The sequence below is a fragment of the Microcoleus sp. AT3-A2 genome (assembly GCF_036705685.1).
GTDB lineage: Bacteria > Cyanobacteriota > Cyanobacteriia > Cyanobacteriales > Microcoleaceae > Microcoleus.
In genome coordinates, this window is the sequence record NZ_JAUBVF010000002.1 from 143,925 (window position 1) to 259,267 (window position 115,343).

The following is a 115,343-nucleotide window of genomic DNA, read 5'->3' on the forward strand; positions in this document are numbered from 1 at the left end:
ACAACGGGAACAACCACAAGTCCCACAACGGGAACAACCACAAGTCCCACAACGGGAACAACCACAAGTCCCACAACGGGAACAACCACAAGTCCCACAACAGGGACAACCACAAGCCCCACACCAGCAACCACAACTCCCACACCAGCAACCACAACTCCCACACCAGCAACCACAACTCCCACACCAGCAACCACAACTCCCACACCAGCGGGGACAACCACGAGTCCCACAACGGGGACAACCACGAGTCCCACAACGGGGACAACCACGAATCCAACTCCAACAACGGGCACCTTGCCGGTACAGGTTCCGGGTACGAGTCCGAACCCGACTCCGACTGCGGGCGCGACAACTCCGAGTCCGAGTCCTTCGATCGTCCCCACTCCAACTGCGGCGCCCCCAACTCCTCCGCCTTTAGGCGGCGGGCCGACTCCGCCGAGTTTTACATCTCCGACTCCTAACCAGCCACCGCTCGTGGAAGCGGGCAAGACGGTGACTGGTTTGCAGAATTTGCCTCTGTCTCTGAGCATTTCGGCGCCCAGCGACCCGGAGGGCGATCCACTGTCGATCGCGGTAGTCGGACTTCCCAATCCTACTTTTGGTCAGGTAATTACGGGTACGAACCCAGTCACCGTGAACCAAAAGTTAACCGTTCAGGATTTACTCGGGCTGAAATTCCAACCTGGAACAAACGTGATCGGGCAAGCCGGTTCTTTCAGCTACAGCGTAGCTGACGACCAAGGCGGCACGGCAGCAGCGTCAGTGGCGATTAACATCAATTCTTTCGATACCTCCGTAACTGTTCCAACTCTCCTGCCGCCTATTGCTGTCGATGACGGCATCGTATTTACCAATACGAATAATTTGCTGCCCACTTTCATCGACGTGCTGGCCAACGATTCCAGCCCGCAAAAAGGGACGCTCAGCATTATCAATGTCAGCACACCACAACTGGGGGTAGCTGTAAATCTTGTCTCTCAAGTGCAATTCATCCCCGGCAACGTAGCCGGTACAACTGCTTTCACCTACAGCGTCAGCGACGGATTCGGGACAATTCCGGGCGTGGGTACTGTCACCGTTCAAATCTTGCCGGCTGATAGCGGGCCTAACAATTTGGTTGGGGGTTCTTTGCCGGACAATTTGGACGGTTTGGCGGGCAGCGATACTATTGATGGTCAAGGCGGCAACGATACGATTAACGGCGGTGTGGATAACGACGTGATCGTAGGCGGCCTCGGCGCAGATACCATGACGGGGGGCGGCGGCGGCAATCAATACCGCTATACCAGCCCTGCACAAGGTGGGCCTGGCTTTGATGCGGCTTCTTCGGCGGCGATCGAGGCTGCGATCGCGGCGGGCGGATACGATGTGATTACTGATTTTAGCGGTCTCGGTGTGCCGATCGCCGATCAGTTTAATTTTGCCCCCGGATTTGCGAATCTTAGCGGTAACAGCCAAGTTCTGCTGAATGTGCAGACAACGGTTTCTGCAAATATTCTGGGAGGAAGTGCTTTCTTGTTTGCCTACGATTCGGGCGGCAATACTTACATCATTTATGACGGTAATGGCAATAACCTCACCGGCAGCGATTCTCGCATTTTGGCGAAGTTAAATGGTGTAACTGGGGTTTCTTCTCTTTCGGAATTTGATTTCACGTTTATCTAGGAAGATAAGAGGTTGGAAACCGCAGATTAACGCAGATAAACGCCGATTTACTTGGCAGTTTATCTGCGTTAATTTTTGTTCACCTACGGTGAAAAATTAAATCTGATTATCTTCAGAAAACAATCCCAACTAAGAGCCAAGCATAGCACCGAACTTTGAGAAAAATTAGAGGTTTTCACCGCAGATTAACGTAGATAAACGCCGATTTCCTTTGCAGTTTATCAGCGTTAATTTGAGTTAATCTGCGGTGAAAAATTAAATCTGATTATCTTCAGAAAACAATCCCAACAAAGGGCCGAGAATAGCGCCGAAAACAAAGCCGCCAGCGTGGGCCCAGTAGGCAACTCCCCCGGATTCCATGCCGACACTTGCCGGGGCATTCAAGGAAGCCAGGCCGCTCAATGCTTGCTGTGCAAACCAAAATCCTAGAAAGAAGAAAGCGGGGACTCTGACAGTGGTAATAAAGATTCCCAAGGGCAGCAGTGTGAGAACTTTGGCTTGGGGATATCTGAGAATGTAAGCTCCCATGACGCCTGCGATCGCGCCGCTAGCACCCAGGGACGGAATGGCAGATGCTGAGGAAAAAAACCACTGAGTTAGTGATGCTAAAACGCCGCAAGTAAGGTAAAATATTATAAATTTGACGTGTCCTAAACGGTCTTCTACGTTGTTGCCAAAAATCCACAAAAATAACATATTGCCGGCAATGTGAAGAAAGCCTGCGTGCAGGAATTGGGAGCTAATTAGTGTCGTCCATTCGGGAAATGGCGAAACGGGCAGAGCAACCCGACACATATTGCTTAACTGGCAAGGAACTACGGCCCAAGAGTAGAAAAATTCGGTTAATTGTCGATCGCCCAAACTGAGTTCGTACAAAAATACTAATATGTTTGCCGCAATCAGCCCGTAGGTGACATAGGGAGTGATAGTAATGGGATTTTCATCGCGTAAGGGAACCACAGCCTTTTTTTCCTCATCAAAATATTGGCAACACAGTAGCGCATTTATAGCCTAGGTGTCTCCTGTCTAAAGGAAGAGGAAACAAGCCAATCGATTTTAGATTTTGGATTTTAGATTTAAAGAATTTAAGAATTTAAGAATTTAAGAAGGCGACCTCACGGATGTATCCGGGGGCTGGTTAATCGATTTTAGATTTTAGATTTTAGAATTAAAGAATTGAATAATTGAAGAAAGCGACCTCACGGATGTATCCGGGGGCTGCTTATCGGATACTATATTTTTTATTTATGCACGGATGAATCCGGGGGCTTGTACCGCCCTTGGATGTCGCAAGCTTCCTTCAAACCCGCAGTGTCCCGCTGAAATAATAATAAAACCCATTGAATAAAACCCTCCACCTTGCAGTTAGTTGAATATCTGCTTGTTAGTGTTGGGTTTTATATTACCGCCAAGGGGTATATTGTAGGATTGCAGAGCAAGTTTGTAGTTGCGATATTGGTGGAGTTTTAACAAGTCAACACAACTACAAACTTATTTATCCCCTTGCTGATTACATTTTTACAGCGGGGCTAGTCGAAGGTTTAGGCGACTTAATTTCCTGGGAAGCTGCACGGGCGCGGAAGAGTTTAGCAACGACTTGTTCACACTTAGACAAATCCGATTCTATCTCTGTCAAAATGGCAGTTGATACGGGATCTGTGAACTTCACCCGCAGGTTGTTGATATCGACAACACCGGTTTGCAAATCACCGAGAGTGCTCCGCAGCAAGAACGTTTCATCGGTTCCTTGCATCGACGCTTTTAACTTAGCATATTTGTCAGCAATTTGGGCGGGAATTGAGGGTTTTTCACCGAAATCGTTGAGGCGACTTTCGAGAGCGATGATGTGGTGCTGTTTGTTTTGAATCATTTCTCTCAAGAGCGATCGCAAATCGCTGTCTTGGGTTTTTTCCGCATAATGCTCAAATGCTTCGCAAGCATAGCGTTCCCCTGCGAGGGCGGTATTCAAACCTTTAACAATGTCGCCTTGTGTAGAGCCTCCCCAACCATTAGCTAGTTTCCACCATTCTGCATTTTTGTCAGTTTCTTCTGGCAAACCGACTTCTTTTCCGCCGTAACCGAGGCGAGCCATAATTGCGGTGGTAAAAATTGCTAAATCTCCAGGTTGGCGGGAAGTAATCAAGTTGCCGTCAACTACTAAAGCTTCGTTAATGTAGTTAGCCCCGGCATTGATCATGTCTGTTTTAATTGCCAAGAAACCAGTCGCATTTTTGCCTTTCAGCAAGTCGGCTTCAATCAAAACTTGCGGGCCATGGCAAACAGCAGCAACGAGTTTTCCTTGCTCAAATGCTTCTCGTACAAACCTTACTGTGTTGGGATTAGTCCGCATTGTATCGGGAGCCATGCCGCCGGGAATTATCACTGCATCGAATTCTGCTGGCAATGCTTCTGTGGTAGTTCCGTCAGCTTGCTGGGCAACTTTTCCTTGTTTCCCTGCATACTTTTCGTTTGTCCGCGAACCGAGGACAACTACATCAAAATTTGCTTGTTTTAAGGCGTTGTAAGGAACTAAAAATTCCGAATCTTCAACTCCATTTTCAATGAGTATGGCAACTCGTTTTGTGTTGCCACCGTTATGGGTTGTCATAATCAAATTTCCTCAGACTATCTTTGATATAACCATAAATGATTTATGATTTTTTTATCGTCTTGCTAAAGTGATAAATTAGTTAGTTTTAAAAAGTGTCAGCATGAGCCTTGAGAGGTATTTTACAGTTATTGTCTCAATGCACATAAGAGGCTCCGTTAATGTCGATCGTAGTCCCGGTAGCGTGGGTAGCCAAACCTGACGCTAAAAACGCGATAACATTAGCAACATCTTGAGGAGGAGCTATTTTGCCGATCGGGATATCGCGAATAATACCAGCTTCACCGAACTCCTGAATAAACTGATTAGACATTTCTGTACTGACAAATCCCGGTGCAACTGTAAATGCCAAAATATTATCAGCCGCAAACCCTCTAGCAATACTGCGAGTTAAAGCAACAATAGCACCTTTTGACGCAGCGTAGTGCAGATAATTCGGGTCATCGCCACGAAAAGCAGCGCGACTTGCTATATTAATAATTGTACCGCCCTTGCGAGTTTTAAAATGAAGGATTGCTTCCCGGCACAAGTCGGCAACTGCAACTAAATTAACTTGTAGAGTTTGCTGCCAAGCTGACGACCAAATATCGAACTCGTCCTCTATGCCTGCTGACTGCATAATTCCAGCATTGTTAACTATAATATCAATATGACCGCGCCATTTTAAAGCATCTCGCCACAAAGCCGATGCCACGTTTTCCACCCTCAAATCTGCTGCTAATAAATAACAGCGATCGCCCGCAACACTTGCTGCGATCGCTTCAGCTTCTTTCTGACTGCGAAAGTAATGTAAAATCACCTCAGCCCCAGCATTAACCAGAGTCCGCACCGTCACTGCACCAATCCCTTTCGAGCCACCAGTTACTAAAATTACCTTTCCGGTTAAATCAATCATTTCTGTCTCTCTTTTCTCTGTGACCTCTGCGCCCTCTGCGGTTAATAAAAAAAAATCCCCTTCACACACGAAATAGAATTGCTATATGATACAGCAAATTCCATCTAATGTGTATGCCATTTCCTCGTGCTGATGGATATCTGCAACAGACCTCTCCAAAAACTTTCAAATCCTTTTCTATGTTGGTTGCAATTGGAAATCTAGCCACTACTGAAAGCACTATAGCTTCTTTGTCCTTAAACTTGATAACTACAGTGGAGTCGGCAGCAGAGGTCGAATTAACTCCATAATTCTGTCAGAATTAAAATTATTGATATAATTAGTTAGTGCCTTGGACAAACTTGCTTTGGATTCGGGAATTTGTACAATTAATTCGTTCATAACTTCGGTGTCGAGATAGTAAGCGGCGTGATACATTTGTTCTAACCACTGAGGGGGCATCATGGATAGATCTGCTACAGACACCGTTTCAACTAATAGTTTTTGTGGAGTTTGTCCTACGACTTCGTAGATATATTTTACTCCCAAATATTTAGCAAGTTTGTCAAAGATGTCTCTCTGCTGAAATGGCTTGCTTATAAAGTCGTTAAAGCCAGCCATAAGAACTTTCTCTCGCTCTTCTTCAAAAATACTGGCAGTTAAAGCAATAATGACAGTTTCTTGGCTCTGAGGGCGTTCTCTAATATATTTAGTAGCTGTGTAGCCATCCACGATCGGCATTTGCAGATCCATCAGAATCAGGTGTGGCCGCCAACTCTCCCACAGTGAGAGTGCCTCCACTCCCTGTTTTGCTTCTCTCACCTCAAAACCAACCGAGATCAGGATCTCGACTAACAAGCGACGATTTTCTCCTAAATCTTCAACAATAAGAATGCGGTAAGTCGGTTGTCCGGGAGCTAAATTAATTACTCTTTGATTAATTGATTCTGGGGGTAAGGATTCGGCTTGAGGTAACTGTACACCAATCTTAAAAGAAAAAGTGCTACCTCGGTGCAAAGTGCTTTTAACCCGAATTTGACCGCCCATGAGTTTGACGAGTTTTTGACTGATCGCTAAACCAAGCCCACTGCCTTGACTCAAATTCTTCCCAGCTTCGGCTTGCACAAATACCTTAAATAGGCTCTCAATTTCTGTGGGTGCGATTCCCACACCTGTATCCTCAACTTCAAAAGATAGGTGACAGGATGTTTTGTCTCTTTGTGCTGCTCTTACTCGTAGAGTGACGCTTCCTTGATTGGTAAACTTAATCGCATTACTAAGGAGATTGACCAAGACTTGATAGAGTTTTTTCCCGTCGCTATGCACAAATTGAGGAATGTCGGGATCTAGCTCAAAAATTAGTTGCAATTCTTTAGATTGGACTTTAGCTTGGAACATTTCTTCAATAGAAGTCAGCAAATTTGTCAAACCAAAGTCAGAAGGATTGAGGGTCATCCGTCCGCTCTCTATTTTGGATAAATCTAAAATATCGTTAATCAAATCCAATAAATGTCTACCGCTACGATTGACAATCTGTAAACGTTCTTGGAGAGAAGGAGTCAGATTTTTCTCATAGCTCATCAATTGCGTGAATCCCAAAATTGAGTTGAGGGGGGTGCGGAGTTCGTGGCTTATATTGGCGAGGAAGACAGTCTTGGCTTGGTTTGCTTCATTTGCCTGATGAAATTCCAACTCAGCTTGTTTGCGATCGCTAATATCAATTAAATATCCTAAAATTTCTACTGGTGTACCTGAATGATCTTGAATTAGCCTAAACTGAGCGAGCATCCAGCGATAAACCCCATCGGAGCGACGAAAACGGTATTCCTGGAAATACAAATCATTAATGAATAGATTTGCCAAGCCATGAACCACTGTTCCTAAATCATCGGGGTGTAAGTGATTCACCCAAAATTTAGAATCTTCTAAAAACTCGCTGGTTTCGTAGCCCCATATATCTTTGATATTTTCGCTGATGAACGTTGCGCCATAATCGCCAGCAGGTTTACTGCTAAAAATGACAACGGGGCTGTAGTTTAGAAGAAAGTTGAGGCGATTTGTGGTAGCTTGCAAGGCTTGCTCAGCTAGTTTTAGCTCTGTTGCGTCCTCCTGAACGGCAACATATACAGTTCCGTATTCAGGATGCTCAAACTTGGATGTATGAACTCTGCACCAAAAGAGAGTTCCATCTTTCTTTCTATTGTGGACTTCATATTTCGCTTCGCCGGTCTGTTCAATTTGAGTGACGATATCTAGAACGGTTACATCTGGTGTAAAATTTGTATCGACATAATTCAAGACACCAAGGGCTTGACCTGCGAGTTCGCCCTCTGTGTAGCCAAACATAGCGTCAAAGGTTGGATTGGTGTAGACGATCATGAGGTCTGAGGCTTTAATCAAACATACTCCTTCTGCCATGTTATTCATGATAACGCTTTGAAGTTCTAGCGTTTTTTGAGCTTCTTTTTGAGCCGTAATTTCTTGGATTTGAGAAATAAAATGCAGTGGATTTCTCTGTGCATCTTGTACTAGCGAGCCATTAAGAATAATCCAAATAATATGTCCTTGTTTATGGAAATACCGTTTTTCCAGTTGGTAAGTTGAAATTGTTCCGGCTAATAGCTGATGTGCATAACTAAGATCCGCATCTAAATCGTCAGGATGGGTGATATCTTGGAAACTTAATGCTAACAACTCTTCTGAGGAGTAGCCAAGAATCTGACATAAGGCAGGATTGACTTTAATCCAGTGCCCATCAAGTGAAACGATCGCCATCCCGATAGAGGCATCTTCAAACGCATGGCGAAACTGCTCTTCACTGTTTCGTAAAGCCATCTCAATTTGTTTGCGATCGCTAATATCGCGCAGAATAACAGTAAATACCGTTTCGTCTCCCATTTCCAGCCTAGAAATAGAGGCTTCAGCCGAAAACTGCGTTCCATCTTGACGACGACCCAAAATCTCGCTTCGTTCTCCCATCCTTCGCGCTCTAGTAGAAGACTGTGCAAATTGTTTGATATGCTGCGGGTGTGCATTTCTAAACTGTTCTGGCAGCAGTAAATTCAGTGGCTCCCCTAAAATATCCTCAATTTTATAGCCAAATATCTTTTCTGCCCCTTGATTAAACAGGGTAATGCGTTGAGTGCGATCGATGGAAATAATTGCATCATTGGCGATTTCTAGAATGCCCGCAAAACGAGCCTGCGATTTTTGTAAAGCATCTGTTCGTTCAGCCACAAGAATTTCTAAATTTTCGTTAAGTTTTTTAATTTCTTTTTCCGCTTGTTGGCGCTTATAATCTATCTGGTTCAAAAAGCGAGCCGTCCCCAAGATGAGAATTGAGAACGTGACAACCATAACAGTTGAACGCAATGTATAGCCAAAATTAGCGTTATACCAGCCTAAATTTTGTCCCTGAAGAGTGAACCAGTTCAGTGTCACTGGAAAGGTCGTCGCCCAAGGCAGCAACCACCGAACCATTACTCCGCCGACCAGACGACTGCTTACTACTTGCATTAATCCTTCGTTGGGGCGGAGCAATAAAATTCCTCCATAGAGGATGAAAAAGGTGGCGATCACGTTTACGGGTTGAGTCGTTGTAATTGTGATCAAATGTTCAAGAATATCGACATTGAATAGGTGTCCAAATAAAGCTAGTAGAGAAATTAAAGCTGCAACACTACTAAAAATCTGAGCCAACCAAGTATCCCGTTGGGAATTTTGCCCTAACAATAACAGTGCTAGTCCCATCAGCACAAAATTTAGGGCGGTATTTACTCCCATTCTTCCCGGATAAGGAGTCGCTGAAGAAACGAAATCTCGGAAAAGCCACTGATCAATACCCAGTTTCCAACCAAAAATATACTCGCTCAGCGTCAGGAGACCCATGATGATGATAAATCCTGCCATCCCTTGAGCGATGCGATTGTGCGGTTGCGTTCTTTGGTACTGCAACAATCTCAAAGAAACTCCAGCCAGCAAAAAGCAAATTGCCGTGTTTGCTTTCATGGTCGAAGTCATATCGGTATCGGGAAAACCACTTTTGAGTAGGGAGATGTCAAATTGCCAACCAAGCAGCACGAGACATCCGATCGCAATGACGAGTAGACTTGCCATTTGAGAAATGCGCTTGTTCATAAATCGGCTGCTTAGGTTTAAATACTCTTCTTCTGATGTTAGACGAAGCGAAGAAGGGCAAGCACGGGGGACTGCCCCTACCCGAATAATTCAGATTTTGTAAGGCTGCGCCCCATTGCCAGCCCCATATTCCGGGATCGCAGGACTTCTTTGTGGGTAAAGTGAGTTTTTTAACCGAATAATTAAACTATACTATTTGTGCATATGTTTATATTCCTCTAGCAGGAAACTAGGGAAATTAGTATGATTGTCGATAGAACGAGCGATAGGGTTAGCGATCGAGCTACCAACTACCGAGGCAATATTTTAATTGTTGACGATCTGCCTGATAACCTGCGTCTTCTCAGGGATACTTTGAGGGCCGAGGGTTATAAAGTTCGCAGTGCTATAACAGGGGCAATGGCGCTCAGAGCCGCCCAATCGCCATCGACGGAGTTAATCTTATTAGACATTAAATTGCCTGATATTGATGGTTATGAAGTTTGCAGACAATTAAAATCTGACGAGCGCACCGCAGAGATTCCAATAATTTTTTTGAGTGCGCTAAATGAAACTTTTAATAAGGTGCAAGGGCTGGCTGCTGGAGGGGTAGATTATATTGCTAAGCCCTTTCAAGTTGAAGAAGTATTAGCTCGTGTCGAAACCCACTTAACTATCCGAAGGCTGCAACAAAAACTCCAAAAGCAAAATTTACATCTATTGAGAGAAATTGAAGAACGGCAACGTCTCGAAGAGTCTCTATTTGCCGAAAAGGAATTGGCTCAAGTGACACTGCAATCCATTGGCGATGCGGTCATTACTACTGATGCCCAAGGTAGGGTGAGATATTTAAATCCTATAGCTGAGCGACTGACAGGCTGGAAAACTCATGATGTTCAAGGAGTTCCTTTCTCTACAGTCTTCCTAATTGTAGATCAAGTAACGCGAGAGCCAGTAGAGAATCCTATAAACATGGCTCTATTAGAGGAGCGAATTGTAACCTTAGCTAACAATACTATTCTGATTGCCGATGATGGAACCGAGTATCCCATTGCTGACTCGGCAGCACCTATTCGAGACCGCCAAGGTCAAATTATCGGGGCAGTAATCGTCTTTCATGATGTTACTGAATCGCGCTATCTCACCCGTCAACTCTCTTGGGAAGCCAGTCACGATTCCCTAACGGGGTTAATTAACCGTCGAAAATTTGAGCAGCACCTAGTTGAGGCGATCGCCTCTTTTAAAGATAGCAATCACCAGCACGCTCTCTGTTATTTAGATTTAGATCAGTTCAAAGTCGTTAATGATACCGTAGGTCATATTGCTGGCGATGAGCTACTGCGCCAAATCACCGCACTTATTCAACAGGGAGTCCGTGCTCATGATATGCTGGCTCGCTTGGGAGGTGATGAATTTGGTATTTTGCTCACTCAATGTTCGCTCTCTCTAGCAACTCAGATTGCAGAAAACCTCAAAGACCTAGTGCATCAGTTTCGGTTTATTTGGAATGGCAAAACCTTTATCATCGGAGTCAGCATTGGAGTTGTTGCTATTGACCAAACAAGCCAAGATTTGAGGGAGCTTCTGGGAGCGGCTGATGCAGCTTGTTATGCTGCCAAAGCCAGAGGCCGCAACTGTGTTCATATTTATAGTCTAGATGATAGCGAACTAATTAAACAACGTGGTGAGAGGCAGTTGATTTCCCAAATCAGCCGAGCGCTGGAAACCAATCGTTTTTGTCTCTACTACCAAAAGATTGTCTCTATTACCTCTAAACCATTAGTACAGCATTATGAAATTTTGATTAGAATGCTGGAAGAAAATGGAAAAATAGTATCTCCAAATCTGTTTATTCCCGCTGCCGAGCGTTACGGCTTGATAACTGATATCGATTCTTGGGTGATCGAAACTTTTTTCTCAAACTATCACAAATTGCCGGATAAAGATGTTCTTAGTCAAGGCTTGTATACGATCAATCTTTCTGGGGCTAGCATTAGTAACAATCAGTTTCTGATGTTTTTGATCGAACAATTTTCTCGCTACCAAGTTCCACCACAAACCATTGGTTTTGAAATCACGGAAACGGCAGCGATCGCCAACTTTGAGCAAGCCAGATATTTCATGAGCGAACTCAAAAAGATTGGCTGTTGCTTTGCTTTAGATGATTTTGGCAGTGGGTTGAGTTCCTTTGCGTACCTGATAAATTTACCAGTGGATTATCTAAAAATAGATGGCGCTTTTGTCAAGAATATTAGTCATAATTTGATTTCTCAAGCGCTGGTTGAAGGGTTTAATCGTATTGCCCATGCGATGAATCTTAAAACTATAGCTGAGTTTGTCGAAGACGAGACTATCTTAGAAAAATTGCGGGAGATTGGAGTAGATTATGCTCAGGGTTATGGGATCGCCCGCCCTGTTCCTATTAACTTTAATCCCTAGTCGATCGCACGCTCGCCAGCGGGCCCGTTGCCTCACGCCTGCGCCCAGTCGGTCGGCTTCCAAGAGTCGATCGCCCGCTGCTACAAGACCGGCTCAATTTACTGTGTCACATTTAGATCGAATGTGCTGTAATTGTAAAGGATTGAGTGTTCTATTGGAAATAAACCGGAAAATTTGCCATGAAAGCAGTTGCGTTCGATCGCTACGGTTCAGCCGAAGAATTGCAGTACCGAGAATTGTCCAAGCCGATCGCCAAATCCAACGAATTGTTAGTGCGAGTTCGCGCTAGCAGCGTCAATCCCGTAGACTGGAAAATCCGGAAAGGACACCTGCAACTATTAACAGGATATAACTTTCCTCGAATTGTCGGTTCTGACATATCGGGAGTTGTCGTGGAAGTCGGCCGGGAAGTCACCAAATTTCAACCCGGAGATGAAGTTTATACTTTCTTAAATCCCATCAATGGGGGTGCTTGCGCCGAATACGCTGTCGTGCCAGAATCCGATGCAGCAATTAAACCGAAAAACATCACTCATGCAGAAGCAGCAGGAGTACCGATCGCAGGTTTAACTGCTTTGCAATCGCTCAGGGATTTGGGTCAAATCCAAGCAGGAAACAAAGTCTTGATTAACGGTGCTTCCGGCGGAGTTGGCACTTTTGCCGTGCAAGTTGCGAAAGCAATGAATGCGGAAGTAACGGGAGTTTGCAGTGCTAAAAATAGAGATTTTGTCAAGAGTTTGGGAGCAGATTTTGTTCTGGATTACGCGGAAGTTGACTTTACTCAACAGACCGAAAAATATGATATAATCTTGGATGCTGTTGGGACAAGAACATTTGCTGAATGCGAAAATGTGCTGCAATCAGAGGGAGTTTATATCTCGACTTTGCCGAGTTTAGACAACCTCGCACCGATGTTAACGAGCTGGTTTATATCGGGCAAAAAAGCTAAATTTATTTTAGCCAATGCCAACCCCAGCGATTTAGGGGCTTTGCGGGAGTTAATAGAATCCGATAAAGTTGAGCCGATTGTCGATCGCACTTACAGCTTACAAGAAGTAGCAGCAGCCCACGCTTACAGCGAAACGGGTCGCGCGATCGGCAAAATTGCGATCGTGATTGATGGCTAAAAAAAATTATGGCTAACCAATGGGCTTAAAGTAAAAAGAGCGATCGCCCTTAATCCAGAAACTGATTTCTGCTACCACCTGCACCCAAGACTAATAAACGTAAAACCTAAATAAAATCAACAATACCTATGACTGTGCCCTCAGACTTGGAGACATCCGAACAAGGTTCCGACAACAACCTAGAACAAGTTAGCCGGGGAAATAGCATTGCACCCATCGCCGATGATTTAGAGGCTGTCAGTAACTTAGAAGACGAAGAAGTTAGCGAGGAAAATAGCATTGCACCCATCGCCGATGATTTAGTGGATGTCAGTAACTTAGAAGACGAAGCAGTTAGCGAGGAAAATAGCATTGCACCAATCGCCGATGATTTAGTGGATGTCAGTAACTTAGAAGACGAAGCAGTTAGCGAGGAAAATAGCATTGCACCCATCGCCGATGATTTCGAGGGTGTCAGTAACTTAGAAGATAAAAAAGTTAGAGCTAAAAATAGCATTGCACCCATCGCCGATGATTTCGAGGGTGTCAGTAACTTAGAAGACAAAGCAGTTATCCCGGAAAATAACATTGCACTAATTGCCGACAGTTTTCTGGGTTCCCGCAACCTAGAAAACGAATTTCTAGACGAACTTCCTGACGAAGTTGAAATGTCTTTATTCGACCATTTAGAAGAATTGCGGCAGCGACTTTTCTACTCGCTAATTGCCGTAGCAGTCGCTGTAGTTGGTTGCTTTTTCACCGTTAAACCCATCGTCCAACTGCTCGAAGTACCGGCCGGCCCCGTCAAGTTTCTGCAACTAGCTCCCGGCGAGTATTTCTTTGTTTCTATCGAAGTAGCCGGATACAGCGGTTTGCTCATCGCCAGTCCGTTTATTTTTTACCAGATAGCGCTGTTTGTTCTCCCCGGCTTGACTCGCAAAGAACGCAGATTGTTGGGGCCGGTGTTTTTCGGTTCGAGTTTCCTATTTTTGGGCGGGTTAGTCTTTGCTTACATCGCTCTGATTCCGGCGGCGCTCAACTTCTTTGTTACCTATGGAGCGGATGTTGTAGAGCAGTTGTGGTCGATCGACAAATACTTTAAATTTGTGCTGCTGTTAATGTTCAGCACCGGCTTAGCTTTTCAAATCCCGATCGTCCAAGTATTGCTCGGCGTTTTGGGCATAGTTTCTTCCAACCAAATGCTCTCCGGCTGGCGGTATGTAGTCTTGGGAGCGGCAGTTTTGGGAGCGGTTTTAACGCCTTCTACTGACCCTTTAACGCAAAGTCTTTTAGGAGGTGCGGTGCTGAGCTTGTATTTTGGCGGGGTTGGTTTGGTAAAGCTTTTAGGACGATGAGAATTAAGAATAGCAGACAATGTAAAAGTTACCGAACATCTGAATTTTAAATTTGTCTGCTATTTTTAGCCGAGATTGGGATTGTTGTCAACTTATCTTAAAAACATTGCTTCAGCTATTTTGAGGGCGAATTCCCTATTTACTTAAGTAAGCTTATAAGCATTGTGTAAAGCTAAGCTTCTCAGCTATTTGAGTAAATTGATTGTTTTATGTGATAATATTTTCTGATTTAGTGTCTGTTGGATAAGTATTTAATATAAAATATAAAATTCACATTAGCAAAGTTTAGTGTTAGGTGTCTGGGGTCAAGGTTTTGAGCCTTAATTCACACTATTCTTTAGGCGATCGGGCTGGCAATTATAAGTTATTTTAATAATTTAGTTTTTAAGATTTACATGAAGATTTGACACGAGCTGATCCTTAGTATTCGATTTAGAGATAACATACCGACACAGTGAAATTACTGAACAAGAACGTAAAACTTCAGCGAGAGAGTCAACCTGGCTCACTGAAGTCTAGCTATATCTTTTGAGTTTCCTGGCTGCCTAAGATAGGAGACTTGTTGGTTTTTTGGGTGGATTTTTTAGTAAGTTCATTTGAAAAATTCACACTGTAAATTTTTACCTTTTTGACGGTTTTAGTTTCTTAATCTCAATCTGGAATTAAATAAATGGCAACAATAAATGGCACTCCGGACTCTGACTACTTACTCGGCTCTGATTTCGATGACTATATAAATGGCCTGGCTGGTTATGACACTCTCTTGGGCTTGAAGGGCAATGACTATCTCTTTGGCAATGAGGGCAATGACTTTCTCTATGGCGGGGATGGCAATGACGGGTTCGATGGCGGGATTGGCGATGACTGGCTCGATGGCGAGGTTGGCAATGACAATCTCTATGGCAAGGATGGCAATGACTATCTCGATGGCGGGGCTGGCAATGACTATCTTGAGGGCGGGGATGGCAATGACTTTCTCTATGGCAGGGTTGGCAATGATTTTCTCTTGGGCGAGAAGGGCAATGACTGGCTCGATGGCGGAGTTGGCAATAACAATCTCTATGGCGGGGTTGGCAATGATAGCGTCTATGGCGATGCTGGGAATGACATTCTCTATGGCGGGGCTGGTAATGACTTGCTCAATGGCGGGGATGGCATCGACACAGTATCGTACAGCGATGCAGGAACGGGTGTCTATCTCCAGTTGGGGGCAGTCGGCGACGGGTCTGGGTTAGGTCGGGCTTCCGACGGGCTAGGTGGCATAGACTCGCTCTCGGGCATCGAAGTAGCGATAGGTTCTAGTTATAACGATACTCTCCTTGGTGGAGACGGCAGCGAAACGCTGATTGGCGGGGCCGGCGACGACTTGTTGTTTGGCTTGAGCGGTGATGACTATCTGGTTGGTGGCATGGGGGCTGACAAGTTTAGGCTTTGGAGGGGTTATGGAATAGATACTATTGCTGACTTCAAAAAAGGTGAAGATAAACTTTTGGTACGTTCTCGCGCTCCGTTTGCAGACATCACTTTTCAGTCGATTAATAATGGTTTAGATACCCAGATTAATCAGGTTGGAACCCCTACCCCTATAGGAATTCTGAAGGGAGTTTCGAGTTCTTCTATCATTGCTGCCCGTGATTTGGATACTGTGTGATTGTATTATCGGCGTTGATCTGCGTTAATCTGCGGTTAAGAGTTCCAAGTTATTCTGGCTGTTGTTTCGGCAAAATATACCGCAGATAAACACAGCACAAAAATCGATCGACTCGCTGCCAAAAAATATAGAGGTGCGATCGCCCGCGCCTCTATAATTACTAAAAGTTAAAATTCAACACCAAAGTTTTGTCAAAACTTGGACTACATTCGGAACTGTTCAACTTCGGGAGTAAAGCCGATCGGCAAAACGTAATCCAGATTCTCGTGGGGACGAGCAATTATGTGATACGATAGCAACTTTCCGCCATCGACCTTTTTAACTGATTCAATTCCAGCAGCAACGGCTGCTTGCACTTCAGAGACATCTCCTCGCACTATAATTGTCCAGTAGGCGCGGGTTATTTTCTCATAGCGAACTAAAGTAACACTGGCTGCTTTCACCATTGAGTCCGCAACTTCTACTGCAGCGGGAAATCCTAAGACTTCAACCATTCCCAGTGCAACACCCATTACAACATTCTCCTAAATTTCACAAGATATCTGACACTCATTGTATGTGAAATTGTTGACAGAAATTGGTTCCGATGATTTTGGTAAGCTAGAAGTCCGATCGCCCAAAATTAAAAAAGCCCCTAAAAAGCCCCAGAAACTGTTGCCGCATTTAAATCCCACAGCAGGGCGCGCGCAGCAAAGCCCGGCACACAAGACTTTGAATCAAAACAACTGTGCAAATTAGATGCGCCACAGCTTAGTTTCTCACCAGCAGCAAGTCGTCTGACAAGCTCGCCGATCGATTTTCGGGACTTTGGGCTCAACTAATCCAGCCGCGGCGCGACACAAAACTTGAGGGAACTCCCCCATATCCCGGCTGTGGAGTCAATCTAAAATCTAAAATCTAAAATCTAAAATCGACTGAGTGATTCAAAACTCGTCTAGCAACCACTCCGAGGCTCTTTCACCCAAATCGAGGGGAACGCTGACAGCTTTACCCAAGCGCGGGCGATCGCGAGTAGTTACGATGTATTCTCTCACCTGTGCCGTGCTCCCCCAGCCGTTGAGGTAATTGGCCACCGCATCCAAATGCTCGAAATAATCAGCCTCCGTCATCGGAAAAGATGCCTGTTCTAGATATTTCCACATAACTTGCACAAAAATCTTGCCCCGCGTCCGCCGCAATCTGATATCGTAAGACTTTCCCCATTTTTCTAGGAGTAGCTGGTGTAAATCCTTGCCCGTCATGGTTGCTCCTGAGTTAATCCATTAAACAATAAAAGACTAAGTTCAAAAAATGTAATAATACTCTAATAAAGGCTGGAAGGCGCATTCTTAAAAGGAATTTTCGCGGCCTCAAATTTGTGCTAGCAGATTAACGGCAATTATCCTCCTTCTTCTGCACGTACAGGTTCGCTAACAGCTAACAAACAAACGTAACTTAAAACCGTAAAGGCAGGTCATGGCTCAAACTTCTGCTGGAAATCCCGATGTCCCCGATATGGGGCGTCGCCAATTTATGAATTTGCTGACGTTCGGTACAGTCACAGGTGTGGCACTGGGCGCACTCTATCCCGTTGTACAGTATTTTGTTCCTCCGTCGAGTGGGGCAGTTGGCGGCGGAGTGACAGCTAAAGATGCCTTGGGCAACGACATCATCGTTAGCGAATATTTGACTTCGCACCCTGCGGGCGATCGTACCTTAGCCCAAGGTCTCAAAGGCGACCCCACTTATCTTGTGGTGAAAGAAGACCAATCTATCGCCGACTACGGCATCAATGCAGTCTGCACTCACTTGGGTTGCGTCGTGCCTTGGAATGTTAGCGAAAACAAGTTTATCTGTCCTTGCCACGGTTCTCAATACAACAATGAGGGCAAAGTGGTGCGCGGCCCCGCGCCTTTGTCTCTTGCCCTGGCCCACGCCACTGTCGCAGATGACAAGATCGCTTTTACAACTTGGAAAGAAACTGATTTCCGCACCGGCGAAGCACCTTGGTGGTCATAGTTATTAGTCATTAGTCAGCAGTCAGTAGTCAGCAGTCAGTAGTTAGTAGCCAGCCTTTAGTAGTTAGTTCCAATAACCAATAACTAATGACCAATGACCAATGACCAATGACCAATGACCAATGACCAATAACTAATGACCAATGACCAATGACGAATGACCAATGACTAAATTGTCTGACCTTTGAGATTGAATACTCTAATGCCACAAACTAACTTATCTGCGATATTTCGCCGCAGTGCCAGGACGATCGCGAAAACTGCCTTAATTGCGATCGCCGCAGCAGGATTTTTCCTCACCAGCGATATCGCACTTCCCCAAGCAGCATTTGCTTACCCTTTCTGGGCTCAGCAAACAGCACCCGCTACTCCCCGCGAAGCAACAGGCCGCATTGTTTGCGCTAACTGTCACCTCGGTGCAAAAGTGACTGAAGTTGAAGTGCCGCAATCTGTTTTGCCTGACACAGTGTTTGAAGCTATTGTCAAGATTCCCTACGATACTAGCGTGCAACAAGTGGTCGGCGACGGCAGCAAAGGTGCCTTGAATATCGGCGCAGTTGTGATGTTGCCCGAAGGTTTCAAGATTGCTCCGGCTGACAGAATTCCCGAAGAAATGAAGGAAAAAGTCGGCGATCTTTACTTCCAACCTTACAGCGAAACCCAAGAAAATATTCTTTTAGTGGGCCCGGTGCCGGGAGAACAGTACAAAGAATTGGTATTCCCAGTTTTGTCGCCGAATCCGGAAACTGACAAGTCGGTTCACTACGGCAAATACCAAATTTATGTTGGTGGCAACCGCGGTCGCGGTCAGGTTTATCCTACTGGCGAAAAGAGCAATAATACTGTTTACAATGCTTCAGTAGCTGGCACCATTTCTAAGATTGCTCAACCGGAAGATGGCGGTTATCAAGTGACTATTCAACCTGCCGAAGGTGCAGCCGTTGTTGATACGATTCCCGCAGGCCCAGAACTGATTGTTACTGAAGGACAAACAGTTGCAGCAGGCGAACTTTTGACGAACAATCCTAATGTGGGCGGCTTCGGTCAAAAAGACGTGGAGATTGTGCTGCAAAGTGCAGGTCGAGTTAAAGGATTGATGGCTTTCGTGGCTATAACCATGCTGGCTCAAATCATGCTGGTTCTCAAGAAGAAACAGGTCGAAAAAGTTCAAGCTGCTGAAATGAATTTCTAAACGCGGCTGTAATTAGTTGGGTAAGGTGTTCTATGCACACCCAACTATTAGGTAAGTAGGGCGGGGAATACCCGCCTTATTGTTTGATAAATAACAAGTAAAATAATGTTAATTGATGAGAAGATAGTTGAAGTAGGCCCGCTGCAATGGTTTTATCGGGAAACAAATCCGGTTAACGAAACTGGTAAAATGCCCGTACTGCTGCTGCACGGTTTGCCGTCCCAGAGTTTTACCTGGACTGTAATGATGCCGGATTTGGCAGCCCAGGGATTTAGCTCGATCGCCCCAGATTGGGTGGGCTACGGGCGATCGACAAAACCAGACAAGCGCGACTTTGCCTACACTCCCGATGCTTTTGTTGACGCCCTCGCTGGCTTTATTCAAGCGATAGAATTAGATCGATTTTACCTCGTTGTCCAAGGGTTTTTAGCTTCAGCCGGCATTCAATACGCTTTACGTAATCCCGATAAAATTGAGCGTCTAGCTATCATAAATACACCAGTTTCAGCAGATATCAAGTTGCCTTGGAAAATGCAGCAGTTGGGGCTGCATTTTATTGGCGACATGATGACGCAAGACCCGCTTTTGGTTGACAGAACTCTCGAAGGTGGCAGCCGCCAGACAATATCAGACAAGGATTTAGATGTTTACCGCCGCCCGTTTTTGAAGAGTTCGGATGCAGGTCGATCGCTGATGAATACAGTCCGCAATATTCAATTGCCGCAGTCAATGGCCGAAATTGAATCCGGCTTGAAAGGATGGACTCGACCAACTTTATTTGTGTGGGGTTTGACAGACCCTTGGCTGAGTGTTGAACCTGCTCAAAAGCTAGTCGGTTCCCTGCCAAATGCAGAGTTAGTCACACTGGAACAAGCGGGGCATTATCCTCAAGAACATTGGTCAGAAAAAGTTGGCGATGCTGTGATAAGTTTTCTGCGCCGCCAGGAGGTAAAATAATACTTTGTACATAACTCTCGGTGCTAGGTCAGTGAACCAGCTCCTCGCCGAGCTGCATTCCCAGCCTCTTCCTGAGAACGAGAAATCTAAAATCTAAAATCTAAAATCGATATGACTCGTCCCCGTTCAATTTTTGCCTTGATGATGGCGTTTTTGATGGCATTTCTGGTTAGTTGCAGCAGTGTCGAAGCAAAAGTTCCAACGACATACACAGCAGCCCAGACCCAGCAAATTCAGCGCTATGTTCCTACCCTGACAGAGTTCCGATCGCGCATGGATAAACTGGGAACCCTAATTCAAAAACGGAATTGGGTTGATACCAGAACTTACATTCACGGGCCTCTAGGCGACTTGCGGAACACAATGAAAACCGTCTCTGCAAGTTTGTTGCCTAGTTCTCAACAACAAGCTGTTGATTTGACCAAGAGTTTGTTTGCCGATTTGGTTAACATCGATCTTGCTGCTAAAGACCTTGACTATGCAAAAGTCACGGCCAGCTATCAAAAAGCTGTTAATGATTTCGATGCCTTCTTGCAGCTAATTCCTAAAGCTTAATTAGCCTTAACTCACATCTGGCATCCAGAACAGGCAAGATGCCTGTTCCACAAAGAAGTGAGTTGTATTGTGGGGTGGGCCCCAGAGCCCGCCCAAAAAAGGCTTATATGGGCCGAACCTAGGAAGCAGTTAATTTAAAATCTAAAATCTAAAATCTAAAATTGAATGGTTCGCGTTGCAATTATTGGTTGCGGTATTATTGGGGCTTCGATCGCCTTTGAACTAAGTCAATTTCCCGAACTGAAAGTTACTGTGTTCGACAAACAGCCGCCGGCACAAGGTTCTACTGGCGCTGCACTCGGTGTTTTGATGGGAGTTATCAGCCACAAAACTAAGGGCAGAAATTGGCAGTTGAGGGAAACCAGCCTTCAGCGCTACGAAACTTTGATTCCAAAATTGGAAGCAGCTACGGGGCGAAAAATTCCTTTTAACAAACAGGGAATTTTAATGCTTTGTTCGGAGGGAGAGGATTTAAGTAAGTGGGAAAAGTTGATAGCAACTCGCGAGTCTCAAGGTTGGGAATTGGAACTTTGGGATCGGGAACGAGTGCGATCTCGCTGCCCTCATCTCTATTTAAACGATAAGATTATTGCTGCGATTTATTCGCCTCAAGACCGGCAAGTCGATCCGACGGCGCTAACTTTGGCTTTGGTTGATGCTGCTGAACAAAATGGGGCGATTTTTGAGTTTTGCGTGCCCGTTGAAGCAGCGGCGATTGCTGCTAGTTTGGAGTTCGATCGACTAATTGTGTGCGCTGGTTTGGGTTCTGCTGCTGTTACTGCATCGTTAAATCAGTTGGTTGACATTCGCCCGGTGTTGGGACAAGCGCTGCATTTGCGATCGCCGAATCCTTTAGGAAACCCAGATTTTAGGCCGGTAATTACTTGCGATGACGTTCACATTGTGCCTTTGGAAAATCAGGAATATTGGGTGGGGGCGACGGTGGAGTTTTCAGAAAATGGCGGGGAAATTGCGGCGAATGCTGATATGTTGGCGGAAGTGATGGCGAGGGCGAGTTTGCTTTGTCCCGCCTTAGCATTCGCCTCAATCATCAGGAAATGGTCAGGATTGCGCCCGCGGCCGGAAGGGCGGGCCGCCCCAATTATCGAGACGCTTCCCGGTAACGATCGCGTTCTCATCGCTAGTGGCCACTATCGCAACGGTGTTCTGCTGGCCCCTGCAACCGCGCGATCGATTCGAGAAATGATTTTGCAATAATTAACAAATGTTAATACAATCAAGACAGCCATTCATATCTTACATCTAAATATGTCCGACAAACCTTTAGGTAAACCGCGCTCTTTGTGGCGAGTAATTTTGCTATCTGGAGTTAGCTTGCTGCTATATTACGGATGGTACAAATGGATTATTCAAGAAGAATTGCGTCGCTATAACGGCAGCGGTTGGTCGGGAACCCTTTGCTTGCTTCCCTTTGTTTTAGGAGTAGCCGTGCCCCAAGCTTTGCGGATATTCGACCCTGACGTTCCCGGATGGTTTGGTTGGTTTTCCTTGCTCGGTATTGCTTGGATTTACATCGTGCAGTTCAAACTTTACAATACAGTGAACGAATTGTACCGCCAAGAAGGAATCAAAGAACCGCTAACAGTTTGGTGGATTTTTGTACCAGGTTTAAATTTAGTTGTCGGCTTGCGGCAAATTCACTTTTTGAGCCAGTTTTGGGGGAGAAAACAGGGAATTGAAGTTAAGGATAACTTAGCCGAAAGCATTCCTTTCCTCTCAGCTAACGCCTAATCTGTATTAAGGCATCTGGACTTTTGGCTGCAATTTCCCTTGGATTTGCAGCGATCACATCTACATATTCTACTCTCAAGGAGTTATGTGGACTTTTAACATCTCCCAAGTTTCCCGTTCCATGTTCAAGATATTGCCTACTTCTTGCAAGAGTTCATAACCCTTTAAATTTCTGGGAATTTCTTCTTCAATGAGAATACCGCATAAAGTCTCTAACGCCAGATTCCACTCGCCCGCATGAATATTGGAAATCATAAATTATATTTGAGTGTCTGACAGTTGTGGTTTCACGATGTTAATGACTTCATGGAGTTTACTTTCTACAAGTTTATAGTCAAACATGATCCTATCTCCTTCTGAGAGCGATCGCGATCGGGCATTATGAGCCAAGCCACTTGAGAAAAAAAACCGGGTTTCTCACCTACTCAATACTTTGAATTAGTTTAATGTTATTTCTCAGCCATTCATTGACCAAAACTTGAACCTCAATCTTTTTATGCTCAGCAATTTTAGTCACAAATTCCTCGACATCTGGTTCGAGATAAATGGGATAATGAAACGTAGCATCAGGATGGTAAAATTTGCCTTGCTCTGATGAAGAAAAGTCATACTCTGATTTCATAATTTCCTCTCTTGATAAGCTTGGGTTTCAGTGAAATTAGCTTTGCGGGCTGAAATTATCCGAATTATACAGGAGGTGCGAGCGGTTTGTTCAAAGGTATGGATGACAACCCTTAAAGTTCCTGTTTCATCTAAGCCTATGGTAATCCATCTATCTTCATCTTGACTGTGTTCTTCATCATATATTGTTAATTGAGAACGATCGCGGAAAACAGTTGATGCCAAACGAAAGTTCAATTGATGCTTGCGAATATTTTGCTTTTCTTTGGCTGGATTCCAATCAAAGTTATAATCCAAGGCAATTTATTATGGTAAACGAAGCTGCAATTAAATTATAACATAAATTATGAGTTAATGACTTCATGGAGTTTACTGCCAACAAGTTGGTAGTCAAACATGAGTTTATCTCCTTTTGAACTCGATCGCGATCGGGCATTATGAGCCAAGCCACTTGAGAAACGTATAGCGGAATCTTGTCTGGCGACTTAAATCCTGGTAAGTGACTCCTGTAATCGCGCACATTTTAATCTTAACATTGCTGAACTTTGACTGCACTTCCGATTCCAGCTTGTCGAGAAGTCTTAGATACCCGACTTTGTGAATAAGTCGGATATCTGGGTATTGTTCACCAGAACCGATTCGGCAAATCGGCCAAAATGAGTTTGAGTTCCGGTTCGTTAACCCGCTTAATTGCTTTAGGAATACTTACCCACTGCCGCTTTCTCTTGCCAGCTTCCGGCCAAATTTCTAGAACTGCTTGCACTTCCATTAAAAATACTTCTACCTGACAAGTATAGCCGGACTTTTGATACTCGTAAGTTCCTAGCAAATCCGGGAACACTTTACCCAACAAACCAGCTTCTTCCCAAGCTTCCTTGGCGGCCGAATCTTGGGGAGTCATGTCAGGTTCAATTAATCCTTTGGGAATAACCCAGCGCTTGCTAGCCGAAGAAGTAATTAGCATTACTTCAATTTTTCCGTCTTGAATACGATAGGGAATTACCCCCGATTGCTCTACCAATACAGCGGTTCTTATACTCATAATTTATGCAATATTTATTGGTAAAAAAGCTGCTGCTACATCAAAGCTTTACAAATTAAAAAAAATTGCATTCTGATTCTCGATAATTCCCCAGTTGAGACAACAAAGTGGAGAATAGAGATATTTAGTTTTTCCCCTCTGTGCAAAATAGGAAATTCCCCTGCACTCCCAATGAACAATAATATTATTATAACTGCGCGAAATCCTCTACCGAAAAGCAGATAAAAGCCGATCGACAATCTCTGCTTTTACCTGCGCCGATATGCGGTTTTACGCCTAATCTTTCTTCGCCTTAGCCTCCAAATTTTCCATCCGACTCCTCAAATCTTGATTCTCCTTTTTCACCTGGTCTAATTCCTCCCGCAACTGCTTTACCGCTGCATCAGAACCAGCATTTTTCTGGACTCTTTGCACAGCTTCGTCAGCCATGCGGCGAACGCGACCATCGGGAGTTTGGTCAGCTAAAGAACGCAAAATGCGAATTGCTTTGCGAGTTTGCATTTGTCCTAATCCCACTACTACAGAGACTTGAGTCAAGAAAAACGTCTCTTTAGATAATTCTGCCAATCGCTGCAAAATCCGTTCTAAATTGACCTTCGTTTGACCTGTCGAAATGGTGCCCAAAGCTCGAATTGCAGCCAAGCGCAAAGCTTGCGGAGTACCGACGGCTGTGTATTTCAATATTAGATTCAGCGCATCTTCAGAAGTTTTCATCTGCGCCAAACCTGCGATCGCCCCCGATCGCACTACCTCATTCCACCCCTGACGCTCTTTCAGGACGAATTTTAACTCTTTCAGTACCTGTTCGTCGCTAGGTTTTTCGTCGGGGTTAGCCGCTGCAATTGAGCCCATAGCACTCGCTGCGGCTGCTTCTACATAATAGCTGTCATCGCCTTTTTCGACGATCGATCTCAGCGCTTTATAAGTTTCGTGAGTTTGGATTTTACCCAGCGCATTCACCACAGCGCGACGAACACGAGCATCTTTATCTTTTAAACCACTTACTAAACCTTCAAAAACTTGGTCGAGTTTAATTTCAACTAACTGGCCGGCAACTTCGGCCCGTACTGCCCAGAACGGCTCTTTTTTGAGAACTTCTGATAGCGTTTTCACCGCTTCCAGTCCTCCTTTTTTCGCCAAAGCGTGGGCGGCGTAAATCCGGGAAACCGGGTCTGGATCGAATTGCAACTGAGCTTTTAATTCCGCAATTCCATACTCTAAAACAACCGTTTTTAAGTATTTATTGCCGACATCAAAACTGATAAATGCAGGCTTCTCTTCGAGAGGAAAATAGAAGCTTTGCTCGCGCTCATGCACTCGGACTGTGAAAGTTTTTAGGTTCGGGGTTGAACGTGCCCAAGTGTCATCGTCTGCTTCTTTTTCTGGCTTGTAACCGAAGCCGATCGGAATTTTTAGGTCAAAGACATCTTTGCTGTTGCCGTTGCCATTTTTGCTATCTTTTACCTGAGTTTGGGTGACAGTAACTTTTGCTAATTTGCTGTCGCCATCCCAAGAATAAGCAACCTTATAATCGGGATGACCGCCACGATAAACGTACTGGTCAAACAAAAACATGAGATTGCGACCGGTAGCCTTTTCTATCGCCCTGAGCAAATCGATGGTTTCTACAGTTTTGTGAGCGTTATCCCGCACAAAAGTGTGAATTGCTTTGTCAAATAATTCGTCGCCCAACTCGGCGCGAATCATGTGATAGACACAAGCACCTTTTTCGTACAAATGGCGATCGTACAATTCGATTGCTTCGCGGTAAACGTGAGTAACAATGGGGCGGCGGTAGCGAGAACTGTCTTCTGCTAAATAATTGCGGGCTTCATTTAACATATAGTAAGCCGCGTCTTCTTTGCCGTATTCTTTGTCAGTCCACAGCACCTCGGAGTAAGAAGCCATGCCTTCTTTCAGCCAAGCATGAGACCAATGTTTAATTACTACTAAATCACCGAACCACTGGTGAGCTAATTCGTGGGCAACTAAGCTTTCAGTACCTCGATTGTCGAGGGTGGCGCGTTCGTCTAACAAGCACCTATCTGTTAGTAAAGTTGTCGAAGTATTTTCCATGCCTCCGAAGATGAAATCATCGACGCAGACTTGAGCGTATTTGGGAAAAGGGTAAGGATAGCCAAATGCTTTAGAGAAGAATTCAATCATTTGAGGCGTTTTGCCCATGCTGCGCTTAGCGTCTGCTTCGCGGCTTCTTTCCACGTAATAATTAACTGGTTTGCCGTTCCATTCGTCTTTAATTTCGGCAAAATCTCCGACTGCTAAGGTCATTAAATACGTCGGGTGTACTTGGGTTTGGGACCAGTGATAAATTTTATCGTCGCCTTCGTTTTTTGTACTAATTAATTCCCCGTTGGAAATAGCAAAGAGTTGTCTCGGAACTTGCACTCTAATTTCCGAAGTTGCCAACTGTCCGGGATAGTCGAAACAGGGAAACCAGAAACGGGAATCTTCATCTTCTCCTTGAGTCCAAACTTGTGTTGGTTTGTCTGGATAGTGTTTGTCCGGGCCGACGAAATAGAGGCCGCGCTGGGGTTTTTCTACCGAGTATTCGATCGCAATTGTAATCGGTTGGTAAGCTTCGGTTGGTTCGTGTAGTTGAATTTGCAGGACTTCGCCATCGCTGTCGAAATTTTGCTCAATTTCGCCGACTTTTACTGATTTAATATTCAGGTTTACAGCATCTAAGGTTAATTTGTCAATACCGCTGCGGACTGGATTGATGCGGATGCTACAAGTGCCACGAAAGCTTTGTTTGGGAATATTCAGCACTAAGTCGAGGAAAATGTGCTCTACTTGACCAGGGCGATCCGGGTTGTAATGCGGCCTGGCACCAGGCATCTCGAAGGATTTGTGACCGTTTTCAGAATCAAAGTAAGTGTGTGACATTGTGATGGCAAAGTTGTGAGTCGATCGGCGATCGCTGGCAGCGCAGATCCGGCTGAACTGCCAGCTTATTATAGAGTAGCGCGTCCTAGCTGCTGTTGTCGCTAACTTGTTAAAAACTGGTTCTAGGGTTGAGGGGATGGAAAATATGATTTTTTCGCTACAATATCAGCAAGGTTAATGTCTGCAATCATCAGCCTGTAATTGAAATTCAGAGGGAAATCTGTATGACAGCTACACTATCAGTTCCCAATTCCATCGAGTCTTGGCTTGGCGACGAAGCCGAAGACTTGCTCACCCATCAAGCAAAAGTTCCTAAAGATTTGTTGCACCTGCCTGGCCCGGATTGGGTCGATCGCATTTTTGCTCAAACTGATCGATCTCCTCAAGTTTTGCGATCGCTTCAGCAACTTTATTCTAGCGGACGCTTGGCAAATACTGGCTATTTATCCATCCTGCCAGTAGACCAAGGAATCGAACACTCGGCGGCCGCTTCTTTTGCACCAAATCCCATCTACTTTGACAGCGAAAACATCATTAAATTAGCAATTTCGGCTGGCTGCAATGCTGTCGCGACAACGCTGGGAGTTTTGGGAAGCGTATCTCGCAAATACGCGCATAAAATCCCTTTTATTGTCAAGCTCAATCACAACGAGTTGCTAACTTATCCCAATCAATTCGACCAAATAATGTTTGCAACCGTCGAGCAAGCTTGGAATTTGGGAGCAGTTGCAGTGGGAGCAACAATTTATTTTGGTTCCCCGGAATCGACGCGACAAATCCAAGAAGTCAGTCAGGCTTTTGCCCACGCTCACGAATACGGAATGGCGACAATTTTGTGGTGCTACCTCCGCAACGATATTTTTAAACAAGACAAAGATTATCACGTTGCAGCCGATTTAACCGGGCAAGCAAATCACTTGGGGGTGACAATTCAAGCTGACATTATCAAGCAAAAATTGCCCGAATGCAATAACGGTTACGAAGCTGTTGCTAAAGCTAGCGGTCACAGTTACGGCAAAACCGACAAGCGGGTTTATTCGGATTTGACAACGGATCACCCGATCGATCTAACTCGCTATCAAGTGCTCAACTGTTATGCGGGAAGGATGGGTTTAATTAACTCCGGCGGTGCTTCCGGGAAAAGCGATTTTGCAGAAGCAATTCGCACGGCGGTAATCAACAAGCGCGCTGGGGGATGTGGCTTAATTTCCGGCCGCAAAACTTTTCAGCGCCCCTTTGAAGAAGGCGTAAAATTGTTCCACGCCATCCAAGACGTTTATTTGTCGCCTGAAATCTCGATCGCCTAAAAATTCACAGTGCAGAGAGGTGCGTCAATATCACAACCTAAACGTAGGTGTACACGACCCACAAATCGTCGTAAAAGTAGGGTGCACATTGTGCACCTTACGCGATTTAGATTCCTTAATCTAAGTTGCAACTTAGCTGTAGTATTAATACTAGCTGAACATATATACAGACACAGTATATAAATTTAAAAATGCCCCACAGCCTTGTTTTAAACCTCCGGCCAGTTGCACCAATTCCCTCCCAGTTTTTAACTGGGCGGCATCTCCACGCTTTGTTTTTGAACCTTGTGAGTGCTGTAGACAGCGATTTGAGCGCGTACCTGCACGACCAATCTCATGAAAAAGCTTTCACTTTAAGCCCTTTTCAAGTAAGCAGAAAAGAGGCTTACAAAAGCAGCACTCCCCAGCCACAAAAGAGAGTTTTGCCTCCGGCTTCCCGCACAATATCTCCGGCTGTACAGTGGGAACACAAGCAAGCAATTCAGGAAAATATGCCGATTTGGTGGCGGATTTCTCTGCTGGATGACGGTTTGTTCGATCGCCTAACTCAACTTTGGCAGCAACTCAATTTCGATCGCCCCTGGCATCTCGGCCCGACAAATATATACATTACTAATATTTTGAGCCAACCCCAATCCAACCAGCCGTGGGTAAACTTTTGTACTTACGCCGAATTGTTCGATAGAGCTTCGGAAACTGAGCGCCAAATAGCTTTTAGTTTTTGCACTCCTACTAATTTTCGGCAAGGTGTATACGATAGTGCTATGCCCACTCGTGAAAGTATTTTCGGCAGTTTAGCGAATCGCTGGAACAAGTACAGCACGATTGCGATCGAACCTACTTTCACAGAAGCTATTTTCCCCAGTTTCTTCGATATCAGAACAGAAGTTAGTACGGATTCTCGCAGTAAATTTATTGGCTGCGTCGGCGATATTAGTTACCGAATTATGGGAGATATAGCTCCTGCTACTATCAAGCAAATTAACACTTTAGCAGATTTTGCACTTTACAGCGGAGTGGGGCGAAAGACGCCGATGGGTATGGGAATGACTCGCCGGTTGCAGGATTTTTAATCATTCGCTTTTGGGCTGAATTTCACTGACGATTTCATAAACATCAGTGTCGGGAAGTTTCGCAAACAAAGGCGTCATCTGCTTTAATATTTCCTGATAGGCTTCGCTTTGATTGGCGGCCATCTCTTCTACGCTTTCCCAAAAAATGATGGCAATACCTTTGTCTGTATTGGGCAATTGCAGCAAATACGCTCCCTTAAAACCTGTAGCATAAGTTGCAACGGCTTTTTCAAAAAGTTCTTCGGCTTCTTTAAATTTTCCAGGTTTAAATTCGCCAATGGCAACGTAGGCAAACTGATGTCTGAGAAAGTCTAGAAATTCTGACATATCTTTTTCCTCACTTAATAGCGATACACCAAGTTATATTTTACCCGATTGCCCGAAATTTGTGAACTTCACAGTTTTTAGTTTCGTGCTCAGCAAAGTGGCAGATTTATTAATTACACGTAGCTGCGAACGCCACTTAAATAGAAACTTTTTGAGTCAGGCGGCTGGAAGCTTTATTAAATAAACTATTGAATCGCTGATTTTAGACCTTCACAATCCTAGGTACACCGGAGCGACTTCTAGCGCTAGTACAAAAGGTAAAGCTGCTGATAACTCAAGTTTTGTGTGTAACTGTGAGCATACACAAAGCCGTAAAAAGTTGCCAGTCAAAAGCGGTTTTTTGCAATAACCCTATTGAATTCTTTAAAACTTACCTGTAACAATTATAACAGAGCCATACAAACAAAGTAAAGAGCCAGCTTAAACACATGAAAAAAATATTAGTAATTGAAGACAATAACTTAATTCGAGAAACCGTATTAGAACTTCTGGCATCGCGCGGTTTTGAAGCTGTCGGGGCTGAAAATGGAAAAGTTGGTATCCAGTTAGCTGCCCAAATTCCCGATTTAATTTTGTCTGATGTCATGATGCCGGAACTAAACGGTTTTGAAGTATTCGCAGCCGTGCGATCGCACCCTGCAACCGCCAGCATTCCGTTTATTTTTATGACAGCCTCCGAAATGGAAAAAGCCCTGGAACTCAAAGCAGACGGCTATCTCAAGAAACCTTGCAGCGTCGCAGAAATGCTCACGGCGATCAAAACTCAACTAGAAAAACCGACAGTTAGCAACCCACAACATCAAAAAGTACAGGACAATTCTGTGTCCTCAAATCTCAGCTTGCGCGCCAGCAATCAAAAATCTCCGTTTGAGATTGCCTCGGTTTGCTGGCAATGACACGCACAGTAACGTTATTGATACATAAGTTGAGGGAATTTCAAATTGGTTCCCCCCAGGGGTGGCTTAGACTGGGTATGTTGAATTTGGTTAAAAATTTATGAACGCACAACCCAAAGGCCGCCTAGTTTGGAATCACTCTACCCACCTTCCCGGTTTGATACCAATTTTAGAGCGCCTCACCCTAAAAATCGGCATTCAAACAGTCACGCCTGGGGTCATCAACAAAGTTAAAGGACACATCCCCCGCATGACATTAAGAGTGTCAGTACCCATCCGCGGGGGATTTAAAATCATCGCCAGACAGGGCAAAACCGTACAAGAAGTCTTTATATTAACGACTCTCACTCAAGGGGACTTGGAAGAGACGATCGCCCAAACCCTAGCCAAGTGACAATATTTTCTTAGCAAGCAAAGCCCGAGCCTTAACTGAAGTAGTTTCATCGCTTTGGGTGATTTCCTCAAGTCTGGCCGAAACTTCCGCTAACCAATCCGGTTTAACAGTCGCAGCACCCGCCAAAGCTTGCAAACCCCCCGCTGCTGCGTAGCGCACCACCCATTCTGGATCTCGGGACGCTTGCAGTAGCGTTTTCACAGCGCGAAGTTGAGCATCTGCAATTTGTTCTGCCGGCATCAATTCCCAGCAAATCGTCCCCAAACCCCTAACCGCCGCCCGTCGCACACTCAAAGCAAAGTCATTCGCCGCTGCATCGAGCAAAATCTCCAAACCCCTGGGGTCGCCAATTCCCGCCAAAGCCCGAACAGCCCAAGCTCTCGCCCCGTAATTGTAGCCGTCAAGCTGTTCTAGAAGTGGCAGCACTGCAGCTTCTCCCAGTTGAATCAGCCCGTCAACGGCGGCAACAGCGGCGCCTGGGTTGTTGTAACCGAGCACTGTAATTAAGGTAGGAATTGCTTGTGTTGAGGGAGTCGCCGCCAGTGCTTTGACTGCGTTTAACAAGCCCTCGGAAGAATCTGCTTGTTCGACAGCCTGAATTAATTCTAATGCCATTTATTTATAGTATTTACAACAGGTTTACAAACGATTTGAGATTTTAGATTGCTAATTTTAACAATATTTCCTATGAACCTAAAATCCCTTGAAGTTGCACTATCATCTCGGTGCGAGAACAAACATTCAGCTTGCGGAACATCCGTTTGAGAGCTTGCTTGACAGAATTTTGCGTAACCCACAGCGCTGCACCAATCTCAGCATTCGTTAGTCCTTGTGCTACCAGTTCAGCAATTTGTACCTCTCGCGGTGTCAAACGACTCGCTAACGGCGAAATGAATCTTGCCTCCGGCACCTGTAACTTTGCCAGACGGGCTGACAGGTGAAGACATAGCGCGCTCAAGCGAGCAACTTCCCCAGCACCAAATGCAGGTGTATCACCGACGCGGGCTAAATTAACTGTACCAATAAGACGGCCGTCGCCTACAATTGGCCCAGTTATTATGTGTTCGTGATCGTAGTAGGCGCAACAGCGCTGATAAAGTTCGCACTGCTTCCAACCTCCCAGAGGTAGCACCATTTCTTCGTGAGCGGGAGCATGGCAGTCAAGCACGTAGCGCAACACCGGATCGACGGCTCGACCAACTTTTTCGTAGCGCTCTACAAAAGCACTAACATTGGGTACGCCCCGAACATCAATCTCGGCAATGCCGGAGTGTTCGCCAAAGAAATAGATTCCCCAGCGCTGTACTCCAAAATGCTCGCCCACTCCATCCATAAACCGCAGTCGAAGTTCGCGCTCGTCGCGAGCAGAGGCGATCGCGTCAAATAGGGCATAAAGAGAATTAGTCATTGATGGGTTCAAAGTGTACTCACTTGGGGACTATGCAATTTTGAGATTACTTCCTACCATAATCTCTAGCAAAGGTTCCAATAATTTGAAAAATGACAACTCAAGCAAAATATTACATTGGTCTGGTGATTTTTCCTGGCATGACTCAACTCGATATGACTGGCCCTTACCAGGTATTTTCCATGATGCCTGATACTCGTGTTCTGCTGTTGTGGAAGACTCTCGAACCAGTGACGAGTAGCGAGGGGATGAAGATTTTACCTACCGCCACCTTCAATGACTGTCCGTCTTTAGATGTTTTGTGCGTTCCCGGTGGCGCGATGGGGCAGGTAGAAATGATGCAGGATGCAGAGGTACTGGAATTTCTGCGCCAACAGGGAAAAACAGCAAAATATATCACCTCGGTTTGTACGGGTTCTTTGATTTTAGCTGCTGCTGGACTCCTTCAAGGATACCGCGCTGCTTGCCATTGGGCATTTCGCGACCAGTTAGCAATGCTGGGCGTTGAAGTTGGGACTCAAAGAGTGGTTGTCGATCAAAATCGCATCACAGGCGGTGGCGTAACTGCTGGTATCGATTTTGGATTGGTAGTTGTTGGCACACTCTGCGGCGAAGAAACTGCCCAAATGATTCAGTTACTTCTAGAGTATAATCCCGCACCACCTTTTAATGCTGGTTCTCCCGAAAGTGCTGGAGAGATTTTAGTTGAGCAAGTGAAGAAATTTGGCGAACAGCTAATAGAGGCATCCCTCGCAGCAACGAAGCAAACAGCGCTTGGATTGGGTATTAATCATTAAGTTAATAGTTACCTGCGCTATTTACAAAAGGCTATCCATTAAGTTCATAACTTGGATAGCTTCATCTGACAAAGATAGAGATTCTTGTTGATTGAGGTGATGCTCCAAAACTCCTTTGAGCGCAATCAATTTTATGCTATTTTCTGCTAAAGTCTCAGAAATAGCTTGCGCTCCCGGCAAATAGCCGATCGCCCCCAAGTCCATCAAAGCCGATCGCCTCAACTGCAAATTATCCCCATTCAAAGCACTTACCAACCGCTCTCCGTAAACCCGCTCACCAGTTAACTGATACATCGCCCGCGCCGCAGCGTACTGCACCCGCTCCACAGAATGTTCTAAAAAAGGTGAAATTAGCGGTATAGCTTCTGTCGCTTGCAGCGTTCCCAAAGCTTCAATTACCGAGTCGTAAGGTTGCACGAGGTGCGATTTTCCTGGTACTCGCACAGCAACAACTAGGCCCCCATCCAATAGGTTCATTAGCGGCTCAATAGAATCGCGATAGCCCAGCATTTCTAGAGCTTGAGCCGCCGCTTCCCGCACGTAATAATCGGCGCATTCCAAACAGCGAATCAGGGCCGGTAAGGCTTGTTTGTCGCCCAATTTACCCAGAGCCCGCGCCGCATTTCGTAATAGGGAATAGTCGCCAATTTTTGTTTGTTCTGACTCTTCTTCCAATGCGGCAATTAAAGCTGCAATAGCTGCCGGTTCCTTGACGCGAAATCTGCCCACCCACCAAGCAGCATAATACCGGAGACTGTAATCTTGGGAGTGCAAATTCGCGATCGCCTGTTCAACAGTTAAAGACTCGCCCTCAGCTACACCCGCCGGCGGTGAGTCAGATTCGTAATAATCCATAGTCATTAGTTATTAGTTATTAGTTATTAGTTATTCGGCTATTGAAATCGCTGCTACCCAGACACAACCTGCAAGGGTTAGGGAAACTCGCCGATTCAAATCGCTACTAAACAGACAAAACCCGCCTGGGCGGGTTAAATTAACTTTTAGTCCGCTGGGAGTGGACTTTATTTGTCTAGCAGCGATTTTCATCGCCCCTTCTAGCTTTTGTAGGAGCGATGAAAATCGCCCCTGCAACCAAACTATTGGTGATCACCAGATGATTCATGGGATGACTCATGGGATGATTCTGTACCCGCGTTTAAAGGATGAATGCTGACAATTTTCCCGCCCATGCGAGTAATCCGCTGCATTTCTTGATTCATCCGATTGTAAGGCACGTTGATAAATGTACTGGCGCTCGATCGAATCGAATAATCCACATTATTTGTTTCATCGCTTTGGCGCAAGCCCACAACTTCATACCGAAAGCAGCGACCAGACGAAGCTGTATTGCCACTTTTTCCAGCTACAATTTGACCCAACATAAGCTTCTTGGTAATTGGTAATTCTGACTGTTGACTGTTGACTGTTGACTGTTGACTGTTGATTAAAAGCTACCAACTGCCAACTGCCAACTGCCAACTGCCAACTGCCAACTGACTAAATTGGAGTAATGCTGGCGATTTTCGCGCCCATGCGTTGAAATTTCTGCATTTGCGAGGACAACTCCTCAACAGGTACGATGAAAGCCTTGCTGCTGCGGCGCACGCTGGGATAGCCACCCGTGCGAATGCCCGAAACTTCCACGCGCACCAGCCGCCCTTCTTTGCCGTAAGCTGCCGCACCGCCGAAAGTGCTGGCCGGAGTTACGTTTCTGGCAGAAGGCCGATATGCCCAACCTTCGTTACCGCCAGAAGGCCCAACTACAGCCGTAGCGGTGTTAGTGCCGAGTTCGACAGCTAAGCGAGAGCTATTGCCTTCTAGTTGAGATGTATCGCTGTTTGCATAGCCACGATACAACCGGAACATCCGGGTAAAACCGACGGTTTTTTGACCACGCTGGGTGTTAAAGCCGCGGTAGTAAGGCACGATACTTTCGCCAAAGTTTTCTTGATACTCTACTGAATCGATGTAAGAATCAATATCAGCGTCGTAGCCTTTTGTTTGGTACAAATCTAAGTGTTCGACTACTTCAGATTCGTCGTAGGTAGCGCGACCGAGCAAGTGTTTGTAGTTTAGTTCGATCGTCCGAGTTTGGAAGCTGTTGTAGAAAAACTTGGTTTTGTACAGTTCTGACTTAGCTACAGCGCGTACAAATTCTCGTACACTCAAACTGCCGTCTCGCAGCAAAGACTCGGAACTTGTAAGTCGCTCGGATTTCATTAAATAGTCGTTGCCCAGCACCTGACGGTAAACCGCACGAATCACAGTTTCAACGTCGTCTTTGGTGTAGTTCGGGCGCAATTCTACCTTCGGCGCATCGCTCAATGCGGATGTTCCTAGTCTGGACGCTGCTGTTGTAATCGCCACCAGATTTTCTCCTAAATTATTAATGACAAAAGTTTAATGCTTGGTTGCACTTGAAATTTTTAGGACTAAGGATAATATGCCTCAAAGTAGGGTGTACACTGTACACCTTACATATCCACATAAAATTGAAGAATTTTTTAGCCTTAGTCCTAATTTGCTAAAGACGTTTCAAAAAACGTCTTTACAAACTTTAAGCTGTGGTAATACTTACCACTTTGCCGCCACGTTTGTTGATTTGCTGCAAGCGGCTCGAAAGTTGCTCGTAAGGCACGAGATATTCCGTAGTAGTCCGCCGCACTTGAGGGGAAAACTTAGCCGAACCTTGCATTGCGGTGACTCGGTAGAGTTGGTCGCGAGAACCGCCGGAAGTTCCACCAAGGGCTTTTCCGGTGGAGGCCGTGTATATCGGCGAAGCCATATTTCTCGCTACTTCCCAAGTCAGCCGGGCTTTGGTTTGGTTTTGCGATCGATCGCTAGAAGCAAAACCCCGGTACAGTTGAAACATCCGGTTAAAACCGACGGTTTTTTGACCTCTTTGAGTCGCGAAACCGCGATAGTAAGGCACTACACTTTCGCCAAAATTTTCTTGATACTCAACTGAGTCAATGTAAGAATTGATTTCAGCTTCGTAGCCTTCGGCATTGTACAAATCAACGTGGAAAGCAATTTCCGACTCGTCGTAAGGAGCGCGGCCCAACAAATGCTTATAATTAAGCTCAATTAACCGCGTTTGCGAGTTCGGATAAAAAAACTTTTTCCGATAGGTTTCGGAATGTGCAATTGACCGCACAAAATCTTTCACTGAAATCTGCCCTTGCAGCAGCAGAGATTCAGCACTGGTAAGTCGTTCGCTCGACATTAAATACTCGTTGCCGAAAACTTGGCTGTAAGCAGCGCGAATTACTGCTTTCGCATCCTCTTGCGTCCAGTGCGGGCGCAGTTCTACCCGTCCCGCTTCTTCAAATGCTTTTATTCCTAACCGTTCTGCTGCACCTAATCCTGCCATCTTTGCTTCTTCCTTTTTTGCTTTAAAAATTGAAAACTGCTTAAAAAAGTATTTGCAAAACTAGGCTTGGATCGCAGATGCCCGGAATTGTAAACAACCGCTAACACTTAAGCTAACAGCAGCTTACAATCCCGGGCATCACGCAAATCTAGCTCAGAGCGTTGATTGCGTAGTCGATGTAGGAATTCGCTTCAGTTGCAGCGTCGCCACTGAGACCGTGGTTGCCTTTGATGTACTTGAGAGCTTCAACGTACCAGCTAGGAGACAATTCAAATGTCCGGTTGATTTCGTCAACACCTGCAATCAGGTACTCGTCCATCGGACCGGTGCCGCCTGCAACTAAGCAGTAGGTTACCATCCGCAGGTAGTAGCCGATGTCGCGAGAACACTTGGCTTTACCTGTTGGGGTAGAAGCGTAGTTCGGGCCTTGCATTTGTTGCGTGTACGGGAATTTGTTGTACACAGCTTGAGCTGCACCGTCGATCAAGCGCTGAGAGTTGGCGGTCAACGCTTTGGCTGCTTCCAAACCTGCTGCTGCTTGGCGGAAACGGCCGAAGGCGACTTGCAGTTCAGTGCTGCTCAGGAAACGGCCTTGAGAATCGGCTGCGGTTACTGCTTCAGTCAAAGGGGTTTTCATTGTTCTGGTGTCTCCCTAATGTTGTGTTGTTTTTGTACAAAAATGATTGTTTGCAAAAATGCGATGCTCGCTTCTTTACAAGAAAGGTTCGCTTGGCTATTTTTAGCCGACTGCACTAGCTGCGCGGTCGAAGTAGCTGCCGATTTCAGACATCAGCGAGCTGCAATCACCACGGGTAACGCCGTTGGGGTCGTTAGCGATCGCGATTGCTGCTTCCTTCATTTTTTGCACACCGGCTGCAACTGAGCCACCGGGAACTCCCAGAGCTTGGTATGTTTCACGCAGACCGTTCAAGCAGCGGTCGTCCAAAACGCTGGCGTCGCCTGCAAATGTTGCATAGGTGACGTAGCGCAAGATGATTTCCATATCGCGCAAGCAAGCTGCCATGCGGCGGTTGGTGTATGCATTACCACCAGGAGCGATCAGTTGAGGCTGTTCGGCAAACAGGGTGCGAGCTGCATTGGCTACGATGCTGGATGCGTTGCCGGTGATGCGGTTTACTGCGTCAATCCGCTTGTTGGCGTCGGAAACCATGCTGCTGAGAGCATCGAGTTGACCCGGAGCTAGAAATTCGCCCCGAGCGTCAGATTGGGAAACCACTTTTGTAAATGCGTCAAACATGAAAGAACTCTCCTACTTGAGTTAATTGAGTTTGGTTGCGGTATAAAACCGTTAAGTTAAATTTGTTCAGGCTACGAGTGCCTGCAAGGGTTGAAATTTGATGCCAGCTAATCTGCTGGTCCGATCGAGTTCTCCCTTTCCGCTACCTGCACTATTGTTACATCGTAACGGACGTTTAAGAAACCTTAGAATTTTTTACATCTTTTATGAGATGCGACAAACCTTGTCAATCAGTGTTTTTGTTAACTTTGGCCTGTCGTTTCAACCCTCTGATAATCTTTATACAACGCTCGCCCGTCTTTGTTTATTACAAATTATTACAGAAAGTTATCTCTCTAAGAAGGTAAATGGATGGGCGGGGAAGTACGGGCTAATCTCCTTCCTCCGATAGATGCGCGGTTGCAAAATAAAACGCAGAGTTTGCTTCGCTCGCCCCTGCAGTTACGGTTGAATCGATCCGAACCATTTAGTGGGCCGATCGCCTTTGTTGGCTTTCTCTGGAAAAACGGAATTGTTAAAAAGTGTTAAGTAAATTAAAGTTTTCGTAAAAGAAGGCTGGGGGAATAGGGAAAAAACCAAAAATTCTGCCCAATATCAGGAGGGCAGCAGAATTGGGTGTGGGCAAAATCCCCAAGATTGTGAACCCCCTCGCCACAGCCTCAGCTTTTGCCGGCAATCATCAGCATTTAGCGACAAAACTCAGCCGTTGGAAGTTGAAATATCGAGCCCGGTCTTTCATAACGCGGGGATTCTTGGTCTGGGGAGTCACTGGACTTGACCCCAGACCAAGCATCTACTGTTTGTCCTGCAGCGGTTGCAAAAAAACTTTCTTCATCTATATATCTGTATCTATGTTCTGCTTCCCACAGGCTAGTCCCACGCAAGCGTGTGGCAAGCTGAGCATTGTGGAGGGTGAGAAAACCAACAGAGGCGATCGACACCTGTTACCGCAGCGCCATTTTTCTTTTAACAACGGGAATAGATGAGTTCGGATACGAGCGTTTTATGACGTTTTTTTTAAGGTAGGTTTTAACCTGCGGCGCACGCTTGCACCCCCGGACTAAAGTCACTTTTGCTTTCAGCTTCTTTTGTGTGTAATAGCCGAAAGAATTGCTAATTTTTAGTATTGACATCCTCCCCGGCGTGAACGCGCGGGAATTCCAAGAATCACTGCTTGGGCTTTTGTCCTAGAAGGACGGGGCTTTAAACCCATTATTTTTGGTAAGGTGGATAAGTGCTATCAGCGGTAGGTCTACAAACGGCGCGATCGAGCCGCCAGACGCTGTGAAGTTAAAAGCTTTCTGCTTCCCCGGCATCGAACGGCCCCAAACCAGTCCTAAGTTAAACAGTTTTTTATTCAGAACTCAAAACTTAAAACTCTCTTACTGTAATCAGCCAGATGGATCGGCTGTAGCTGTCCGGCCGCAACCACCTCTATGCCCCATGATCGATCGTAATTTATGTCTTCAACTTCTCCCTCTTCTTGGCACACCGTAGCAATTGACCAAACTCTCAAGCAGCTAAGCAGCAACAAAGACGCTGGCTTGAGCAGCCAACAGGTGTCAGAACGCTTACAGCAATACGGCCCCAACGAACTCGAAGAAACAGGAGGCCGCAGTCCGTGGTCGATTTTTGTCGATCAGTTCACCAACATCATGTTGTTGATGCTGATGGGTGTGGCCGTGATTTCGGCTTTTTTGGACATCAGGTCAAATACTTTTCCCAAAGATGCGATCGCCATTTTTGCGATCGTCATACTCAACGGCATTCTCGGCTATTTCCAAGAGCAAAGTGCTGAAAAAGCCCTCGCAGCCCTCAAAAACCTCGCTTCTCCCCTAGTCAGAGTCCTGCGGGACGGCAAAACTTCAGAAATAGCAGCCAAGGAACTCGTACCTGGAGACGTGATGCTGTTGGAGGCAGGGGTAAAAATAGCAGCAGACGCACGCTTGATCGAAACATCAAATCTGCAAGTCAGAGAATCTGCTTTGACGGGAGAAGCTCTAGCAGTTACCAAGCAAGCAGAGCTAGAACTTCCAGAAGATGCTTCCTTGGGCGATCGACTCAACCTAATTTTTCAGGGCACAGAAGTTGTTCAGGGACGAGCAAAGGCGATCGTCACCAACACCGCAATGCAAACTGAACTCGGCAAAATTGCCGCCATGCTTCAGTCAGTAGAAAGCGAACCGACTCCCCTGCAACAGCGGATGGGCCAGTTGGGAAATGTTCTTGTCTCCGGTGCCCTAGCCTTAGTCGCAATTGTCGTCATCGGCGGCATGATTACCTTCCAAAACGGCAGCATCGGGTTGGATACCAGCAGGTGGGAAGAGTTGTTAGAAGTTTCTCTAAGCATGGCTGTGGCTGTGGTTCCCGAAGGGCTCGCAGCAGTCGTGACAGTTACTCTGGCACTCGGAACTAGGCGGATGGTGAAACGAAACGCCCTGATTCGCAAACTGCCTGCGGTAGAAACTTTGGGCTCGGTAACAACCATTTGTTCTGACAAAACAGGTACTCTGACTCAAAATAAAATGGTAGTTCAGCTAGTGTCTACGGGCGACTGTACTGTCGCCGTCGCAGGATCTGGCTATGCCCCTATCGGAGATTTTACCGATCGCCTGACATCGGCCAAAATTAATAATTTAGAGGAATATCCAGAACTCGAATCTTTATTAATTGCCTGTGCAGTTTGCAACGACGCAGTATTGCAACAAGAACAGCAAGAATGGCAGATTTTAGGCGACCCCACAGAAGGAGCTCTGCTGTGTGTAGCGGGAAAAGCAGGCATTTATAAGGAAAAACAGTCTCAATTGCTGCAGCGGACGGCGGAATTTCCTTTTTCTTCCGAACGCAAACGGATGAGTGTGATTTGCGAAGTGCCCGGCAGATCGGGACATTCGGGATTTCCAGCAGTTGAAGGACAGCAGCCGAATTATTTGATGCTGACCAAAGGTTCTCCAGAGTTGACTTTGGAGCGCTGCAAAGGCATTATAGTCGGCGATCGAGTACAACCTTTAACCCAGGAAATGCGCGATCGCATCCTCGTCGAAAACAACAACATGGCAAGCGGCGGTTTGCGAGTCCTCGGGTTTGCGTACAAACTCTGGGAAAACATACCGCCCGAAGGTTCTGAGGAAACCAGCGAACAAGACATGATTTGGCTGGGACTCGTCAGTATGCTGGACGCCCCGCGCCCGGAAGTGCGGGAAGCAGTGAGGAAGTGCCGCAATGCTGGCATTCGGGTGGTGATGATTACAGGAGACCACCAGTTGACAGCAAAAGCCATCGCCTACGATTTAGGTATTGCAACAGAGGGCGATCGAGTTCTCACCGGTCAAGAATTAGAAAAGCTCAGCCAAGAAGAACTCAAACAGCAAGTCGAACAGGTTAGCGTTTACGCCCGCGTTTCCCCCGAACACAAATTGCGAATAGTCCAAGCTTTGCAAAGTTGGGGCAAATTTGTCGCAATGACCGGCGACGGAGTTAACGACGCCCCCGCCTTGAAACAAGCCGATATCGGCATCGCCATGGGGATTACCGGCACCGATGTCAGCAAAGAAGCTAGCGATATGGTGCTTCTCGACGACAACTTCGCAACTATTGTCGCCGCCGCTGAAGAAGGGCGAGTGGTTTATAGCAATATTCGCCGCTTTATTAAGTATATTTTGGGCAGCAACATCGGCGAAGTTTTGACAATTGCGGCCGCACCTTTAATGGGTTTGGGAGGAGTGCCGCTGACGCCGCTGCAAATTTTGTGGATGAACTTAGTAACAGACGGCGTTCCCGCTTTGGCCTTGGCTGTGGAACCGGGGGAACCGAACGTGATGAAAAGGCCTCCTTTCAGTCCGCGAGAAAGTATTTTTGCGCGGGGTTTGGGTTCTTACATCATTCGGATCGGGATTATTTTTGCAATTTTGACGATCGCGATGATGTCCTGGGCTTACGGATATACTCACTCTCCCGGACACCGCGATCCAGATGCTTGGAAAACAATGGTGTTTACAACTCTTTGTTTGGCGCAAATGGGTCACGCGATCGCAATTCGGTCTAACACTCAGCTAACTATCGAGTTAAATCCCTTGACTAATGTTTTTGTTTGGGGAGCTGTGATTGTTACTACTGCTTTGCAATTGATGCTGATTTACGTTCCGCCACTGAGATCCTTTTTCGGCACTCATTATTTAACGGGGTTTGAGTTGCTAGTTTGCTTCGGTTTCAGCGCTCTGATGTTTGTCTGGATCGAAATGGAAAAACTGTTTTTGCGCTTTTACAAATCTAGGAAATAGTGTAACGGCTGACGGATAGTGAGCGATGTTTCATTATTCCTTAGATGGCTCTCATTCCGCGCTCTTCTCAACGTCCGCAAGATATCCCGCAGGGGTTTTTAACCCCTGCCTCAAAGCAAAAGTCCTCGCCATGAGGACTGAAAAAACTATGTTTTAAAAATACAAAGAAAAATAAATATTTTTCTGGCAGGGTAATTATCAATAACCCACGTCAACAGTCAACAGTCAACAGTCAACAGTCATTATATTATGTATTTGAAAACGCTGCACCTACGGCAGTTTCGGAACTACTTCGATCAAAAGGTAGCCTTTGACGCTCCCAAAACAATTTTAGTAGGAAATAACGCTCAAGGAAAATCTAACTTGTTAGAAGCGGTAGAGTTGCTTTCTACATTAAAAAGCCACCGGGTAGGGCGCGATCGCGATTTAATACTCGACTCAAAGCCGATCGGGCAAATTGATGCTACACTCGAACGTCAAACCGGAGCGATCGACTTAGCTTTAACTCTTCGCTCTGGGGCGCGTCGGACACTGAAGCTCAATGGTGAACCGCTGCGTCGCCATTTAGACTTTTTGAGCGTCTTAAATGTAGTGCAATTTTCTTGTTTGGATTTGGACTTAGTTCGCGGCGGGCCCGAAGGAAGGCGCAATTGGATCGATCGCCTAGTTATCCAGTTAGAACCGATTTACGCTCACATTTTGCAGCAGTACAACCAAATTTTGCGCCAGAGAAACGCTCTGTTGAAACGTTCTAAAGAAATCAGGAAAGCGGAATTTTCCGAAGGTTTTGACAAGATGCGATTTATTGCACCAGAAAGTCCCGAACCGGAAAATACAGAAGACTTACCAATCCCCAACTCCCAATTCCCACTTCCCAGTTCAGAATTAGCTCTGTGGGACGCGCAGTTGGCGACAGCGGGCGCTCGCGTCATCCGCAGGCGCGATCGAATTCTGGAGCGTTTGATGCCTTTGGCTCGAAATTGGCACCGTTCAATTAGCGGTTCAGCAGAAGTTTTAGACGTGAAATACGATGCTAATATTGAAGTAAGTTCAGAATTTATCGCTAAAGACAATCTCGAAGGAGTGCGGCAAGCATTTTTAGAGAAAATTCAAAAAAGGGCGATCGCAGAACAGTTTCAAGGAACTACTTTAGTCGGCCCCCACCGCGACGACATTACATTTACAATTAACAATACCCCAGCTCGTCAATACGCATCCCAAGGTCAGCAGCGAACTCTGGTATTAGCATTAAAATTAGCCGAATTGCAGCTTATTGAAGAAGTCGTCGGCGAAGCGCCTTTACTGTTGCTCGACGACGTACTTGCAGAACTCGATCTGAGCCGCCAAAATCAGCTTTTAGAAACAATTCAAGAACGATTTCAAACTCTGATTACTACAACTCACCTAGGCGCTTTTGATGCTCAGTGGCTACGACAAACCCAAATTCTCTCCGTCGTTGCTGGACAAATCAATCGATTTTAGATTTGAGATTTTAGATTTTGGATTGACAAATTTTAAGTTTCATGGTATTGAAACCAAAAAATTGTAGAAAGTGGCATTATTAGCTCAATTCGAGATAGGATAAAGGTTAATTTTCATTGCAGCTTTCGCTTCCATTTTTCTAACCCTTATGAAGCATTACATTTCCCGTCTGTTAGCCCTGGTATTAGTTGTTGTCATCGGCATAGCGGGCTGTACCAATGTTCCCGCCACTCTGAGTGGAGATTATGGCCAAGACACATTAGCATTAGTGAAGAGCTTGAGAACAGCGCTCACTTTGCCAGAGGGCACGCCGGAAAAAGCAGCCGCTCAAGCCAAGGCTCGCACAAGTATCAACGATTTTTTTGCTGAATACCGTCGCGATCCCGCTCTTACCAAGCTGGCCTCTTTCACGACAATGCGGACGGCATTAAACTCTTTGGCAGGACATTACAGTTCCTATCCAAACCGTCCCGTTCCTGAAAAATTGAAAAAGCGTCTTGAGTCAGAATTTCAGCAGATTGAAGCTGCTCTTAACAGAGGAGCTTAATCTCAAAATTTAGGATCAAGGATAAATTTTAACTCTTTTGGCGTAAGTCCCGCGCTGTAATTGTACTCAATTGGGCGTCGGGATATAAGCCAACCAAGGCTTGTGAAAAAAATCGACAAGTTCCTATTTCTCTAGCAAAAAACGTGTAAAATATAAGTGGTTGCGACCCACCCACTCGACTGCAAACAACAGGCGAAAGTAGCAGTAAGATGCTTGGCCCCGGACAACTGCGAGAGAAAGGGGAAAAGAACAGACCGCTGGTTGACAAGGTACGCCCTGTTGTGAAATATAATCCATGTTTGTTGTACGAAATAGTTTTTTGCCTTGGGAAACAGGGTTTCTGCGTGGGTTCCCTAGGAAGGGATAAAGGGTGTAAAAGCCCAGAGATGCTGTGTCAGACTCGGATCGTCTTGGGTGACGAATACCCACCAATGGGATACCCAACAGAGCAACGGCAAACGAGACACGAAGCCCGAACTATAACGGTATTCCGTTTAGTTTGGGTATTTCACTAATTCATCTTTCATCCTTGATATTTGAGTGTTAACAATTTTTAGTAGAAATATCAACTACTTTTAGCGCCGACTGTACCAGGCGCTTTTTTATGCAGCATTTAGTGAAAAAATACTGCAAAACGGTTTAATCGCCCAGTCTTATCTTACCCGATCGCCCTTATGAGATTTAAATAGCCGCCAGATAGAATTTGCATTGTGCGATCGACTTGTGCCATAACTAGGTCAACAGAAAAAAGTAGAAAATTTGTAGCTGCTTGTTGAGCGCGATCGCAAAAATGTGATCGTCACCCAATTTAAACCAGAAAACCCCATCCAATTCTCCCATGAAAATTGCACCAACTCGCATCGCGAATTTTCAACACCAGCGACGCTTTTTAAGTGCGGTAACTACTGTTTTAACCAGTAGCTTCATCAGCCAGCTTGTTTGGCCGTTTATCGGAAATCAACCAGCTTTTGCCCAAACATCAGCCTACTGCCAATTATCCCAAGAACAGGTCAATCAAAAAGAAGACTTGCGCCGCGCCGCGCTGTCGGGAAAACGGGAATCTCAGCAAGCATATTTTGCTGTTTTGAACAAACACGCGCGGGAAATAGCAGAATGCCGCCAAAAAACTTGGCCAGAAACCCAAGCAGTTTGGCTGCGTTTGTATCCCTGCGATGTCAGACCCGGAGAACTCGATCGAGTATTAGACAAAGTTGTGAATAAAGGCTACAACCAAGTCTATATAGAAACATTTTATGACGGTCAAGTGCTGCTACCAGTTGCAGACAATCCTACCGCTTGGCCTTCGGTTTTGAGAAATCGCGGTTACGAGAAATACGACTTGTTAGAAAAGGCAATTGCCAAAGGCAAACAGCGAGGTTTAAAAGTATACGCCTGGTTGTTTACCATGAACTTTGGGTATACCTATTCTCAGCGTCCCGACAGACAGCAAACCCTCGCTATCAACGGTAAAAATCAGACAACTTTAACAGTAGTTCAAGACGCAGGAACTAACGATGACTTAGGAGAAGTTCCGGGCAATCAAGCCTTTATCGATCCGTACAACCCACAAGCACGGCAAGACTATACTTTGTTAGTAAATCAAATAGTCAAACGCAAGCCGCAAGGAATGTTATTCGACTACATTCGCTATCTACGGGGTGTCGGGCCCGCTTCAGTTGCTACCAAAGTTCAAGACTTGTGGATTTACGGCCCAGCATCGCAGCAAGTTCTTTTGCAGCGGGCTAGCAATCAGCAAGGCCGAGATTTAATTCAGCGGTATTTGACTAGGGGATTTATCAATACTAATGACGTTCAAGCAGTAGTCAAACAGTATCCAACTGAGCGAGAACCTCTTTGGCAGGGCCGAATTCCGCAGGCGATGTCATTAGCAACTACAGCTTCTAGAAGCCAGAATGCCGCATCAAGATCGGCCTCAACAACTCCCGCTACTAACAAGCCAAACCCTGCAACTCCCACACCAAAACCGACACCGAGGCTTCCCGATACCGGTACTCTGCAAAAAGACCTGTGGAAACTGAGCGTTGCTCACGCAGTCCAAGGAATTTTAGATTTTTTGGGAATAGCAATTCAACCAGCTCAAAGGATGGGAATTCCTGTAGGAGCAGTGTTTTTTCCGACTGCAAATCAAGCCATAAATCAAGGGGGATATGATTCGAGATTGCAGCCTTGGGACACATTTCCGGCTGCTATAGAATTCCACGCCATGTCTTACGGAAATTGCGGGGATGTAAGCTGCATTGTGCCACAGGTGCAGCGGACAGTAAGTTTAGCGCCTGCGGGAGCAAAAATCATTCCTGCCATTGCTGGAGATTGGGGAAAACCTCTCAAAAACCGGCCGTCTTTGGAAATTCAAATGCAGGCAATTCGCTCGGCGACGCCGCAAATTAATGCGGTAAGTCATTTTGCTTTTGGGTGGCAAGAACCGGAGGATGAAAGGGCGCGGCAAACTTGCCGATTGTAGATAAGCTGTAGGTTGTAGAGATGCGATTTCTAGCGTCTCTACAAGATGAGATTTGTGCGATAATATTTTCAAATCTTCCTTTCGGTTAGGAACGACTCATCATCCAAGTTTTATTAGGAAAATACGGATTGTAATCAAAGTTAACACAAAGGAGTATTCCCTATGGTAAGTCAGCCCAAACCAGATCAGCAAGTATCCAACCAAGACTCAATTGATGACTTAAATTTGAGTCAAGAAGAAGATAACGGTGATGAACCATATGAAAAAGACAAATTGACATACGATCCTGATGAAATTAATATTTTCACCAGAGAACCAACTATCGAGCAACTCCTAAGAAGAATCAATGAGGAAGCTCTCGATTTAGCACCGGACTTTCAACGCCATGCAAACATCTGGAAAGATGACGCGAAAAGCAGACTAATTGAGTCGATCCTGATTCGGATTCCATTACCCGCTTTTTATATAGATGCAACTAATGAAGATAAATGGTTAGTCGTGGATGGATTACAGCGGTTATCTGCTCTCAAGCAATTTATGAGCGATAAAACACTTAGGTTATGCGGGCTAGAATACTTAACCAATTTAGAAGGTAAAACTTATGATGAAATTGAACGCAGATACCAGCGTCGAATAGAGGAGACTCAGGTGACAGTTTATTTGATTGAAAAAGGTACGCCTCCTGAAGTTAAATATAACATTTTTAAACGGATTAATACAGGTGGACTGCCGATGTCTCCTCAAGAAATCCGCCATGCTCTTAACCCTGGTAAGGCAACAAAGTTCTTAGCTAAACTTGCTAGATCTGATGAATTCGATCAAGTTACTAATCTTAGTGATTCGCGGAAAATGCGGATGGAAGATCGGGAATTTATACTCGGTTCTGTAGCCTTTATGCTTACATCTTATAAAAATTATCAATCTGAAACAAGAGATTTATTTTTGACTAAAGCATTATCCAAGATTAATAATATGTCCGAATCCGAATTAGGAGCAATTGAAAATAATTTCAAAAAGGCTATGGTCGCAGCATGGGAAATATTTGAAATAAATGCCTTCCGTAAAGTCTCTCAGAACCAGAAAAAAAAGTTTCCAATTAATAAAGCATTGTTTGAAGTCTGGTCTGTTAATCTCAGTTTACTTAGCGACGAGCAACTTGATATATTGAAGCAGCACAAGGAGCAATTGATTGAAAATTTTAGAAATTATGTAGATGACGATCGAGAGTTTCTAACTTCTATCTCTCAGGCCGCAGAAAAAATCGAGTACAGATTTAAGATAATTGAAAAAATAATTCAGGAGGTCCTGGCATGATTACTTCGCTGCACTTGCTCAACTTTAAACCTTTTGCAAATCAGTTATTGGAATTCAGAAAGCTCACTTTGTTTTCCGGTTTAAACAGCACAGGTAAATCTTCGGTCATGCAATCGCTATTACTGCTGCGCCAATCTTACCAACAGGGTTTACTGCCAGAAAAAGGGTTGGCGCTTAATGGCGATTTCGTGAATGTGGGTACTGCTAGAGACGCACTTTTTGAGGGGGCAAAAGAGGACTTAATTAGTTTTGACATTGTTTGGGAAAACAACAGCGAAGGGCTATGGCGTTTTAAGTATGACCAAGAGGTAGATGTGTTGAACATTGTCTCGGAACCAGTTACTTCGGAAGTGTATAACTCGAATCTTTTTGGCAATAATTTTCATTACCTTCAGGCCGAACGGATCGGGCCGCGGCCATTTAATGAAATGTCAGATTACCAAGTACGACAGCTCGGTCAATTGGGTATCAAAGGTGAATATGCGGCTCATTTTCTGGCTATTAATGGACGGAAAGTTATTCCCAATAGCAGTCTCAGTCATCCAGAGGTAAAATTAAAGACTCAAAGAGAAAAAGAGCAATCTAGTGCAAAATCAATGGATTTAATCGACCAAGTTGAGGCGTGGATGGGAGAAATTAGTCCGGGTACGCGCCTCAAAATAGACGCCAAATCCGATGTCGATTTGATGAGTTTTCAATATTCCTATGGAGATAGCAATCCTTACCGTGCAACTAATGTGGGATTTGGAATTAGCTACACTTTACCGATTATTGTAGCGGCACTTGCATCAACACCTGGTACAATCATTTTAATTGAAAATCCTGAAGCGCATCTCCATCCCAAAGGACAAGTTAAAATGGGTCAATTATTAGCTTTGGCAGCTAGCGGTGGCGTTCAAGTTGTGATAGAAACTCACAGCGATCATGTCTTAAATGGGATTCGCCTTGCGGTTCACGGGGGCAAAATTGACCCGAAAGATGTTCAGTTGCACTACTTCCAGCGTCAAAATAAAGAAGGACAAGCTGTGACTGAGGTAATATCGCCAAAAATCGATCGCAACGGACGAATTGATCGATGGCCGGATGGTTTTTTTGATGAGTGGGACAACAGCTTGGAGATTTTGTTGGAACCTGCGGTGGAAGGAGAATAAGCGATGGATTTGGAGATGGTGTTTAATGAACTGTCTGCACGAACTCTTGCTCCTGATATTTCTACGGCACGACAATGGATGTCAGAATTGATTAGTACGATGGTTGCAGCTAAAGGCTGTGGGCTGAAGGGAATTCGCATTCAAGCAGATTTTCATGCTATGATTCTTGCTGAAAGCTATCCTCTTTCTCGTTGGCGCAATGATAATGAAGTGAATAGAGAAGAGCGGACTTTTCTGAAAACGCTGGCAACTAAGACGCCTTTATCCGTTGATATTCCAGATATAGAGATTAAAATAAAAGTTGAAGACCCTGGTTGTGAGTTGAGTTTACAGGGTATTCAATCCGAAAGCTTTAAAGTTGCTTACTACCTTGAAACATTAGTCATTAGTCTGCATTCAGAATTCCTGTGGAATGCTAGTCGCATCAACTTAGATTTGATACAAATTGATGAGAATGGAGAGCTAATAGGAGAAAGTGTAGAGGTTCTTCATGCTAGTCAGAAAAACCACGTTCTCGAACACGCTGATTGGATTAAGAAACGTCAGCAAACAGCGGTGGTTGACGGTTTGGAGCTTTGGAACCGTCGAACTGAGTTATTCTCCAGCCTGGAATTTTGCGATCGCGTTAGCCAACAGATAGAAATCCTTGTCGATCCGAAAATGTTACGACAAGTTGTCAGAAAGTTATTTGAGCTTGATGAATTATCCAAAAATTGGACAGACGGAGCGCTGGATTTGGATAATCTTCCTAGCAAGGTATCTCCAGAGAGCGAGTCAAGGCTTAAGGAGTTTAAAGAGCAACTAAATATTGAGTGTCTTGACGGGAAAAAGCGCATTTTCAGTTGGCACGTCCGCATGACACCGGGAGCTTGGCGACTCCATTTCTGCACAGAATTAGGGCCCGCAAAGATAATCATTGGGTATATTGGCACCAAAATAAAATAATTTACAGCGAATTGTGCTCCCAAATCCCAATGAACAGACATCTGGGCCAAATTAACTTACTCGGAATTTCATCTGCGTTCATCTGCGGTTAAAAATCCCAATTATGCTAAACTTATTAATCACCATAAAATCATTTATTAATCATAATGCAAAAACTACAAGCAAGAGATATAAACCTCCGCTATCTAATTGATAACTTCGGCTTGCAGCGAGTTCGCAACAGCGAATTTTTCCGAGAATGGCAAGAAAACTTACCAGAAGTAACAGACTCAGAAAAACAATTGCTCGATCGCGTCCAAGACATATACTTCAACTTGGTAGACACCCCGCCTGTATTGGAAAATGCAGTCAAGCTAACAATCATCAGCCCCATTTTGTTTATTGCCGGTCTGTATGAGTCTCCTTTTCAAGTCAAAGCCGAAAAGTCGATCGCAATTCAAGAGGAAGACGAAGGCAGAATCATCGAAGGCAGAATAGATAGCCTAATTATGGAAGCAAACTTGTGGGTGACAGTAATTGAATCCAAACAACTTTCGTTTTCAACTGACGAAGCACTCGCCCAAGTCCTGACATATATGCTGGCAGATCCCGATCCAGAAACTCCTACTTTTGGAATGATTTCCACAGGTGCTAACTTCTCTTTTGTCAAGTTAGTCAGAGGCGAAATAGCGCAGTATGCCTTATCTCCAGAATTTGTAATCCGCAATCCCGGCAATGAATTGTACCGGGTTTTGCAGATTTTAAAACGCCTGAGTCAACTTCCCGACTAGCAATAAAAGCCATTTTGAGTTATCTTTCAAAGCAGACAATATCTAATATCTCAAATTTCAAAATGGTGCGAGCATGGTAAATTACTCGATAGTCGGCGCTGTGGCAATAGCTTCTGTATGCTGGGCAGAAATAATACGAGACTTTTATCACGTCGTGTCCCATTATTGGGCACCCCTGCAAAAGCTGCACACTTGGCATCACCGCGTTTTCCGCCCAAATTTGACCCCCGTCAGCGAGACAATTTACAAGCAAGCACACTGGCGTCACGACGTGCCCGAAGGTGCGGCGATGATGGTTTTGGGCTTGTTGCTGTGGGTTGTAGCTTATTTTGGGCTGCCGGAATATCACTGGGGCGCAGCAGCGGGTTGTATTTATACTTTAGGCTTTTTGTTGAGCGCGATCGCCCGCGGGTGCGGCATCAAAGGCGCAGATGAATTAACCGACATCACCCACCAACCGGGAGACTTCCTAACTCCCCCTGGCAAGTGGTTAGTTAATAAACCTTATCACTGGCGGCATCACTTCGACAATCAAAATGCTTACTATTGCGGTACTTTCACCTTAATAGATAAACTTATGGGTACAGCACTTTCTCTCAAAGGCAAAACTGTAGCCGTCACCGGTGCATCGGGAACTTTAGGTCGTTCGCTTCTCAAACACCTGCACAAAGCTGGTGCAAAAGTGATCGCCCTCACCTCTGGAAATGAGGAAATTACTTTGAATTTAGACGGCGAAAGTTTACCTATAAAAACCGTAACTTGGCAAGCTGGCCAAGAGGCAGACTTAGCCCTATTGTTAGAAAAAATCGATATTCTCGTCATCAATCACGGGATTAATGTACACGGAGAAAGAACAGGAGAGGCGATCGCCAACTCCTACGAAATTAACACTTTTTCCGCGTGGCGACTGATGGAACTCTTTTTCTTAACAGTCCGCACTAACGAAAAGATCGCTTGCAAAGAAGTCTGGATCAACACTTCTGAAGCAGAAGTAATTCCCGCTGTCAGTCCCCTGTACGAACTCAGCAAGCGCGCCCTGGGAGATTTAGTCACCCTGCGGCGGCTAGACGCACCCTGCATCGTTCGCAAACTGATTTTAGGGCCGTTTAAAAGCAACTTAAACCCGATCGGCATTCTGTCTCCCGACTGGGTAGCGCAGCAAGTGGTCAAACAAGCTAAAGCCGATGCCCGCAATATCATCGTGACAATTAATCCTTTGACATTTATCGTTTTTCCAGTCAAAGAGTTTTTTGTTTCTCTCTACTTCCAAATTTTCAGCCGGAAAGCGATTTCAGAGATAAAGGAAGCTGCCGCATCTGAAAAATCTAGCGCGGAAGCTAAGATTAATTGACAAACAAAAAACCCGGTTTTTTAGATAAACCGGGTTTCTAATATCAAATCCGTTAGCATCGGAATAGTAAATTCGAGTTCACTGTTGACGCCGTGAACAGTCAACAGTCAACAGTCAACAGTCAACATCATGTATGAGTGTAACCGGAAATGATATAACTTGGGATGTAATACCAAATTCGGCTTTACCCCTTTGATTCTTTTGTCCCTCTTTTTTGCGGAGACCAAATTTTGTGTACGATCGGTTTCAACCGCCGAGTCTTATCTAATTACTAACCTCAGCCATTTCAATGACGCGGCCGTCGTAATCCTTGACCAAAAAATTCAGTGGCTTTTCCCGACGAATTTTATAACTAATGCCGCGAGTTTGTACCCTCATCAATAGCTGATCCAAACAATCGCGATCGAAACAAACGTGACGCGGGCGATTTTTTTCCCCTACACCCGCCCCGCTAATAATGTGCAGTTGGGTATTTTTCATCAACTGATACCACAAACCATCGGGACTCCCCAGCGTTTGAGAACTCGTTGCCCTCCCGACATTCGGCGACAAATACAGCGGATCGATACCAGTTGTCCCCAAAGTTTGCTCGTAATTGTAGTAGTAGTGCAGTGGCACTTCTGCTACGGGCAGGTTTAGCATACCTTCATAGAACTCCCTCGCTTGTCCGAGATCCGATACCATCACCGTGTGTACCTTCGGAGCACTGGTGAGAAACATCCACATCGCCCCCGCATAGGCGGCCAGCAGCATCACCATAATCCCTTGAGTCGAAAACAAGCTGTCAAGGGGCAGGGAGGGCAAAAAAGAGCTCAGGTACAAAGGCCGAAGTCCAAAAGCAATAAAACTAACTGCTAGAGTCATGAATTATAAGAAAGGGTAAACAACGAAATTTATCAAGATTGCAGTCGCGATCGCCCGCGAGACTTAAACTATTAGCTTAGCCATCTATGTTAGCAAAAACTAGCGGTTAAGCCCTACCTGATGAAAGTCTTTGTATACGGCACACTCAAACCGGGGGAGTCCAACTACCTCCGCTACTGCGAAGGAAAAGTTGTGGAGGCTTGCCCCGCGATCGCCCGCGGTCAACTTTTTGCGCTGCCGATCGGCTATCCTGCGATGGTGGCCGGAGAGGGCATCGTCTGCGGTTTTCTCCTTTGTTTCGCGAATTCCGCTATTTTGGACGATTTAGACCGATTGGAAGACTATCATCCGCTGCGGGAACCGACACAAAACGAATATCAGCGGCAGGAAATCGAAATCTTCGATCGACACCTCAAACCTTTAGACACGGCTTGGGCTTACTTCATGTTACCCGATCGCGTTCGTTCCCTAGGAGGCATCTGGCTGCCCGACGGCAGGTGGGAAAATAGGTTTTTCACCAAATAAGGTGGTTAATGCCGATGAGCTTACTAAATTGCCATTGCCGTGCGATTCGGCGGATCGAACCTGTAACCGTAACCCCGAATAGTTTTAATAAACTGCGACCCCGTAGCATCAACTTCAATCATTTTCTTGCGAATCTGAGCGATATGTACGCTAACAAGTTGGTCTTCTCCTATGTCGTTGCAGTTCCACCCCCAGATTTTTTCAATTAGCTGTTGGCGACTCCAAGATTGACCGGAATGACTTGCCAAAAAATACAATATCTTAAATTCCAAGGCTGTTAACTTGATAATTTTGTCGTTGAGTGTTGCTTCCCGGCGCGCTGAATCGATCGCGAATTGATCGAATACAATACGTGATGGAGTGACAGGCCTCATCCGTCTCAACACAACTTCTATACGAATTGCCAACTCTGCCAAACCAAAGGGTTTACAGATATAGTCATCAGCACCGGCAGACAGAACTTTGAGTTTATCAGCTTCGTCTGTGCGGCTGCTTAGCATGATCACAAAAACATTAGTACGGCGCTGCATTTCCTGGCAGAGGTGATAACCTGTAGTATCTGGTAAATTCCAATCTAGAACGACTAGCAGTGGCTTTAATTTCTCAAACAATTCTAAAGCCGTCTCGCCATCTGCTGCGGAATCTACTTGATATTTCTGATTTAAAAAGCGATGAACTAGAGTGCGGATGGAAGCGTCATCATCCACAACGAGAATTTTGGGAGTAGTATCAATAGTCATCACAAAAAAGTTTCTTTTTCTTGTCAATTTAAAGCTGGAAATTACAGAACAGCTTTAGTCAAGCATAAATCCCAGCTCGCTCCAAATAACTGGCAATTCTTCAATCAACTTAGCTTGGAGGTCAAAAGGCTCTCCCATATCCCAAATTTTGACTTCTAGGCGTTCGCTAAATACGGTTATTTCAAGGTTGATCGGAGTTTCTATGGGCAGATTTTTGTGAGCGTGGCGAACAGCATTTGTAAACCCTTCGATCGTAGCAAGTTTGCACTGCTGCAGAACTGCTTCGGGAATCGGTAGATACTCTAACTGCTCGACCCACCATAAAACTTGTGTAATACTCTTGAGGTCAGTATTTAGTTGCAAGTTGATTGTTTTAATGCGCTGATCATAAATCGGATAAAAGTGTGGATTTTGTGGTTTTTTAATTCCCAAATTAAAACCTTTTAAAAAACTAACTACCCGCTTCAAATAACCATATTGATTCGTCTGTTGGGCTGGGATTATACCAGGATGAAAATTTTTCACAATTATTAAACAGTTTTGCTCGTCAGAAGTGCGTGTATAGCTTAGCTTGTCGGCAATTTTGCTAATAAGTTTTATGCCTATTCCGCGGGAGGGAATTTCATTTATACTATTTCTCATGTTGCTATCCTTTCTCATTATTTAATAGGTGATTTTTAGAGACACAACAGAATGGCATTCTGAAGGGTTAATTTTGCCGGATTTATGCCTGACTTTTCCCGTATGCCGTGCAGTTGTTGTCAGGATCATTTTCTCTTTGTTGCTGGGGTCTTGACAAACTCAGTTTGCGATCGCTAAACTGATCTAAAATTGACATTGACAATTAAAGAAGTAAATTATATAATGACGACCCTCAAAGCCTCTGAGGAGGGATTAGTAAAAATTAGGCAAGCTAGAAGAGAAAGGGGATCGACGATAGAAGACCCCAAATGGTTAGTAGAAGCTAGTCAAAAATTAGAACCCGATCGAACTTGGACAGAGGCCGGGCCCTATGCCGATGGCCTGTCGCTGCCAACTTGGAGGCGCTTTTTAGGAGGAAGAGAACCCATTAAAGCTAATGCTTTCAAGGCTTTTTGCACGGTTTTGCAGTTGAATTGGGAAGAAATTGTCGATCGTCCTCCTTTAGCCCCCTCTTACCAAGGGAGGGTTGGGGGGGTTAGAGATTTTTGCCAACAGCCTATTGATTCGGTAGTGGAAGAGATACGGCAAAAATGCCACAGCAAAATCCAACAGCTTTACAGCAAAATGCAACTGTTGGATATTGCACAGCCCGTCGAGGTCAGCAACCTCTACGTTGAAGTCAACATTTTGGAGGAAATTACCAGTTGGCAGCCGGGAGAAATTAGCGATTTACTCAGAGAGTTCAACCCAGATGCGGATAACTTTAACCGCTTGGGATTAGGTAAAGTATGCCAGAAACGAGTACCAGGATTAGATGCGGTGAAATCTCACTCTAAACTGATGGTACTCGGCAAACCGGGCTCCGGTAAAACTACTTTTTTGAAACACATCGCCATTCAGTGCGATCGCTCTGAATTTGAAACAAACAAAATACCGATTTTTATCCCTCTGAAAACCTTTGCTGAAATCGCTAATCTTGACTTATTAGAATATATCAGCGACGAATTTGCCAGTTGCGGAGTTGAGGCGCGATCGCAAACTGAATTCGTACTCAGTCAAGGCAGAGGTTTGATTTTATTGGACGGCTTAGATGAAGTGCCAGAATCAGATAGCGATGCAGTCGTCAGACAGATTCGTCAGTTTGTCCAAAAGTATTACAACAATCAGTTTATTATTACCTGTAGAATTGCCGCTTCTAAGTACCGATTTCACGACGAAGCCTTTACCTGTGTTGAGGTGGCCGATTTTAATAACAAGCAAATCGCTGCCTTTGCTCGCAATTGGTTTGCGGCATTTTCCCAGAAAATGGAGGCAGGGAAAGCTCTAGCATCTCAATTTGTAGAGAAGCTGAAACTGCAAAAAAATCAGCAAATCAGAGAACTTGCAGTAACGCCTATTTTACTTAATCTAACTTGTTTAGTATTCCAAGCTAAAGCTGATTTTCCATCCAACAGAGCCAAGTTGTATGAGGAAGGAATGGAAATTTTGCTCAGAAAATGGGATGAAACTAGAGGCATTCAACGGGATGAAACTAGAGGCATTCAACGGGATGAAATTTATCGCGATTTAAATTTGTGCCGCAAGAAACATTTACTTGCTTTTGTGGCAGCTACTACTTTTGATCGGGGCGATTACTTTTTTGAAAAAAACACAGTTCAGCAATTGATTGCCGACTATCTAGCTAATTTGTCCGATGCCACAACTGACCGCGTTCAGTTAGAAATGGATAGTGAGGTTGTCCTGAAGGCGATCGAGGCACAACATGGATTATTAGTGGAGAGGGCAAGAGGGATTTATTCGTTTTCTCATCTAACATTTCAAGAGTATTTGACTGCTACAGAAATAGTTCATAATTCCGAGCCACAAGCTTTGGCAAAACTCGTCAGCCACCTGACAGAGAAGCGTTGGCGAGAAGTTTTGTTGTTAGCAGTTGGGATATTGCAAAAAGCTGATGACTTGTTGCTGTTAATCAAACAGCAAGTTGATGAGCTGGTCGCTGATGATGAGCAGTTACAGCAATTCCTAAAGTGGGTAAACCAAAAATCCCTTTCTGTTGATTTTCCGTACAAACCTGCGGCAGTGAGATTCTTTTACTTTTCTCTTCTCCCATCCCTTGAGCTTGCTCTTAATCGTAACCCTGAACGTTTCCTTGACCCAGCTCTTTACCTTGCCGTTAAACATACCTTTGACCCTGCTGTTGAACTTACCCTTGACCTTGTTCTTGACCTTGCCATTTTGCCTATACTCGACGGTGCTATTGATCCTGCCCTTAGTCTTGCCCACGACATTCTTCTTGTCCCTGTTGTTGAACCTGAACTGATGCAAGCACTGCAAGAACTTAAGAAACAACTACCTCGATACCCTGGTCACAAGGAAATATTTAGAGAATGGTGGCAGGCTAACGGACAAGTTTGGACTAAGGAATTAAGACAAATCATAATTTCCTATCGCAATATAGGTCACGATTGGCAATTTAGCCCACAGCAGAATTCATTGCTAAGGAAGTATTATGATGCTAATAAATTGCTGGTATATTGCCTCAATAGCGGTTGTAATGTATCTCCTGCTGTGCGTCAGGAAATTGAGGAGACATTGCTGTTGCCGATTGCAAATATCTAAAAAACACGTGGCAACTGCGTGAAGCGAAGCTATCCCGTAGGGAATCGCGCGCTCTAATCCCACTAGCTACCTACTCCGATATTAAGATGCGATCGCCCCACAATTTGTCATTCAAAGCAGGGGAAGTGTCAAAGGATATATCCACCTTGAAAAACTGGGAAAAACAGCAAAAAGCCCCCTTTTTTAGGGAGCTTTGCTACTTCCGTACAGAAATCCTACTGCGGCTTTGGCAATTACTTTTGAGGGGTTGCTACACCAACTTTGGGAATATCCATGATCGGTGCATTCACCCCAAGCATCAAATCGTTAGGATTAACCATCTCCACCAGAGGCTCGTTCAAAGCCATAATCAAACCGTCTGATTCAGCAGGAACGGGCGATCGAGCAAACTGAGGAGCAAACAATTGGCGGCCGCTACCGACACCGGACACCACCGCAACCAACAAAGCTGCGATCGCACCTCCACCCACAATCCAAGTTTGTTTCGGCTTGCGTTCCACCCGTTGCAAAACCTTCGTCGCCAACTCCTGTGCAGATTGTTCGGCAGCAGGCACCGGCATTGCCTGAAAACTCTGCTGCATCATCAGCAGTCGCGAGTACAAACGCTTCGTAGTGGGGTCATTTGTCAGCCAGTCCTCAACTTGCCGACGTTCTGTCGCCGTCACTTCGCCGTCGAGGTAAGCACTTAGCAATTCAAAGCGATCGCGCATCATAGTAGTTACATTGCCCTGGGCATAATTGTTGTTAACTTGAGTTTCAGCGAGTGAATCCCCAACACCTTGCTGATTCTGATTTTTATCCGATTCAAAGTTACCATTCATAATTTCAGACTTGCTCTAATTGGGGAATCACGCACTCGCTATTAGAAGGATTTACTGCTTATTTATATTTTAAAAGAGAAGTTTTGATGTCACAGCAAACATCACCAAATCTTCTTAACCCGCCTCTGAAATTACTCTTGCTAATTACCATCGAGATATTTTTGCAATTCCAACTGCAATCTTTGGCGAGCTCTAGCAATTCTCGACTTGACAGTTCCCAGAGAAACTCCGGTCATTTCGGCTATTTCCTCATAGGCTAAACCTTCTATTTCTCTCAACACAATTGTTGTGCGGAATACTTCCGGCAAATCTGCGATCGCCACCCGCAACTGGTCGTAAAATTCTCTGGTCGTCAAATCTTCATCAGGCCCCGGACTGTCGGCCGGAATTTCCCAATCAACCTCGCCATCTTCCAAAGTACGGGGTACGTCGAGCGACAGCGGAGTTCGCACCCGTTTGCGCTTCCGCAACTCATCGTAAAACAAATTAGTGGCGATGCGGCTGAGCCAGCCCCGAAATTTAACAGGCTCTTGCAAGCGGTTAATATTGCGGTAGACCCGAATCCACACTTCCTGAGCCAAGTCTGCTCGGTCTTGCCAGTCAGGGGCCAAGTGATAGAGAACCCTGTCTACGTGGGACTGATACCGCTTCAACAGTTCTGAAAAGGCCGTGGTCTCAGGTCGATTTCCTTCCTGACACCGCAACACCAAGTCATAATTAGAGAGTTTTTCGGCTGGCAATTGCACTCTTTGAACGGTCGCCACAACCGCAGACCAGGACACGGAAATAAAGTCGCTCATCGGTGGAATTGGCTCATCGAACATTCCACACTTTTTGACGTTAGGGGATCGTAACAAGTTCCCCTCTGCAATCTCAAATCTGAAATCTCAAATCTTAAATCCCTTGACTAATGCCCGACAACCTCGCACGCTCCAATACTAACCCAACTGCTAGAACCGTCGGCCCAATGTTCCTTTTTCCAAATCGGTACATTGTGTTTGAGCGTATCTATGGCGTACTGGCAAGCTGCAAAGGCTGAGTCCCGGTGGGGACAGCCAACAGCCACTAATACGCTGATTTCGCCCACCTGCAAGTGTCCGACGCGGTGGTGAATAGCGACCCGATTGACATCAGCCCACTGGCGGCGGATTTCAGTAGCAATTTGCTGGAATACTCGCACTGCCATCGGTTCGTAGGCTTGATATTCTAGGGAAACTACAGCTTGACCGTCAGTTTGGTTGCGGACTGTACCGCTCATTATTACCACGGCTCCGTTCGCGGGGTCATCTGCCAAAGCGTATACTTCCTCTACAGACAACGGCGCTAAGGTAATGGCGAAGCTGTCTGATTCATGGCGTTGAGGAATTGTGCCGATCGAAAGTGCAGCGAAGGAGTTCATTGCGAAAGAAGTGGTGCTGGAGAACTCGATCGATCTTGACACAAATCAAGTCGCGATGGATTTGTCTTGCATTCTTGTCCGGGAAACGGCGTGGCTAATCTTGAGACCCATCTCGTAGCACGGGCAAGGGCCCGACGCCATCGCCCCGAACTTCTGCACCAGTGCCATCGGCTACACTATCACTGACCCGAACTAAATTAAGAGCGTGCTTGAAGACAAGCAGGATGCTTGTTTGAGCGAATTAACTGCCGATATTGCTGTAGCAATTCAATAAATAAGCACCAAAATAAGTAGTGTCATTCGCAACTCAGTACAATAAATCTCAAACCCCAAGCGATTACTTTGTTCCCTTTTGAATGACACAGTTAACTTTAATTCTGCCCTCCTACTTATCGGCGTCGCCCAACTTTTTAGCAGCAGATGTAAACTTTATTTATTTTTTTGTTCCGGAAAGCTACTTAGATGACATGATATACCTGTGCAGGGTTGAGGCAAATTGGCGGATACTAGGCCAAAGCAAAACAGTAACGCCCTGATGTGCCTTTTCTGAAACATAAGTTAATAGTTTGGGCTGTTAATTGACGTTTCAACCTGAGTCTGCACCAATAAAGGTTAACAACAATCACGAGGAAACTATGGAAGCACTAGCATTGAGCCACTCTTTTGTTGCTTATGAATCTCCAGAGTCCGAACTTCAACTGGAATTTAAAATTCCTAAATCGGCAATGGTAGGCGTTGCAGGTATGGCAGTAGCCCTGTCTGTTCTGAGTGTCGGTGGTGAAGCGCAGGCCGCAAGTTGCTACTCCCGCTGCGGCAAGAAAAGCCATCACGGCCATCACAGCTACGCCAAAGTTGTCACCAATGGCGGCCGACTGAATATCCGCAACCGCCCCACTAGCTGTTCTCATGTAATCGGCAAGTTACATTATGGAGACCACATCAAATTGACCGGTCGTTACAAAAACGGCTGGGCACAAGTCAAAGGTGGCGGCTGGGTATCTGCGTCCTGGCTTTCCTAACTCTTAACTAGAGCACTTGACATTTCTAGAAAGAGTTTTAATCGTTACCCGGCCATACTGGGTAACGATTATTTTAAATATGCGATCGCTCCTGAAAATAATCGAATATCCGAAATTCATTACTAACAACTAACAGCCTAAACTTTACCGCCGCCGATTAGATAAAGTAATGCCATCCTCACCGCTACGCCGCTGGTAACTTGCTGAGAAATCAGGCTAAACTGGGCATCGTCCATCAAATCAGAACTAATTTCCACGCCACGGTTAACTGGGCCAGGGTGCAACACCTTCACATCCGGCTTGCAGAGTTTGAGCCGATCGCGCGTAATCCCGTACAAAGAATGGTACTCTCGTAAGCTTGGCAGCAAATGGTCGCTCATCCGTTCCTTTTGTAGCCGCAAAGTCATCACAAAATCAGCATCAGCCAAAGCAGGTTCAAGCTGCCAATGCAAAAATAATTTGCCTTCCCTACCATCGCCACACTCAGCAAACAACAGCGGCAGCAAAGTCGGCGGCCCGGCCAAATGAACCTCTGCCCCAGAAGCCGTTAAACTCCAAATATTAGACCTAGCCACCCGCGAATGTAAGATATCCCCCACCACAGCAATTTTTTTGCCCGCTAAAAGTTCCAGCCGCGGATTTTCGTTATCTAACAGAACACAAATAGTAAATAAGTCTAGCAAACCTTGCGATGGGTGTTCGTGCTGGCCGTCTCCAGCATTGAGAACGCTGACTCTTGACCCCAAGCGATCCATTTCCGAAGCAATCGTGCTGGGAACTCCAGCTTGTTCGTGCCGGATTACCATCAAATCCGTTCCCATCGCCAGATAAGTCTTAGCCGTATCCAAAATAGTCTCCCCCTTCGTTAGAGAAGAACTTCCAGGGGTGAAATTCAGCGTATCCGCTGACAACCGCTTCGCCGCCAACTCAAAACTATTGCGAGTCCGGGTAGAAGGTTCAAAAAACAAATTCGCGACCACTTGACCCTGCAGGGCCGGCACTTTCTTCGTGCGGCGGCCGAGCACCTCGCGAAAACTGGCTGCTGTTTGCAGCACGGTATCGTATTCGTCCGAGGTAAAATCAGCCAGAGTGAGAATGTGTCGCCTTGTCCAAGTCATACAATTTTAGATTTTAGATTTTAGATTTTAGATTGACTCAATCAGGACGGACGATGGGTTGGGAACTTGCTTGTACGCCCGCTCTGCTGTCGCCTTTGAATGTTCGATCGACATTTAGGGGTGGCGATCAACAGTATCCAACAATTTTTGATCGCTTTTGCGGTGAGTAGAGTTATAATCAATTTATGTAGCTCAGACCCCACTCTCACAGCGAACCCAGCGTCGAAGGTGAAACCGGTGTGGTTTACCCGCAGGAAAGCGGAAATTACGCTGTAGCAGCGAAAGCGCAGTAGTTGCAGTTTCTCCTACCCAAACTCAGCCTTGTCAAGAACAAGCCGAACGCAGCCCTTGCATCTGCCAGTATGTGGAAACAACGATGTGGAAACAATCGAGGCGGCAAACATCCGACTGTCGATCGACAGCATATAGCGGGACATTTTAAAGATGATTAATTCTTTGAAGTCGGTCTTGACTCTTCAGTCCTGCTTATAGGCCCTTGTCAAAACGAACTCTGTTAAGATACAAGTTGAATATGTAGCTTCCCGACAAAAATCTACACGTATCTTGGCGAGACTGTTCTTGGCGAAACTGCGGTAAAAAGTGAGAGCTGGGAAGTGGTAATTACACAAGATTTAAACAATTCAAGAGGTATTATGAGCCAGCAGGTTATACAGCCGATGGTTAAGTTCCAGCGTCAGGTGCATTCTCTCGTCACGTCTGACATTATCAAACCGACAGACAGCATTTGGAAAATTGCTCTGCTTTACGGCGACGAATGGCCGTACTGGAAACAGCAATTGCTAGAGTTTGATTTTTCTATGCAAGACCCCGTGAGCGAGTTGATAGCTGTAGAAGCTTGGGACGAGGAATAACAGAGGAGACGGAGGAATTGGGTGTCGAAGAGAAATCCCGAGGCGATCGGGTAAATTTTCTTTAATAAATTTCCGTTGCTAAATTCTTCCCTCTTCCCTTTTCCCTTTGCCCTCTTCCTTATAAATTCTGACTTTTGGCTTTTGAGTTTTGACTTCTGACTTCTATTAAAGGGAAGCTGCTAAAGCTCGAGCTAATTGTTGAGCAGTTTGAAAGCGATCCCCAGGCTTAGCTGCCGTGGTTCGCAAAATGGTATCTCGCAGCTTGAGGGCGATGGTCGGAATATTTTCGAGCTTAAACCCGTAACCTCCAGCTATTTTCCCGTAAAAGTTTTGAGGGCTTTGGGCCGTCAGCAAAAAAATCAAAGTAGGCCCAATAGCATATAAATCCGACTGAGGGAGAGGCTGTCCCCGGTCTTGTTCTGGTGCGGTGTAGCCTTCCACGCCGATGCGAGTGCCCGGAGGAGTGCCGATTTCTTTAACGGCGCCAAAATCCAGCACTGTAATGCAATTGTCGCGGTGGCGCACCAGCAAATTAGCAGGTTTAATATCCCGGTGGACGATCGGGGGTTTTTGAGAGTGAATGTAGTCCAAAACCTCACAGGTTTGGATCATCCACTCTATTGCTTGTTGGGGAGCAACAGGGCCGCGGTTGTAGATGCGTTTTTCTAAATCCTCGCCGTGGAGCATTTCCATCACCAAGTATTTTTTGCCCCCTTCCACAAAAAAGTCAAAAAACTGAGGAATTCCCGGATGGTGGAGGGCCTTGAGAGTTTTAGCTTCACGTTCAAAGAGTTCTTGAGCTTTGACTATTTGAGCCATGTCAGCATTCATTTCCTTGAGGACTACCAGAGAAGCTGCGGGGGAACTTCCGGGTTGTTGAGCTTTCGCTTTATCTCGATCCCAGGCTAAAGTTGTTGTCCCCATACCGCCTTGGCCCAAAGTTCTTAGCACTTGGTAGTGGCGCACCGTGCGATCGACTTTAATCGGTTCGCCGCAGTGAATACAGAATAAATTCCCTGGCGGGTTTCCCGCGTGGCTACACCTCGGGGTGGCGAGATTGACGATGGGGTTGGCCTTAATTTTGCCGCCGACTTCAATCGTAATAACTTGGAAATGCAGAATTGGACCGCCCCGCGCCAACTGGATCAGGGCACCGTCGGATATCCAACCCTGAGACATGAGAATACCGTTAACCAAAGTGCCATTTGTCCCGGAATTGACTAAGTACCATTGGCTGGACTTCCCGTTATTAACTCTTTGCAATTCCAGATGCTGCCGCGACACTAGAGCATTGGGGATCACAACTTGATTTTCTGGAGAGCGGCCGATGCGAATAATGGATTCGCTCTCGAAACTCCACTGTTGCAGGGGGGCCTGTTTTTCTGGATCTAAAAGAGTCAGCAGCATTTTCGATGGAGGTGGTTGAACTCCCTGATTTGGCAGTGAGAGTTGGCGGGATTTACAGATTTGGGGCGTAGGGCTTTGAAAAATTAGAATTTAAAAATTACTTATGAGTTTCACACGTTAGTTTCAGGAAAACTTTATAATATCCTGATTATGATTAAAGATTTCATAAACAATTAAGTTATAAATAGTTTTTGGGGAACAATTATCCGTAATTTTTTTTAGTGATCGATCGCTCATCAAAACACAGTCGCTAGATTTAAAACTTGAAACTACAAAAAGTATGTAAAGAATCGCTAAATTTTTACGTAAATTTGCTGTAGCAGGTTGTGATTTACCCCCCACATTATGTAGGGCGGGCACTTCCTGCCTAGGCCCAAATTGCCCCGAGAGCGATCGAGTATCAAACGGATTTCGCATTAGCCAGCCTGCCGACTCACTTCATTTTAGTGGATTTTTTTCATTAGACTAACTATTTTTGTAAGTGAAAGCTCTTTCAACTATGATGAATCCACTTACTATCAAGCAACTTTTTCCGGTAGATTCCCTGAACCGAGTCTCAAAATTAAAGCTACGGATAAATGGTTGGTACTCCAAAGCTTTTCTGCAATCTTATGGGTCTGTAATCAGTTTTTGAGCAATCAAACTGAAGCTGTTTTAACATCGGATACCTAATAACAGAGCGAGCAGTAAAGCCTTGCCCGGAAACGGCAGAAGCTGTTTTTTTTCTCTGCAAAAATAGCAGGTTTAACCCAGGGGGTCACGGGGGAAAGCACCACCTTTGAAAAAGCTGGCAGCATCCAAATTCTAAAATCGAAATGCGCCTACCTGCGCCCGAATGATAATTGCCGTGATATTGTCGTGACCGTTGCGTTTGTTGCCCAGTTCAATCAATTGGGCAACTCCCTGGTCCAGATCAGCTTGGGGATTGAAAAGGGGTTCGAGAGTGTTCTGCCAGTGAGTTTCCAACAAATCATTATCTGTCAGGCCGTCCGAAGCCAAAATTAATAAGGTATCTTCGCACAAGTCTAAAAACTGCACCTCTGGCTTGAGAAAATTACTGTCTCGCGGGCCGATGGCTTGAGTTAGTTGATAGGCGTCGGGACGGGCATAAGCAGTTTCCGGGTCAACCCCGCGCTTAATTTCGCGCTGGCCTACTTCATGGTCTGAGGTGATTTTTTCTAGGGTTTGTCCCTTTCTCAGTCGGTAGAGGCGGCTGTCGCCGACGTGGGCAACGGCGAATTGGGTGTCTTGAACTAAGACGGCGACTAGAGTTGTACCCATGCGAGCGCTGCCGGAGCGTCCGTCCTTTTGATTGATTTCAAAGATGGCTTTGTTGGCTAGCAGGACTCCCTCGCGGATGGTGTCTGCCGGAGGTAGTTGATTTTCCCAACAGGTTTGAAAGAATTCTCTGAGAGTTTCAGCGGCTAGTTGACTGGCTACTTCTCCGCTGTCGTGTCCGCCCATGCCGTCGCAGAGAATGTAAAGCCCTTTGGTTTGAAAGATGCGACCGAAGGAGCTTTCGAGTTTGTTGAGCTGAGTCCAGATGCTGAAGAAGTCTTCGTTGTGGTCGCGCGTGCGGCCAACATCCGTCAGGCCTGCGTCTTCTAAGCTGTAAATCTGGAGTGGCATGGGCTGGGTTAAGACCTCGCCAACCTCGGGGGGCGACTCGTCGGGGCTGCGGTAATGCCTGCGCGTCGGGGTTGAGCTTGGTGAAGGTGCGGTTTGGAGTTCGAGGGGAACTGTTTCTAGGCGAGATCGCAATTCTTCGATTGTGTTAATCTCGCCTCTGTACATTTGTTGCAGGAGTTCGAGCAAGGCGCCAAACTCAGTGCGATGATCTGACTGGCTAAATATCACCTGCCACAATTGCCCCAAATCTACCAGTTGCAGGTTTGAGCCGGCGGGTTCGGGATAGAGGTATTGCAGCCGCAAAGAAGCCAAGGAAAAGGAAGAGTCGGGGTTGACTCGCAAATTTGTCAGTTCCAACAAGCTTTGCCGACAGCGCCAGGGTTCTAGGGCAGCCCAGAGTTCTGTCATTTCGTGCAGCCAGTATAAAATTTGCTGGGTGGAAGTTTCGGGTTGATTCCACCGTTCTACCAGCAGTTGCCATTGGGAGCAGTCTTCTAGCAGCAGGACTGCCTGTTCGTTGTCTGACCAGCTATCGTGAATGACTGGCAGGTTTTGAGAGAATTGCCACCGGAGTGCCAGATAAGGTTCGGCTATGCCTTGGCAAAGCTCTGCTAAGGCGGGATTGGTTGAATTTTCTCCGCGTTTGATTGCTGCGCTATAGGGGGATGTTCGTCTGGCGACGCTGGCAGAGTTGGCTGCTAGCATGGCTTTGAGGGGTGACATTTCTAGCGGCTGACAGTCCAATACTGTTACTGCTACTGTGTCTGAGCGTTTTCTCGGCGGCACGGTTTCTAGGAGTTGGTAGCGCTGTTGAGTGTCTAAATAAGCTCCGGCTGGCTGGGAAGGGATTAAATATTCTGAATTGGCGACGGGGAATTGTGGAGATTGGGGGGAGATGTCAACTATGTTTGGGCTGTCGGGGTTCTCTGTTGCTTCCTGGATTTGTTGAGGCTGTGGTGCGGTTGTAAAAGTCTGCTCTGATGGGGCTATTTCGCTCTCTGGTGCTGTATTCGAGCTTTTTTCTGTTGTTTGAAAGGATGCTGGTGCGATCGCCCCCACGGCTACCACAGGGTCCATTTCTGGGCTGCTGAATTCGCCATCGCTTGGCTGTGGAGAAGTTGGTTCGACTGCTGTTGGGGATTCGGCTGGCGTGGTGATTTCGGTTTGAATGCTGTCTGTGATTGGTTCAGCAGAGTTCTGGGGCGATGTAGTTTGTGGAACGATGTCTGATTTTTGCGGAAACTCGGCTGGGGGTAGGGTTGACTCGTCTGCCTCGACTGCTGGAAAATTCGATCGACCGCAGATAATGGCCCGCCACACTTGACCTGTTGTGACGCCGCAATTCTGACATTCTTTGGCGCTAAAAGCGACTTGGGCACCGCATTCGTGGCAAGGTTTGTAAATTAGGGAATTTCCGCACTGTTGACAAAACTTGTTTGGATTGGGATTTTCAAATTGGCAGCGGGGACAGAGAAGCATAGGGGTTTTAAATGGGAGATGGGCGATCGAGTTTGGCGGTAGGGAGTTTTGGGTTTTGGGCTCTGAGTTAGGAGTTATGAGTTTTGGGCCTGAGTCGCAACGGATAACTCCCATTGCCCTATGCCTTATTTTATCGGGATGAATTCAGAACTAAGATATTTCTTAGAACTGAGATGTTGCATCCGTGTCAGGAATAGGCCCTGCCAGGGAGAGAGGGGGGAGAGGGAGAGAGGAAGAGAGGAAGAGGATTCTTGCTAATGGGGAATAGGGAATTGACATATACAATTTAAATTCTGTACAGCTTAGAAGCCCGCCCCACCAGGGGTTTCGCCTGTTCACCCACCAAAAAAGTCAACTTATAAGTGGAACAGGCATCTTGCCTGTTACTGAAAATGTTGGCAGATATCAGTTAGAAGGGATTTGCTGTAGAATCTTCTTGGAAAACGGTTTCTCGGGCGATCGACACAATGGTGGAAAGGGGTACTTCACAGAAATATTTCCGCCGGAATTGTTCTTCGGAGACTGCTGCTAGGAATTGCGCTGCAAAACGGGCGGCGATGGGGGAATTTGGCACTGAGAAGTGGATGGATTGACTATCTAATAAGGGTTTGGGGATTTGATCTGGTGCGTCTTCCTGCTGTGCGGTTTCGGGTTGTCTGGTGATGTGAAAAGCTCGATCGCGATAATTGATTTTAAAACCGAGATATGTTAGGGTTTTGAACCCTAGTTGCAGGGAGGTGTCGCTGATGCCTAGTTTTTGGCGAAGTTGCTGTCTGGTGACGGGTTTTTTGGTGCGGCTGAGGTATTTGGCGATGCCGATTAGCTGTTGGCAGATTTGCTGTGGGGGTACGAGTGGGGGTAATGTGTAGGCGATCGCGAGTTTTTTCTGAGTGTGCTGTGCTTGGCGAAACCAGATCCGCAGTTCATCCCAGCTTGCGGGGCATTCTTTGAGGACGATCGAGTTTTCGCGATCGACCATTTCGGAATTGTAAACTAGATTGTCGATCGGCATTGGAGATTCTAAGTTTGTGCTGGCTGCTAACAACTCTTCATCGTTATTTGTATTGCGCCAGTCTACGATCCAATCTATTTTAGTCGGGGAATTGATTTGATTGTCTTCCGTGCGTTCCCGTAGTGCTACGAGGCGCACTTCATACCGCGATTTGTAAGTATTAAAATCTAGTTCAACCGTAACATCGCAGCGGCCTTGGGGAACTTCGTTTTGATTGTGTCCCCACCAAATACCTGGAAATCCCGTATCGCTAGATTCATCTCTAATTATAAATTCTGTTTTGATATATTCTACTTTTTGCCCTTTCAAATCCTTGATTTTTTGATTCCAGAGATTTTCAAACCAGCAGTTTTCAATCAGCAATTTGGGTGCGGGATTGCCCATACCGCAAGGTTCGAGCAATTTTAGTTCTTGAAATAAGTCCTTGCCTAATTCGGAGACAGTAATTTTTAGGTCGGCTTGAACGGGGGCGGCTGTTAAACTATCTGTGTTGTATTGTTGCCGCAGTTGCTGATTTACCGCATCGGTAAATAGGGGAATATTTTCAACGGGGAGACTCAATCCAGCAGCGAAGGGATGACCGCCAAATCTGTGCAATAAATGCGCTTGGTCTTTGACTAATTGGTAAAGGTCGATTTGATTGGCGGAACGGGCGGAACCCCTGGCAATTTTGGATGGGGGAAGTGTTGGTGATTCTGAATCTAATAAGGATGTAAATTGCGTTTCCGGGGAATTTTCGTTAATTTGTTCGCTTCCTTCTGTGCAGAATAAAACCACGGGACGGCCGTATTCTTGGGCGATTTGTCCCGCTACTAATCCTAATACTCCTACGGGCCATTGCGGGTCGCTGAGGACGATGACGCTAGTAGTTGAGAGGTCGAGTTTGGCTAATTTGTGGGCGGCATCTTTGGCAACATCTTTTTGTAAAGATTTGCGCCGGGAGTTGGCAATTTCGGTTAAATTTGCTAGTTCTTCGCAGCGTTTTTTGTCGCGGCTGGTGAGGAGTTCTACGCAGAAGCTGGCGTCACCTTGAATGCGGCTGACGGCGTTGATTCGGGGGCCGAGTCCGAAGGAAATGTCGGTTGGGCGATCGCCCGATCTTTTGCACAGTTCGAGCAATTTTGCAACTCCTGGGCGGGTGGGATTTGCGATTTGTTTTTGCAGTTGTTGGATGCCGATTTGTGCTAGGTAGCGGCTGTCTCCTGTAAGTTGGACTAAATCGGCAATTAAGCCGATCGCTACTAATTCTAATAAATCTGTGAGCGGGCGCTGCGGAATATCGGGTAATGTGTGATATAATGCTTCAACTAATTTGTAAGCTACTCCAACTCCTGACAGGTTAAATAGTTGGTGGTTTGGGGGAAAGTAGCGGGGATTGATAATGGCTGTAGCTGGCGGGCGATCGTCCGGTAATGTATGATGGTCGGTAATAATTGTATCGATGTTTAAGCTAGTCGCATATTCGATTTCTGCGATGTTTGTACTGCCTGTATCGCAGGTAATAATTAAGCGAATTCCCGCTTTTGCTAAGGCATCTATTCCTGTGATATTGAGTCCGTGAGATTCGGTTAATCGGTTGGGAATGTAATAAATTAGTTGGTCGTTTTGAGCAAAAAATTCTCCCAGTCCGTCCCAAAGTACCGAGGTTGAGGTAATGCCGTCGGCGTCGAAATCTCCCCAAATTGCGACTTTTTCGGTGCTTTTTCGTGCTTGCTGGATTCTTTCTATCGCCCAGTTCATTTCTAGTCCGAATTCAAAGGGACTTGCTGGTTGGTAAAGTTGGGGATTTAAAAAACCGGGTATTTGTTCGGGGTTTTGAATTCCTCTATACCAGAGAAGTGTGGCGGCATAGTTTCCGGGTAGTTCTGGTGCATGGTTCCTGACAGCTTGGATCAGCCAATCTGGGGGTTGGGATAGGAGTTGACTTGGCAAAATTTGAAGTAGTTCAGTCATAAGTTATTTCATTAATTCCTGTAGGGGCTGGTTCACAAACAATCTTTCATTCACATCCACAATATCTATAAACCCGCCCCCACCGGGCGACTAATAGTTGGCATAGTAAAAGATTTGAATTAAATAGACATTTCCTCAATAATAGCAAGATTGGGTAGCCAATCTGTGGGAGTTTCTGCGGAAAGATTGGATGAGGAAACTGTGTTGTCTGTTGTGCGGTTGCAGCGAGTGGCAAATTGACAGGAATCGCAAAGATTGGAACTAATTTCTACTTGGGGTAAGAATTCGCCGCCTTCGGTATAGCGCTGTCGCCACTCGGTTAGCTGCTGCAATAGGTTGGTTAAATCTTCTTTTGTGCGATCGTGTTCTGTTTGGTTGTAATAAAATGTGAGTTTTTGCGGCGGTTCTTCTCCTTGCAATTGTACGAACCAGTATGTCATGGAAACTTGTTCGGGGGAATAGTCGCTGGTTTCTACTAAGACGTATAAATAGAGGCGAGTTTGCCAACTTTCGGCTATCCATTTGGATTTTTGAGGGCGGGGATAGGTTTTCCAGTCGAGAATTTGAGCGGCGTTTGGTTCTGCTATTAGCAAGTCATAGATAACGGTGAATAGGTAGTCTTGGAAAATTAGGGTGCGGGGATGTTCGGCTTGGCGGAAAATTCGATCGCTATTTTCTGAATTGGCGAAAAGTTCGGGTGCGGTGTTGATAAATGCTGCCACACACCGTCCCAGTTCGGGGTCTTGTTGGATGATGAATTCAATGGGGAGTCCGAGTTCTCGCTGCTGCATTAATAGGTGAAAGTGGCTTCCCCATGTGAGTTTTTCTTTGTGTTCTGGGGAGGCGGTGGTGGCTAGTAGTTCTAGGTAGCTGTGTTGGAATTTGCGGGGGCATTCTTCGAGGATTTTGAGTTGGGTTTGGGAGAGTCGGAGCATTTTTTTATGATTTTATATTTTATATTTTTTATGATTGTAAGGGAGGCGACTGGTCTTTCTTTTGACCGCAGATTGAGGCTGATGATGCAGATGGACGCCGATAATTTTGATCGCGTTTTTGGAGGAGAGTGCGATCGCCCTTTTTTCCAAGTGTGATCGCTTTATACATATAAAAGCTGATTAGCGATTTCATCAGCCGTTAGCGTATTCAATAAAATGGCAACCCGTTGAGCAATCTCATAGGGGTTCTTTTGAGGGATCACAATAATCCCAGAATGTTGTTTTCCTTCTGTCATATAATCTAGATGCAGTCGCTCAAAGTCTACGCGATTATGGGTGAGCAAACATCGCTCCATAGATGCTGCGTAAGCTAATTGTTGGCTATCGGATTTACTCAGCATTCCCTGTTCGCTGGTTGTCGTCACATCGAACCCTCTAGCCAGCAGTAAAGTAGCTACAAGCCTTGAAACATCTTCATCTGTATAAATAGTTGCAAACAGTTTCACGGCTTTCTCATTGCAGATTTAACAGCAGGATGAATCAATTCTTCAGGAATTCGATTGCGCTCAATATAAGTATTTATTTCTTCTTGGTTATCCAAATAAAAGCTCAGCGCGTCAAAAATTTGAGCTAATTTCAGGTGAGGTAAGTGCATGGGGATTTCTTCAGGAGTAATACCCAAACGCCACAATTCCACGATCGCCCGAACGGAAGTCCTGGTTCCTGCGATAATTGGTTCGCTTTGCAAAATTTCAGGGTGACGTGCGACATAACGCGAAACAGATTGTACATTCATGGCAGATTAACAGGGCAGATATATTTTTATTATATGTTATTATTTAAGCTAAAAGTGTGCCAAAAATTGAGAAGCATTAAGCGCGATCGCCCTTTTTTACAAGTGCGATCGCCCGTTCAGATCGATCCAACGCTAATTAATCTTCCCCTAACTCTAAAAACAATAATTCCAAGTCTCGATCACCCCGCAGAACGCGAGCAATATCAATCCCGTCCGATCTCGGGTAATAAAAAATTAAATAATCCCTAACAATAAATCCGCGCAAGTTGGGGGATAACCTCTCATAGCGTTTGCCCATATTGGGAAATTCGGCGACAAGTTTACATTTTTGACGAATTGCATCAAAAAGCTCGCTGGCTGCCCTGGAACTATTGCCAGCAATGTACTCACAAATCTCATTCAAGTCTCGGACGGCTTCATCTGAAAATGTATAACTGTTCATGCCCCTGACTGTTCTCTTCGATCGATCTTTTCTTGAATTTTGGCAAACACGAGTTCTCCATCTGTCACTTGTCCCTTAGCAATTTGTGCAGTTCCCACTGCTATTTTCTGGCGGAGTTCTTCGATGCGTTGTTTTCGTTCTCTTAAAAGTGCGATCGCTTCTCCAATTAGTTCTTCAGCGCTGCCATATTTTCCGCTTTGAACTTGCGCTTGAATAAACTCTTCGTATTCCGGCTTTAAGACAATATTCATTGACTTGCTCCTTTAAATCACAGAAAGGTTACTGCACGATCGTGACATCTTTTGTAGATTAGCTTAGCACAAATATCAACATTCTCAGAGATTGTGGCAGCCCTAGAGTCGAGCTTGAAAAAATTATTGTGAATCGCGTGCGATCCTCTTCGAGGGCTTCGCTAACGTACTTTTCGCCAACTTCTCTACAACTTCCCAATTTGTTGAGCAAACCACATCGCAGCCGTCCCATTTCCCTCACCCAAAAGTTTTAAAGTCTCTGATAGTAAAGCAATTGGCAATCCCTCAAGCGCACCGGAAATTTCGCATTCGTGATATTTCCCATTTTCCTGCAAGCGAAATGCCAAAACTCTCTCGCCCTTAATATCTACTACCCAATACTCAGGAATTCCCAAAGCAGCATACAACCGCTTTTTTTCATCTAAATCGCTGGCCAAAGTCGTATCGGAAGTTTCTATCACTAAATCGGGAATTCGCGATTTATTTAGATTAAGTCGGCGCGGTTCCCCTTTTTGCCACTGGATGAACTCTCCGCCGACATATAAAATGCGATCGGGCGCACCTCCTCCCACCTTTGGCTTCTCAATTACACATCCGCCCAAATCATCGAAAGCTTGTCCTCCTTTGCTGACAAACCAGGCGTAAAATACCAGCGTCAAGAGGTTGTTAAATCTGGCGTGCTGAGGCCCTTCATTACCCATGTCTATCCAAAGATATCCTTCATAAAAAAATATTCTGGCTTCCTCCAAAGATGGATCTTCGCAGGCTGCTACATAATCTTCCCACGTCGCGACTTGCCATTGGGGAATTTCGCCCACTGGAGACACGATGAATTTTGCAGTTGTAGAAGTCATGATTTCAAAGCAAATTAAGGATAAAATTATCCTAACTTAGGTTGATATTTATCTGCTGCGGTAATTGGTAGTTAGTAATTTGTCAATTTTTATAACCCCCCTTTTTTCAGGGGGGGGATCAGATTCTTCTGCTTATCGCATTGCTGTGGGCGCCGCCATTGGTACTTCTAAGTCTGGTTGCAAGTCAAAAACTACGACAAGCTTTGTTTGAGGCATCAGTTGACGCAGACACAGCAAGTGCCCGTCAGCATCCGATCGACTGCGAAATCGCCCCACAATCGCCCGCTGCATACTGGGCATGAGTTTGGCGATCGCCCAAGGGTAAAGGCGTTTTTGGTACGCGATCGCCCCAGGATTCGCAGCGAATCCCTGTTGATAACCGTTTTGTGGCATGATGGTTTAGTATCCTCTATGGACTACAGGAAAGGGCGTTAGTAAGTCTCTTGCCGGAAATCGACTAACGCCTCTACTACTATGATTAAACACCAAACTCACCTCATGTGTCAATACTTGGCGCTAAATATTAACACTTGTTATATTGAAAGGTTTATTCAGCTATGGATTTGAGAGCCTTGAGAGAACGTGCAGGGCTGACAATCTTAGACGTAGCACGGGAACTAGAATGCGCGGAGTCTTCAATTCGCAACTGGGAAAAAAGCCGAACCTTGCCAAAGATGGAAGTTTGGCAAGTATTCCGAATGCGAGATTTGTATCGATGTAGCGAGGCGGAGTTGATGCTAGCTGTCAGAAAGTCAATGCCGACGGAAAAGAAAGAACAGACAAAACTGACGAAGTAACAATATTTATGAAGTCTTGAACTGTTTGCAAAAGGGATATATTTTTGATTTGTAACCGCAGATGAACGCGGATAAACGCGGATGAAGGAAAGATAAATTGAGTATGAGTTAAGGGGCGATCGCACTTAATCACACCTCACAAAATCACTCTTTTGTCAAGACAAAAACACTGTCTTTATTTCCCCGTCCAATCCGCAAATCCTTATCCAAATAAGTAATATCCAGCCATCCCTGCTGTTCGCGAGTATCCAGCCCGAAATCTACAGCAGCGAACTTTTTCCCCGACTCAATCTCATCGATAAACTTCCCCGGATATTCATAGCCAATCAACCTGCTTAAACCTACAATAGACCGCTCAAACTTCACCTGCACTCGCCGTTCCGAAGTTGGCTCAAATCTCGCTGCTACACTGACAATTCCTTCCAAATAAGGCAATCCGTAAAGTTCGCCAATATTGTAAATTTTAGATTCTTTGACGCGGATAGATTGATAAATTTGACCCAATTTTACCAAGGGAAAACTGTCAAGATTCAGCAGTTCGCCGCTGGTTGTGTACAATAACCGCCAATCACCATTTAAAAGCTCTGCGGCTTCGACAGGGCGTGGTGTGGGGTTGTAATCTTCCAATTGGGCGATCGCACTTAAAATCGCTTGTTTGTCGCTGGGAGTCGCCAGCAAACCACGATTCTTACCAGCAATTATCTCTAAGAGTGCAGATTTTCTCAGCATAGATTTTTTTAGGAAGAGGGATGAAGAAGGAAAAAATATTCTTGAGTTCGCGTTCAATATTATTTATAAATTACGCGACAAGTAGTTTTTAGCGCGCTTATTATTGGGTTTGTCTGTGTCCAGTGTGCACCCTACATTGATTAATGACTAATAACTAAGATACCAAATTTCACCAGATAGAGCATCGTCCGATATAGGTATGCTAATTCTTGCTCGTTTTTAACGTAGCGTCGGATAACTTCCCCCACGCTGATCGCACCTTCGTGCTTAATTGTATCCAATATCTCCATCTGAATGTTAACAGATATTCTCCTATCTTCACCAAAACTGGTAAACCTAATTGTCTGTACCTGCTTTAAAAGTTCTGGTGTGGCGATCGCACCCAGACTCAGCATCATCTCATTGCTTAAACTTCTAGTCGCATAATTACCCAATACCCGAAACGGATCGTCGCCTAGGGGATAAGGCGGCTTCCCGGCTTTTAAAGGTGCTGACTCCGGTGCCGCGAGGCGAATTTCTGCTAATTCCCGCCACAATTGTTCGTAAGCAGCAATTACTACTTTCCAATCATAAATTTCCCTCGCCCTTTGTCTGGCATTTTCCCCCATCCGCTTTCTCAATTCGGGGTTTTCAATTAATTGGCACAATGCCAGGGTGCAAGCATCAATGTCTACTGCTGTGGCGAGGGAAGTGTGACCCATGTAAGTCGGCCAATTTAAGCTGCCGTCAAGATAATTTAGGGCTAAATCTAAACAAGATTCCGGGGGCGGGATGAGTGTGGGAATGCGGAATCCGTCTATTTCGTGGCGTATAGATTCTTTGTATCCGTTCCAATCAGAGACTATGGCCGGGAGTCCGTTCGCCATAGCTTCAATTGGCGTCAGTCCGAAGGATTCTTGAATGTTGTCGGACAGCGAAATGAAAATGTCGGCCGCCGACCAAATATTTATTCTAATTTCCGGCTGTCTCCCATCTAAAAAAATAGCATTCACCGAGGGACAAAATATTTGTGCACTATTTTTAAAGTCGGGTTCTTCTCTCGGATCTTCGATCCAACCGGCTTGAATTAAGTGGATTTTGGCTTTTGTCTGTTGTGCGGCCCGTTCTAGGGCGATGTACATGGGTACTGGATGAGCTTTTGCAGAAAAAGTCAATCGACCGACAAATAACACAACTATATCTTCGGGAGAAATGCCGAGTTCTTGTCGCATTTGGTGGCGACTATTAACTGCTTCCACACCCTGCGGAAACGCGCTGCAATCCACTCCTAGGGGAATAACGGGGAATTTGACCAAAATCTCCGGTTTACCGCCGTTCCGCTGGGCTAAATATTCAGACCATTCCCTCATAACTCCTTCTACTGCTGTTTTCACGGCGGCAGAGGTGCAGATCAGGGCGTCCCAAGGCTGCATGGGTGCGGTGATCAAATCGCCGATCGCCTCCATGATGTATTGTGTACCGATCGTGTGAGTAACGCCGCAAACGCTGTAGGCCCGCTGATCGACAAATCTGCGCGCCCACACCATCTGCGACAGAACCGGATCGGGTCGGTAAAGTGTGCCCGGTTGAGATAGCAAATCCGGTCGTTCCATCGGAATCCAGCGAACTTTCCGAGGTTTTTGCAGCCAAGGTTGGATGTGCGAACAAAACTCCTTAAAGGTTGTTTCGCTATCGGCGCAACAGTATAGAGAGTCAGCGGTTCCGTGTTGGACTAAGCTTTTGAGAAACCCTTCTCCGGCTGAATGACGCCCCAGAAGTTTTTTGCCTCCGGTGTGGTAGCCCTCTTTGTTATATAAAACCGCTGCTGTTATATCCATTCTGAGATTTATTGCTTGAGAGTTGACTGAAGAAGCCAGAGGGCATTCGGGCTCAGGCTTTGATGAAAAACCAGGAGACTGTTGTGAATCAAACCCTTGCCGTTAAAGAAGCTTGCAGAATAGGATCGCCTCGTGTCCCGCGATATCTTAAAGACGATCGTCTTAGAGTACAATGCTTACGGCTAAAGAAGGATTGGCAAGAGCGGATTTTAGTGATATCCTCATGCCCATGCTTGGGGGCGATCGCCTTTTGGGTCTCCCATCTTATCCGATCCGGAACCAAACAGTGCCTGTGGTATAATGCTTTAGCCTTGCTAAATGCCCGATTTGCAAGTGCTTGATCAAAGGAGCAGTTCGTCGGCAAAACGTTACCTCTACTCGATCGCGTCTTTGTCTTTAAAAACCGATAATCATGTACAACCCATCTCTGCGTCAAATTCCTCGCCACTTACCTGCGGATGTAATTCCATTAAAACAGCAATCTTCTCTTTTAGACTGGTTGGAATCTAACAATCGCCTGTTAGCAAGGGATGTCCAAGAACCCGACTATCTGCACGAAGAAGAAATTTCTGAACTTATGGCAGTTGACGACAGTCCTTACGATGATTTAGAAGAGGAAGTAGAAGAGGATGTGAGTGTAGGCGAAGAATAACGGGTAGAAGGGTGAAGAAATCAACCGGAAACAGGGAAGAAAAACTCAGAGATTTCTCAATCTCCTGTATCGCACCCTATTCCCCCATTGTCAATTGCTTATTCTCAAATAGTGTGTGGTGAGGAGTGTTATGGATAACTTTTTGGATGAGAAAATCCCTTTTAGTCTGCCTTTCAAACTTACAGGCAAGAATTTATTCCTGCTGCTGGGTTTGGGGCTCGGCACTGTAGCGATCGGTTTAGATGTAGTAGCGGGTAGATTTTTGAATTTACCTACATCGCTATTTATGCCGCTAGTTGTTTGTGCTTTAGTTGCGTCGGGGTTGGGCTATGCAGTTGTGCCCGTACTCCAGCAACTAAAAGCAGGACAAATTATTCGCGAAGACGGCCCCCAAGCCCATTTGAAAAAAGCGGGAACGCCGACAATGGGAGGCATCTTTTTTATACCCGCAGGGGTAGCAGTCGCTTTACTTTGGTCTAAGTTTAACTCAGATGTTGTTGCCGTATCGGCTTTAACTCTAGCTTACGGTTTCATTGGCTGGCTCGATGACTGGCAAATTCTGCGACGCAAGTCGAACAAAGGTATTTCACCTCGGATGAAATTGGCTTTGCAAATAAGTTTTGCTGCTCTATTTTGTCTGTGGCTGATGTTTCATCAACCTGCAATTTATACGAATGTTGCTTTGCCTTTCGGTTGGGTATTGCCATTAGGTTTGCTGTTCTGGCCGCTGGCTTGTTTTGTGCTAGTTGCCGAAAGCAATGCTACTAATCTTACCGATGGTGTTGACGGGTTGATGGGCGGTTTGGGGGCGATAGCACTTTTGGGATTGGGCGCATCTGTAGCGTCAACTTCGCCAGAATTAATGATATTTTGCGCTTGCATCAGCGGCAGTTGTTTCGGTTTCTTAGCACACAACCGCAATCCAGCCAAGGTGTTTATGGGCGATACAGGTGCTTTAGCTTTGGGCGGTGCGTTGGGTGCAGTAGCTTTATTAACAAATAGCCTTTGGATATTATTAATTATCAGCGGGATTTTCTTTATTGAAACGCTGTCAGTAATTGCTCAAGTAGGTTATTACAAAGCTACAAAAGGGCCTGATGGAATCGGCAAGCGTCTGTTAAGAATGGCTCCACTGCACCATCATTTAGAGTTGTGCGGCTGGTTGGAAACTCAGGTTGTTGGGATCTTTTATTTAACTAACGGGGCGTTAGTGTTAATGATTTTGATGTTTACTAGCAACAGTTAACAGCGGATTTGGTAACGGTAACGGATTGTGCAGGGGATGCAAGAGATATTTTGTGCAATGTTCAAAAACAAATAAGATGCCCGTTCTACAGGAACTCAATGCAGTTGTGGAACGGGCATCTTGCCCGTTTCAGGCTCAAAAACTAACTCAAAAAACTGGCTTTCCGGCCTGTTCCACTCGCTTGAAAATAAGGATGTTGAGGAGTTGTATCAGTTTGTGGAGAAAGGCACAGAAGTAGACATTATTCGATAAGTTAAGTTGCCATAAAACTTGTTAGTAATAATGACTTTACTCCTAATTGACTCAAAAAGCTGCATAGAGGGCTAATGAACAGTGATGGGTTTTTACCTCAAGTTTCGGTGGTTGTGCCTGTTTACAACGGCGAGATGGATTTGCCGGAGTTGATCGAGTGCCTGCGATCGCAAACTTATCCGATCGACAGTGTAGAATATCTCTTAGTAGACAACAACAGTCGCGATCGCACTTTAGCAATCCTCGAAACAGCAGCTAAGTTGGATCAGATAACCATTCGCCACCTCACCGAAAACCAGATTCAAAGTTCCTACGCCGCCCGCAATCAAGGAATTCGCGCATCAACAGGCGAAATCATTGCATTTACCGATGCAGACTGTCGCCCGGAATCTGACTGGCTGGAAAATTTAGTTAAGCCATTTGTTGACTTAGAAGTAGGAATTAGCGCTGGGGAAATACTCGCATTGCCCGGTAAAACTATCTTAGAACAACACGCCGATCGCGAAAATACTTTATCTCAAAAACATACTCTCGCTCACCCTTTTTGTGCTTACGGCCAAACCGCCAATTTAGCTGTACGGAGGCTAGTTTTACAACAAATAGGATTATTTCGCCCTTACCTCACCAGCGGCGGCGATGCTGACTTATGCTGGCGGATTTTGCGGGAAACATCCTATAAAATGTATTTTGCCGAAAATGCGATCGTCCGACACCGCCACCGTTCTACAATAAAACAGTTGCAAAGTCAATGGTATCGGTACGGCGAATCTAATAAATATTTGCACGAACTCTACGGTGTCGATTTGATGCGAGAATTCACAACAGGGGAATATTTTTACCGGCTGGCTAGGTGGCTGTTCAAGGAATTTCCGGTTGCTGCTGCCAAAAGTGCGAGCAGCCGATCCGATATGGTAGATTTGTTTAATACGCCGATCGGTCTTTTGAATGTTAGGGCAAGGGCGATCGGACAGCGCCAAGCCAAACTTCCCGAATCAGCTTGGCAGATTGAGCGGTTTTAATAGGTTTTAATATTTTAGAGCAATAAATTATTGTTTGATCGCACTTGCGATCAACAAATATTCGTTTGTACACAATCCGCCCCTCTATATACCTATAAGTAGAGGTTATCGGTATAGATAAGTATGCTGAATCAGAAATATGAAAATTTAACGCAATACTTAATATAAAATTAATAAGTCTATTCTTCCCGCCTAGTCTCAAAACAACGAGTAACTCGAATACTGACGCCAAAATAGCCTCTAATTCTGCCTTCTGGCTTTTCAGTGCTGTCGTTGGCGCGATCGTAATTATTCTCAGAATTTTAAATTTTTGTAACCTTTACAGGTAATGCCAATGGCTCAAATCTTACTCCAGACCGTTTGGTTTATACCTTGCTATCCACTTATCGGCGGAGTTCTGTCGATGCTGTGGTTTCCAGCAGTTACCCGCCGCACGGGGCCAAGACCATCCGGTTACGTGAACGCCATATTAACCTTGTTCGCTTTCCTACACGGCGTCATCGCCCTCACAGCTATCTGGAACCAACCGGTCCAACACCAGTTGATTCCCTGGCTGAATGTAGCAGGTTTAGACTTAACCATTCCCGTAGAAATCTCTGCTGTCACCGTCGGGGCGACAGTTTTGATTACCGGACTGAACTTGCTGGCGCAGATTTATGCTTTCGGTTACATGGAAATGGACTGGGGCTGGGCTCGTTTCTTTTCGCTGATGGGGCTGTTTGAAGCCGGGATGTGCGGCTTGGTACTGTGCAATTCCCTGTTCTTCAGCTACATGATTTTGGAAGTTCTGACTTTGGGTACTTACCTGCTAGTCGGGCTGTGGTTCAATCAGTCTTTGGTGGTGACAGGAGCCCGCGACGCTTTCTTAACAAAGCGGGTGGGAGACTTATTCCTGCTGATGGGAGTAGTCGCAATTCTGCCGCTGGCTGGAACTTGGAATTTTGACGAGTTGGCTGTTTGGGCTCAGACTGCAAAGCTTGACCCTACTGTAGCGACGCTGTTGAGCTTAGCTTTGATTGCCGGGCCGATGGGTAAGTGCGCTCAGTTTCCCTTGCACCTGTGGCTGGATGAGGCGATGGAAGGCCCGCTGCCGGCGACGATTTTGCGGAACACCGTAGTTGTCGAAACTGGTGCTTGGATATTGATTAAGTTGCAGCCGGTGATTGCTTTGTCGCCCGTGGGCGTGAAGACAACTATTATTGTAGGCGCTGCGACGGCGGTTGGTGCTTCATTAATTGCGATCGCCCAAATCGACATCAAGCGCACGCTTTCCTATATAGTCAGCTCTTACATGGGCTTAGTATTTATCGCCGTCGGCACCGGACAAGCCCAGACAGCCCTGACATTGATATTTGCCTACAGCTTGGCAATGGGTTTGCTGGTGATGAGCATCGGTTCGGTAGTTTGGAACAGCATCACTCAGGATGTCCGAGCTCTCGGCGGTTTGTGGAGAAAGCGGCCGATATCGGCCATATCGTTTATTGTCGGTAGCGCTGGATTGCTGGGACTGCCGCCCTTCGGCTGTTTCTGGGCTTTAGAAGACTTCACATCCGGGCTTTGGGCAGCTCACCCTTTCTTGTTAGGAATAGTGCTGTTTGTAAACGCCGTCACTGCTTTTGGCTTGGTGCGCGTCTTCGGTTTAGTTTTCGGGGGCAAACCAAAGCAAATGACCGAACGTTCGCCGGAAGTTCACTGGCCTTTTATCTTGCCGATGACTGTTTTAATGGGCTTTACTTTGCACGTTCCGCACTTGCTGGCTGCGTGGCATTTATTGCCTGGGGCAAGTTTGAATTATACCGCAAGTGGACTGCTAGTTTTGTCAACGACGATCGGCATCGGTGCAGGAGCATTTGTTTACCTGAACGAGAAATGGGAAAAACCGGTACGAATTGGTTCTCAAGGCCTGCAAGACTTTTTTGCCTACGACTTTTACACCGCCAAACTGTACCGGGTGACAGTGATATTTGCAGTTGGTTTAGTTGCTCAATTTATCTCCTGGGTCGATCGCAATATTGTTGACGGATTCGTGAATTTAATCGGTTTTGCAACTGTTTTCAGCGGGCAAAGCCTCAAATACAACGTTAACGGTCAAACTCAGTTTTACGCCCTGACAATTCTGTTCGGCGTGGCGCTTTTGGGACTGCTGATAAGCTGGCCTCTGCTAGCTCGCCTGTCGCTGATTGTAGGCGGGTAAAGAGATATAATTTTTAAGATTTTAGGTGACAGTTTTAATCTAAAATCTTAAAAATATGAAGTCTTGAACAAAGATTTCCAACTCCAGGCAGCACAAATGAACCAAAATAACGACAAATTGAATCTTTCCCGGCGCAATTCCCTCAAATTTGTCGCAGGTGCGATTGGTACAGGGATACTCGCAGCACGAGCAGGCGCTGAGTTGGCTGCACCCGAACCGGCAATTGCTCAAAATGACTCGACTCCCGATGCTGCTCTGCAAAAGTTAATGGACGGGAACAAGCGGTTTGTTGACAGAAAACGCCAAAATCCCCACCAAGACTTTGCGCGCATCACCGAAGTTGCCCAAACTCAAAAACCCTTTGCTTGTATTCTCGGCTGTGCAGATTCCCGCTTTCCTTCGGAAATTATCTTCGATCAAGGAATTGGAGATTTATTTGTCTGTCGCGTGGCCGGAAATGTGGTTACCCCAGAAGAAAAGGGTAGCCTGGAATTTGGCACGCTGGTACTGGGAGCAAAAGTGCTTATGGTAGTCGGACATGAAAGGTGCGGTGCGGTAACCGCAACCATCAAAGGAGGTGAACTTCCCGGTCAAATTGGCAGTTTGACCAATGCCATTAAGCCGGCTGTAGAAAGCTCGAAAAACCAACCGGGCGATAATGTAGAAAATGCCGTCAAAGCGAATGTTATTCTGCAAGCTCAGAGGTTGAAAGAGTCTCCAGTTATCTCTCAGTTAATTCAAGAGGGTAAACTGAAAGTTGTTGGTGGATACTACGATTTAGACACGGGTGCAGTCAGTATGGTTACTGTGCCGTGATGCAATTTGGGATTGATAATTTGGGAAAAGTTAACATCTAAACTCTCAAATTCAGACTCAAAGCCCCAGGCAGACGACGACTTGTAGGGTGCGTCATACCGAGTTATAGATGGATTAGCGAGGGTTGGGCGAGCGGACGCACCTTACCACCTGTGTCCTTTGCGTTCAGGACTGAAATTATCAAACACAAAAACCTGAAAAATTGATTCTTTACTCTTTACTCTTTACTCTTGACACATTATGCTTAGTGCCTTGCTCTGGTTGCCCACGTTGGGCGCTGCGGTAGTCGGGTTCCTGCCCGGAAATATCAATGGGATGCGCCTGCGTTCAATAGCCTCGGCTTTTGCTTCTGCTATTTTCATTTTGAATATCTGGCTGTTGACTCAATTCGATACAACCAATTCCGGACTGCAATTTCAAGAATATTTGCCTTGGATTCCACAATTAGGTTTGAGCTACAACTTAGGCATTGACGGCTTGTCGTTGCCGCTGCTGGTTTTAAGTGCTTTGCTAACGCTATTAGTCATTTATGGCACTGGCGAAAAGATGGAGCGCCCCCAGCTTTACTACGCTTTGATTTTGCTAATCAATGCGGGTGTTGCCGGAGCTTTGATGTCTCAAAATTTGCTGCTGTTTGTACTGTTTTATGAAGTAGAATTAATTCCTTTTTACCTGTTGATTGCGATTTGGGGCGGAAAGCAGCGGGAATACGCTGCCATGAAGTTTTTGATCTACACGGCAGTTTCGGGACTTTTAGTGCTGGCAGCATTTTTGGGTGTGGCTTGGCTGAGTGGTTCTTTAAATTTCGATTACAGTGCGATTACCACTCAAGAATTGCCGAGAAATGTGCAGTTAATCTTGCTAACAATTTTGCTAATTGGGTTGGGAATTAAAATTCCTTTAGTGCCGCTGCACACTTGGCTACCAGATGCTTACGTCGAAGCTTCGCCAGCAACAGCAATTTTGCTGGGAGGGATTCTGGCGAAGTTGGGAACTTACGGTTTAGTGCGGTTTGGCTTGCAGATGTTTCCCGAAACTTGGTCGATTATAGCTCCCGGTTTAGCGATTATCGGGACTGTGAGCGTGATGTACGGGGCTTTGAGCGCGATCGCCCAAAAAGACATCAAACGCATGGTAGCCTATAGTTCGATCGGGCATATGGGCTACATCCTCGTTGCTTGCGCCGCCGGCACGAAACTCGCCTTAATCGGTGCTGTCGGGCAAATGGTAAGCCACGGCTTGATTTTAGCTTTGCTATTTTATTTGGTAGGCATCATCGAAACCAAAGTTGGCACGCGGGATTTGGACGTGCTCAACGGTTTGATGAACCCGATGCGGGGTTTACCCACTGCCAGTTCCCTGTTAGTTTTGGGCGGCATGGCAAGCGCCGGAATTCCTGGTTTGGTGGGTTTTATTGCCGAGTTTTTAGTGTTTCAAGGCAGTTTCTCGATCTTTCCAATTCCAACTTTACTCTGCATTTTAGCTTCTGGTTTAACAGCAGTTTACTTTGTGATTCTGCTCAACCGCACCTGTTTTGGAAAGTTGGACAATGCCACGGCTTACTACCCTGCAGTTACGTTTGCTGAAAATATGCCAGCGTTGGTTTTGGCGGGCATCATTTTCGTGTTGGGAATTCAACCTGCTTGGCTGCTCAAGTGGAGCGAATCGACTACAAATGCGATCGTTGCTACTCTGCCGGCTGACAGAAATACCCAAGTTGCTATTAGCTATCGCCTAGAACACTCGGATCTTGAAATCGCGTCTACACAAACGAAGTCCGCCTCCGCAGACTAAGAATCTACTCGTTTCCAGGCTCTACCTGGGAACGCAAGTCCGGAGGCTCTGCCTCCAATTTTCCGGCTCGCCGGCCTGGATATCGGTTCCCCGGCTCTAGCCTGGAAGTTAAAGAATCGCAGCTTTTTGCAATACTTCAAAATATTTAGATTCACTCAATCAAAGGAAGAAACAATGGTACAAACCCCTAATAAACCAGCAACTAAACTACCCCCTTCAAAACACGAATTTGCCGAAGTAATTCACAGGCTGGAAGCTGGTGGCGCGATGATTCCAGATACGCCGGAAAATCTGATGCAAATCATCGCTATCTGGAAAGCTTACGCGGTGCCGATGGACTTTTACTGGCGGGATTTGCTCTACATCGCCGAACGAGTATTTTTACACCCGCTTCCTTTCTTTAAATACTTTTTACCCCAAGAGTATTTAGACTTGCAAAATCACTATGCAGGCGACGGTGCAGATTTGCGGATCTGGCGCGGTACTGGAAGCGTTCACCCGGAACTTTTGGAGTTCATGGAAAAGGGAGAAACTGGTAAACTTCCTCGATTTATGCACCATTTGTGGCACGATCGCATTAACATGGAATTTGCCGAAGAGGTCATGAGGTCGATGCTTTGGCACCGGGGGATGTACGTTCCCGTCAATCAATTTGACCCTTATCTCGACACCGACGAATACAAAGCTAATGCCGATCGCGCCATTAAAGCTTACTTCAAAAAAGATCCGTTCATGCTGGCGCTGCACAAAGCATTCCCGGATTTGTTTTTAGAACAGTGCCGCCAAATGTCTTATTACAGCAATCTCGGCTTGTTTTGGGAAGTAATGGCCCCGGTGTTTTTTGAAGTTTCCGACTTGTACGACGAAGGCAAAGTTACCACAGTCCCGCAGGCGATGGATTTCATCACAAATGGCATATTTGCGATCGCCGGTCGCCCGATTTACCACCACGTTGTCATCGACGGGGAAACCTACGAAATAATCCCGAAATCTAAAGGTTTCACTTGGCTGTACGAAGCAGCGCTACCTTATGTAGAAGCTATATTTTACCGCACTTCGCCGTTCCGGGGAACCAAATCGTACAACGCGCAAGCCAAGGAAGTTCCCGACGATCAAAAAGACTTCCACTACGGAGTTTTGTATGCAGATAAATTCCCAGTAGGTACTGCCGGAATTCCGCCGACTTTGCTAGCACAAGATATGCTGCACTTCCTGCCGCCTTATTTGATGGATTTCTACAAACAGCGGTGTCGCGGCGAGGATGATATTCTCAATCAAATTGGCGTAACGTTCCAGCGATCGATGTACTGCGTTACTTCGGGAGTGATTCAAGCTTTGCGGGTTGCCCTACTGTATCCTTTGGACGATCCAAACCCGAAGCATTTGAAGGCGAATCGGGCGTTTTTCGAGTCTCAGATCGATCGCTTCTGCCGCCCGGAATACGGCATGAAATACGCAGCGAAGTTGAAGAACATTCAGACTTCAGATTATAGGTAGTCATCGGGCATTGGGAATGGGGCATAGTAATCGGGAATTTGTTATTGCAAAAACTCCTAATGATTACCGATTACTATGCCCCATCCGATTTTAGATTAAAATTACTAATTGATCTAAAATCTAAAATGTAAAATTGTCCAATGTCCAATGCCCTATGCCCTATGCCCTATGCCCTATGCCCCATTCCCCAATAACTATGGACAGCAAAGATCTAGCCAAATATATCGAAGCAAAGGACGGGATTTCCAAACCTTGGCTGTTGGTGCAACTGCGACTGAAAAAATTGCAAGAAAGGCGATCGGAGATTTCTGCTGAAGAGTATATGACAGAACTTACAGACCTTCACAAAGATTTAATGAATCTGGGGGAATGGTGGCTGGGAATCGAGGATGAAGTGTTTTAAAATTTAATTGAAAGTTCAAGTAGGATTAAGTCGATCGCACTTTAAAATTTATCCATCAAATTTTTTTCTTGGGCATAGACATCTCGTAGCTGTTGCAGCGCGGTTCCAGAAATGACCGATTTAACAGTAGCTACCAATTGGCCCCACTCCAGCAAGCTATCAACTGAAACAGCTTTTTTGAACTTATATGTGTAGAATTTCGTCCAAAATGCTGGTGCTTGCTTGCTTTTCCAGCGTTTGTACCATCGGCCAAAATCTTGAGGTGCGATCGGCTGTACTTCTAAAATAGGGGGAAAATCGGCGTAGCTGACAAAGCGGCTGATGCCTTTGGCGTGCACGTACACCATGTAGCGACAGCATTCGATGCGGTAAATCTCGTCTGCTGCGATATTGAACAGCAGGGCCACTGTTTCTTCGGTAACGAATCTCGCCAGCGGATGCAGGATTGGCGATTTGTGGAGAATTTTTGAGCAGGTGAGGGTGCTTGATTTTAGCTGGGATGATGCTATCATTGCTGGTAGACAGCTAGTAACTGTCTATTTAATTTTTGAAGGCGATCGCCCTTAGTTGTCCAGACGTGAGGCGATCGCTTTTTCAGATATCTAATATTAAACGACAGCAGATTGTCATTTGTCAAGTAAGTATGAGCAAAGGCTTGGTGAGGTTGCGGATTCGGGAGTTTGCAGACCAGAACGGCTGGACACTTAAGGAAGTTTCAGATCGATCGGGTGTTGGTTACAGCACCATTAGAAACTACGCCCAATGTCAAGGCATGACAACCGTTAATTTTGCCTACTTGCACAGGCTGGCTCGCATTTTCGATATTATGATTGAGGATTTGGTGGAGATTTTAGAGGAGTAGGTCGGTCTGCCACGATATTGACTGAATTTTCCGATATCATGGTGAGTCAACCTAAGAATTGCATCAACTCTCAAGCATGGGTTTAGTCAGGCTAAAAATTCGGGAACTAGCGGCGGAGAAGGGCTGGACGCTTAAGGAAGTATCCGATGTTCCGGGGTAATTTATAGCACTGTCAGAAGCTATGCTCGTCGTCCTGAAATGGCAATGGTTGACTTTACTTGCCTGCGGAAGTTAGCTCGGACTTTTGATGTGATGATTGAGGAGTTGGTTGAGGTTTTGGAGGAATAGGTCGATCGGCATTAAGTTGTCAAGACCGGGGGCGAGCACTTTTTCAGATGCAATTATCTTAAAACGCAACTGCATTATTTGTCAAGCATGGGTTTAGTCAGAGTAAAAGTGCGAGAGTTAGCGGCCGAGAGGGGCTGGACATTCAAGGAGGTGGCTGAGCGATCGGGCGTGATCTATAGCACCATAACCAGCTATGCTCGTCGTTCAGAAATATCAATGGTTGACTTTACCGCCCTGTACAAGTTAGCGCGGGCATTTGATGTGATGATTGAGGACTTGGTGGAGATTATTGAGGAATAGGTCGATCAGCCTTTCCACGTTTCCACTATAAACCCTTGTGTTTCGTCTTGTCAAGACGCGCTTAAGCATTTTGCATCGCAGATAAAAGCTCAGCTTAAAGGTGCTAAGATTTAGTCAAAGTTGTTAATCTCCCGTTACCTTTGTGACTAGAGCCAGTACCGCCATTGGGGTTAGCCCCATAATTAAGGAACTTGTGCAGAAAAAGGCGCTAGCAACCAGGCTAACGCTGAAGGAAATCATCTATGTCGGGATGCTGGCGATCGACGAGTTGGACGAAAAGCGCCTGCAAGAGTTGGCTGACAAGGTGCATCAGATGCAGGTGAATGGTGAAATTTGAGGCGATGAGGGCGATTCCCTACGGGTTAGCTACGTCGCGCGTACTTCGGGTGAAGTAAGGCAAGGGCGCTGCTATGGAATTCGTCTACTGAAACAAATTCTCATTTTTCTACCAATAAATTGGGGTTTTCTTCTCCTCAACAGGAGCGTTGTCCCATCTAGTATTTGTACCCGTTTCGGTGTTCTTAGCCCCACACAGTCTGCTCAAATCAACTATCGTGCTATCGGAGCGCTGATAAAAACAAAAAGGTCGATCGTTGGATTGAGCTTGGGGTGGACCAAAAAGAGCAGGCATGGAAAAGCGCTCAGAAGACTGCCTCGGCATTGGGGATACTGGAACTTTCATCTCGGTGGTTGGCTCTGACGGTTTTGCATGGGCTGCATCGGCCGTTACCATTCCTGACAGTAGCAGAAATACCACCGAAAGCAGGAGGAGATTGGAGCGTTTCATCTTACTTTTCGACAATCTTGGTTCTGAGACTCTCAACAAATGCCAGGACATCGGCTTTGTCTGGTGGATTGACGCTATTTTTATCGAGAGCTTGGGACACACCATTAGCAAAAGCGTTAAATTCATTGTTCGTGAGACCTCCATCCATTCCACTATGGGAAAGCTTCATAGTCCGCCCTGTATAAACACAAGGCCCCCCTGCCGCTTGGCAGAATTGATCCACTAACAACTGACGCAGCCTCTGTTTTGAGTTTGTGCTCAAGCCAATAAAGTATTTACCAATTAAAGGGTCAGCGAATATGAAAGCTGCTGAATCATCAATGACTGCCGCGATCGCGTTGTAGCCTCCTAACCTAGTGTACAGAGTTCTTGCTGAAGAACCTTGTGCAATCATATCTGTAGTTACTTTTTCGGCTGATTCTTGTGCTGACATCGCCGGCGTAGAACGAGCGAAACTAGGGCTTAATCTGAAAGTAGTCACTACTATGACTGTCATACAAATTAATGTCAACAACATTGCCAAAGATTTACTGATTTTCATTGAAAATCTCCAAGTGTGATGGTAATATGGTTAATTGAATCTTCAGCACTAAGTCATTTACAGATACATAGGCTTAAGAAGCCGGAAGGCGAAGTATAAGCCCAACTAAACTTAGTCTTTCGCTCTGTGGGATGGTAAAGAGGCGATGGGAAAGAGGCGATGGGAAAGAGCGATCAGTCGTCACATCACTTGATAACTTTAGCATTAAATTATCTTACGGTAGATTTTGTAATATTTCTTAGATAAGTCAGCATTTGCTGATTGATGGAGTTCACATTGTGTGGCGTCTTGTCAAAACGCGGTTAAACAAGTTGGATCGCAGTTAAAAGCTGAGGTTAAAAGTCCTAAAATTTAATCGAACTTGTGAATCTCCGGTTAGTTTTGTGACTAGAGGCAGTACCGCCATTGGAGTCAGCCCCATAATTAAGGAACTTGTGCAGAAAAAGGCGCTAGCAACCCGACTAACGCTGAAGGAAATCATCTATGTCGGGATGCTGGCGATCGACGAGTTGGACGAAAAGCGCTTGCAAGAGTTGGCTGATCAGGTGCATCAAATGCAGGTGAAGGGTGAAATTTGAGCGGTTGAGGAAAACCAGGTCAACAGTTTCAGCTTTACGGCCAATCACTTTGCAAGAATTTCACAATGAAGCAAACATGAGAAAGAGGTTTATTCAGATTATCTAGATGGCCATTAATTTCATAATCAAGTAAGACAACAGATTTTAAACTCGCCTATTCTCTTAACTTTTGGCATTGATTCTTCATTCGGCTATACGTTCTGGTGCAGCGCGGTTGTTGAGATGCTGTGGCTACCTCGGTGCTTTACGCCAACCATTTGCGATCGCCTCTGACTCTGTGCAAAACCATCTCTCACCCCTAGCTGGATCAATAACTGTTGATTCGTAATCTTCCATGCCTGGAAGGTGATAAACCTTATTGCCTGTATCGATCGAGATGTTGCCTTTGATAGTACATCCTGGTTTGGCGATCGATGTAATTGGAGAAGGTGAACGACTAGGACTAAACTCCATTGTAAGAACCACAATGACAGCCAGAATCCCAATACCAAAAACTGTTTTGAGTACACCGCGTTTCTGTGGTTTCTGCTTTGTTGGCCGATGTCGAGGTGCAACACCTTGAATTGATGCTCTAGTTGCACGTACTTTCCCGTCTGTTTCAGCAACTTGCTCGTACAAAATCGTATCTCCGACTTTTGGGCGACGACTTACTTCCTTAAGCGCACTGATATGCAAGAAAACTTCTTTACTGCCATCATCCGGTTTAATGAAGCCAAACCCCCGATCGTCTTTCCAGGTTGTCAGTTGCCCTTTATTCAGAACAGGTTTCATAAAATTGAACTTTTATTCGTGCTTAACAGACTCAGCCAACCACTTCGCTTTCTGGCGCCGACGAACATTAATCGGACTGTTGCGAATATCAACTTCTAGGGTTACTTATTGTAACTAAGAATCTGTAGTATGTTCCAATCCCTTTTAAGTTTTGACTCGATCGCCCCTTAACTAGACGACTTCCCTTCTTTACTCCCAGCCTTTGGGCTTGTTTACTCGATATAGTTATTTCTCCTACACAACTTTTTATGGTTCTTTTTCTACCCGAACCTTTTCCCCCCGCCGAGTGAAAAAAAAACCGCTAATTTCTGGTGCTACTGTCTCAATTAAATGTTCCCTCACACTCAGTTCTACGGATTCAAAGCTTTGTAGATTGTCTACTGGGGTATTCTTATAAAGTATCTCTGCTATTTCTTGGAGATTTATTTTGATCTTCTGCTGTTCTTCTGGGGTCATGCGAACTTGGATTATGGTAATTTATCTGCTTTCTATTATGCCATCAGCTTAGCCCGACAATTGTCTGAGTATTTATACTGACTGTAAAAGTGGGATGCTCCCTTAACTAAGGCTCGGTATTAACGACTAAATCCCTTTGAATCCCACTTCCATATCCATCTCTTTGGCCGGACTTACAGGAGGTTGAGGCGCGGGTTGGGTTTGCTTGCGAAAAACGCCAATTTGATTGAGAACGATTCCGATTAAAATGATGCTGCCGCCGATGTATTGAGCTGTTGTTGGCGTTTCCGATAAAATCAAATAGGCGGCTAAAATCCCCGCGATCGGACTAAACGAACTGGCGAGGGATACATCTGCCGCGCCCGTCGTTTTTAGTCCCGTAAACCAGCACAGTTGTCCGCCAACAACAATAATCGCACCATAGACGAGCATCCACTGCCAGAGGAAGGGCGCAAAAACATCGATAAAGTGAGTGGGAGTATATAAGATTAAAACGACAATAAAGAAAACAACTGTTCCCAGTGTTGTTCTGATAATAGAGAACAATCCTAACGGAATTTGTTTGAGCGTGACTTTACTAATAATCGTCGAAATGGCTAACGCGATCGCCCCGGATGCTGCCATGAATTCGCCTCTGCCGATCGTCAATCCGCCCATGTCCATCATATCGGTAGTCGGTGTTTGCAATACAATAGTCAGTGCAACACCCAGAAACGAAACGATCGCCCCCGCAATCACCCAAAGATTGACGAGAGCGCCCAAAATTAGAATGGACAGCGCTAAAATCAGAGGCGGCTCGATGCGTCCAATCAGTACCACATTATTGACAGCGGTTAAATCCAACGCCATAAAAGTTAAGGCTGGAGCCAATGCCCCAGAGAGCAAAGAAATTCCGATCAATCCCCACCATGTTTTACTGGGAATCGATCGGAAATTTTGCACCGTACATTGCTGGCGATAAACCAGGAATAAAACTGCTAACGCGCAGAGATTCCCTACAAATAAAACATTACAAAGTGAAATCAAATTTCTGCCGTCGATTGCGTTCTGGGCTCCTAAATCGGTCAGTTTGCGAATGACAGAGTTAGAGGCAGCAAAAATAATGATTGCTAGTAATAAATAGGTTCGTCCAGGGATGCGGTTGAATAATTGAGACACGATAATAGGAACATGAATATATGATGCCTTCTCTTCTTTATACCACTGTTTCCTATGCGGTAATTCCTTACAGAAATATACAAAAAAATCCCCCGCTAGAAGGCGGGGGATTTTAGTTAATTACCTAGAAACCAGAGTTCAGAGTTACCCGAATTTCCCGGCCGTCGAGGCAATTACAAAGGCCGCGTAAGTGAGGACGTTGCCCACAGTAAAGTGAACTAAGCCAACCAAACGACCTTGGACGATCGACAAAGCAACAGGCTTGTCTTTCCAGCGAACCAAGTTAGCCAAAGGAGTGCGCTCGTGAGCCCAAACCAAAGTCTCGATCAACTCTTGCCAGTAACCTCTCCAAGAGATCAGGAACATGAAACCAGTTGCCCAAACAAGGTGTCCGAATAAGAACATCCAAGCCCAGACTGACAAGTTGTTAGTACCATACGGGTTGTAACCGTTGATCAACTGAGAAGAATACAGCCAGAGGTAATCGCGGAACCAGCCCATCAGGTAGGTAGAAGACTCATTGAACTGAGCCACGTTACCTTGCCAGATGCCCAGGTGCTTCCAGTGCCAGTAGAACGTTACCCAAGCTAGGGTGTTCAACATCCAGAATACAGACAGGTACATCGCGTCCCAAGCAGAGATGTCGCAAGTACCGCCACGGCCGGGGCCGTCGCAAGGGAAAGCATAACCGAAGTCTTTTTTGTCCGGCATCAGCTTAGAACCGCGTGCATCCAGAGCGCCCTTGACCAAGATCAAGGTGGTGGTGTGCAAGCCTAGTGCGATCGCATGGTGAACCAAGAAATCGCCAGGTCCGATCGCCAAGAACAGAGAATTAGTACCGCTGTTAATCGCATCCAACCAGCCTGGGAGCCATACGTTGCCGTAGTTGGGCCAAGCGGTAGAAGCAATGCTGTCAGGGTTAGACAACAGCACGTCCATGCCGTAGAGAGCTTTTCCGTGAGCAGCTTGGATGAACTGTGCGAACACAGGTTCAATCAAGATTTGCTTTTCAGGAGTTCCGAAAGCAACTACAACGTCATTGTGAACGTACAAGCCGAGAGTGTGGAAGCCCAAGAACAGCGACACCCAGCTCAAGTGAGAGATAATCGCTTCTTTGTGCTGCAACACGCGATCAAGCACGTTGCCTTTGTTTGCTTCTGGATCGTAGTCCCGCACCAAGAAGATAGCTCCATGGGCGAAAGCGCCGACCATGATGAATCCAGCAATGTACTGGTGGTGGGTGTAAAGCGCAGCCTGAGTCGTGAAGTCCTTACCTATAAAAGCGTAGGGAGGCATCGCGTACATATGCTGTGCTACCAAGGAGGTAATTACGCCCAAAGCAGCTAGGTGAAATGCCAGTTGGAAGTGCAGCGAGTTGTTGTAAGTTTCATACAAGCCTTGGTGAGGCAAGTTGAACTGTCCTTCACTCTTGCCGCCGACCAAACCAGCCTTAGAATCCAACATCTCTTTGATGCTGTGACCGATACCGAAGTTAGTCCGGTACATATGACCGGCAACGATAAACAGAACTGCGATCGCCAAATGGTGGTGAGCGATGTCTGTCAGCCACAGGGATTCTGTTTGAGGGTGGAAGCCACCCAAGAAAGTCAGAATTGCGGTTCCAGCGCCTTCGGAAGTACCGAAGACATGGCTCGCTGCATCTGGATTCTCGGCGTATACGCCCCAGTTACCAGTGAAGAACGGAGCCAAACCGGCCGGGTGAGGCGGGGTAGACAAGAAGTTGTCCCAACCTACGTGCTGTCCGCGAGATTCGGGGATAGCAACGTGAACCATGTGACCAGTCCAAGCCAAAGAGCTGACACCGAACAAACCAGCCAAGTGGTGGTTGAGGCGAGATTCAGCGTTTTTGAACCAAGACAAGCTGGGGCGGTACTTGGGCTGGAGGTGCAACCAACCTGCGAACAGGAAGACAGCCGCCAGTAGTAGCAAGAAGATAGCTCCTTGATACAGGTCGGCGTTTGTCCGAATCCCTTGGGTGAACCACCAATGGTAGACACCAGAGTAAGAGATATCCACCGGGTTAGAAGCGCCCCCTTGAGTGAAAGCTTCTACAGCAGGAGCGCCGAATTGCGGGTCCCAAATCGCGTGAGCGATCGGGCGGACGTTTAGAGGGTCTTTAATCCACTGTTCAAAGTTACCTTGCCATGCTACGTGGAACAGGCTGCCCGATGTCCACAAGAAAATGATTGCTAGGTGGCCGAAGTGAGAAGCAAAAATCTTTTGGTAAAGATTTTCTTCGGTCATGCCATCGTGGCTTTCAAAGTCGTGTGCTGTGGCAATCCCGTACCAGATCCGCCGTGTGGTCGGGTCTTGGGCAAGGTCTTGGCTAAATTTTGGAAATTTCGTTGCCATAAGCCTTGATTAATCCTGAATCCTGAACAAAATTGAAGGGATTCGGTTCGGAGTTTGGATTCTCGATTTGAGATTCCTCCCAAATCGAGAATCCAAAACCTAGGGGTAGTTTACCCTACCGAAATGATTCGCGCTAGGAAAAATGCCCACGTAGTGACAATTCCTCCTAGGAGGTAGTGAGCTACACCCACAGCCCGACCCTGAATAATGCTCAGAGCGCGAGGCTGAATCGACGGAGCTACCTTGAGCTTGTTGTGAGCCCAAACAATCGACTCAATCAGTTCTTGCCAGTAGCCACGGCCACTGAACAGGAACATCAAGCTGAAGGCGAAGACGAAGTGTCCAGCTAGGAACATCAAACCGTAGGCCGACAGTGCCGAACCGTAGGACTGAATGACCTGAGAAGCTTGCGCCCAAAGGAAGTCCCGCAGCCAGCCGTTAATCGTGATCGCACTTTGTGCGAAGTTGCCACCGGTAATGTGAGAAATTGTGCCGTCTGGCGATACTGTTCCCCACACGTCCGACTGCATTTTCCAGCTAAAGTGGAAAATCACGATCGAGATGCAGTTGTACATCCAGAACAAGCCTAGGAACACGTGATCCCAACCAGAAACTTGGCAGGTGCCGCCACGGCCGGGGCCGTCGCAAGGGAACCGGAAGCCCAAGTTGCCTTTGTCAGGAACCAAGCGAGAACTGCGTGCAAACAACACGCCTTTCAAAAGAATCAGGACTGTAACGTGAATGGTGAAAGCGTGGATGTGGTGGATCATGAAATCCGCCGTACCCAACTCGATCGGCATCATCGCTACTTTGCCGGCTACTACTACTGCACCGCCGCCAAAAGCGTGGCTAACGATTTCCGTAGCATTAGGCGCTGTTGTGCCCGGAGCCAAAGCGTGGATGTTTTGCACCCACTGGGCAAATATCGGACGCAACTGAATCCCGGTATCCGAGAACAAATCTTGAGGACGACCGAAAGCGCGCATCGTGTCGTTGTGAACGTACAAACCGAAGCTGTGGAAGCCCAAGAATATACAAACCCAGTTCAGGTGGGAAATGATCGCATCTCTATGACGGATCACGCGATCCAACAAGTTGTTGACATTTCCAGCGGGATCGTAATCCCGAACCATGAAGATTGCTCCGTGAGCGGCTGCTCCAACAATCAGGAATCCGCCAATCCACATGTGGTGGGTGAACAGGGATAGCTGAGTCGGGTAGTCGGTCGCGATGTACGGATAGGGAGGCATCGCGTACATATGTTGGGCGACGATGATGCTCAAAGAGCCCATCAGTGCCAAGTTAATCGACAGTTGCGCGTGCCAAGAATTAGTCAGGATTTCGTAGAGACCTTTGTGACCTTCACCAGTGAAGGGGCCTTTGTGGTTCTCTAGGATTTCTTTCATGCTGTGGCCGATGCCCCAGTTCGTCCGGTACATATGACCAGCGACGATGAATAGCACTGCCAAAGCTAAGTGGTGGTGTGCTGTATCAGTCAGCCACAAACCGCCTGTGGTGGGGTTCAGACCGCCTTTGAAGGTCAGGAAGTCTGTATATGCGCCCCAGTTGAGGGTGAAGAAGGGGGTTAAACCTTTAGCGAAACTCGGGTAGATGTCAGCCATCAAGCCCGGTGTCAAAATCCACTCGTGCGGCAGGGGGATGTCGGCAACTGTTTTGATCAGCTTACCGCCGACTGTCAGCGGTGCACCTGCATCGATCGCGTCCATGCAAGCATTGATCGGCAGAGCAACGTGAATTTGTTGTCCTGCGAAGCCCAAGCACCCGCAGCCTAACAAAACTGCCAAGTGGTGGTTCATCATCGATTCCACGTTCTGGAACCATTCCAGTTTCGGAGCGCGGACGTGATAGTGGAACCAACCGGCAAACAGCATTAAAGCTGCCATTACCAGGGCGCCGATCGCAGTGCAATATAGCTGGTATGAGTTAGTGATGCCGTTGGCGCGCCACAATTGGAATAGACCAGAGGTGATCTGAATCCCGTGAAAGCCGCCGCCTACATCTGCATTTAAAATTTCTTGACCAAAAATCGGCCAGACCACTTGAGCGCTGGGCTTGATGGCTGTAGGATTTGTCAGCCAAGCTTCGTAATTGGAAAATTTAGCGCCGTGGAAATATGCGCCGCTCAACCATACGAAGATTACTGCCAAGTGGCCGAAGTGAGCGCTAAAGATTTTGCGCGAAACGTCTTCTAAGTCACTTGTATGACTGTCAAAGTCGTGAGCGTTAGCGTGGAGGTTCCAAATCCAAGTGGTGGTTTTTGGCCCCTTAGCTAGAGTGCGATCAAAATGACCGGGTTTTGACCACTTCTCGAAAGAAGTTGGAACCGGATTTTTATCGACTACTACCCTAGCTTTTACCTCTCGCTCTGGAGGACTAATGGTCATGAAGACTCTCCTCTCGGTAAGACAAGGAACGAGAACTGAACACTGTACCGGACACTCCCCACGCTTGATTAGGCGGGGGATTCTCGAAAAAGCCGACACTTCACTGCACTTTACTCTTTGCAGAGCTAGACGCAGGTGCATCGTCTCCCCAAGCATTTTGCTTCTGTGAAGAAGCCAGTTTCCCAGTGTCGCTAACAATGTGACTGGGTACTGCTAACTCTTCTCGCTATCTGCAGCCGCCGATCGCGTCCTTGATTCAGACTTGATACGGCTGCTTCTTTTGAGGGAGTTTTATGAATTATAAGCTTGCTAGAGAAGTATTAATCGCTTGTTAACAATACTTAAAAAAGGCTCAATTCTTGATGTAATAACGCCTTTAAATCCCACAGTCCCTCGAAAAAGTCAAGGGGTACTGCCATTAACTTTACAAAACTCAAAGATAAGGTAATTTAGGATTACTCATTTGTAGATATATGTTTTGGAAAAAGGCTGCGGGAATTAAGAGTGGGAGAGGATGGGTTGCCCGCTGCTGCCTCAATCCGGGTTCCTACGCGGCTTTGGAATTCATGAGGTAGAATTCCCCAATACTAAATTCATTTTTGGGCTATAGTTCCCTATGAGAAGGCTTCTAGGAGTATCGTTGCGTGATTGGGATCAATTGGCACAGAACGGTTGTGGGCAGGCTGCTGGCATTGTTCGCAGTAGCAGTATTAATTTTGGGTTTAGCAAGTTGTGGCGCCGGCCATCCCGAATTGCCCAAATCAGGGAACAAGAGCGGCTCAGCTACCGCCCCAGTAAACAGAATCTCAGAGGTTTCTCCCCCAGAAGCCATCCAACAACTGCGTCAGGCTCTAGAAAGCTACCAGCCTCAAATTAGTATTTTGAATCCAAAACCTGACGAAGTGCTTCAGGATATAAATGTGTCTGTTCAGTTCCAAGTGAAGGACTTGCCCATTTTCAAAGATGCAAACTTGGGTTTGGGCCCCCATCTGCAAGTTTTATTAGACAACCAACCTTATGCAGCAGTTTACGACATCAACCAACCTTTAACGCTCTCCGACTTAGAACCCGGAACCCATACCCTGCAGGTGTTCGCCGCCCGCCCTTGGGAAGAAAGCTTTAAAAACGAAGGTGCCGCAGCTCAAACCACCTTTCACGTTTTTACCAAAACAGACGACAATAATCCCGATCGAACATTGCCCCTACTAACGTACAACAGCCCCCAAGGCAGCTATGGGGCAGAACCCATCCTGCTCGACTTTTACTTGACAAATGCCCCTCCGCACGAAGTGGCGCAAGAAAATTCCCAAGATGAAATACTCGATTGGAAAATTCGATCCACAGTCAACGGCCAAAGCTTTGCGATCGACCAGTGGCAACCTATATATCTTAAAGGATTCAAACCAGGGAAAAACTGGGTACAGCTAGAATTAATTGACGAACGGGGAAATATCGTCAAAAACGCCTTTAATAATACAGTCAGACTGATCAATTTCCAACCGCTCGGTCAAGATCCTCTTTCAAAATTAGTGCGGGGCGAACTAACAGCAGCAGAAACTCGCGGTATAGTCGATCGTACCTACCAAGCCCCCGAGCCGACACCAACCCCAACCCCCGAACCGACACCGACACCTGCATTAGAAGAAACACCAGTTGTCCAACCCTCACCAGCGGTTCCAGAAACCCCTGTTACCGAACCCAGCTTAGAGCCAACAGTCGCTCCCGAAGTTGCTCCCATTCAAGTAATAGAACCGACACCAACAGCAACCCCCCAACTAGAAGCGCCGAAAATTGTAGAACCTATTCAAGTAATAGAACCGACACCGACAGCAACTCCACCGTTAGAAACCCCAAAAATTGTAGAACCAGTTCAAGTAATAGAACCGACACCGGCAGCAACTCCACAGTTAGAAGCGCCGAAAAATGTAGAACCAGTTCAAGTAATAGAACCGACCCCAACAGCATCTCCCCAAACAAAAAAACAGGAATATAAAGGATACTACAATCGGTTCCGCAACTTCTTGCGTGAAGAACAGCAACCTGCTAATTTTTCAGAGCCACCAACCCTGCCAGAAATAACAGGAAAAGCTCCAGTACCAAAAGTAGTCGCTCCCGCGATACCAGAACAATCTCCAAATCTTGTACCGCCAACGCCACCAGTTGCCGCTGAAACTCCTAGCCAGCCAACCACCGAATTAGCCCCTCCCGAAACAACTGTTTCCGAACCCGAAAATCCGCCCAAATCCGAACAAAAAGTCGAATTTGCCACCTAACAAAAACTTTCTGGGCTTCTTCGTTGCATCGGCGTCGCGCTCGTGATCTATCTGCAGTTAACAATTAAAGAACACTAAAAAATGACCTACCTCGAAACAGCAGCCAAATTCTACAGTGATGTTGCCGAAACACCCCAAATCGGACTTTGCTGCGTCCAAAGCAGCCCCTTGCAATTGCCAGGATTAAAAATTCCTGAACAAATGCAAGAAATGAATTACGGTTGTGGCACAACCGTTCACGCCGCTGAACTCGTCGGCAATCCCTTCGTGCTTTATGTAGGCGTCGGCGGCGGCTTGGAAGCACTACAATTTGCATATTTTTCTAGACACAAAGGAGCAGTTATTGCCGTCGATCCGGTTCCAGCAATGCGAGATGCGGCGGCACGAAACTTGCAAATAGCCGCCCACGAAAATGATTGGTTTGATCCGAGTTTTGTAGAAATTTGTGAAGGCGATGCTTTTGCGTTGCCGGTGCCGGATGCTTCTGTAGATGTTGTCGCCCAAAACTGCTTGTTTAATATCTTTGAACCAGCGGATTTAGCTAAAGCATTAAAAGAGACTTATCGGGTGTTAAAACCGGGTGGCAGATTGTTGATGAGCGATCCGATCGCAACTCGGCCCATTCCGCAGCATTTGAAGGAAGACCAACGCTTGCGGGCCTTGTGTTTGTCCGGCGCTTTGACATACGCAGAATACGTTCAACACCTTGTAGACGTTGGTTTTGGGCAAGTCGAAGTGCGGGCGCGCCGTCCTTACCGATTGCTGGATAAACACAATTATCAATTGGATGCGGATTTGCTGTTAGAAAGCCTGGATTCGGTGTCTTTCAAAGTGGATGTACCGGAGGATGGAGCTTGCATTTTCACTGGCAAGACGGCGATTTATACGGGGTATGAAGATCTGTTTGATGACGGAGCAGGCCACGTTTTGCAGCGGGGAGTTCCGGCGGCGGTATGCGATAAAACTGCTGGGAAATTGGGGGGATCAATGCCCGATAAGGTGTTAATTACTGATTCGACTTGGCATTATAGCGGCGGCGGTTGCTGTTAAATTTTGTTGGAATGGGGGAGGTAGCTTTCATCGCAGATATACCTCTTTCAACTCTTTCTGCTGATAGTTATCTTTAGAGAGTGCCTGATGAAAATTATCATAGGAGTTATTGTATGAGTTTGAGCGATATTTTAAAACCTCTGAGCCGCGAGAGTTTTCGATTTGTTACTAGAGATATTTGTTGCGAAGGACATCAAGAGCGTGAAATTCTCAATCTCATCCTGTCATTCCTAGATAATATGATTGACGAGCGAGGATTTGATGCAGTCCTTTATGAAAAGTTGCAGAAGATTACTCTACAAACAGGGGAATTGTTGAATGCAGATAGAGCCACAATTTTTCTATTCGATGAAGAGCCGAATGAACTCTCGGCAATTGTAGCCAAAGATGAAAATGGCAAAAGCCTAGAGATCCGAGTTCCCGCCCATCTGGGCATTGCGGGAGAAGTAGCCACGGAGAAAAAAGTGGTAAATATTCCCTATGATTTCTATGATGACCCACGTTCTGTAAACGCCAAAAAAGTTGACGACATAACAGGATATCGCACCTCTACAATGCTGGCTATGCCTTTGTTAAATGAAGAAACAGGCAAGTTAATCGCAGTAGTTCAACTCATTAATAAACTCAAGCCGAACCACCAAGATTATGGTACTTTAGACGAACAGATTGACAAGGTAGGATTTACTGAAGCAGACGAACAAATTTTTCGAGAATTTGCCCCGTCGATTCGCCTAATTCTAGAGTCAGTCCAATCTTTGTACGCACTAAATCAAAGACAACTGGCCGCGACAGCACTGATGCACGCCGTCAGCGCTCTTTGTCGGAGCAGTTTAGACTTAGATGATACCTTGAAGCGGGTGATGGATGGGGCCCAAGAACTGATGCAAGCCGATCGCAGTATCCTGTGGCTGATCGACGAAGATAAAGACGAACTGTGGACGAAAATCCCGATCGGCGGCAACCTTAAAGAAATTCGCATACCCAGAACCGCCGGTTTTGCAGGTATTGTGGCTCAATCCGGCGAACCGCTGCTGATTCCCTTTGATATCTACGACGACTCCCGGCCTGGAATTTACACAGAAACCGACAAAAAAACTGGCTACCGCACTTGCAGTATGCTGTGTATGCCAGTGTTTAATGCAGACCATAAATTGATTGGAGTGACTCAATTAGTCAACAAAACAAAGAAAGGAGATTTCCCCCCATACAACCCAGAAAACTGGCCGCAAGCCCCCGAACAGTGGAAAGCGAGTTTCAGTCAAACCGACATGGAATTTATGAAAGCGTTTAACATCCAAGCAGGAGTCGCCCTGCAAAACGCTATCTTGTTTTCCAAGGTCAAACAACAAGAAAACAGACATAAAGATATAGTGCGATCGCTCCCTAATGGTGTCATCTCCACGGATAAAAAAGGTAAGGTTATTACCGCTAACGATCGAGCTAAACAATTGCTAGGTGCTAGCGAGGGAGAAGTCGTAGAGGGTGTATTTTTGGGTGATTTAATTAAAATCGAGAATGAGAATTTTAGTCAATGGTTAAATGCTGCTTTGTCACCGGAAGGCGATCGAGATAGAGAACAATATTACCCCAATCTGGTTCTATTGCCTTTGCAAGGGGAACCGCAGAATATCAATCTGTGGATTAACTCGATCGCAAGTGCGATCGACCCGAATAAAATTAACGGTGTATTGGTGATGCTGGAAAATAACAGCCGGCAAAACCAAGGAGAAAATTGGGGTTCAGTAAGAGGGGCGAATTTCTGAAGCGGTTAATTCTCTGGTTCGTCAGAGAGAATTTACAAGAGTAGCGACCTCTGCCGGTTCTTTGATTGGAGATACTGGTATACTACGATGACAGTTAGTTATTTAATAATTTCTAGTCATTGTAAATATGTCAAGCATCTCCAATATGGCCTCTGAAGTGGAAAGTAACTTTCTGGGAGAGATTGATAACCTTGACAAGCAATTACACGATCGCTTTCAAGACAAGTTTGTAGTCCAGCCCTCCCTGACCAGACTTTTGGTTAGTTTTCAGGCTAACAAAACTAGACCAATCTATCGATGGTACAAGTACAAGGAAGCTTTTTCCGTTTCTCTGGTCGAGTTTTTATTTCAAAAATATCAAGTCATTCAAGGCAAGATTTTTGATCCTTTTACAGGTAGTGGAACTGCTTTATTTGCTGCTAGTGACTTGGGAATAGATGGTGAGGGTATTGAATTGTTACCTATCGGTCAACATATAATTAATACCAAAATCCTTTTAGACACTGCATTCACTTTTGATGATTTTGAGCGGCTAAAGACATGGTTTAATGGGCAAATATGGAAACAATTTGAGAGCCAAGTCACTCTACCAGAATTGAGAATCACTAAGGGAGCTTACCCCGAAAAAAATAAAATAGAAATTGAGCAATATCTTGGAGCTTGTTATCAAGAAAATATTAAGCTTCAATCAGTTTTAGTCTTGATTTTACTGTGTGTTTTAGAATCCGTAAGCTATACACGCAAAGATGGACAGTATCTTCGTTGGGATTACCGTTCAGATCATGGTCATTCAAAGAAGTCCTTCAATAAAGGTGAGGTTCTTGAGTTCAGTAAAGCTATTACCCAAAAATTCAATGAACTTGTTAACGACTTAGAACCTCCTACACAACAACTTGAGCTTTTTCAAACTCAGAATAATCAAGGCAAAATTAATTTGCATCAAGGTTCTTGTCTGAAGATAATGCCCGGTTTGCCGGACTCTACATACGATGCAATCATTACATCTCCACCCTACTGCAATCGATATGACTATACTCGCACCTATGCACTAGAGCTAGCTTTACTAGGAATTTCTGAAAAGGAATTAATTAATCTGCGTCAGGAAATGCTAAGTTGTACGGTTGAGAATCACCCCAAAGATTTATTGGCTATCAATCAGGCTTGGGAAGTAGCTTTAAGTATTGCTAATTCGCAAACTCTATTGCAGGCTATATTAAGATATTTGGACAGCCAAAAGTCACAGGGTATATTGAACAACAATGGTATACCAAGAATGGTAAGAGGATATTTCTATGAAATGGCTTGCGTAATACAAGAAAGCTTTCGTATTCTTAAACCTGGGGCATTTTTGTTTATGGTTAATGACAATGTGCGCTACGCAGGTATAAGCATTTCATTGGACATGATTCTTTCTGATTTTGCTGAAAAGCTAGGCTTTTTTACGGAAAATATTCTCGTCTTACCAGGTGATAAGGGGAATAGTAGTCAACAGATGGGCAACTATGGACGCGCTCCTTTGAGGAAGTGCGTTTATGTATGGAAAAAACAATAACTGGAAACCTATGTGTGTTTATCGTAACCACCTTCAATCCAGTGACGATCTTGTCACAACATATGAAGACACTCGTGCGGGTTTTGTTGCACTTGCCCTTAAAAAAAATCGACGCGCTACCCCTTACGTCGCCCAAGCAAGAGCACTTCAAGAAGCTGCGGGTCAAGCTGAGAGTCCTACTGATTTGTTAAATGTTAAGGGCATTGAAATGGGATTGTTGACTGCAGCAGGATTATCTGACAAGTCTCTTGCTCATTTGATGCCAAATGATAAAATTGAAGCTATCAATGGTCTAATCAGGAATTTTCTTGAGCCAGCAGGCACAAATTTTGTGGAGGAATTGGTCTTTAGATTTCTACTGACTCGTGGTGACACGCTTGGTGGCTCAATGCGTAATGTTGGCGGAGCATTAGCACAAAGAAAACTAACTCGTGCTATCCTCTCGACTCTCACCATTGCTGGTAAGAGATATTACTGGCAACACTCAAAGACAAAAAAGTGGATAGCAATGACAAATGATGACACAGAAATTGAGTTGTCTTTACGTGGAATAAGTTGGGAGAGCGAGCTGGGTAATCGCACATTGATTTATAACCTAACTGTTCCGCTAGTCAGGAGCAATGTGGATTTATGTTTATTTAATCTTGCCCCGACGGAGTTGGTAGCCAGTCAATCCAGCGCAATTGACCCATCTATGGTGGCACCTTATGTTATTGCATTGGGCGAACTTAAAGGCGGAATCGATCCTGCCGGTGCAGATGAGCATTGGAAAACGGCACAAGCGGCACTAAATCGCATACGCGAAGCTTTTTTCCGGGTTGGACATTCACCTCTGACTTTCTTTGTGGCTTCAGCGGTGGCGACAAGGATGGCGAGTGAAATTTGGCATCAACTGGAAAACGGGACTCTCACTAATGCTGCCAATCTGAATGAGGAGAATCAAGTTGCATCTATTTGTCGTTGGTTATGTAATTTATAAAAGCAAAAACCGTTTTGACTCAGTGTCTGTTTTAACATCCTCCCTTGCCCCCCTCTTGTGACACAGCCATCTTGGCTGTCTCGAAAAACCCTGCTTTAGTAAGCTTTCTCCCCATCCTGCCAAACTTCCCGCTAAATTAAAGAAGTAAAAAAATCATTCACATCCTACCCAGGAGATGCCATGCCTCGCGTCAGAGCACCAGAATTCCCCGGAAACTACCCCTGGCTGAACACCGAAAAACCTTTATCCATTGAGTCTTTAAAAGGGCGCGTCGTCCTCCTCGACTTCTGGACGTACTGCTGCATCAACTGCTTGCACGTCCTGCCAGACTTAAAATACCTCGAACAAAAATATAAAGATTCCCTCACGGTTATCGGCGTTCACTCGGCTAAATTTGAAAACGAAAAAGAAGTAGAAAACATCCGCCAAGCTATCCTCCGCTACGATATCGAACATCCCGTAATCGTAGACAGTGGCATGAAAGTTTGGCAAAGCTACGCGGTTCGCGCTTGGCCGACTTTAATGGTGATCGATCCTGAAAGTTATGTCGTCGGCTTTGTTTCCGGCGAAGGCAATAGAGAAGCACTTGATGAGTTAGTTGGCAAGTTAATTGCTGAATACAAAGATAAAAAGGTGCTCAACTTTAAACAACTCAGTTTTAGGTTAGAAAAACAGCGCAAACCTGTATCAACACCGCTGGCTTTTCCCGGTAAAGTGCTGGCATTTGCGATCGCTGCAACGGAGGCAAAACAGCTTCACCAACAGGGCGCGCTTTTGGGCGAAATGAGTCAGGAGAATGAATCTGTAGATGAAACTGTATTGCCCGGGCCTGCTAATTCAGTTATACAAAACTTAGTCGGTTCTTGCTTATTTATTGCCGATTCAGGACACAATAGGATTGTTGTCAGCACCCTCGAAGGTGAGGTGCTGCACGTCATCGGTAGCGGCAAACCGGGTTTAACTGATGGGGACTTTGAAGAGGCTGAGTTTTTTGCACCTCAAGGTATGGCTTTTGATGCAGAAAGTCAAATTCTATATGTTGCTGATACGGAAAATCATGCTCTCAGAAAAATTGATTTTACGACTCAACGGGTAGAAACTGTTGCTGGTACGGGCGAACAAAGTCACGAAATTTCACCCCGCAGCGGCAAGGGTTTAGAAACGCAATTGAATTCGCCTTGGGATTTAGAAAGAGTTGGAAATAGACTTTTTATTGCAATGGCGGGTTCCCACCAAATTTGGGAAATGCAGTTAGACACTGGCACGATCGGCACTTATGCAGGTATTGGCCGAGAATCCTGTGTGGACGGGAATCTTGCAGAATCTGCTTTTTCTCAGCCCAGCGGCCTCGCGACCGATCGATCGGAGTTGTTTGTTGCTGACAGCGAAATTAGTTCGATTCGCGCTGTTGGTATTGATGAAGACCCGAAGGTGCGTACAGTCTGCGGTAGCGGTGAATTGTTTGGTTTTGGGGATAAAGATGGTCGCGGTGATGAGGTCAGGTTGCAGCACTGTTTGGGTGTTGAATACGCTCAAAATTACCTCTGGGTGGCTGATACTTACAATCACAAAATTAAGCGGATCGACCACCGGGGCGGTACGTGCAGAACAATGATTGGAGACGGTAAAGCAGGTTTGGTTGATGCTAAAGGTCTCAAGGCTCGATTTTTTGAACCTTCAGGGTTGAGTGCGATCGGGCCTCATTTGTTTGTTGCTGATACGAACAATCATGTAATTCGGAGAGTTGAGTTGGATACGCTGGAAGTCACAACTTTGGATTTCCCCAGTTTGTGCGCTCCGGATGTTTGTATTCCTGATTAAGTCGATCGACCTTTTTGACATCAGGCAAGGTTTTCAATTCTCCTGATTGCCAGATTGATTGTGGTAAAGTAGGGTGCTCTTCGGCGCACCTTACCACAATTTTCAAGCCAAGTAAGTTAACCTAAAACCGCGATCGCCCGTATTAAATAATCGCAAAAATCCTCGCCCCAATCTAAAATTCCGAATAGCTCAGCAGCCGCACTATTTTTTCATCATCGTTCAGTTCCCCGACAATTCGTCGCACGGGTTTCGGCCAGATTTTAATCAAAGTAGGAGTTGCTGAAATCTGATCTGCCTCAGCTTGGTCTGGATGTTTCAAAACATCAATTACTTTTAAAGTGTAGGGACGATCGAGGCATTTCTCTAAGAACTGGTGTAAAGTTTCGAGGGTGCGTTCGGTGCTGGGGTTGCTGCCGGAAACAAACAGACGCAAAACGTACCCTTGAGTTTGTGGCGGTGGGGTGAGTGCTGTTGGTTTGGGAAGCCGAGTCTGCTGCGATTGCGGAAAGCCCAAGGGAGTTACTGTCGAACTGCTCCAGTCCGATCGAGCTTCGGGGCTGGCATACTGTACAACTAAGTCGTGATTTTGCCAAAGTTCGGGGAATTGTTCGTGATAAGTAGCAATCGCCATCGGTTCGCACATTTCTTCGCTCCGGGGATGCCACACTAAGTCCCCAGTCCCAAAAATGGCGTTCAGCAGCGTTTGATGTCGCAGCACGGGGGGGTAAGCCTCGGCAGCAAGCCGCACCTGCCGATCGCCTGGATCGAGCCAGCAGTCAACGGTTGCCGTGTAGCAAGGTATCAGAAAATGTGGCGGTTCCGACAAACCGAGGATCTCCTGTAGAGCTACGCACAACTGCAAATGCCACTGAGTCTGCTTGCGGGGGTCTATGCAATAGATTAAGTCTCCCCCGGGTGTAAACAGGGCAATGCCTTTGAAAAATTCCGGCAAAATCGGGCGATCAACTTTCAATTCAGTACACCAATAAAAGTTAACAGTTAACAGTTAACTTTTAACTGCTAACTGTTAACACTCGACCTTTAGACTCGACCTCGGAGCATCTGAGCCATTTCGTTCGGGAACGGCGAGTTCTCTACACAAAGTTCTTCCGTAATCCGACCTTCTTGATAAAGGCCGTAGAGCGACTTATTCATCGTCGTCATGCCTTCATAAGTATCTTTGATCATGATTTGATTAATTTCCTCATTCTGCCCCTTCAGAATGTATTCCTTAACCACGTCGGTATTGATCATAACGTCGTGGAAAGCAGCCCGCTTTCCGTCTGTGGTTTTGCACAGCAGTTGAGCAATAATCGCCACTAGGGATTCGGAAATTGAAACCCGTATGGCATCCTGTTCTTCCGCCCCGAACATATCAAGAATCCGGTTCAGGGTCTTAACCGCACTGTTGGTGTGCAGGGTTCCTGCAACTAAGTGACCGGTTTGAGAGGCTTTGAGGGCGATTTCCACCGTCTCTCTGTCCCGAATTTCTCCTACTAGCAGCATATCCGGGTCTTGTCGCAGAGCGCCTTTGAGAGCGCTCATAAACTTGAGGGTGTGCCTGCCGACTTCCCGGTGCTTAATCAAGGATTTTTTGCTTTCGTGTACAAATTCTACCGGGTCTTCGATCGTGATGATGTTGTAGGCTTTATTCTTATTGATGTAGTCGATCATCGCGGCCAACGTGGTAGACTTACCCGAACCTGTCGGGCCTGTCACCAAAATCAGCCCTTTGTGGTAGCCACATATTTTCCTAAATACCTCCGGCAGCTTCAATTCCTCCAGTGTCATTATTTTGGCAGGAATTAGCCGCAGCACCATTGCCGGGCCGGCCAAGGAGTCCATGCAACTGATCCGAATCCGCACGAACCCGAAGTCGAAAGCGCCGTCAAAGTCTAGGGTTTTTTGGAAAATTTCAATTTCTTCATCGCTCATGCACTCCCGCAACCAGCCAAAAAACGTATCTAAATCCGTCGGTGGATAGCCGATGTCGGCAATCTCGCCCCGGGTGCGGAAGCGGGGAACTTCGTTTACTCCGAGGTGAAGGTCGGATACTCCTTCATCTTTGGCTCGGATTACTAGCTCTTTCAAACTCGGAACTCCGCCGCTAGAGTTCTGGCCTTTAGGTGTGGCGAAGGATTGCGGCGGGGGTGCTGGTGCAGGCGCTGGTGCGGGGGGCGGTGCTGGTGGCATTCCTGCTGCTCTGGGGGGCATTCCGGGAGCTGGAGGGCGGGGCATTCCTGGCGGTGGGGGGGCTCCGGGTACGGGCGGCCGAGGAGCTGGCGGATGCTGTTGTGTCATATGCGCTACCTTAAGTTGGTGAGAAGGCTGACTCGAACAGATGATTTGTGGGAGTTGAACAATGCCGATCGCCATTGTGCGCGTCTTGCACAAAAGCTTAACTGTTGTACTCAGTCTATCCTAAGAGGGGGTCATAATGCTGCACTACTAAGGAAATATTCTGCCAATTGGAGGATGCGATCACTTTCGATATACGCTCGAATATGGATTTTCGACTTTTTTGGATAATTTTTTTAATGAAAAGAGTTTTCCGCAAGCAAGCAGTATAAATTGATACTTTATCCAACTATTAAGGACTTAAACCGATGAATTCTGTCGATCGGGCTTTTACTCCAGCTCTCTCGTTGGCGGAGTCGATCCGCACCCTGGAAGTGTCGCCTTTAGAAATTGTCAATCTCTACTTGGAACGCATTGAGCGATTAAACCCTGAGCTGGGCAGTTATTTTACTGTAACGGCCGAGCGGGCGATCGCCCTAGCTAAATCTCAAACCGAAAAACTAGCTGGGTTAAACAAGCCACAGGAATTGCCACCTTTTTTCGGAGTGCCGATCGCCATTAAAGACTTGACACCAGTTACCGGCGTTCCCTGTACCTACGGCGCTCAGGCTTTGCTGGGTAACATCTCTGCCTACGACGAGTCAGTAGTATGGCGGATCAAAGCAGCGGGATTTAACATTCTGGGCAAAACAGCAACCTCTCAAATTGGCTCATTGCCTTACACCGAACCCGAAGGTTTCCCGCCCGCGCGCAATCCCTGGAATTTAGACTATACGCCGGGAGGTTCCAGCGGCGGCTCAGCGGCGGCTGTAGCAGCGGGTTTGTGCGCGATCGCCCAAGGTTCAGACGGCGGCGGTTCGATTCGAGGCCCAGCTTCCTGCTGCGGTTTAGTGGGCATTAAACCGTCGCGGGGGCGAGTTTCCTGGGCACCTGTTGGAGATTACCTCAGCGGCATTTCTGTTAACGGCCCACTGGCGCGCACTGTAGCTGACGCCGCCGCACTTTTGGACGTGATGTCAGGCTACACAACAGGCGATCCGTACTGGCTACCCGATTCAAATCCGACGTTTCTAGAGGCTTCCCGTCAAAAGTCGGGCCAACTGCGAATTGCGTTTTCTACGACTATTTCCCCTGTGGGCGAGGCTGCGGCTATCTGTCAGCAAGCGGTACTCGAAACCGTAAAATTATTGACTGATTTGGGTCACGATATCGAACCTGGATGCCCGGATTTTACGGGTTTAATCGAACCGTTTACCGCAATTTGGCAGTCGGGGGCGGCTGCAAGCGGCATTCCAGGCCCTGCTTTGGAACCGATGAATCGCTGGCTGTTGGAAAGAACTGTTTCGGCTGGGGAATATTTGCGGGCGGTGAATCAAATGCAGGTTATTTCACGGCGAATTGTGGGATTCTTTGAAAAATTTGATGTGTTAGTTTTGCCAACTTATATGCACTCGCCAATCCGGGTTGGGGAGTGGGCGGATTTGAGTTTTGAAGAAACTTTGCAGCGCATTATTAATTGGGTAGCTCCTTGTCCGCCGTTTAATGCTAGCGGTTTGCCTGCGATCGCACTTCCTGCTATTTTAGATAACAACGGTTTGCCCGTGGGAATTCAAATTATCGGGCGACCAGCGGCAGAAGCAACTTTAATTGCTTTAGCGGCGCAGATGGAAGCGGCGAAACCTTTCCCCGTTTTAGATTTTAAATAGGCAATAGCAAGGGATAAAAACACGTTTTCCTTTTTTATGGGTATGCCAAATCAAGACTTGTGCGCGGGGAACTATAAACCCGTTTTTTTGCAAAAAATTCTAGTCATTCAACCCATATTTTACCAATAAACCGAGTTACTCCCGCCCAGTCTTACTTATTACCAATTACGCTGTAAAATATTGAGAATACCTCTTTAGATTGATAGATATTTTGATGGTTTTATTTTAAAACTGGTAGCAGTTCGCTGCCAATATGTAGGGTGAAAAATTCATGTTAACTTCCGGGCCGATTACCGCTCCCGTTCCCGTTTTTCTAGTTCTTTTAGCAATCATGCTACTTGCGCCGCTGTTATTTGAGCGCTTGCGACTGCCGGGAATAGTTGGTTTAATTATTGCTGGCGTAATTGTCGGGCCCAACGGTCTCAATTTGCTGCAACGGGACGCTACTATTGTTTTGTTAGGTACTGTAGGATTGCTATTTTTGATGTTCCTAGCGGGACTGGAAACTAGCCTCGACGACCTCAAACTCAATGCGGACAAAGCGGTCATCTTTGGGCTGGCTACTTTTGCGCTACCGATGATATTGGGGACAGGAGCGATGCTGCTGTTGGGATATAGCTGGCTGGCTGCAATTTTAGTCGCTTCTTGTTTTGCTACGCACACGCTTTTAGCGCTGCCAATTCTCACAAAATTGGGATTGATGCGAACTCAGACTATTACTGCAACTTTGGGCGGGACTTTAATTACGAACGTGTTGGGACTGTTGGTGCTGGCAATTGTTGTCAAAGCTTACAAAGGAAATCTTACTCTCGATTTTTGGCTGGTTCTCATTCCATCTCTTGCTATCTACACTTTTGCTACTTTGTGGGGAGTCCCCAAAATCGGTCGCTGGTTTTTTAAGAAATTTGGACATGACGAGAATGCCGAATTTATATTTGTATTGGCTACCCTATTTCTAGTTTCTTACGCAGCAGAATTAATTGAAATTGAGGCAATTATTGGTGCATTTTTATCGGGAATTGCCATAACTCAAATTATTCCCAAAATGAGTCCGCTGATGAATCGGATTGAGTTTATTGGCAATACGCTGTTTGTGCCGTTTTTTCTGATTTCTGTGGGGATGTTGATTGACCCGCTAATTTTGGTAAAGCAGCCGCAGTCTTTGTTGGTGGCGGCGGTGATGATTTTGGCAGAGGTGGTGAGCAAGTTTTTGGCAGCTTGGCTACCGGGGAAATTATTTCGTTTTGAGTTTCCCAACATTATGGTAATGTTCGGTCTTTCTGTTGCTCAAGCTGCTTCTACTTTGGCGGCGATTACGGTTGCTTTTGAGATTAAATTGGTCGATCGCGTAACGGTGAATGGCATCATTGCCATGATTTTAGTAAGTTGTGTCGCTTCTCCTTGGATTGTATCTCGGTGGGGTCAAGAAATGCAGCCGCCGGGGTCGAGTTTGCCGGTTCCTACTTCGGGAAAGCATTCATGGGGAGATCGAGTTTTAGTGCCTGTTGCTAATCCGAATACGGAAGATAATTTGCTGCGTTTGGCTTTGATTTTAGCAAAAACATCTCAGGGAACTTTGCTACCGCTGCATATTTTGTCCGATCGCGGGGAAGCAATTTCACCGGCAGATAAAATGCAGCAAACTCAACTTTTGACGGCTGCGGAAACTGTCGCCCATGCCGCTGCTTGTGCGGTTGAACCGATCGCGAGGATAGATGATGCGATCGATCGCGGAATTCTGCGGAGTGCAACCGAACGAGAGGCTAGTTTAATAGTTTGCGGCTGGAAGGGATTTTCCACGACTCGCGAGAATTTTTTTGGCAGCATCATTGACAATGTGGTAAGGCGAGCGCCCGTACCCGTACTGATTGCTCGATTTCCCGATCCTCTCCAGAATACAGCCAGAATTATTTTGGCGGTAACTGACAGCGAGTTGACTCGGTTTGGATTTCAGGAAACCGTGGATATTGCTAAGAGTTTGGCCGAGGAACTTAAGGCGAATTTGCAAGTGTTGTTGGTGACGGCACAACGGGAAAAAAGCGAGAAAAGTGCGGCGGAGTTGGCAATTCTTTCTGAGATACCAGTAAATCGGGTGCGGGGAAATTTTATCAAGCTAGTTTCGCAGAATTTGTTAGAACATGATTTGCTGATTTTAACAACAATTTCTCAGCAACAGAATATGTGGGACAAACCGGGAACTCTCAAAGAACCGGAAGCGATCGCCCGGACTCACCCAAATATTTCGATGCTTGTTGTTTATTTTCCTGTATCTTGAGGAATATTTTAACCGCAGATGATGTTATGAATCTGCATTCATCTGCAGTTAATATTTTAGGACTAAAGCCAACTGGCACATTAAACAAAGGTATGTATAGCCTTTCTCAGTAACATGAGGTTCTCTCGCGGGCATAGGGCATAGGGCATAGGCATAGGGCTCGCCCCTCTACCTCATAAAGCTTGAGAACGGCTATAGTTGCGCTTGTGCGCTTTTTCCTAACAAAGAGCGCACAAGTGCAACTATATACCTAAAATTTAAGCCCTATTTGTGACAATTGTGTAAGTCCTATATTTAATCCTAATTCAACGGAATTGCTAGGAAAAATTCCGCACCTTTGCGCGGATTGGAAATATACTAGATGGCTCTTTTTACTCGCGAAGTTTGTATTTTTGGGGCTGCCGATTAAAAAATCCTTCAACTCATCATCATTATCACCCGCATAAGAAGTGCACTTAGGTACGGAATGTGAGCTCGGCAAGTAAATATGCGTAGAGGCCTTGACGATCGCACTCCGATGCAGCCAATTTCTCGGCATCTAGAACAATATCTCGGTATCTGGGAGAATTTTGAGAATATGGTAATCTACCCCCCTCTAGTTCAATAAAGTAAAAATGAGCATTAGACCAAATTTCAGATGGTTTTCTTCAGTGGCGAGTGTTTTGGGTTCGATTTCGATCGGCCCTTTGAGTGGCGCGACATCCTCTGTAAAAGCAGCAGAAACGGTTGTTGTCCGCAAAGGTATTTTAGAATCGTCAATATCGGTTGCGGATTTGCGTGAACTCGCAGAAACAGGAAAAGTCCCCGCCAAACTGCAAGCTTATGCCAATCTCCTGTCTGAGGAACAGCGGAGTAAAATTTTTCGGGCGCTGCAAGCAAAAATTCCCCTAAATGTAGTCGGCCTGAGCAACTTGCTAAATACGGGCATCGGCACTGGCATCCTGACGGATTTGACTACTGTGATACCCAGGCGCGACGGTGGGGGTGTGGAAGCGCTGCGAGCCGCTCTGGTGCAGGGAGCAAACGCGCCGGAAGGCTTATCGGTACTGAGTTTCATTGAATCTTATCCCAGCTCGCGGGTCGTGGTGGATCTCGATCGAGCTTTCGCAGTTTTGGGAAATATGAACGCTAGTTTTTGGCAAACTCAGCGCTTTATGGCGGCGATCGCACCTCAGTTAGCACCAGTTAAACCCGCGTTTAAGCTGCCTTTCGATCCTACCCAGCCAGGCCCTAATTCGGTGCAGGTACGGGCGCTAGATTTGAACGATAGCGCCCGCAATCGACATATTCCGGTTGATGTGTACTGGTCGAGAGCTGCCACAGCCGACAAACCGGCGATCGTCTTTTCTCACGGTTTGGGTTCCGTCCGCACGGATTTGCGCTACTTAGCCGAGCATTTGGCGTCTCACGGTTATGTGGTAGCAGCTTTAGAACATCCGGGCAGCAACGAGACTAACACCAATGCTGCGATGGCGGGGAAGTCTCCCTTGTTAGCTCCTCAAGAGTTTTTAGACCGTCCCAAAGACATCAGTTTTGTACTCGACGAACTGACCAAATTGAACCAAACTGATGATAATTTGCAGGGGAAAATCGCGATCGACCGATCGGTAATAATTGGCTATTCCTTCGGCGGCGCTACAGCCTTGTCCTTGGCCGGCGCCGAACTACAATTGAGCGGGCTCAAACAGCGGTGTCAGGAGGATTTGATTGGGTTCAGCTTAGGCGAAGGCATTCAGTGCGCGGCGGCCGGATTGCCCGAAGAACGTTATCAATTGCGGGATGGGAGGATTAAAAGGGCGATCGCCATGAATCCGATCACATCATTACTATTTGGAGAAACGGGTTTAAGTACAATTCAAATTCCTACCTTAATAGTAGCATCTTCTGCCGACAAAACAACTCCCGCCTTAGCCGAACAAATTGCCGGTTTTCCGAAAATTCCATCTCCTAAATGGCTAGTTGGTTTTGTAGGAGGAACCCACTTAAGCGTCAAAGATCCGAGTACAACTTTACACCAAGTTCGCAGACCGAGCACAATAATTACTGGCGATGAAGTTGTCGGCGACCAAGCTGTTAGCATACGCAATTATATTAAAGCTGTAAGTTTGGCTACTGCCGCTCAACTGACTGCTGAAGCTGACAAATATGCAGTCTTTCTAACACCAGAATACGCGTACTTTGCTTCCACATCCGTAATCCCGGTTCGGCTGTTAACAGAATTTTCCCCGGAAACTAATGCAGTAGTACAAACTTTTATTCAAGGGAATAAGTAGTCATTATTCATTAGTCCTTAGTCGTTAAGTAGGTAAGCGCCAAAAAACCATAGTATTTGGTAGAGTTCTAGACCCAGAACATAATTATGTAGGGTTCGCACTGCGAACCTTACCACTATTAGTCATTAGCTAATAATCTGATGTCCGCTCCAACACCTATAATAAAGGTGTTTGTAGTGGGAGTTCGAGGGGACATGATATTGCGACTAGCAGTTTTTCCTTGTGTAGGCGGCGCCCCTTAGTCCC

103 protein-coding genes and 1 pseudogene are annotated in these 115,343 nt (G+C 45.9%); 52 read left to right on the plus strand and 52 right to left on the minus strand.

Translation table 11 applies throughout. The annotated features are described in order from the left end of the window. The coding region (locus QUB37_RS02260; RefSeq protein WP_333158691.1) for a hypothetical protein at positions 1–491 on the minus strand (491 nt) is incomplete at its 3' end. Between QUB37_RS02260 and QUB37_RS02265 the strand changes: the two genes are divergently transcribed. Next, positions 478–1,668: an Ig-like domain-containing protein gene (locus QUB37_RS02265; RefSeq protein WP_333158693.1), complete on the plus strand. Its 1,191-nt coding sequence runs from the start codon at positions 478–480 to the stop codon at positions 1,666–1,668. The two genes, QUB37_RS02260 and QUB37_RS02265, sit on opposite strands and share 14 nt — an antisense overlap. Positions 1,669–1,923: 255 nt before the next feature. Here the strand turns inward: QUB37_RS02265 and QUB37_RS02270 are convergent, their stop codons facing one another. The 4 genes from QUB37_RS02270 to QUB37_RS02285 form a co-directional block, all read right to left on the minus strand. Beyond that, entirely contained in the window at positions 1,924–2,628 is a 705-nt protein-coding gene (locus QUB37_RS02270; RefSeq protein ID WP_333158696.1) for a rhomboid family intramembrane serine protease, read from the minus strand. A gap of 550 nt (positions 2,629–3,178) precedes the next feature. After that, positions 3,179–4,276, minus strand: a complete 1,098-nt coding sequence (locus QUB37_RS02275; protein WP_333158698.1) for a DJ-1/PfpI/YhbO family deglycase/protease — start codon at positions 4,274–4,276, stop codon at positions 3,179–3,181. Between the two features lie 136 nt (positions 4,277–4,412). Further along, positions 4,413–5,171 (minus strand): SDR family oxidoreductase, encoded by a 759-nt coding sequence (locus QUB37_RS02280; protein WP_333158700.1) that lies wholly within the window; start codon positions 5,169–5,171, stop codon positions 4,413–4,415. Positions 5,172–5,420: 249 nt separating this feature from the next. Continuing rightward, on the minus strand, positions 5,421–9,287 hold the full coding sequence (locus tag QUB37_RS02285) for a PAS domain S-box protein (RefSeq protein WP_333158702.1): 3,867 nt from the start codon (positions 9,285–9,287) through the stop codon (positions 5,421–5,423). A 243-nt stretch (positions 9,288–9,530) separates the two neighbouring features. Between QUB37_RS02285 and QUB37_RS02290 the strand changes: the two genes are divergently transcribed. The 4 genes from QUB37_RS02290 to QUB37_RS02305 all read left to right on the plus strand — a co-directional run bounded on the left by QUB37_RS02290 (position 9,531) and on the right by QUB37_RS02305 (position 15,817). Next, entirely contained in the window at positions 9,531–11,705 is a 2,175-nt protein-coding gene (locus QUB37_RS02290) for an EAL domain-containing protein (RefSeq protein WP_333158703.1), read from the plus strand. Between the two features lie 179 nt (positions 11,706–11,884). Further along, positions 11,885–12,832 (plus strand): NAD(P)-dependent alcohol dehydrogenase, encoded by a 948-nt coding sequence (locus QUB37_RS02295; protein WP_333158706.1) that lies wholly within the window; start codon positions 11,885–11,887, stop codon positions 12,830–12,832. Positions 12,833–13,398: 566 nt separating this feature from the next. Then, complete coding sequence (gene tatC, locus QUB37_RS02300; protein WP_333158914.1) at positions 13,399–14,166, plus strand: twin-arginine translocase subunit TatC; 768 nt, start codon at positions 13,399–13,401, stop codon at positions 14,164–14,166. Between the two features lie 670 nt (positions 14,167–14,836). Beyond that, positions 14,837–15,817, plus strand: a complete 981-nt coding sequence (locus tag QUB37_RS02305) for a calcium-binding protein (protein WP_333158708.1) — start codon at positions 14,837–14,839, stop codon at positions 15,815–15,817. A gap of 203 nt (positions 15,818–16,020) precedes the next feature. On the opposite strand, the gene QUB37_RS02310 is transcribed toward QUB37_RS02305, so the two are convergent. Further along, positions 16,021–16,329, minus strand: a complete 309-nt coding sequence (locus tag QUB37_RS02310) for a carbon dioxide-concentrating mechanism protein CcmK (protein WP_333158710.1) — start codon at positions 16,327–16,329, stop codon at positions 16,021–16,023. Between the two features lie 411 nt (positions 16,330–16,740). After that, positions 16,741–17,058, minus strand: coding sequence for a DUF3067 family protein (locus QUB37_RS02315; RefSeq protein ID WP_190740162.1), 318 nt, complete (start codon positions 17,056–17,058; stop codon positions 16,741–16,743). Positions 17,059–17,272: 214 nt separating this feature from the next. Between QUB37_RS02315 and petC the strand changes: the two genes are divergently transcribed. The 6 genes from petC to QUB37_RS02345 all read left to right on the plus strand — a co-directional run bounded on the left by petC (position 17,273) and on the right by QUB37_RS02345 (position 22,270). Further along, complete coding sequence (petC, locus tag QUB37_RS02320; RefSeq protein ID WP_333158712.1) at positions 17,273–17,815, plus strand: cytochrome b6-f complex iron-sulfur subunit; 543 nt, start codon at positions 17,273–17,275, stop codon at positions 17,813–17,815. Positions 17,816–18,016: 201 nt separating this feature from the next. Next, positions 18,017–19,006, plus strand: a complete 990-nt coding sequence (gene petA / locus QUB37_RS02325; protein ID WP_333158714.1) for a cytochrome f — start codon at positions 18,017–18,019, stop codon at positions 19,004–19,006. A gap of 105 nt (positions 19,007–19,111) precedes the next feature. After that, the gene (locus tag QUB37_RS02330; protein ID WP_333158715.1) at positions 19,112–19,963 is read left to right on the plus strand and encodes an alpha/beta fold hydrolase; all 852 of its coding nucleotides are present in this window, start codon (positions 19,112–19,114) and stop codon (positions 19,961–19,963) included. A gap of 111 nt (positions 19,964–20,074) precedes the next feature. After that, positions 20,075–20,518, plus strand: a complete 444-nt coding sequence (gene psbQ / locus QUB37_RS02335; RefSeq protein ID WP_333158717.1) for a photosystem II protein PsbQ — start codon at positions 20,075–20,077, stop codon at positions 20,516–20,518. Positions 20,519–20,683: 165 nt separating this feature from the next. Beyond that, complete coding sequence (locus QUB37_RS02340) at positions 20,684–21,736, plus strand: FAD-dependent oxidoreductase (protein WP_333158719.1); 1,053 nt, start codon at positions 20,684–20,686, stop codon at positions 21,734–21,736. Positions 21,737–21,787: 51 nt separating this feature from the next. Beyond that, the gene (locus tag QUB37_RS02345; protein WP_333158721.1) at positions 21,788–22,270 is read left to right on the plus strand and encodes a hypothetical protein; all 483 of its coding nucleotides are present in this window, start codon (positions 21,788–21,790) and stop codon (positions 22,268–22,270) included. Between the two features lie 75 nt (positions 22,271–22,345). On the opposite strand, the gene QUB37_RS02350 is transcribed toward QUB37_RS02345, so the two are convergent. The 5 genes from QUB37_RS02350 to QUB37_RS02370 form a co-directional block, all read right to left on the minus strand. Beyond that, a complete protein-coding gene (locus tag QUB37_RS02350; RefSeq protein ID WP_333158723.1) occupies positions 22,346–22,525 on the minus strand; it encodes a MafI family immunity protein in 180 nt (59 codons plus the stop codon). A 166-nt stretch (positions 22,526–22,691) separates the two neighbouring features. Then, positions 22,692–22,892 (minus strand): hypothetical protein, encoded by a 201-nt coding sequence (locus QUB37_RS02355; RefSeq protein ID WP_333144455.1) that lies wholly within the window; start codon positions 22,890–22,892, stop codon positions 22,692–22,694. Further along, positions 22,889–23,188: a BrnT family toxin gene (locus tag QUB37_RS02360; protein ID WP_333158725.1), complete on the minus strand. Its 300-nt coding sequence runs from the start codon at positions 23,186–23,188 to the stop codon at positions 22,889–22,891. Before QUB37_RS02360 ends, QUB37_RS02355 begins: the two co-directional genes overlap by 4 nt. A gap of 328 nt (positions 23,189–23,516) precedes the next feature. Beyond that, entirely contained in the window at positions 23,517–23,933 is a 417-nt protein-coding gene (locus QUB37_RS02365) for an NUDIX hydrolase (protein WP_333158727.1), read from the minus strand. A 276-nt stretch (positions 23,934–24,209) separates the two neighbouring features. Further along, positions 24,210–26,840: a M1 family metallopeptidase gene (locus QUB37_RS02370; protein ID WP_333158729.1), complete on the minus strand. Its 2,631-nt coding sequence runs from the start codon at positions 26,838–26,840 to the stop codon at positions 24,210–24,212. A gap of 224 nt (positions 26,841–27,064) precedes the next feature. Between QUB37_RS02370 and QUB37_RS02375 the strand changes: the two genes are divergently transcribed. After that, on the plus strand, positions 27,065–28,147 hold the full coding sequence (locus QUB37_RS02375) for a class I fructose-bisphosphate aldolase (RefSeq protein WP_333158731.1): 1,083 nt from the start codon (positions 27,065–27,067) through the stop codon (positions 28,145–28,147). 191 nt (positions 28,148–28,338) lie between these two features. Further along, positions 28,339–29,220 (plus strand): CRISPR-associated endoribonuclease Cas6, encoded by an 882-nt coding sequence (gene cas6 / locus QUB37_RS02380; protein WP_333158733.1) that lies wholly within the window; start codon positions 28,339–28,341, stop codon positions 29,218–29,220. Here the strand turns inward: cas6 and QUB37_RS02385 are convergent, their stop codons facing one another. After that, positions 29,221–29,547 carry an antibiotic biosynthesis monooxygenase gene (locus tag QUB37_RS02385; RefSeq protein ID WP_190661662.1) on the minus strand — a complete coding sequence of 109 codons (327 nt, stop codon included), beginning with the start codon at positions 29,545–29,547 and terminating at the stop codon, positions 29,221–29,223. Between the two features lie 428 nt (positions 29,548–29,975). Between QUB37_RS02385 and QUB37_RS02390 the strand changes: the two genes are divergently transcribed. Next, positions 29,976–30,443, plus strand: a complete 468-nt coding sequence (locus QUB37_RS02390) for a response regulator (RefSeq protein ID WP_333158735.1) — start codon at positions 29,976–29,978, stop codon at positions 30,441–30,443. Positions 30,444–30,543: 100 nt separating this feature from the next. Continuing rightward, positions 30,544–30,837: a DUF2103 domain-containing protein gene (locus tag QUB37_RS02395; RefSeq protein ID WP_333107423.1), complete on the plus strand. Its 294-nt coding sequence runs from the start codon at positions 30,544–30,546 to the stop codon at positions 30,835–30,837. Here QUB37_RS02395 and QUB37_RS02400 read toward each other — a convergent pair. Together QUB37_RS02400 and QUB37_RS02405 are read right to left on the minus strand one after the other, a co-directional pair. Beyond that, the gene (locus QUB37_RS02400; protein ID WP_333158738.1) at positions 30,826–31,452 is read right to left on the minus strand and encodes a HEAT repeat domain-containing protein; all 627 of its coding nucleotides are present in this window, start codon (positions 31,450–31,452) and stop codon (positions 30,826–30,828) included. The genes QUB37_RS02395 and QUB37_RS02400 overlap by 12 nt on opposite strands. Positions 31,453–31,522: 70 nt before the next feature. Then, positions 31,523–32,245 (minus strand): LuxR C-terminal-related transcriptional regulator, encoded by a 723-nt coding sequence (locus tag QUB37_RS02405; RefSeq protein ID WP_333158740.1) that lies wholly within the window; start codon positions 32,243–32,245, stop codon positions 31,523–31,525. Positions 32,246–32,337: 92 nt separating this feature from the next. On the opposite strand from QUB37_RS02405, the gene QUB37_RS02410 reads away from it, so the two are divergent. After that, a complete protein-coding gene (locus QUB37_RS02410) occupies positions 32,338–33,042 on the plus strand; it encodes a DJ-1/PfpI family protein (protein WP_333158742.1) in 705 nt (234 codons plus the stop codon). Between the two features lie 21 nt (positions 33,043–33,063). On the opposite strand, the gene QUB37_RS02415 is transcribed toward QUB37_RS02410, so the two are convergent. The 7 genes from QUB37_RS02415 to QUB37_RS02445 form a co-directional block, all read right to left on the minus strand. Next, positions 33,064–33,903 (minus strand): HEAT repeat domain-containing protein, encoded by an 840-nt coding sequence (locus tag QUB37_RS02415; protein WP_333158744.1) that lies wholly within the window; start codon positions 33,901–33,903, stop codon positions 33,064–33,066. Between the two features lie 236 nt (positions 33,904–34,139). Next, positions 34,140–34,424: a phycobilisome linker polypeptide gene (locus QUB37_RS02420; RefSeq protein ID WP_333158746.1), complete on the minus strand. Its 285-nt coding sequence runs from the start codon at positions 34,422–34,424 to the stop codon at positions 34,140–34,142. A 115-nt stretch (positions 34,425–34,539) separates the two neighbouring features. Further along, positions 34,540–35,409 carry a phycobilisome linker polypeptide gene (locus tag QUB37_RS02425; RefSeq protein WP_333158748.1) on the minus strand — a complete coding sequence of 290 codons (870 nt, stop codon included), beginning with the start codon at positions 35,407–35,409 and terminating at the stop codon, positions 34,540–34,542. Between the two features lie 190 nt (positions 35,410–35,599). Further along, positions 35,600–36,415 (minus strand): phycobilisome linker polypeptide, encoded by an 816-nt coding sequence (locus tag QUB37_RS02430; protein ID WP_333158750.1) that lies wholly within the window; start codon positions 36,413–36,415, stop codon positions 35,600–35,602. A 148-nt stretch (positions 36,416–36,563) separates the two neighbouring features. Further along, positions 36,564–37,052, minus strand: a complete 489-nt coding sequence (gene cpcA, locus QUB37_RS02435) for a phycocyanin subunit alpha (RefSeq protein ID WP_006631256.1) — start codon at positions 37,050–37,052, stop codon at positions 36,564–36,566. A 102-nt stretch (positions 37,053–37,154) separates the two neighbouring features. Further along, positions 37,155–37,673, minus strand: a complete 519-nt coding sequence (locus QUB37_RS02440) for a phycocyanin subunit beta (RefSeq protein WP_333146104.1) — start codon at positions 37,671–37,673, stop codon at positions 37,155–37,157. Between the two features lie 686 nt (positions 37,674–38,359). Then, the gene (locus tag QUB37_RS02445; RefSeq protein WP_333158752.1) at positions 38,360–38,614 is read right to left on the minus strand and encodes a hypothetical protein; all 255 of its coding nucleotides are present in this window, start codon (positions 38,612–38,614) and stop codon (positions 38,360–38,362) included. Between the two features lie 519 nt (positions 38,615–39,133). On the opposite strand from QUB37_RS02445, the gene QUB37_RS02450 reads away from it, so the two are divergent. The 9 genes from QUB37_RS02450 (at position 39,134) to QUB37_RS02490 (ending at position 51,995) form a co-directional block, all read left to right on the plus strand. Next, positions 39,134–41,953 carry a cation-translocating P-type ATPase gene (locus QUB37_RS02450; protein WP_333158754.1) on the plus strand — a complete coding sequence of 940 codons (2,820 nt, stop codon included), beginning with the start codon at positions 39,134–39,136 and terminating at the stop codon, positions 41,951–41,953. A gap of 249 nt (positions 41,954–42,202) precedes the next feature. Then, positions 42,203–43,435, plus strand: a complete 1,233-nt coding sequence (locus tag QUB37_RS02455; RefSeq protein WP_333158756.1) for an AAA family ATPase — start codon at positions 42,203–42,205, stop codon at positions 43,433–43,435. 148 nt (positions 43,436–43,583) lie between these two features. After that, complete coding sequence (gene psb27, locus QUB37_RS02460) at positions 43,584–43,982, plus strand: photosystem II protein Psb27 (RefSeq protein ID WP_333158758.1); 399 nt, start codon at positions 43,584–43,586, stop codon at positions 43,980–43,982. 838 nt (positions 43,983–44,820) lie between these two features. Further along, positions 44,821–46,464: a family 10 glycosylhydrolase gene (locus QUB37_RS02465; protein WP_333158760.1), complete on the plus strand. Its 1,644-nt coding sequence runs from the start codon at positions 44,821–44,823 to the stop codon at positions 46,462–46,464. A 162-nt stretch (positions 46,465–46,626) separates the two neighbouring features. After that, entirely contained in the window at positions 46,627–47,778 is a 1,152-nt protein-coding gene (locus QUB37_RS02470) for a DUF262 domain-containing protein (RefSeq protein ID WP_333158761.1), read from the plus strand. After that, positions 47,775–48,929, plus strand: coding sequence for a DUF3696 domain-containing protein (locus tag QUB37_RS02475; RefSeq protein ID WP_333158762.1), 1,155 nt, complete (start codon positions 47,775–47,777; stop codon positions 48,927–48,929). The genes QUB37_RS02470 and QUB37_RS02475 overlap by 4 nt, the downstream gene beginning before the upstream one ends. Positions 48,930–48,932: 3 nt before the next feature. Continuing rightward, positions 48,933–49,874, plus strand: coding sequence for a hypothetical protein (locus tag QUB37_RS02480; protein WP_333158764.1), 942 nt, complete (start codon positions 48,933–48,935; stop codon positions 49,872–49,874). 146 nt (positions 49,875–50,020) lie between these two features. After that, positions 50,021–50,644, plus strand: a complete 624-nt coding sequence (locus QUB37_RS02485) for a restriction endonuclease subunit R (protein ID WP_333158766.1) — start codon at positions 50,021–50,023, stop codon at positions 50,642–50,644. 73 nt (positions 50,645–50,717) lie between these two features. Beyond that, positions 50,718–51,995 carry a bifunctional sterol desaturase/short chain dehydrogenase gene (locus QUB37_RS02490; protein ID WP_333158768.1) on the plus strand — a complete coding sequence of 426 codons (1,278 nt, stop codon included), beginning with the start codon at positions 50,718–50,720 and terminating at the stop codon, positions 51,993–51,995. A gap of 264 nt (positions 51,996–52,259) precedes the next feature. On the opposite strand, the gene QUB37_RS02495 is transcribed toward QUB37_RS02490, so the two are convergent. Then, positions 52,260–52,859, minus strand: a complete 600-nt coding sequence (locus QUB37_RS02495) for a glyoxalase-like domain protein (protein WP_333158770.1) — start codon at positions 52,857–52,859, stop codon at positions 52,260–52,262. Positions 52,860–52,979: 120 nt separating this feature from the next. Between QUB37_RS02495 and QUB37_RS02500 the strand changes: the two genes are divergently transcribed. Next, on the plus strand, positions 52,980–53,384 hold the full coding sequence (locus QUB37_RS02500; protein WP_333158772.1) for a gamma-glutamylcyclotransferase: 405 nt from the start codon (positions 52,980–52,982) through the stop codon (positions 53,382–53,384). A 23-nt stretch (positions 53,385–53,407) separates the two neighbouring features. On the opposite strand, the gene QUB37_RS02505 is transcribed toward QUB37_RS02500, so the two are convergent. Together QUB37_RS02505 and QUB37_RS02510 are read right to left on the minus strand one after the other, a co-directional pair. Further along, positions 53,408–54,124 (minus strand): response regulator transcription factor, encoded by a 717-nt coding sequence (locus tag QUB37_RS02505; RefSeq protein ID WP_333158774.1) that lies wholly within the window; start codon positions 54,122–54,124, stop codon positions 53,408–53,410. Positions 54,125–54,178: 54 nt separating this feature from the next. Beyond that, positions 54,179–54,766, minus strand: a complete 588-nt coding sequence (locus QUB37_RS02510) for an ATP-binding protein (RefSeq protein WP_333158776.1) — start codon at positions 54,764–54,766, stop codon at positions 54,179–54,181. A gap of 222 nt (positions 54,767–54,988) precedes the next feature. On the opposite strand from QUB37_RS02510, the gene QUB37_RS02515 reads away from it, so the two are divergent. Then, positions 54,989–57,385, plus strand: coding sequence for an NACHT domain-containing NTPase (locus QUB37_RS02515; protein ID WP_333158777.1), 2,397 nt, complete (start codon positions 54,989–54,991; stop codon positions 57,383–57,385). Positions 57,386–57,618: 233 nt separating this feature from the next. On the opposite strand, the gene QUB37_RS02520 is transcribed toward QUB37_RS02515, so the two are convergent. The 3 genes from QUB37_RS02520 to QUB37_RS02530 form a co-directional block, all read right to left on the minus strand. Next, positions 57,619–58,206, minus strand: a complete 588-nt coding sequence (locus tag QUB37_RS02520; protein ID WP_333158779.1) for a transcriptional regulator — start codon at positions 58,204–58,206, stop codon at positions 57,619–57,621. A 140-nt stretch (positions 58,207–58,346) separates the two neighbouring features. Further along, the gene (locus tag QUB37_RS02525) at positions 58,347–59,006 is read right to left on the minus strand and encodes a sigma-70 family RNA polymerase sigma factor (RefSeq protein ID WP_041622468.1); all 660 of its coding nucleotides are present in this window, start codon (positions 59,004–59,006) and stop codon (positions 58,347–58,349) included. Positions 59,007–59,113: 107 nt separating this feature from the next. Then, positions 59,114–59,605, minus strand: a complete 492-nt coding sequence (locus QUB37_RS02530) for a molybdenum cofactor biosynthesis protein MoaE (RefSeq protein WP_333158781.1) — start codon at positions 59,603–59,605, stop codon at positions 59,114–59,116. 635 nt (positions 59,606–60,240) lie between these two features. Between QUB37_RS02530 and QUB37_RS02535 the strand changes: the two genes are divergently transcribed. After that, a complete protein-coding gene (locus QUB37_RS02535; protein ID WP_333158783.1) occupies positions 60,241–60,624 on the plus strand; it encodes an SH3 domain-containing protein in 384 nt (127 codons plus the stop codon). A gap of 137 nt (positions 60,625–60,761) precedes the next feature. Here QUB37_RS02535 and QUB37_RS02540 read toward each other — a convergent pair whose 3' ends face one another. Continuing rightward, positions 60,762–61,742, minus strand: coding sequence for an aspartate carbamoyltransferase catalytic subunit (locus QUB37_RS02540; protein ID WP_333158785.1), 981 nt, complete (start codon positions 61,740–61,742; stop codon positions 60,762–60,764). A gap of 653 nt (positions 61,743–62,395) precedes the next feature. Between QUB37_RS02540 and QUB37_RS02545 the strand changes: the two genes are divergently transcribed. After that, positions 62,396–62,614 carry a DUF4327 family protein gene (locus tag QUB37_RS02545; RefSeq protein ID WP_006631282.1) on the plus strand — a complete coding sequence of 73 codons (219 nt, stop codon included), beginning with the start codon at positions 62,396–62,398 and terminating at the stop codon, positions 62,612–62,614. Between the two features lie 165 nt (positions 62,615–62,779). Here the strand turns inward: QUB37_RS02545 and QUB37_RS02550 are convergent, their stop codons facing one another. The 10 genes from QUB37_RS02550 to QUB37_RS02595 form a co-directional block, all read right to left on the minus strand. Beyond that, complete coding sequence (locus QUB37_RS02550) at positions 62,780–64,021, minus strand: protein kinase domain-containing protein (RefSeq protein WP_333158787.1); 1,242 nt, start codon at positions 64,019–64,021, stop codon at positions 62,780–62,782. A gap of 804 nt (positions 64,022–64,825) precedes the next feature. Continuing rightward, positions 64,826–67,129, minus strand: a complete 2,304-nt coding sequence (locus QUB37_RS02555) for a serine/threonine phosphatase (RefSeq protein WP_333158789.1) — start codon at positions 67,127–67,129, stop codon at positions 64,826–64,828. 409 nt (positions 67,130–67,538) lie between these two features. After that, a complete protein-coding gene (locus tag QUB37_RS02560) occupies positions 67,539–70,094 on the minus strand; it encodes a DHH family phosphoesterase (RefSeq protein WP_333158791.1) in 2,556 nt (851 codons plus the stop codon). A gap of 119 nt (positions 70,095–70,213) precedes the next feature. After that, positions 70,214–71,029 (minus strand): PD-(D/E)XK nuclease family protein, encoded by an 816-nt coding sequence (locus QUB37_RS02565; RefSeq protein WP_333158793.1) that lies wholly within the window; start codon positions 71,027–71,029, stop codon positions 70,214–70,216. A gap of 161 nt (positions 71,030–71,190) precedes the next feature. Continuing rightward, positions 71,191–71,535, minus strand: coding sequence for a DUF5615 family PIN-like protein (locus QUB37_RS02570; protein ID WP_333158795.1), 345 nt, complete (start codon positions 71,533–71,535; stop codon positions 71,191–71,193). Beyond that, positions 71,532–71,825, minus strand: a complete 294-nt coding sequence (locus tag QUB37_RS02575; protein ID WP_333027232.1) for a DUF433 domain-containing protein — start codon at positions 71,823–71,825, stop codon at positions 71,532–71,534. Before QUB37_RS02575 ends, QUB37_RS02570 begins: the two co-directional genes overlap by 4 nt. Positions 71,826–71,961: 136 nt before the next feature. Continuing rightward, positions 71,962–72,267: a type II toxin-antitoxin system RelE/ParE family toxin gene (locus QUB37_RS02580; RefSeq protein WP_333158798.1), complete on the minus strand. Its 306-nt coding sequence runs from the start codon at positions 72,265–72,267 to the stop codon at positions 71,962–71,964. Then, positions 72,264–72,518 (minus strand): type II toxin-antitoxin system ParD family antitoxin, encoded by a 255-nt coding sequence (locus QUB37_RS02585; RefSeq protein WP_333158800.1) that lies wholly within the window; start codon positions 72,516–72,518, stop codon positions 72,264–72,266. The genes QUB37_RS02580 and QUB37_RS02585 overlap by 4 nt, the downstream gene beginning before the upstream one ends. A 185-nt stretch (positions 72,519–72,703) precedes the next feature. Then, positions 72,704–73,372, minus strand: a complete 669-nt coding sequence (locus QUB37_RS02590) for a Uma2 family endonuclease (RefSeq protein ID WP_333158802.1) — start codon at positions 73,370–73,372, stop codon at positions 72,704–72,706. Positions 73,373–73,504: 132 nt separating this feature from the next. Further along, positions 73,505–73,765, minus strand: coding sequence for a hypothetical protein (locus tag QUB37_RS02595; RefSeq protein ID WP_333158804.1), 261 nt, complete (start codon positions 73,763–73,765; stop codon positions 73,505–73,507). 164 nt (positions 73,766–73,929) lie between these two features. Here QUB37_RS02595 and QUB37_RS02600 point away from each other — a divergent pair, with 164 nt between their 5' ends. Continuing rightward, a complete protein-coding gene (locus tag QUB37_RS02600) occupies positions 73,930–74,169 on the plus strand; it encodes a helix-turn-helix transcriptional regulator (protein WP_333158806.1) in 240 nt (79 codons plus the stop codon). 144 nt (positions 74,170–74,313) lie between these two features. On the opposite strand, the gene QUB37_RS02605 is transcribed toward QUB37_RS02600, so the two are convergent. Together QUB37_RS02605 and QUB37_RS02610 are read right to left on the minus strand one after the other, a co-directional pair. Further along, a complete protein-coding gene (locus QUB37_RS02605; RefSeq protein ID WP_333158807.1) occupies positions 74,314–74,898 on the minus strand; it encodes a PAP/fibrillin family protein in 585 nt (194 codons plus the stop codon). A gap of 140 nt (positions 74,899–75,038) precedes the next feature. Continuing rightward, entirely contained in the window at positions 75,039–76,715 is a 1,677-nt protein-coding gene (locus QUB37_RS02610) for a glycosyltransferase family 4 protein (protein ID WP_333158809.1), read from the minus strand. Positions 76,716–77,127: 412 nt separating this feature from the next. Between QUB37_RS02610 and QUB37_RS02615 the strand changes: the two genes are divergently transcribed. From QUB37_RS02615 to QUB37_RS02650, 8 genes are all read left to right on the plus strand, one after another. Further along, entirely contained in the window at positions 77,128–77,367 is a 240-nt protein-coding gene (locus tag QUB37_RS02615) for a DUF3134 domain-containing protein (protein WP_006631296.1), read from the plus strand. Between the two features lie 130 nt (positions 77,368–77,497). Continuing rightward, entirely contained in the window at positions 77,498–78,613 is a 1,116-nt protein-coding gene (gene mraY / locus QUB37_RS02620) for a phospho-N-acetylmuramoyl-pentapeptide-transferase (RefSeq protein ID WP_333158811.1), read from the plus strand. 326 nt (positions 78,614–78,939) lie between these two features. Next, complete coding sequence (locus QUB37_RS02625; protein ID WP_333158813.1) at positions 78,940–79,884, plus strand: glycosyltransferase; 945 nt, start codon at positions 78,940–78,942, stop codon at positions 79,882–79,884. A gap of 334 nt (positions 79,885–80,218) precedes the next feature. Beyond that, the gene (locus QUB37_RS02630) at positions 80,219–82,078 is read left to right on the plus strand and encodes an NAD(P)H-quinone oxidoreductase subunit F (protein ID WP_333158815.1); all 1,860 of its coding nucleotides are present in this window, start codon (positions 80,219–80,221) and stop codon (positions 82,076–82,078) included. Between the two features lie 96 nt (positions 82,079–82,174). Beyond that, positions 82,175–82,894, plus strand: coding sequence for a carbonic anhydrase (locus QUB37_RS02635; protein WP_333158817.1), 720 nt, complete (start codon positions 82,175–82,177; stop codon positions 82,892–82,894). Between the two features lie 240 nt (positions 82,895–83,134). Further along, on the plus strand, positions 83,135–84,688 hold the full coding sequence (locus QUB37_RS02640) for an NADH-quinone oxidoreductase subunit M (protein ID WP_333158818.1): 1,554 nt from the start codon (positions 83,135–83,137) through the stop codon (positions 84,686–84,688). A 174-nt stretch (positions 84,689–84,862) separates the two neighbouring features. Beyond that, complete coding sequence (locus tag QUB37_RS02645) at positions 84,863–86,185, plus strand: CO2 hydration protein (RefSeq protein WP_333158821.1); 1,323 nt, start codon at positions 84,863–84,865, stop codon at positions 86,183–86,185. A gap of 196 nt (positions 86,186–86,381) precedes the next feature. Further along, positions 86,382–86,588 (plus strand): hypothetical protein, encoded by a 207-nt coding sequence (locus QUB37_RS02650; protein ID WP_172190588.1) that lies wholly within the window; start codon positions 86,382–86,384, stop codon positions 86,586–86,588. A 41-nt stretch (positions 86,589–86,629) separates the two neighbouring features. On the opposite strand, the gene QUB37_RS02655 is transcribed toward QUB37_RS02650, so the two are convergent. Next, on the minus strand, positions 86,630–87,100 hold the full coding sequence (locus QUB37_RS02655) for a hypothetical protein (protein WP_333158823.1): 471 nt from the start codon (positions 87,098–87,100) through the stop codon (positions 86,630–86,632). A gap of 131 nt (positions 87,101–87,231) precedes the next feature. Between QUB37_RS02655 and QUB37_RS02660 the strand changes: the two genes are divergently transcribed. Together QUB37_RS02660 and QUB37_RS02665 are read left to right on the plus strand one after the other, a co-directional pair. Continuing rightward, a complete protein-coding gene (locus QUB37_RS02660) occupies positions 87,232–87,450 on the plus strand; it encodes a helix-turn-helix transcriptional regulator (protein ID WP_333158825.1) in 219 nt (72 codons plus the stop codon). Positions 87,451–87,526: 76 nt separating this feature from the next. Continuing rightward, positions 87,527–87,738, plus strand: a pseudogene (locus QUB37_RS02665) (helix-turn-helix domain-containing protein). Here the strand turns inward: QUB37_RS02665 and QUB37_RS02670 are convergent. Beyond that, a complete protein-coding gene (locus QUB37_RS02670) occupies positions 87,682–87,813 on the minus strand; it encodes a hypothetical protein (RefSeq protein WP_333158916.1) in 132 nt (43 codons plus the stop codon). The pseudogene QUB37_RS02665 and the gene QUB37_RS02670 sit on opposite strands and share 57 nt — an antisense overlap. Positions 87,814–87,825: 12 nt before the next feature. On the opposite strand from QUB37_RS02670, the gene QUB37_RS02675 reads away from it, so the two are divergent. Beyond that, complete coding sequence (locus QUB37_RS02675; RefSeq protein WP_006631308.1) at positions 87,826–88,038, plus strand: helix-turn-helix domain-containing protein; 213 nt, start codon at positions 87,826–87,828, stop codon at positions 88,036–88,038. A 142-nt stretch (positions 88,039–88,180) separates the two neighbouring features. Beyond that, positions 88,181–88,375 carry a hypothetical protein gene (locus tag QUB37_RS02680; protein ID WP_190744088.1) on the plus strand — a complete coding sequence of 65 codons (195 nt, stop codon included), beginning with the start codon at positions 88,181–88,183 and terminating at the stop codon, positions 88,373–88,375. Between the two features lie 108 nt (positions 88,376–88,483). Here QUB37_RS02680 and QUB37_RS02685 read toward each other — a convergent pair whose 3' ends face one another. Next, positions 88,484–88,825 carry a hypothetical protein gene (locus QUB37_RS02685; RefSeq protein ID WP_333158828.1) on the minus strand — a complete coding sequence of 114 codons (342 nt, stop codon included), beginning with the start codon at positions 88,823–88,825 and terminating at the stop codon, positions 88,484–88,486. A 1-nt stretch (position 88,826) separates the two neighbouring features. Next, positions 88,827–89,366, minus strand: coding sequence for a group 1 truncated hemoglobin (locus QUB37_RS02690; RefSeq protein ID WP_333158830.1), 540 nt, complete (start codon positions 89,364–89,366; stop codon positions 88,827–88,829). Positions 89,367–89,749: 383 nt separating this feature from the next. Between QUB37_RS02690 and QUB37_RS02695 the strand changes: the two genes are divergently transcribed. Beyond that, positions 89,750–89,944 (plus strand): hypothetical protein, encoded by a 195-nt coding sequence (locus QUB37_RS02695; protein WP_333158832.1) that lies wholly within the window; start codon positions 89,750–89,752, stop codon positions 89,942–89,944. 231 nt (positions 89,945–90,175) lie between these two features. Here the strand turns inward: QUB37_RS02695 and QUB37_RS02700 are convergent, their stop codons facing one another. The 5 genes from QUB37_RS02700 to psaA all read right to left on the minus strand — a co-directional run bounded on the left by QUB37_RS02700 (position 90,176) and on the right by psaA (position 97,107). Continuing rightward, positions 90,176–90,715 carry a cold shock domain-containing protein gene (locus tag QUB37_RS02700; RefSeq protein ID WP_333158834.1) on the minus strand — a complete coding sequence of 180 codons (540 nt, stop codon included), beginning with the start codon at positions 90,713–90,715 and terminating at the stop codon, positions 90,176–90,178. A 246-nt stretch (positions 90,716–90,961) separates the two neighbouring features. Further along, the gene (locus tag QUB37_RS02705) at positions 90,962–91,171 is read right to left on the minus strand and encodes a hypothetical protein (protein WP_333158836.1); all 210 of its coding nucleotides are present in this window, start codon (positions 91,169–91,171) and stop codon (positions 90,962–90,964) included. 126 nt (positions 91,172–91,297) lie between these two features. Further along, positions 91,298–92,329 carry a DMT family transporter gene (locus QUB37_RS02710; RefSeq protein WP_333158838.1) on the minus strand — a complete coding sequence of 344 codons (1,032 nt, stop codon included), beginning with the start codon at positions 92,327–92,329 and terminating at the stop codon, positions 91,298–91,300. 144 nt (positions 92,330–92,473) lie between these two features. Further along, complete coding sequence (gene psaB / locus QUB37_RS02715) at positions 92,474–94,702, minus strand: photosystem I core protein PsaB (protein WP_333037061.1); 2,229 nt, start codon at positions 94,700–94,702, stop codon at positions 92,474–92,476. 110 nt (positions 94,703–94,812) lie between these two features. Further along, the gene (gene psaA / locus QUB37_RS02720) at positions 94,813–97,107 is read right to left on the minus strand and encodes a photosystem I core protein PsaA (RefSeq protein ID WP_333057330.1); all 2,295 of its coding nucleotides are present in this window, start codon (positions 97,105–97,107) and stop codon (positions 94,813–94,815) included. 644 nt (positions 97,108–97,751) lie between these two features. Between psaA and QUB37_RS02725 the strand changes: the two genes are divergently transcribed. The 6 genes from QUB37_RS02725 to QUB37_RS02750 all read left to right on the plus strand — a co-directional run bounded on the left by QUB37_RS02725 (position 97,752) and on the right by QUB37_RS02750 (position 106,545). Next, complete coding sequence (locus QUB37_RS02725) at positions 97,752–99,380, plus strand: hypothetical protein (protein ID WP_333158840.1); 1,629 nt, start codon at positions 97,752–97,754, stop codon at positions 99,378–99,380. Positions 99,381–99,461: 81 nt separating this feature from the next. Then, positions 99,462–100,430 (plus strand): arsenosugar biosynthesis arsenite methyltransferase ArsM, encoded by a 969-nt coding sequence (gene arsM / locus QUB37_RS02730; RefSeq protein ID WP_333158842.1) that lies wholly within the window; start codon positions 99,462–99,464, stop codon positions 100,428–100,430. 113 nt (positions 100,431–100,543) lie between these two features. Next, a complete protein-coding gene (locus tag QUB37_RS02735; protein WP_333158844.1) occupies positions 100,544–102,193 on the plus strand; it encodes a GAF domain-containing protein in 1,650 nt (549 codons plus the stop codon). A 145-nt stretch (positions 102,194–102,338) separates the two neighbouring features. Beyond that, positions 102,339–103,745, plus strand: a complete 1,407-nt coding sequence (locus QUB37_RS02740; RefSeq protein ID WP_333158845.1) for a site-specific DNA-methyltransferase — start codon at positions 102,339–102,341, stop codon at positions 103,743–103,745. Continuing rightward, complete coding sequence (locus QUB37_RS02745; RefSeq protein ID WP_333158847.1) at positions 103,726–104,724, plus strand: type II restriction endonuclease; 999 nt, start codon at positions 103,726–103,728, stop codon at positions 104,722–104,724. Before QUB37_RS02740 ends, QUB37_RS02745 begins: the two co-directional genes overlap by 20 nt. 180 nt (positions 104,725–104,904) lie before the next feature. After that, positions 104,905–106,545, plus strand: coding sequence for a thioredoxin-like domain-containing protein (locus QUB37_RS02750; RefSeq protein WP_333158849.1), 1,641 nt, complete (start codon positions 104,905–104,907; stop codon positions 106,543–106,545). Between the two features lie 172 nt (positions 106,546–106,717). Here QUB37_RS02750 and QUB37_RS02755 read toward each other — a convergent pair whose 3' ends face one another. Both QUB37_RS02755 and QUB37_RS02760 read right to left on the minus strand, forming a co-directional pair. Further along, positions 106,718–107,518 carry a circadian clock KaiB family protein gene (locus QUB37_RS02755; protein WP_333158851.1) on the minus strand — a complete coding sequence of 267 codons (801 nt, stop codon included), beginning with the start codon at positions 107,516–107,518 and terminating at the stop codon, positions 106,718–106,720. A 68-nt stretch (positions 107,519–107,586) separates the two neighbouring features. Further along, entirely contained in the window at positions 107,587–108,846 is a 1,260-nt protein-coding gene (locus QUB37_RS02760; protein WP_333158853.1) for a type IV pilus twitching motility protein PilT, read from the minus strand. A 305-nt stretch (positions 108,847–109,151) separates the two neighbouring features. On the opposite strand from QUB37_RS02760, the gene QUB37_RS02765 reads away from it, so the two are divergent. The 3 genes from QUB37_RS02765 (at position 109,152) to QUB37_RS02775 (ending at position 115,097) form a co-directional block, all read left to right on the plus strand. Beyond that, on the plus strand, positions 109,152–110,549 hold the full coding sequence (locus tag QUB37_RS02765) for an amidase (protein ID WP_333158855.1): 1,398 nt from the start codon (positions 109,152–109,154) through the stop codon (positions 110,547–110,549). Between the two features lie 271 nt (positions 110,550–110,820). Continuing rightward, a complete protein-coding gene (locus QUB37_RS02770) occupies positions 110,821–112,824 on the plus strand; it encodes a cation:proton antiporter domain-containing protein (protein ID WP_333158857.1) in 2,004 nt (667 codons plus the stop codon). Between the two features lie 614 nt (positions 112,825–113,438). Continuing rightward, the gene (locus QUB37_RS02775) at positions 113,439–115,097 is read left to right on the plus strand and encodes an alpha/beta hydrolase (protein ID WP_333158859.1); all 1,659 of its coding nucleotides are present in this window, start codon (positions 113,439–113,441) and stop codon (positions 115,095–115,097) included. Positions 115,098–115,343 lie beyond the last annotated feature (246 nt).

Coding starts and splice junctions, on each gene's coding strand:
- QUB37_RS02275 (WP_333158698.1), bottom strand. CDS start 4,276: ATGACAACCCATAACGGTGGCAACACAAAACGAGTTGCCATACTCATT.
- QUB37_RS02280 (WP_333158700.1), bottom strand. CDS start 5,171: ATGATTGATTTAACCGGAAAGGTAATTTTAGTAACTGGTGGCTCGAAA.
- QUB37_RS02285 (WP_333158702.1), bottom strand. CDS start 9,287: ATGAACAAGCGCATTTCTCAAATGGCAAGTCTACTCGTCATTGCGATC.
- QUB37_RS02290 (WP_333158703.1), top strand. CDS start 9,531: ATGATTGTCGATAGAACGAGCGATAGGGTTAGCGATCGAGCTACCAAC.
- QUB37_RS02295 (WP_333158706.1), top strand. CDS start 11,885: ATGAAAGCAGTTGCGTTCGATCGCTACGGTTCAGCCGAAGAATTGCAG.
- QUB37_RS02305 (WP_333158708.1), top strand. CDS start 14,837: ATGGCAACAATAAATGGCACTCCGGACTCTGACTACTTACTCGGCTCT.
- QUB37_RS02310 (WP_333158710.1), bottom strand. CDS start 16,329: ATGGGTGTTGCACTGGGAATGGTTGAAGTCTTAGGATTTCCCGCTGCA.
- QUB37_RS02315 (WP_190740162.1), bottom strand. CDS start 17,058: ATGACGGGCAAGGATTTACACCAGCTACTCCTAGAAAAATGGGGAAAG.
- petC (WP_333158712.1), top strand. CDS start 17,273: ATGGCTCAAACTTCTGCTGGAAATCCCGATGTCCCCGATATGGGGCGT.
- petA (WP_333158714.1), top strand. CDS start 18,017: ATGCCACAAACTAACTTATCTGCGATATTTCGCCGCAGTGCCAGGACG.
- QUB37_RS02330 (WP_333158715.1), top strand. CDS start 19,112: ATGTTAATTGATGAGAAGATAGTTGAAGTAGGCCCGCTGCAATGGTTT.
- psbQ (WP_333158717.1), top strand. CDS start 20,075: ATGACTCGTCCCCGTTCAATTTTTGCCTTGATGATGGCGTTTTTGATG.
- QUB37_RS02340 (WP_333158719.1), top strand. CDS start 20,684: ATGGTTCGCGTTGCAATTATTGGTTGCGGTATTATTGGGGCTTCGATC.
- QUB37_RS02345 (WP_333158721.1), top strand. CDS start 21,788: ATGTCCGACAAACCTTTAGGTAAACCGCGCTCTTTGTGGCGAGTAATT.
- QUB37_RS02350 (WP_333158723.1), bottom strand. CDS start 22,525: ATGATTTCCAATATTCATGCGGGCGAGTGGAATCTGGCGTTAGAGACT.
- QUB37_RS02355 (WP_333144455.1), bottom strand. CDS start 22,892: ATGAAATCAGAGTATGACTTTTCTTCATCAGAGCAAGGCAAATTTTAC.
- QUB37_RS02365 (WP_333158727.1), bottom strand. CDS start 23,933: ATGAGTATAAGAACCGCTGTATTGGTAGAGCAATCGGGGGTAATTCCC.
- QUB37_RS02370 (WP_333158729.1), bottom strand. CDS start 26,840: ATGTCACACACTTACTTTGATTCTGAAAACGGTCACAAATCCTTCGAG.
- QUB37_RS02375 (WP_333158731.1), top strand. CDS start 27,065: ATGACAGCTACACTATCAGTTCCCAATTCCATCGAGTCTTGGCTTGGC.
- cas6 (WP_333158733.1), top strand. CDS start 28,339: ATGCCCCACAGCCTTGTTTTAAACCTCCGGCCAGTTGCACCAATTCCC.
- QUB37_RS02385 (WP_190661662.1), bottom strand. CDS start 29,547: ATGTCAGAATTTCTAGACTTTCTCAGACATCAGTTTGCCTACGTTGCC.
- QUB37_RS02390 (WP_333158735.1), top strand. CDS start 29,976: ATGAAAAAAATATTAGTAATTGAAGACAATAACTTAATTCGAGAAACC.
- QUB37_RS02395 (WP_333107423.1), top strand. CDS start 30,544: ATGAACGCACAACCCAAAGGCCGCCTAGTTTGGAATCACTCTACCCAC.
- QUB37_RS02400 (WP_333158738.1), bottom strand. CDS start 31,452: ATGGCATTAGAATTAATTCAGGCTGTCGAACAAGCAGATTCTTCCGAG.
- QUB37_RS02405 (WP_333158740.1), bottom strand. CDS start 32,245: ATGACTAATTCTCTTTATGCCCTATTTGACGCGATCGCCTCTGCTCGC.
- QUB37_RS02410 (WP_333158742.1), top strand. CDS start 32,338: ATGACAACTCAAGCAAAATATTACATTGGTCTGGTGATTTTTCCTGGC.
- QUB37_RS02415 (WP_333158744.1), bottom strand. CDS start 33,903: ATGACTATGGATTATTACGAATCTGACTCACCGCCGGCGGGTGTAGCT.
- QUB37_RS02420 (WP_333158746.1), bottom strand. CDS start 34,424: ATGTTGGGTCAAATTGTAGCTGGAAAAAGTGGCAATACAGCTTCGTCT.
- QUB37_RS02430 (WP_333158750.1), bottom strand. CDS start 36,415: ATGGCAGGATTAGGTGCAGCAGAACGGTTAGGAATAAAAGCATTTGAA.
- cpcA (WP_006631256.1), bottom strand. CDS start 37,052: ATGAAAACCCCTTTGACTGAAGCAGTAACCGCAGCCGATTCTCAAGGC.
- QUB37_RS02440 (WP_333146104.1), bottom strand. CDS start 37,673: ATGTTTGACGCATTTACAAAAGTGGTTTCCCAATCTGACGCTCGGGGC.
- QUB37_RS02450 (WP_333158754.1), top strand. CDS start 39,134: ATGTCTTCAACTTCTCCCTCTTCTTGGCACACCGTAGCAATTGACCAA.
- QUB37_RS02455 (WP_333158756.1), top strand. CDS start 42,203: ATGTATTTGAAAACGCTGCACCTACGGCAGTTTCGGAACTACTTCGAT.
- psb27 (WP_333158758.1), top strand. CDS start 43,584: ATGAAGCATTACATTTCCCGTCTGTTAGCCCTGGTATTAGTTGTTGTC.
- QUB37_RS02465 (WP_333158760.1), top strand. CDS start 44,821: ATGAAAATTGCACCAACTCGCATCGCGAATTTTCAACACCAGCGACGC.
- QUB37_RS02470 (WP_333158761.1), top strand. CDS start 46,627: ATGGTAAGTCAGCCCAAACCAGATCAGCAAGTATCCAACCAAGACTCA.
- QUB37_RS02475 (WP_333158762.1), top strand. CDS start 47,775: ATGATTACTTCGCTGCACTTGCTCAACTTTAAACCTTTTGCAAATCAG.
- QUB37_RS02480 (WP_333158764.1), top strand. CDS start 48,933: ATGGATTTGGAGATGGTGTTTAATGAACTGTCTGCACGAACTCTTGCT.
- QUB37_RS02485 (WP_333158766.1), top strand. CDS start 50,021: ATGCAAAAACTACAAGCAAGAGATATAAACCTCCGCTATCTAATTGAT.
- QUB37_RS02490 (WP_333158768.1), top strand. CDS start 50,718: ATGGTAAATTACTCGATAGTCGGCGCTGTGGCAATAGCTTCTGTATGC.
- QUB37_RS02495 (WP_333158770.1), bottom strand. CDS start 52,859: ATGACTCTAGCAGTTAGTTTTATTGCTTTTGGACTTCGGCCTTTGTAC.
- QUB37_RS02500 (WP_333158772.1), top strand. CDS start 52,980: ATGAAAGTCTTTGTATACGGCACACTCAAACCGGGGGAGTCCAACTAC.
- QUB37_RS02505 (WP_333158774.1), bottom strand. CDS start 54,124: ATGACTATTGATACTACTCCCAAAATTCTCGTTGTGGATGATGACGCT.
- QUB37_RS02510 (WP_333158776.1), bottom strand. CDS start 54,766: ATGAGAAATAGTATAAATGAAATTCCCTCCCGCGGAATAGGCATAAAA.
- QUB37_RS02515 (WP_333158777.1), top strand. CDS start 54,989: ATGACGACCCTCAAAGCCTCTGAGGAGGGATTAGTAAAAATTAGGCAA.
- QUB37_RS02520 (WP_333158779.1), bottom strand. CDS start 58,206: ATGAATGGTAACTTTGAATCGGATAAAAATCAGAATCAGCAAGGTGTT.
- QUB37_RS02525 (WP_041622468.1), bottom strand. CDS start 59,006: ATGAGCGACTTTATTTCCGTGTCCTGGTCTGCGGTTGTGGCGACCGTT.
- QUB37_RS02530 (WP_333158781.1), bottom strand. CDS start 59,605: ATGAACTCCTTCGCTGCACTTTCGATCGGCACAATTCCTCAACGCCAT.
- QUB37_RS02535 (WP_333158783.1), top strand. CDS start 60,241: ATGGAAGCACTAGCATTGAGCCACTCTTTTGTTGCTTATGAATCTCCA.
- QUB37_RS02540 (WP_333158785.1), bottom strand. CDS start 61,742: ATGACTTGGACAAGGCGACACATTCTCACTCTGGCTGATTTTACCTCG.
- QUB37_RS02545 (WP_006631282.1), top strand. CDS start 62,396: ATGAGCCAGCAGGTTATACAGCCGATGGTTAAGTTCCAGCGTCAGGTG.
- QUB37_RS02550 (WP_333158787.1), bottom strand. CDS start 64,021: ATGCTGCTGACTCTTTTAGATCCAGAAAAACAGGCCCCCCTGCAACAG.
- QUB37_RS02555 (WP_333158789.1), bottom strand. CDS start 67,129: ATGCTTCTCTGTCCCCGCTGCCAATTTGAAAATCCCAATCCAAACAAG.
- QUB37_RS02560 (WP_333158791.1), bottom strand. CDS start 70,094: ATGACTGAACTACTTCAAATTTTGCCAAGTCAACTCCTATCCCAACCC.
- QUB37_RS02565 (WP_333158793.1), bottom strand. CDS start 71,029: ATGCTCCGACTCTCCCAAACCCAACTCAAAATCCTCGAAGAATGCCCC.
- QUB37_RS02575 (WP_333027232.1), bottom strand. CDS start 71,825: ATGAATGTACAATCTGTTTCGCGTTATGTCGCACGTCACCCTGAAATT.
- QUB37_RS02580 (WP_333158798.1), bottom strand. CDS start 72,267: ATGAACAGTTATACATTTTCAGATGAAGCCGTCCGAGACTTGAATGAG.
- QUB37_RS02585 (WP_333158800.1), bottom strand. CDS start 72,518: ATGAATATTGTCTTAAAGCCGGAATACGAAGAGTTTATTCAAGCGCAA.
- QUB37_RS02590 (WP_333158802.1), bottom strand. CDS start 73,372: ATGACTTCTACAACTGCAAAATTCATCGTGTCTCCAGTGGGCGAAATT.
- QUB37_RS02595 (WP_333158804.1), bottom strand. CDS start 73,765: ATGCCACAAAACGGTTATCAACAGGGATTCGCTGCGAATCCTGGGGCG.
- QUB37_RS02600 (WP_333158806.1), top strand. CDS start 73,930: ATGGATTTGAGAGCCTTGAGAGAACGTGCAGGGCTGACAATCTTAGAC.
- QUB37_RS02605 (WP_333158807.1), bottom strand. CDS start 74,898: ATGCTGAGAAAATCTGCACTCTTAGAGATAATTGCTGGTAAGAATCGT.
- QUB37_RS02610 (WP_333158809.1), bottom strand. CDS start 76,715: ATGGATATAACAGCAGCGGTTTTATATAACAAAGAGGGCTACCACACC.
- QUB37_RS02615 (WP_006631296.1), top strand. CDS start 77,128: ATGTACAACCCATCTCTGCGTCAAATTCCTCGCCACTTACCTGCGGAT.
- mraY (WP_333158811.1), top strand. CDS start 77,498: ATGGATAACTTTTTGGATGAGAAAATCCCTTTTAGTCTGCCTTTCAAA.
- QUB37_RS02625 (WP_333158813.1), top strand. CDS start 78,940: ATGAACAGTGATGGGTTTTTACCTCAAGTTTCGGTGGTTGTGCCTGTT.
- QUB37_RS02630 (WP_333158815.1), top strand. CDS start 80,219: ATGGCTCAAATCTTACTCCAGACCGTTTGGTTTATACCTTGCTATCCA.
- QUB37_RS02635 (WP_333158817.1), top strand. CDS start 82,175: ATGAACCAAAATAACGACAAATTGAATCTTTCCCGGCGCAATTCCCTC.
- QUB37_RS02640 (WP_333158818.1), top strand. CDS start 83,135: ATGCTTAGTGCCTTGCTCTGGTTGCCCACGTTGGGCGCTGCGGTAGTC.
- QUB37_RS02645 (WP_333158821.1), top strand. CDS start 84,863: ATGGTACAAACCCCTAATAAACCAGCAACTAAACTACCCCCTTCAAAA.
- QUB37_RS02650 (WP_172190588.1), top strand. CDS start 86,382: ATGGACAGCAAAGATCTAGCCAAATATATCGAAGCAAAGGACGGGATT.
- QUB37_RS02655 (WP_333158823.1), bottom strand. CDS start 87,100: ATGATAGCATCATCCCAGCTAAAATCAAGCACCCTCACCTGCTCAAAA.
- QUB37_RS02660 (WP_333158825.1), top strand. CDS start 87,232: ATGAGCAAAGGCTTGGTGAGGTTGCGGATTCGGGAGTTTGCAGACCAG.
- QUB37_RS02670 (WP_333158916.1), bottom strand. CDS start 87,813: ATGCAGTTGCGTTTTAAGATAATTGCATCTGAAAAAGTGCTCGCCCCC.
- QUB37_RS02675 (WP_006631308.1), top strand. CDS start 87,826: ATGGGTTTAGTCAGAGTAAAAGTGCGAGAGTTAGCGGCCGAGAGGGGC.
- QUB37_RS02685 (WP_333158828.1), bottom strand. CDS start 88,825: ATGAAACGCTCCAATCTCCTCCTGCTTTCGGTGGTATTTCTGCTACTG.
- QUB37_RS02690 (WP_333158830.1), bottom strand. CDS start 89,366: ATGAAAATCAGTAAATCTTTGGCAATGTTGTTGACATTAATTTGTATG.
- QUB37_RS02700 (WP_333158834.1), bottom strand. CDS start 90,715: ATGAAACCTGTTCTGAATAAAGGGCAACTGACAACCTGGAAAGACGAT.
- QUB37_RS02705 (WP_333158836.1), bottom strand. CDS start 91,171: ATGACCCCAGAAGAACAGCAGAAGATCAAAATAAATCTCCAAGAAATA.
- psaB (WP_333037061.1), bottom strand. CDS start 94,702: ATGGCAACGAAATTTCCAAAATTTAGCCAAGACCTTGCCCAAGACCCG.
- psaA (WP_333057330.1), bottom strand. CDS start 97,107: ATGACCATTAGTCCTCCAGAGCGAGAGGTAAAAGCTAGGGTAGTAGTC.
- arsM (WP_333158842.1), top strand. CDS start 99,462: ATGACCTACCTCGAAACAGCAGCCAAATTCTACAGTGATGTTGCCGAA.
- QUB37_RS02735 (WP_333158844.1), top strand. CDS start 100,544: ATGAGTTTGAGCGATATTTTAAAACCTCTGAGCCGCGAGAGTTTTCGA.
- QUB37_RS02740 (WP_333158845.1), top strand. CDS start 102,339: ATGGCCTCTGAAGTGGAAAGTAACTTTCTGGGAGAGATTGATAACCTT.
- QUB37_RS02745 (WP_333158847.1), top strand. CDS start 103,726: ATGTATGGAAAAAACAATAACTGGAAACCTATGTGTGTTTATCGTAAC.
- QUB37_RS02750 (WP_333158849.1), top strand. CDS start 104,905: ATGCCTCGCGTCAGAGCACCAGAATTCCCCGGAAACTACCCCTGGCTG.
- QUB37_RS02760 (WP_333158853.1), bottom strand. CDS start 108,846: ATGACACAACAGCATCCGCCAGCTCCTCGGCCGCCCGTACCCGGAGCC.
- QUB37_RS02765 (WP_333158855.1), top strand. CDS start 109,152: ATGAATTCTGTCGATCGGGCTTTTACTCCAGCTCTCTCGTTGGCGGAG.
- QUB37_RS02770 (WP_333158857.1), top strand. CDS start 110,821: ATGTTAACTTCCGGGCCGATTACCGCTCCCGTTCCCGTTTTTCTAGTT.
- QUB37_RS02775 (WP_333158859.1), top strand. CDS start 113,439: ATGAGCATTAGACCAAATTTCAGATGGTTTTCTTCAGTGGCGAGTGTT.